Here is a 100,070-nt window from a genome sequence, read left to right on the forward strand (position 1 = left end):
TCTTTTTGAACATTATGCGGAACTGATGGATTGGCAAGAGGTTTTTGTTAATACGCCAACGCTCTTCATCAAAGGTGGGCTTTCATCTTATATTAAACCTGAATATACGGAAACCATTCTAAAACAATTCCCGAATGCGACTTCTTTCACCATTAATGGTTCTGGACACTGGGTTCATGCGGAGAAACCTGATTTTGTGATACGTGCGATTGATAGGTTTCTAAATAAGAATTAATCGTTTTAAATGAGAATTCATTTATGGTATAGTTCGCACAAATCGTAGGGCTTTAGTCTCTCACTTTTTCTATTCACTCAATTTTATTTAAAGGAAAGAACAATGGCAGTTGTCGGTTTATTTTACGGTAGTGACACAGGTAATACAGAAAACATTGCAAAAATGATTCAAAAACAATTAGGCAATGAATTAGTCGATATTCGTGACATTGCAAAAAGCACAAAAGAAGATATCGAAAGTTATGATTTTTTACTTTTCGGTATTCCGACTTGGTATTACGGTGAAGCGCAAGCTGACTGGGATGATTTTTTCCCTACTTTAGAAGAAATTGATTTTACTGACAAATTAGTGGGTATTTTTGGCTGTGGCGATCAGGAAGATTATGCTGATTATTTCTGTGATGCAATCGGTACAGTACGTGATATCGTTGAACCACGTGGCGCAATTATCGTGGGCAATTGGTCAACGGATGGTTACACCTTTGAAGCATCGAAAGCATTACTGGACGATGGAAACTTCATTGGCTTATGTATTGATGAAGATCGTCAACCGGAACTTACTGCAGAACGCGTACAGAAATGGACAAAACAAATCTACGATGAAATGTGTTTAGCAGAATTAGCTTAACCATCTCTATTTAGCATATTTAAGGGAACATTATGTCTGAAGAAAACATCAAATTACTCAAAAAAGCCGGATTAAAAATTACTGAACCTCGGCTGACTATTCTTACGTTAATGCAAGAGCATAAAAACGAGCATTTCTCAGCAGAAGATGTATATAAGATCTTGTTGGAACAAGGCAGTGATATTGGCCTTGCAACTGTATATCGTGTGCTTAACCAATTTAATGAAGCGCATATCTTAATTCGTCATAATTTTGAAGGTAACAAGTCTGTTTTTGAACTTGCACCAACAGAACACCACGATCACATTATCTGTGAAGATTGCGGTAAAGTATTTGAGTTTACTGATAATATTATCGAACAGCGTCAAAAAGAAATCAGTCAGCAACATGGTATCAAATTAAAAGCACACAGTTTATATCTCTACGGTAAATGTAGCGATATCAACAAATGTGAAGAGAAAAAATAATGCTTGCTAAAAAACAAAAACCTTAGGCTAAAACCTAAGGTTTTTTTATTATCTCAACTAAAAATGCGGTCAAAATCGACCGCACTTCTTTCTATTTAAAAGAGAAAATTATTTTTTACCTAATTGTGGCAAAACAGAATCTTTCCCTGCAGTTAATAAACCTACTTGAGAGTAGATACTTAATTTGCCACGTGTATCTGCTACGTCTAAGTTACGCATGGTTAATTGACCAATACGATCGATTGGATCAAATGGTGCATTTTCCACTTTTTCCATACTTAAACGTTCAGCCGCATAGGTTAAGTTTGGTGATTCAGTATTTAAGATTGAGTAGTCATTACCACGACGAAGTTCTAATGTCACTTCACCAGTCACCGCACGAGCGACCCAACGTTGTGCGGTTTCACGTAACATTAACGCTTGTGGATCAAACCAACGACCTTGGTATAACAAACGACCTAAACGTAAACCGTTGATACGATATTGTTCAATAGTATCTTCATTATGAATACCAGTTACTAAACGTTCATAAGCGATATGGAATAATGCCATTCCCGGTGCTTCATAAATACCGCGTGATTTAGCTTCAATAATACGGTTTTCAATTTGGTCTGACATGCCTAAACCATGACGACCACCAATGCGATTTGCTTCTAAGAAAAGATCCACCACGTTATCAAATGTTTTACCATTTAAGGCAACTGGCACACCTTCTTCAAAACGAACAGTCACTACTTCTGGTTTCACTTCAACATTTTCATCCCAAAATGCTACGCCCATAATAGGTTTCACAATTTTAATGCCTGTGCTTAACTCTTCTAAGTCTTTCGCTTCATGTGTCGCGCCTAACATATTAGAGTCAGTTGAATAGGCTTTTTCTACTGACATTTTGTAGTCAAAACCATTTTCAATTAAGAATTGTGACATTTCAAAACGACCACCTAACTCATCAATGAATTGTTGATCTAACCATGGTTTGTAAATTTTTAAATTTGGGTTGGTTAATAAACCATAACGATAAAAACGCTCAATATCATTACCTTTAAAAGTTGAACCATCACCCCAAATATTGACATCATCTTCTTTCATTGCTGCAACAAGCATCGTACCCGTTACCGCACGACCAAGTGGTGTGGTATTGAAATAGGTTGCTCCACCAGTCGAAATATGGAATGCACCACATTGAATAGCCGCAATTCCTTCATGGGCTAACTGCGCACGACAATCTACTAAACGCGCATTTTCTGCACCATATTCCATTGCTTTTTTTGGAATGACATTATAATCATCTTCATCTGGTTGACCTAAGTTTGCTGTATAAGCATAAGGTACTGCACCTTTTTGACGCATCCAAAGTAATGCCGCACTGGTATCGAGCCCGCCTGAAAAAGCAATACCAACTTTTTGACCTTTAGGTAAATGTTGCAGAATTGTATTTGACATATTTTATTTCCTTCATTGTGGTTATGGTGAGTGAGTCTTTAAAAAGTGCGGTCAAAAATCACTGCGCTTTTCTAACATATCATCGGGATTTGGATAACGATAAGCGAAGCCTAAATCTCGACAAATTTTATCTGCCATAATGATTCGTTTAGGATCCGAATCACTACATTCAAATTGTGGTGTGAATAAATCATAACATGCAGCTGCTTTTGTGTAATATTCTTCTCGAGTAGGATGAATTGGGGCGCAAAGATGGTAAGTTCGCAATCCATTTGGATTTATAAGTAAGGCAGTAATAGCTTGAATGCAATCTTCAAGATGCACCAAATTAACAGGTGAATTGCCCTGTTTTAAATTGCGTTTTCCTGCTAAAAATTTAACCGGATGGCGTTGTTTACCAATTAATCCTGCAAGTCGAAGAATATCGCAATGAGATATTTCTGATTGGAACAAGCACTGCTCGGCTTTTATCAGTGTTTTGCCAATTTCTGTTTCAGCTGAAGGTTGAGAACTTTCATCGAATTGTCCCGATATATCAGGAAAAACAGAAGTTGAACTGGTAAAAATCAAGTGCTGTACACCTTGTTTTTTTGCTTGATTAGCTAAAAAAGCAAGATGTTCACAATACTGTTGAGAAGAAAAACGACTAGGTGGTAAGGTGATAATGAGGGCATCCACATCAAAAAGAGATTGAATATTATCAGGCAAACTATTCATTTTTTCTGAAAAAGAAAAAGGATAAGCTTCAATGCCTAACCGATGCAATCGTTGAGCATCCGCTAAGGATTGTTTTGAGCCTTTTACACGCCAACCGAGTTTTTTTAAGTGTTGCGCCAGCGGTAAACCTAACCAACCTAAACCAACTATCGCAACAGATTTCATTTTCTTTTATTCACAAATTTTATCCGCAAAAATCCCTGCTATTCTAAAGCATAGCAGGGATATTGTTAATGTTATTTTGTTAATAAATCCAACGCCTCTTGATATTTAGCAACTGTTTTTTCAATCACTTCTTTTGGTACTTTAGGCGCTGGCGGTTGTTTATTCCAACCACTTTGCTCTAACCAATCTCGTACAAATTGCTTATCAAATGAGGGCGGATTTGTTCCTTCTTTATAAGTATCAACTGACCAAAAACGACTAGAATCTGGTGTTAATACCTCATCCATTAAAGTAAGTGTGCCATTTTCATCTAAACCGAATTCAAATTTGGTATCACAAATAATAATCCCTTTAGTCAGCGCATATTTGGCAGCCTCAGTATAAAGCGCAATCGCTTTTTCTCTCACTTGTGCCGCTAACTCTGCGCCAATTGCTTTTTCACATTCTTCATAGCTGATATTGATATCGTGATTGCCTACTTCTTCTTTACTTGATGGTGTGAAAATCGGCTCTGGTAATTTACTTGCCTCAACTAATCCTTCTGGCAATTTCAAACCACAAATGGTACCCGTTTGCTTATAATCTTTTAGCCCACTCCCCGTTAAATAACCACGCACGATAGACTCAATTTTAATTGGATTCAAACGTTTGCAAACCACTGCTCTATCTTTTACTGAATCAGCTTCTTCTTTTGGTAACACATCATAAACTGAATCGCCTGTAAAATGATTCGGCATAATATGGGCTAACTTATTGAACCAAAAATTGGAAATTTGAGTCAGAATTTCACCTTTGCGTGGAATAGGATCATCTAAAATCACATCAAATGCAGACAAACGGTCACTGGCTACCATTAACATCCGTTTATCATCGATCTCATAAAGATCACGCACTTTTCCCGAATAGATTTTTTTTAGACTAAGTTGTGTCATTGTTTGCACCTTTTATTATAAGAATAAAAAATCGGCACGTATTATACCTCATTTTTTGCGCAAACGTTTGCTTTTTTTTGTCAAAACTTTTTAAAGAAAAGAAGTTACAAAGTCATACACCTAAATAAGCTATAGATAACAAAAGAAAAACAATTTAATTTGAGCTCAATCTGAAAATCAGCGACAATACAGCATTATTTAAAACAGAAGAAACAAGACAAATGAGTTATCCATTAGAAGAAGTGAATAAACGTCGCACATTTGCGATTATTTCCCGCCCTGACGCAGGTAAAACCACCATCACCGAAAAAGTATTGTTATACGGCAATGCCATTCAAAAAGCGGGCTCTGTTAAAGGTAAAGGCTCTGCACAGCATGCAAAATCTGACTGGATGGAAATGGAAAAACAACGTGGTATTTCCATTACGACTTCCGTGATGCAATTCCCTTACAATGAGTGCTTAGTGAATTTATTGGATACACCGGGGCATGAGGATTTCTCGGAAGATACCTACCGCACTTTGACGGCTGTGGATAGCTGCTTAATGGTTATCGACTCGGCAAAAGGGGTTGAGGAACGTACAATCAAATTAATGGAAGTTACTCGCTTACGAGATACGCCAATTATCACTTTCATGAATAAACTTGACCGTGATATTCGCGATCCAATGGAATTATTAGATGAAGTGGAAAGCGTATTAAAAATCCATTGTGCACCGATTACTTGGCCGATTGGTTGCGGTAAATTATTTAAAGGGGTTTATCATTTATATAAAGATGAAACCTATCTTTATCAAAGTGGACAAGGCTCGACTATTCAAGAAGTACGAATCGTGAAAGGCTTAAATAGTCCAGAATTAGACGCTGCCGTAGGTGATGACTTAGCCCAACAACTGCGTGATGAATTAGAGCTAGTAAAAGGTGCAAGTAATGAATTTGATTTGGATTTATTCTTAAGTGGTGAATTGACGCCAGTCTTTTTCGGTACTGCATTAGGTAACTTTGGCGTCGATCATTTCTTGGATGGTTTAACCGAATGGGCGCCTGCACCACAAGCTCGCCAAGCAGATACTCGTAAAGTTTCAGCAGAAGAAGAAAAATTCAGCGGTTTCGTGTTTAAAATCCAAGCCAATATGGATCCAAAACACCGTGACCGCGTGGCTTTTCTTCGTGTAGTTTCTGGCAAATATGAAAAAGGCATGAAACTTAAACACGTGCGTATTGGTAAAGATGTGGTTATTTCCGATGCGCTCACCTTTATGGCAGGAGATCGTACTCATGCTGATGAAGCCTATGCTGGCGATATTATCGGCTTACACAATCATGGCACAATTCAAATTGGCGATACCTTCACACAAGGTGAAGATCTGAAATTTACCGGTATTCCAAACTTTGCCCCTGAATTATTCCGTCGCATTCGTTTGAAAGATCCTCTTAAACAAAAACAATTGTTGAAAGGCTTAGTACAACTTTCTGAAGAAGGTGCTGTGCAAGTATTCCGTCCATTAAGCAATAATGATTTGATTGTTGGCGCGGTCGGTGTATTACAGTTTGACGTGGTTGTTTCGCGTTTGAAATCTGAATATAACGTTGAAGCCATTTACGAAACTGTCAACGTCGCAACGGCTCGTTGGGTGGAATGTGCGGATAACAAAAAATTTGAAGAATTCAAACGTAAAAATGAGCAAAACCTAGCATTAGATGGTGGGGATAATCTCACTTATATCGCACCGACTATGGTAAACCTAAACCTTGCACAAGAACGTTATCCTGATGTGACCTTCTTTAAAACAAGGGAACATTAATTGCAATACGAAGTGCGGTCAAAATTTATAGTGAATTAAGTACCGCACTTTATGAGAAATAAAATGAAAAAACGACACTTCATCTGTATCGTTCTTATACTAGTTGTTGCATTCAGCTGGCGATGGCGTAATGTTTGTCGAGATATGGAATATTCGATGAACTCGACTAATCATTGTGTAAACCACAGTTTTCCAAAATTCAAGCGTAATATTTCTGTTTGTGCAGGTTTCATTCCTAATGGGTTTTCACTTAATTTGGGTTATCGTGCCACAGTTTTTGTGTTTGATCTTAATAAGAATTTGCTTGGCTTTTACGATCTTGGCGAAGAATACATGGATGGAATAGGAGATAAGTCTGGTCCATACGTCGATGAAGACACTTTTGATCTTGGCTTACTGGGACAAGGTAGTGAATTTGATACAACACCATGGTTTCATCGCCGATTAGAAGCAAAACTTATCGAGAGAATGTGTAAATAATATTTTAAACAAAAATAAAACAAAGTGCGGTTAAATTTAATCGCATTTTTTATACAAAAGAAATTGAAAAATAAGATGGCTGGGGTACTAGGATTCGAACCTAGGGATGCCGAGATCAAAACCCGGTGCCTTACCGCTTGGCGATACCCCAACTGAAATTCTTTGATTGGAAATAAAGAAGATTTTATTTAGATAGTATGGCTGGGGTACTAGGATTCGAACCTAGGGATGCCGAGATCAAAACCCGGTGCCTTACCGCTTGGCGATACCCCAACTACTATTTGACTGCAAGCTGATAAATGGTGCGGGACGAGGGACTTGAACCCACACACCTCTCGGCGCCAGAACCTAAATCTGGTGCGTCTACCAATTTCGCCAGTCCCGCAAACTTGGTGGCTACAGCGAGATTCGAACTTGCGACCCCAACATTATGAGTGTTGTGCTCTAACCAACTGAGCTATGTAGCCATCATTTGCTTTACCTTATCGGCTTTGCGGGGCGTATTATCCTGATTTGACCTATTCTCGTCAATCATTTTTTTGCAAAAAACGGATTTTTTGATTTAGTTGATTATAAATAAAACGCTTTTGCTATTTTTTGTTCACATCAAGAACGGAGATCATTCCAACAAAACGCTTCCAATGCAAGGTGTTAAATTGCCCTGGAATGTACCAATTAGATATTGTTCCATCAAGATATAAGGCGTCATGACAACCTATTTTCAGCAAACCTTGGCTTAAGGTATAAAGGTTAGACTCACCTTTTATCGTCATCAAGAAAAGTAATTCATTTTGTTTTGTCAAACACACTGCATTACGCTTATGATAGCTTTCTAGGCTTGCTCGAAATTGTGGATTCATTTTTCCATGAATAATTAACATCGGGCCTGATTGCAACGCAAAATCTGGTTTGAGTTTGCTTTTCTGATACGCGGCGGTTGTTAAAATGTAGGGTTTATTTCCAGCAATGGCGAATACCCCATTAGGCTGCACATGGAAATTACCTTTGCCTGCTTTTGTATTTAACGCATTGAGCTCTTTTCCTTGCTCAATCCATAACCCTGCAGGTACATTATTCATGCTATAAATACCCGCATTCATGATCATTTTTACGTTATAGCTATCTTCTAAGGCATTTTTGAGACGCGTTAAACTTTGATAATCGTTACCTTCAGCATCCTTCCAATGTAGCTGAACTTCTTCAGGTTTAGCTTGGAAAATCCCGTAAGTAATATTGCCATCATTAAAGGTTCGATATTCTGCTAGGGCTGATACACTCATCAATAGCGATAAGCCACCTAAAAGTGCGGTCAAAAATCTAATCGTTTTTTTCATTTAAAGGATGGGTTAAATGCAAAGCATTGGAAAAGGCATGCAAACCTTCCGCATTACCGGATTTCATCATGGCTTGCATGGTTTGGGTTGGTGCATGAATGAGTTTATTCATTAATTTATAACTTAATTCTTGCAAAATTTTTTCAGCATTCTCACCTTGTTGAATTTGGTGTAAGGCTTTTTCGAGTAATTCTTGTCGAGTATTCTCCGCCTCATCACGATAATGACGAATCAAATTAGAGAACTGATGAACCTTCAACCACTCGAAGAAATCCGTGCATTCTTGTGTAATGATGTCTTGCGCTTGCTCTGATGCTTGCTCACGTTGAGAAAGATTGCGTTGAATAATATCTTGCAAATCATCTACGGTGTAATGATACACACTTTCTAATTCCGAGACGTTTTCATCAATATCACGCGGCACCGCAATATCCACCATCAAAGTCGGTTTAAATTGGCGTGCTTTTTCCGCAATTTCAGCCATTGCTTTGGTGATTAAAACATTCGGACTGCCTGTTGAGCTGATAACAATATCCGCTTGATTTAGTGGTGTTTGCAACTCATCGAGAGAATACACTTCTATCGGTGTATTAGATGCTAAGTTTTCCACCAACTGTTCAGCGCGAGATAAAGTGCGGTTAGCAATCATCAATTTTTTACACCATGGCGTAATAAATGACGGCTTACCAATTCAATGGTTTCCCCTGCCCCAACGAGCAAAATTTGTAATTCACGTAAAGATTCAAAAATTTGACGTGCCAAACTACAAGCTGCATAAGCCACCGATACAGCGCTTTCACCAATATTGGTTTCAGTGCGTACACGTTTTGCTGTAGCAAAGGTTTTTTGGAACAAACGAGAAAGCGTGCTTGAAAGCGGAATATTCGCCGCTTGATAATAATCTTCACTGATTTGGAACGCTTGTTTCACCTGTCCTAAAATTTGCGGCTCACCCAAAATTAATGAATCCAAACCACAGGCTACTCGCATTAAATGATTTGCTGCTTGTTGATTTTGATGTGTGTAAATACTCTTATTTAATTCATCGACAGAAAGCTGATGAATATTAGCAAACCAATTTGTACAGTTCGTTTGCCATTGCTTACACTCTTGGGGTGAAATTTGACGATGGTGAAGATAAATCTCTGTACGGTTACAGGTAGAAAGAATAACCGCACTTTCTGCCAAATCTTGTTGGTGAATTTGTTGTAAGGCAAGCTGCCGCTTTTCTTCAGAAAAAGCGACTTTCTCACGAACAGCAACAGAAGCTGTTTTATGATTAATGCCAAGAACAAGAAGGGTCATAAAAACCTAATAAAAACAACCGCACTTTTATGAATAGGCGGCTTAAGTAGAAAGTAAAAGTTTCGCTATTTTAATGAATTGTTGAGAATTGAGCAAATTTCAAGAGAAAAAACTCAAATAAATAACTAAAACGAGTTAAAACTTATCTTTAGCTAAACGCCATTGTGTAAATTCGTCTAAATTTTTTGCTTGTAAAAACGGGTTAATTTGTTTCTCTAATCCAATTGTTGTCGGCAAACTCGGCTTGCCCTCTGCCCGATAACGCTCCACTAAAACACGTTGATTTTCAATCGCACTTTTATCTGTCAATACGGTTTCCGCAAAAGCTAAATTGCCCAGCGTATATTCATGAGCCGGGCAAACCACGGTTTCATCTGGTAATTGGTTAAAACGTTGCATAGATTCAAACATTTGAGCAAAATTTCCCGTGAATACGCGTCCACAACCACCAGAAAATAACGCATCACCGCAAAATAGATGCCCATCCACCAAATAACTGACATGCCCTGCCGTATGACCACCGCTTGGCAAAACTTCAATATGATAATGTGCCGTATTAATCACACCACTATCCACGATATTGGTTGCCCCTTTATTTGCACATTCTGTTGGACCGAAAACAGGCACATTGGGATAATACTGCTTAAACTCCGCGACACCTTGCACATGATCATCGTGATTATGGGTTAATAACACCGCTTCTACGTCTAACTTATTCGATTCTAAATACGGAATTAAACGGGTTATTTCTGGGATATCGATCACAATTACGGGGAAATTTTCTCGTCTATAAAGCCAAATATAGTTATCATTGAGTGCAGGAATAGGAACTAGCATAAATTACCTTATGAAAATAGGATTAACATTGAATTGGAAAGCCAAATGGCATAAACCACTTCTTTCACCTGAAAGTTGGCAAGTGTTACCACAAGGTGAAGCCTATTGTAACGTATTAACACATTATTTTGCCCAATGGACACCAAAAATTTTAGGCTATCAAATTCTGAAAGTCGGTGCATTAAGTGGCGAAATTGCCTTTGACTTGCCTTTACGTCATCAAATTGTGTTAGCTGAAAAAACAGCGCATTTTCCTACCGCACTTTTAAATGAAAGTGATAGTTTGATTCAAGCCTCGCCATTAGCGTTGCCTTTTATTGAAAAAGAAATAGATGCTTGCTTGCTGGCGAACGTCTTAAATTTTGCACAAGATCCTCACCAAATATTGCGTGAAGCACATCGTGTTTTAAAGGATGACGGCTGGATGTTCATCACATTATTTAATCCGATGAGTCCATTACTTTTCAAATCCAAATTAGGTGAGTTTAAATTCCGACAATATGCCACTTGGCGAGTCATTGATTGGTTATCATTATTAAACTTTGATGTGATTGCAGAAGAAAGACTATCCATAAAACAAGAAAAGAGCACGCTCTGCTCTCCGCTCACGGTCATCGTCGCCCAAAAACGAACTTATCCTTTAACACTAAATCCAGAGAAAGCGCGATCAAAAATGCCGGCGTTTTTAGAGCCGGCAGGTGCATTTAAAGAAATAAGAACAGAATAATTATTCTGTGACTTCTTTGATTACTGCAGAAGATGCGTTATTAATAACTGACTCAACGCCCTTTTCTGCTGCAGCTTGAGAAGAATAATATTGGCTACGGCCAATTTCTTGGTGGTTAGCCGCTTTTAAAATGAAGTAAGGTTTGTCATTTTTCGCTACGCGATATTCAAAGTTTTTCGCATCCACACCATTTTTTTGCACTGAAGCAATACCGTTTTCAGCTGATGCTTTTGTTTTATAAAGTTCGCTAGTTAAAATAACTTGTCCGTTTGCAGCTTTTAAGTTGAACATAAATTGTCCGTCTTTAGCCACTTTTAATTCATAAAATCCTTGAGCCATGATGTCTCCCAATTGATTGATTTGTTTATAATTTTACCTACACAGAAAATGCCTTTCTGCACCAGGCTAATTTACCCTTAAAAATAAAGGAAAACAAGAGCTAAAGCGTATAAATTTTATGCTTGATTAGCCCACTAAACTCCCCTATGATGCGGGAACTTTTTACAACAGGAACAATTATGACCGAACAAACATTTATTCTCGGCAAAGATGCCGCACTTGAAGACAGTATTTCAAAATTTCAACAAAAATTGACCGCACTTGGTTTCAATATCGAAGAAGCCTCTTGGCTTAATCCTGTGCCAAATGTCTGGTCTGTACATATTCGTGATAAGGATTGCCCACAATGTTTTTCTAACGGCAAAGGTGCAAGCAAAAAAGCTGCGTTAGCATCTGCATTAGGTGAATATTTCGAGCGTCTTTCCACCAACTATTTCTTTGCTGATTTCTATTTAGGACAAGAGATTGCTAATGGTGATTTCGTCCATTATCCCACTGAAAAATGGTTTTCTATTGAAGATGAAGACCTTTTGCCACTAGGGATTTTAGATGATGACTTATGGGATTATTTCGATCCAAATCAAGAACTAACCCCAGAATTGCTTGTGGATCTACAATCCGGTAATTACGATCGCGGTATTGTCGCGATGCCTTATGTGCGCCAATCCGATCAAGAAACCGTCTATATTCCACAAAGTATCATTGCGAATTTATACGTTTCTAACGGGATGTCCGCGGGTAACACAAAAAATGAAGCACGTGTGCAAGGGCTTTCAGAGGTCTTTGAGCGTTATGTAAAAAATCGCATTATTGCAGAAGCCATCAGTCTTCCTGAAATTCCAAAATCTGTGATGGATCACTATCCATCTATTCAAGCTTCTATTGCAAAATTAGAGGAAGAAGGCTTCCCTATTTATGCCTTTGATGCGTCACTAGGTGGCAAATATCCTGTCATTTGTGTTGTGTTGCTTAACCCAAATAACGGCACTTGCTTTGCTTCTTTTGGTGCACATCCAAACTTTCAAGTGGCATTAGAGCGTACCGTAACGGAGCTTTTACAAGGTCGCAGCTTAAAAGATCTCGATGTATTCTCGCCTCCATCATTCAATAATGATGATGTGGCGGAGCATGCTAACCTTGAAACACACTTTATTGATTCTAGCGGTTTAATTTCTTGGGATTTATTCAAAAATACGCCAGATTATAAATTTGTAGATTGGGATTTCTCAGGTTCAACGCAAGAAGAATATGAAAACTTGATGGCAATCTTTAAGGCGGAAGAAAAAGAAGTCTATATCATGGATTACAACCATTTAGACGTTTACGCTTGCCGCATTATCGTACCAGGCATGTCTGATATCTATCCTGCTGATGACCTCATTTATGCCAATAATAATATGGGTATGGACTGGCGTGAGATCTTATTGGATCTGCCACACCATCATCATGATACTGAAACTTATGAAGAATTATTAGCAGAATTAGATGAGCAAGATATTGACGATGCCACACGCGTTCGCGAATTTATCGGTATCGTTGCACCAAAAGCAAGCGGTTGGACAACATTACGTGTTGGTGAACTTAAATCCATGCTTTACTTAGCATTAGGTGAATTAGAATTAGCCTTAGATTGGGCAAACTGGACGATGAATATGAATAGCTCTGTGTTTACGCCTGAGCGTGCAAATTACTATCGTGCCTTAATCAGCATCATTGAATTGCATTTAGACAGTACTCGCGATCCACAACAATATCGCACTGTATTTGAAAGAATGTATGGCAAAGAAGCCGTTCAACGAGCTTGGGCGGCAGTAGCAGAAAAAGGTAACCCGTTCTATAACTTGCCAGCCAGCGATGAAACGCTTGAAAACTTCAAAGAACACCAAGCTTTACTTGGTACTTATGCGAAATTACAAAAAGCCAAACGAGAAAATTGGAAATAGACAATTTTCTCTCAATCATAAGGCGGACTTCATGTCTGCCTTATTTATTTCTACATTAAAAAACTGCTTTAAAATCAACCGCACTTTTCACACAAAAATGCTTAAATTTATGCTATAATTTGTCACAATTTTTTGATCAAAAAAGGAATAAAAATGACGGATTCAATCCATTCCTCTATTACTCCAGTCAATATTGAAGAAGAGCTCAAATCTTCTTACCTTGACTACGCCATGTCGGTGATTGTTGGGCGTGCTTTGCCTGATGTGCGTGACGGTTTAAAACCAGTGCATCGACGTGTGCTTTTCTCCATGGATCAATCTGGCATCACTGCTGGCAAAAAATACGTAAAATCTGCCCGTGTGGTAGGTGATGTAATCGGTAAATATCACCCTCACGGTGATTCTGCGGTGTATGACACCATTGTGCGTATGGCACAGCCATTCTCATTGCGCTACATGTTGGTGGATGGGCAAGGTAACTTCGGTTCAATCGACGGTGACGCACCAGCGGCAATGCGTTATACCGAAGTCCGTATGCAAAAAATCACCCAAGCGTTATTAACTGACTTGGATAAAGAAACCGTGAATTTCTCGCCAAACTATGATGGCGAATTAATGATTCCAGATGTATTGCCAACCCGAATTCCTGCACTTTTAGCAAACGGTTCTTCTGGTATTGCGGTGGGGATGGCAACGAACATTCCACCACACAACTTAAATGAAGTTTTAGATGGTTGCTTGGCTTATATTGATAACGAAAACATCACCATTGATGAATTAATGCAATATATTCCTGGCCCAGATTTCCCAACAGCGGCATTAATTAATGGCCATAAAGGGATTGAAGAAGCTTATCGCACGGGGCGCGGCAAAGTGTATGTTCGCGCGCGTGCTAGCGTAGAAACCACAGATAAAGGCAAAGAGCAAATCATTGTGACCGAATTGCCTTATCAAGTGAACAAAGCAAAATTAGTAGAAAAAATTGCTGAGCTTATCAAAGATAAAAAAGTCGAAGGCATCAGCAATATTATCGACCTTTCTAACAAAGAAGGTATCCGCATTGAAATCGACATCAAACGCGATGCCGTAGGCGAAGTCGTATTAAATCACCTTTATGCGCTTACCCAAATGCAGGTGACCTTCGGGATCAACATGGTGGCCTTAGATCACGGTCAACCACGTTTATTCAACTTAAAACAAATCATTGAAGCCTTTGTGATGCACCGTCGCGAAGTGGTGATTCGCCGTTCTTTATTTGAATTGCGTAAAGCCCGCGAGCGTACCCATATTTTAGAAGGTTTAGCGGTTGCAACATCAAATATCGATGAAATCATCGACATCATCCGTCAATCGAAAGAGCGTAAAGAAGCAGCAGAAAAATTAATTTCTCGCCCTTGGAAACTCAACAGTGAGATCTTAGGCTTACTTGATGCAGCGGCACGCCCAGCTGAATTAGCCGCTGAATTTGGTATTCAAGGTTCTGATTACTACCTTTCTCCAGAACAAGTTGATGCAATCTTAGAACTTCGCTTACATCGTTTAACCGGTCTTGCTACCGAAGAAGTGATCAATGAATACAAAGAGTTATTGGTTAAAATTGCAGAACTTCTCCACATCATCAATAGCCCTGAACGCTTGATGGAAGTGATTCGTGAAGAACTTGAACAAGTACGTGCACAATTCGCCGATGAACGTCGTACTGAAATTACTGCGGCTTCTGGTGACATTGATTTAGAAGATCTAATCGCTCAAGAAGATGTGGTTGTGACCCTTTCTCACGAAGGTTATGTGAAATATCAACCACTTACTGACTACGAAGCACAACGTCGTGGTGGTAAAGGTAAATCTGCAACGAAGATGAAAGATGAAGACTTCATCGAAAAACTCTTAGTCGCGAATACTCACGATACGATTCTCTGCTTCTCTAGCCGTGGTCGCTTATATTGGTTGAAAGTCTATCAATTACCACAAGCCAGCCGTGGTGCGCGTGGTCGCCCAATTGTCAATATTCTACCGTTACAAGAAAACGAGCGTATCACCGCAATCTTGCCAATCTCTGCTTATGAAGAAGATAAATTCGTCATCATGGCAACCGCTGGCGGTATTGTGAAGAAAATTGCGCTAACCGAATTCAGCCGTCCACGTTCAAGCGGTATCATCGCCTTGAACTTACGTGATGAAGATGAATTAATCGGTGTGGATATCACTGACGGTTCTAACGAAATCATGTTGTTCTCTTCACAAGGTCGCGTGGTGCGTTTTGCTGAAAGTGCAGTCCGTGCAATGGGTCGTTTAGCAACAGGTGTACGCGGTATTAAACTTGCCCTTACTAATGACATCGCTGACGATGAAAGTGCGGTCGAAATTGAAGATGTTTCTGACGATAATGCAGAAGAAACACTCGATCTCAATATCGATAAAGTCGTATCCTTAGTTGTGCCGAAAAATGATGGTGCAATCCTTACCGCAACGCAAAACGGTTATGGTAAACGAACCCAACTAAGCGAATACCCAACCAAATCCCGTAATACTAAAGGGGTGATTTCGATTAAAGTGAGCGCACGTAACGGTAAAGTCGTTGCAGCGACACAAGTAGAAGAAACCGACCAAATTATGCTTATTACCGATGCAGGTACCTTAGTGCGTACTCGTGTAAGTGAAGTAAGTATCGTTGGTCGTAATACCCAAGGAGTTCGTTTAATTCGTACCGCAGAAGATGAGCACGTAGTCAGTCTTGAACGTGTTTGTGATGTGGATGATGAAGACGAAGGCACTGAAGATGTAACTTCTGAAGAATAAATAATCTCTTCCAATAAATAAAAGCCCCGCGTTTTAACACGCGGGGCTTTTTTATTGTTATCTAAAAATCTCTTTTAGGGATCTATTCTATTGATGAAAACTACTCGCCTTCTTCTAATTCATCAGCCATTGCCGCAAGAATTTCACGGGTTAAATACGCCAATGAGCGATAGAAAGGAAGTGTTGTGTAAGTTTCTACTTGGGTTAAGAATTTCGCTGCGCAAGGTAATAAGAAATCACCGAATAAATCTTGTTGAGCAGATAGCGATTCCGTGTTGTCTTCTAACCAAGAAGCCGTAAGCAATAACAAAGCGAAATGATCCACATTCTCTGCCTCAGGTACATTACGCGCATGACGAAAATCCACAAAACGTTGCACATCCATATCATAACTAGAAATAGCCGTTGGTACGTTACCGTTTGGGCCAAACAATTTTTGATATTCTTGATCAAGCAACGTTAAATCAATTTTCATTTGTAAATTATCAATGGCTGCTTCGCTTTCTTTATCCGTAGAAAGTGCCCACACTTGACTTAACCCTTGTTGCTGTAACCAATCAAATACCCCACTCAAAATTGGATCTGTGGGGCTGCGATAAAATAAATTGCCAAATAGGCGGCTTATTAAAGAAAAATTATTCACTTGAGTTTCTGACATCTATTTGCTTTCCTATGATTGTGCTCACGATTGAGCTAAAAGTGCGGTCAATTTTGCCGTTGTTTTTTCGGTAGCTTCGTCAATCATCGCTTGCCGAGCAGCATTATCGATAATATGAATATCCCCAAACAGGGTGTAATCCACATTCTCGATACCGCAATAATTAAATAAACCATTGATCAAACAATGATTAAGAGATTTATCTACACCGTATTCTTGATATTGCGCCACGCTGCTACCAATGGTGATAAACTGTTGCATTGTTTTACCTTGAAGCAGACCTTTAGATTCACCATTTTCTGTTTTATAAGCAAAACCATGGCTTAATACACGATCCAAATACCCTTTCAAGATTGCGGGAAAACCCATCCACCATAAAGGATAAACCATCGTAATCAAATCTGCTTGGCGAATAAAATCATGCTCTTGCTGAATTTCCGCTGGAATTATACCCTTATTGGCCGATTGTAATTCTTCAAAGGAAATAATTGGATTAAATTCCATGGTGTAAAGATCGCGCAAATGGGTTTCAACACCAAGCTGTTGGCTTGCTTTTACAACGCGCTCTACGATAGCACGACCAAAACTTTTTTGACTGTTAGGATGTGCAAAAATAATTAAATGATTCATTCTGTTACCTTTTTAACTAACAGTGTAATGCCATCAACGCGTTCTACCACAACAAGATCACTCACTGTTAAATGCTCGCCTTGAATGCGCCATGTGGTATCACCAAAGGCTCCACGACCAATACCATTAGAACCGATTTCTAATACAGTGCCTTTTTTACCTAACAGAGTATGATCTCGTTGATTTAAGGTCGTACGTGATTGGTCCTGATTATCTTTGCTATGTTGGTATTTCCACCAAAGCAGCGAGAGAATAATCGCTAAAATCGCATAAAAAACGGCTAAAGTGGTTAAGGATAAACTTGGCATTAACGCCATTACGCCTGCTGTCACAATCGCGGCCAAGCCCCACCACAATAAAAACACGCCAGGTACGAGGGTTTCAGCGATTAATAATACAAAACCTAATACTAACCAATGCCATACCGACCAAGTTGTTAACCAATCTGCCATATCAACTCCTTGAGAGAAAAAGTGCGGTCATTTTTAACCGCACTTTAGGAAATTACGCTTTTTTGTCGCCTTTTAACAGTTCGGCAATGCCGGCGACCGAACCAATTAAATTGCCAGCTTCAAGTGGCATCATGACCACTTTGCTATTCGGTGAACCACCGATTTGTTTTAAAGCTTCTGTATATTTTTGTGCGATAAAGTAATTGATCGCTTTGGTATCACCGCTAGCAATTGCTTCTGACACCATTTGAGTTGCTTTCGCTTCCGCTTCTGCTGCACGTTCACGCGCTTCTGCTTGTAAGAAGGCTTCTTGACGTTCCCCTTCCGCTTTCAGAATACGGGCTTGTTTTTCCCCTTCTGCACGTAAAATTTCCGCCTGACGAATCCCTTCCGCTTCCAACACTTCCGCACGTTTATTACGTTCTGCTTTCATTTGTGCGTTCATGGAATCAATCAATTCACGCGGTGGACGCACATCACGAATTTCAATACGGGTAACTTTAATCCCCCAAGGATTCGTCGCTTCATCCACAATTGCCAACAAACGACCGTTAATAGAGTCTCGTTGGGAAAGCATTTCATCCAATTCCATCGAACCTAATACGGTACGAATGTTAGTCATGGTTAAATTGATAATCGCCTGTTCTAAATGATTCACCTCATAAGCAGCGCTACGGGCATCAATCACCTGGACGAAACAAACCGCATCAATAGATACGTTGGCATTATCCTTAGAAATGACTTCTTGTGACGGGATATCTAATACCTGTTCCATCATATTGATCTTACGACCAACACGATCCACAAACGGCACCACAAAGTTTAAGCCCGGCATTAAGGTGTGGGTATAACGTCCAAAACGCTCAATCGTCCAATTATAACCTTGCGGTACAGTTTTAAGTGCCGAAAATAGCACAACAACAACTAATACAATAAAGACAATTGCGGCAATAGATAAGCCTTCCATAGATTGCTCCTTAATAATGAGGAAATATAAGAAAAGTCTATCAAATTAGACCGCACTTTGTACATAAATATATTTATCGTTTTCTCTTATAAATTCAAAAAGATGCGTAATGCAATTCGGGGCATCTAAATCTTGATGGGAAACAAATAAAAGCTGTGTTTCACTATTATTTACCAGTTGTTCGATAAAATGTTTCACTAACTTGCGATTTAACCCATCAAGCCCTTGAAAAGGCTCATCTAAAATTAAAACAGGTGGATGCTTTACCATCGCTCGTGTGATTAAAAGCAAACGTTGCTGTCCCCAAGAAAGTGAACGAAATGGCGTTTTTGCTAAATGAGTCAGATTTAAACGAGCTAACCACTGCATGGCTTTCAAACGAATCGCCTCTGGCACTTGTTGATAAATCCCTATACTGTCAAAAAAGCCAGAAATAATCACATCAAGCACAGAACAATTCACACGATAATCTAAATGCAGTTGGCTACTTACGTAACCCATTTTTTGTTTAACATCCCAAATGGTTTCACCTGAGCCTCGTTGTTTACCAAAGATCACCACATGATTCGCAAATGCTTGAGGATGATCACCTGTAATTAACGAAAGTAAGGTGGATTTCCCTGCACCATTTGGTCCTTTAATCCACCAATTTTGATTTGGCTGAACAACCCAATTTAAATGATCCAAAATCACTTTATCACCATACTGAACCGTGACACTTTTAAGTTCAAAGTGAGGTTGGTTTTCAGGCAATTTTAGTAATGGTGAGGCTGGCTCAGGCAACGCTACATCAACAGACTGCTCCGCATACACTAATTGTTGATAAATACTTTGTTGCTCAATGGATTGGCGTTCACCTTCTAATACTAATTCTAAATTTTCCAAGATGGCTAAATGAGTTGTTTCAGCAGGAATATCGGCCAGACGATTAACGATTAGAACAATCGCACATTCTTTTTTCAGCTCGCTCAACATCACCATCCAATCTTGTGCTGATTGCTGATCTAGCCCTTCAAAAGGCTCATCTAAAATTAATAAATCAGGCTTTTGTAATAATGTTTGAGCCAATAAGACTTTACGCGTTTCTCCGGTGGAAAGTTTGATAAAGAAACGATCTAAGAGATAAGTAATCCCTAATTTTTCTGCAATTTGTTCACAAAAAATGCGCGCCGTACTACCATTTAAAATGGTTTCTCTTGCCGTTTGACCAAAAAAATCAGGAGCGGTATCATCATTATTTAAATTCTTCAATGTCGCTTCAAGAATTTCTCGCTGTTTTTCAAAAGAAAAGGAGTGAACACGTTTAAAAGAATTATGATACACCCCTTCCTGCAAAGCCAATTCATTTTGCAAAGCTAAAGCAAACGCTGATTTTCCACTCCCATTGCTCCCCACCACAACCCAATATTGTTGTGGCTCAATCGCAAAGTGCGGTAAGTTTAAGGTCTGTTTTTGATAAAGTTCAAATTTTGCTTGCTGAATTAAAAGTGTCATTCTCTTTCCTTTAAAAACAAAAGGCGAGCAATTTGCCCGCCTTGTCAGATTAATTTAACTAACCGTTTTTACGCTCTTCTTCGATACATACTGCTGCTGTAAATAATACGTCAGTTGAAGAGTTTAGCGCAGTTTCTGTTGAGTCTTGTAAGATACCAATCACAAAACCTACACCGATCATTTGCGCTGCGATGTCATCATTGATACCGAATAAGCTACAAGCTAATGGAATTAATAATAATGAACCGCCTGCTACGCCTGATGCACCACAAGCACAAAGCGCTGCGACAAGACTCAATAACACTGCACTAACAAAAGACACTTCTATACCTAATGTATTCACTGCTGCTAAAGTTAATACAGTGATCGTAATCGCGGCACCTGCCATATTAATATTCGCACCTAATGGAATGGCCACAGAGTAGGTTTCTTCATCAAGATTCAACCGTTTTGCTAATTCAATGTTTACTGGAATGTTTGCAGCAGAACTACGCGTAAAGAATGCAGTAACACCACTTTCGCGTGCGCAAGTCCACACTAATGGATATGGATTACGACGAATTTTCCAATAAACGAGAATGGGGTTAAGCACAAAGGCAGTAAATAGCATTGTACCGATTAAGACGAATAATAAGTGAACATATCCACCTAACGCAGATAAGCCTTTGTCAGATAATGTTTCAGCCACTAAACCGAATACACCGAAAGGTGCAAATGAAATAATCACGTGAACAATTTTAGAAATGCCCTCTGCAAAATCAGCTACGACTTGTTTAGTTGCATCAGAAGCATGACGAAGCGCTAAACCTAAACCGATAGACCATGCCAATACACCGATAAAGTTTGCTTTGAAAATTGCATTTAATGGGTTATCAACCACGTTCAATACTAAAGCAAGCATCACTTGACCAACTGATTGAGGCGCAGAGCTCGCATCTTCTTTTACCGCAAGCGCTACATCTGATGGGAATACCATACTTGCAATTACTGCAGCAACGGCTGCCAAAAAGGTGCCCATAAGATAAAGCACAACAATTTCTTTCATATTGCTTTTAGAGCCAACTTTCTTGTTAGCCAATGCAGCCATAACAAGGAAGAAAATCAAAATTGGCGCAACTGCACGTAATGCTTTCACAAAAATTTGACCTAACACACCAAAGCTAGATGCAAGATCGATACCAGCTGAATTTTTTACATTTTCATTAACCAACGCAACAAGAATCCCGAGTACCAAACCAATGGCAATTCGTTTTACTAAATTACCTTGGAACAAAAAATGAAATAAACGCGATGTATTCATAATAGTTTTAAATAAAGATTAAGTTGAACTTCAGATCGTTACGATCCACCGAAACAGAGTAAAGATAGCTTAAATTTTGTTTAAAAGAAAATTTTTTCTTTATTATTTTGTTAAAAAATTGAGCTTTTTAAACTCGAAATGAATTTTTCTAAAATTTTCGCCTATAAAAAATTTTTTGCCCACATTGACACACTGTGTTTAATTACAGTATATTATAACTGTATAAATAACCAATGATTAAAACACACTAGCTAAAAGGAACACAAGATGATGAATTACGCAAATACAGTTGCACAAAATGACATGACGTTTTCTTATCATCCAATGCCATTTTTCAACGATGTTGAAAGCAAATCAACATTTAATAAAAAATTAGATCTCAACCTTTATTGTATCAAACGTCCTCAACAAACTTGTTTTATTCGGGTAACAAATCCGAATATCCTAGCCTGGGGAATTGAAATGGGCGATATATTAGTAGTTGAAAAAAATAACGCTCTTTTTATCGGTGATCTTGTTGTATTAGAAAAACAAGATGAATTCCATATTTATGAATTTGCAGGCCTAAGTGGCAATGAATTTGTCTTTATAGCATTGGATTCTAAGATAGAAAATATCAAGACAACAGAGTGGGCAAGCCTTCCTCTAGTTGGCACTATAACGAATACTATCCATCAATTGAGACAAAGGAGAGATTTGATGAAATTTGTGGATTAAGCTAATAATTCGATAACCATAATAAAAAAATTACGGTTAAAATTAACCGTAATTTTTATTCAAAGAAACATTACCGCTACATTACTCGACGTGATTGTGTATAATTTCTTGCCCAATAACTTTCATCTAATGAACTGATCGTCACACCTTGGCTTGAACTTGCATGCATAAATTGGTTGTTACCAATATAAACGCCTACATGGTTATTTCGACGGAAGAATACTAAATCGCCTTTACGTAATTCATGCTTTTGGATTTGACGACCTAAATAGCGTTGTTCTGAAGTTGTGCGAGGAAGTTCCACACCATAAGCATCAAGGAAAGCGGTTTGCATAAATGCAGAACAGTCAATACCGTGTTTTGTGCTTCCCCCCATTCTATAACGTGTACCACCCCATTCGTTATAAACTTGAGCAAGTGCTTTATCACCAATTAAACCAGGTTTAGGACGGTTTGTTCTTAATTTAGGGTGAAGGCCATCTTTCTTTCCATCTAAACCAGAAATTAACCCCGTAAGCTCCACATCATCGCTCTCTGTAATTACACCATTATGGGCATGCCTAGGGCTGTTAGAACAGGCTGTTGTTAATACAGCCAATCCTACAATAATCAAAATCTTCTTTAACATAGCTTTTAATAATAAAAAAATATAAAAATAAAACTTATCGGATTTTATCAAAAAGTCCTTTTAACTGCCAGTTTTTATTGAATTTTTATGCAATTTTGTGAGTTATCTCTCAAAAAATCAAGGCTACTCATTTGAGTAGCCTTTATAGAAGATTTCAATCAATTATTTTTTCTTCGCTTTTGCGTTTGGAAGGTCAGTAATTGAACCTTCAAACACTTCAGCCGCAAGACCAACAGATTCGTGAAGTGTTGGGTGAGCATGAATGGTTAATGCGATATCTTCTGCATCACAACCCATTTCGATCGCAAGACCGATTTCACCTAATAATTCACCACCATTAGATCCAACGATTGCACCACCAAGTACACGGTGAGTATCCTTATCGAAGATTAATTTAGTCATACCTTCAGCACATTCCGAAGCAATCGCACGACCTGAAGCAGCCCAAGGGAATTTAGCCACTTCGTAGTTTAAACCTTCTTGTTTACATTCTTTCTCAGTTTTACCTACCCAAGCCACTTCTGGTTCAGTATAAGCAATAGAAGGAATGACTTTTGGATCGAAGTAGTGTTTTTTCCCTGCGATCACTTCTGCTGCAACGTGACCTTCGTGAACACCTTTATGTGCTAACATTGGTTGTCCTACGATATCACCGATTGCGAAGATGTGTGGTACGTTGGTGCGCATTTGTTTGTCAACATGAATGAAACCACGCTCATCAACTTCAACACCTGCTTTACCTGCATCAATCAATTTACCATTTGGCGTACGACCGATAGCAACAAGTACAGCATCATAACGTTTAGTATCGTTACATGCTTTACCTTCCATTGAAACATAGATACCGTCATCTTTTGCTTCAACTGCAGTTACTTTCGTTTCAAGCATTAACTTGAATTTTTTCTCGATTTGCTTGGTGTAGATTGCTACCACATCTTTATCTGCTGCCGGGATAACTTGGTCGAACATTTCAACCACTTCAATCTCTGAACCTAAAGAGTGATACACTGTACCCATCTCTAAACCGATGATACCACCACCCATGATAAGAAGTTTTTTCGGTACTTCTTTTAATTTAAGTGCATCTGTTGAATCCCAAATACGTGGATCTTCATGTGGGATAAATGGTAATTGAATTGGACGAGAACCCGCTGCGATAATTGCATTATCAAATTTAACAGTAGTTGGGTTACCATCACGATCACGTGCAACTAATGTATTTGGGTCAGTAAATGCTGCTAAGCCTTCAACTACAGTCACTTTACGTGCTTTTGCCATACCCGCTAAGCCACCAGTTAATTTAGCAACTACTGCTTCTTTACCTGCACGAACTTCATCTAAATTGATGGTTGGTTCACCAAAGTAAACACCATTTTTAGTTGCGTGTTTTGCTTCTTCAATTACTTTCGCTACGTGAAGTAATGCTTTAGAAGGGATACAACCTACGTTTAAACATACCCCACCTAATGTTGAATAACGTTCAACAAGTACTGTTTCTAAACCTAAGTCCGCACAACGGAATGCCGCTGAATAACCTGCTGGACCAGCACCAAGTACCACAACTTGGGTTTTAATTTCTTTACTCATTTTTACCTCGTAAAAACGTTCAAATTTTTGACCGCACTTGCGATCCTTTCTGTAAGATGTGAGCCTAATCACTCACATCTTACCGCGTTAATTACATCACTAAGCGACGTAAGTCAGCTAATACGCCATTGATATAGCTTAAGAAACGAGCACCATCAGCACCATCAATCACACGGTGGTCAAAAGATAATGATAATGGAAGCATTAAGCGTGGCTCAAATTCTTTACCATTCCATACCGGTTGCATTTCTGATTTAGATACACCTAAAATAGCTACTTCAGGTGCATTTACGATTGGTGTAAAGTGAGTTGTACCAATACCACCTAAGCTTGAAATGGTGAAACAACCACCTTGCATATCAGAACCTGAAAGTTTACCGTCACGTGCTTTTTTGGAGATTTCCATTAATTCACGAGAGAGTTCGATAATGCCTTTTTTGTTCACGTTTTTAAATACAGGTACCACAAGACCGTTTGGTGTATCTACTGCTACACCAATGTTGATGTATTTTTTAAGTGTTAATTTTTGACCGTCTTCAGAAATAGAGCTATTGAAACGTGGGAATGCTTCTAATGCTTTCGCTACCGCTTTCATAATGAACACAACAGGTGTAATTTTCACATCCAATTTTTGTTTTTCAACAATCTTGTTCTGTTCTTTACGGAATGCTTCTAAATCGGTGATATCTGTACGATCGAAGTGAGTAACATGTGGAATCATTACCCAGTTACGATGTAAGTTCGCACCAGAGATTTTGTTGATACGGCTTAATTCAACTTCTTCTACCTCACCAAATTTGCTGAAGTCAACTTTCGGCCACGGTAATAAACCTAAGCCTGCGCCGTTTGCCACACCATTACCCGCTGCTGCAGAAGATACAGTGCCTGTTTCAAACGCTTTAACAGCGGTTTTCACGTAAGCTTGAATATCTTCTTTCACGACACGACCTTTACGGCCCGTACCTTTTACGCGATCAAGGTTAATACCGTATTCACGCGCTAAGCGACGAATCACCGGTGTTGCGTGTGCATAACCTGCGCTTGCTACAACTTGTTCTTGGCTTAAACCAGATACATTACCTGATTGTGCTGCCGGCGCTGCTGCCGGTGCTGCTTGAGGCGCTGGAGCTGCCGCTGCAGGAACTGCTGCAGGAGCGGGTGCGGCACCTGCCACTTCAAATTTCATAATTAATGAACCAGTTGAAACTTTATCACCTGATTTCACTAAAATTTCTTTTACCACACCCGCAAACGGCGCTGGCACTTCCATTGAGGCTTTATCGCCTTCAACAGTGATTAAAGATTGCTCTTCAGAAACGCTGTCACCAACGGCAACCATGATTTCAGTTACGTTAACTTCATCGCCACCGATATCTGGCACATTCACTTCTTTGATTGCTGAAGCTGTTGGTGCTACTGCAGGTGCCGAAGCTTGTTGAGCTGGCGCTGCGGCTGGTGCTGCACCCGCCACTTCAAATTTCATGATTAATTTGCCAGTAACAACTTTATCGCCCACATTGATTAAAATTTCTTTTACGACGCCAGCAACAGGAGCAGGCACTTCCATTGACGCCTTATCACCTTCAACATTGATGATTGATTGGTCAACTTCAACGGTATCGCCTACTTTCACCATAATATCAGTCACGTTTACTTCGTCTGAACCGATATCGGGTACATTGACTTCAACTACACTTGCAGCTGCTGGTGCGGCTGCCGGCGCAGGTGCTGCTGCAGCAGGTGCTGCCGCATCAGCTGACTCTAAAACAAGCATTGGTGTGCCAGTTGTAACTTTATCACCCACTTTTACTAATACTTCTTTTACCACACCAGCTTCTGGTGCTGGTACTTCCATTGAAGCTTTATCACCTTCAACATTAATAATACTTTGATCAGCGGTAATGGTATCACCTACTTTCACCATCACTTCTGTTACGGTAACTTCATCACTACCGATATCAGGAATTTGAATTTGTTTTGACATGTTATCTTACCTTTAAAAAACGCAGTTAAAATCAACCGCACTTTATTTGTAGATGCTCCTGTGTGCTCTTACACACAGGATGTTTTTATTAAGCGTAAAGCGGATTTAAAATTTCAGTTTTTAAACCAAATTTTGTAATTGCATCAGCCACCACTTTCGCATCAAATTTACCTTGTTTTGCAAGCTCATGTAATGCAGCGACCACCACATAGCGTGCATCCACTTCGAAGTGTTCACGTAAGTTTTCACGGCTATCTGAACGACCGAAACCGTCAGTACCTAATACGTGATAGCTTTGTGCAGGAATGAATGCACGAACTTGTTCTGCGAACAACTTCATGTAGTCTGTAGCCGCAACTGCTGGTGCATCATTCATTACTTGTGCAATGTAAGGCACACGTGGTTTTTCAGTTGGGTGTAGCATATTCCAACGTACGGCATCTGCACCTTCACGCGCCACCTCTGTGAATGAAGGTGCGCTATACACGTCAGAGCTTACGCCATATTCATTTGCAAGGATTTGAGCAGCCTCACGAACGTGACGGAAAATTGCTCCAGAACCTAATAATTGAACATGACCTTTGTTGCCTTTCGCTTCAACGGTTTCAAATTTATAAAGACCTTTACGAATACCTTCTTCTGCGCCTTTTGGCATTGCTGGTTGTTCGTAAGTTTCGTTTAATGTGGTGATGTAATAGAACACATTTTCTTGTTTTTCACCGTACATACGGTTGATACCGTCTTGTAGAATAACTGCCACTTCATAAACGTAAGCAGGGTCATAAGACACACAGTTAGGAATAACCAGAGATTGAATATGGCTATGACCATCTTCGTGTTGTAAACCTTCACCATTTAATGTTGTACGGCCAGAAGTACCACCAATCATGAAACCGCGAGCTAATTGGTCACCTGCTGCCCACATTAAGTCACCCACACGTTGGAAACCAAACATTGAGTAATAAATAAAGAATGGAATCATCGGAAGGTTATTTACAGAGTATGAGTTCGCTGCAGCTAACCAAGATGATGCTGCACCTAATTCATTGATACCTTCTTGTAATACTTGACCATCTTTCGCTTCACGGTAGTAAGCGACTAACTCACGGTCGGAAGGCACATAGTTTTGACCATGCGGGTTGTAAATTCCGATTTGACGGAATAAACCTTCCATACCGAAAGTACGCGCTTCATCAGCAATAATTGGCACAATTTGTTTACCAATATTTTTATCTTTCAATAAGGTATTTAAGAAACGTACAAATGCCATTGTAGTTGAAATTGGACGAGCTTGCTCTTCCAATAATGGTGCAAATTCTTCCAATGCTGGCACTTTAAATTCAGTCGTAAATTTTGGTAAACGTTTTGGTAAATAACCATTTAACGCTTTACGTTTGCCATGAAGATAATTGTACTCTTCCGAACCTTCTGGGAAGGTGATGTACGGATAGTTAGGAATATCTTCATCTTTAATATCTAATTGGAAATAATCACGGAAAGATTTTAAGCTTTCGAGAGACATTTTTTTAGATTGGTGTGCAGTATTTTTACTTTCTGCTTCAGGAATTTTATAACCTTTAACCATGTGCGCTAAGATCACAACAGGCTTCCCTGCAGTTTGCGCTTTGTGGAATGCCGCATAAAGTTTTTCTGAATCGTGACCACCGCGTCTTAACGCCCAGATTTCATCATCTGTCATATCAGCGACTAAAGCCGCAGTTTCTGGATAACGACCGAAGAAATGCTCACGAATATACGCACCGTCTTTAGATTTAAAGGTTAAGTAATCGCCGTCAAGGACTTCCATCATCAACTGGGTCAATTTACCAGAAGTATCTTTTGCAAATAATTTATCCCAGTCTGAACCCCACATTACCTTGATCACTTCCCAACCTGCACCAGCAAATAACCCTTCTAATTCTTGAACGATTTTGCCGTTACCTGTTACAGGACCATCTAAACGTTGTAAATTACAACTCACTACAAAGATTAAGTTATCTAAACCTTCACGTGTGGCGAATGTTAAATCACCTTTCGATTCGATTTCATCCATCTCACCATCACCAAGGAATGCATAAACTTTTTGATCTTTGGTGTCTTTTAGACCGCGATTATCTAAGTATTTTAAGAAACGAGCGGAATGAATTGCATTCACTGGGCCTAACCCCATAGATACAGTCGAGAATTGCCAAAATTCTGGCATTAATTTCGGGTGAGGATAAGAAGAAAGGCCTTTACCTGGCTCACATTCCTGACGGAAATTATTCATTTGATCTTCAGTAATGCGACCTTCAACAAATGCTCGAGCATACATACCTGGTGCAGCATGACCTTGGAAGAAGACTAAATCGCCGCCATTCTTATCTGTCGCCGCTTTAAAGAAGTGGTTAAAACAAACTTCATACATGCTTGCTGCAGATTGGTAAGTTGAAATGTGGCCACCTAATTCAAGATCTTTTTTCTGTCCACGCAATACCGCCATGATAGCATTCCAACGAACAGCACTACGAATACGACGCTCAATCGCTTTATCACCTGGATATACAGGTTGTTCAGAAGCGGGGATTGTATTGACATAAGGGGTAGTAAATCCACCTTTAGCAATATTCACACCACCGTTACGAGCCTGTTCAATTACTTGATTCATAATGTAATGCGCACGCTCTACGCCTTCTGCACGAATCAATGAATCAACCGCTGACAACCAATCCTGCGTTTCAATTGGGTCAATATCGTTTACTAAGGTATCTGACATAGTCTTTCCTTATTTTTACTGAGTGAAAATAAAATTTGGTTCATAACCAAACGCGAAAATGAAAATTAAGCTTGCATCCATGTTACAAACATTTAACAAATGTTATAAATTTTAGAAGATTTTTTATAATAAAGATAGTAAATTTTCATTATACTGGTGCATTTACCAGTATTATTTTTGTGCAGATTGTCAATCGTACAATTATTTTAGTACAATTCTGATACTTATTGCCTATTAACATGATAACGCTGACTAAGATTAATTTAAAGCGTCAATAAAGATTTTTCATTTAGTCCAAGGAAAAATAATGAACACCACTACTCGCCGAATCTTTTCCTATAAGCATATAGCCTTAGTAGCTCATGATAGTTGTAAGCAAAATTTACTTACTTGGGTTCAAAAACATAAATCCGCACTCGCCCATCATCAGCTCTATGCAACGGGCACGACAGGTCATCTTTTATCGAAAGAAACAGGACTGAAAATAACTTCGCTATTAAGTGGCCCGATGGGAGGAGATCAACAACTTGGTGGCCTGATCGCTGAGAAAAAAATTGATATGCTGATTTTCTTTTGGGATCCGATGAATGCGGCTCCACATGATCCCGATGTAAAAGCCTTAATGCGTATTGCAACTGTTTGGAATATTCCAGTGGCAATCAATCAAAGCACTGCCGATTTTCTATTAACATCAAGCTTATTTGATCAAGAAATCAATATTGGTATCCCTGATTATGACGGGTATTTAAAAGCTCGCTTGGATTAAAAGTTAAATAAGCTCAACCTAATAAAAAAGGAGATAAATTACTTTATCTCCTTTTGATTGTTTAGCCGTTATTACTTAGCCTGCATTGCTGCGCCCATTATTAACATAAATAATACGCCTTGCACCTGCTCTTCAGGAATCACTTGACCATTAAGTTTGAGTTCGCCTTTTTCAAGCACTAAGGTAAGCGTCACATTTTTATCATTATTTACCACAATATTTTGTGCTGCCGCTTGCTTAGCTTGCTCTTCAATTTGTGTTTTAACCAAAGCTTTATCTGCTTCTGGATCTAATTGTGTCATAAGTTTTTCTGCAGTTGCTTTATCTACATGAATATTTACCGCGAAATCAGTAAATTGTTTATATAAACTACCTGCCATTAAATCAAATTTCGGATCTTTCGCTAATGCTACATTTAAATCCAATGACACTTTACCTTGATTATCTGAAATAGAAACCGGATTCAATTTAATTTGAGGCTGATTATTAAAAATAGCCATACCATGATTTTTAACCCATGAACTTAAAATTTCAGATACCACTTCATCATTCACATTTTTATCACCACTTACTGACTTAAAGACGGTGAAAAGTGCTTCAATCAAAGCATTTGCTGCGTTCGCTTCAATATGGTTTAATTCACCATTATAAGTTAATTTTCCCAAATCTTTTCCATCAATAATAACTGAGTCTAATGTATTTTCACTTTTAAAGTTCACAAAATCACCATTAAGTGAAATATCTGATGTTGCTTTTAAACCTTTTTCAATAATAGACGTTGTTTTTCCTGCATAATCAGTACTGGCCATTTCAAAACTTTCAGTTGAAGAAGAACCTTTACCGGTATAAATATAGGCCCATTTTGTTGGATTAAATGCCCCATCAAATTTCGAGCCCTTCATCTTCATTTTTACCGATTTAACGGCAGCGGCATCCTGGCTCTCTTCCCCATCTGCACTATTAGGTCCTAAATCAGCAGTCACTTCATCTAAGGTCATGTCATATTTACCTGCACGATCTTTATCTACATCAAAACCGATGTTGATATTTGACCATGCTATCTTATTTTGTGGTGAGTGAGGATCTGTCACCTCCCCTGCAGCTAATTCAACTTTACCTTTTGTTGCTAAGCTATAGCTAGTCGAAGCTTGATATTGAACAAGCTTATCTGATTTAATCAAATCAAATAAAGGTTGAGTTGTTTCATTTTTACCAATCACACCTTGTGCTGAAAACATGGTTGGCACAAAGTTGAATTTTTCTAGCTGATTAAGCGGAAATGGACCATGATAAAGCTTAGTTGAAAATGGAATAGTAAATACTTTCCCTTCTTTAAGTAAAGAAATAACTACTTCATCTTCCACTTGAGAAGTAAAGAAACTGCGATCAAATTGCTTATTTTTATAAACAAGATTCACTGAATCTGACAAACCTAAACTTTGGAATTTTTGGTTTGCTAACTCAATTTGACGTAAATATTCAGTTTGTGCTTTTTCGCCAGTAAACCACGCACCACCGACGCCGACAACACCAAGGGCAACGATGATACTTAATGCTACGGTTGATTTTTTCATTTTGATTCCTTTGCTAACTAATAGATGATTAAAATTGTTGGCAATTTATCACAAATTACAATTTTTTTCTTATTTTTAAAAAATAATTTTATATCCCCCCTTGAACTTCTCATCTATGGACTTATTTTGTGAAACAAGAACGGAAATGACCGCACTTTAAAAGGAAGAAAAAATTTAAATCTTGCCTCTTGAAATGCAGAAAAGTATCCACATCTTATTCATCGTAATGATTTACAACGAATTTAAAATTTACTTAGGAGTAACAAAATGGGAAAAATTATTGGTATTGACTTAGGTACAACAAACTCTTGTGTGGCAGTAATGGATGGTGATAAACCACGCGTAATCGAAAACGCAGAAGGTGATCGCACTACCCCGTCAATTATTGCTTATACAAATGATAACGAAATTTTAGTGGGCCAACCCGCAAAACGTCAGGCTGTGACCAACCCGAAAAATACATTGTTCGCAATTAAACGTTTAATCGGTCGTCGTTTTGAAGATGCTGAAGTAAAACGTGACATCGATATTATGCCATTTGAAATCACCAAAGCAGACAACGGTGATGCATGGGTAAATGTAAAAGGTGACAAACTTGCACCGCCACAAATCTCTGCAGAAGTGTTGAAAAAAATGAAGAAAACTGCAGAAGATTTCTTGGGTGAGCCAGTAACTGAAGCAGTAATTACAGTTCCAGCATACTTTAACGATGCTCAACGTCAAGCGACAAAAGATGCGGGTCGTATCGCTGGTTTAGAAGTTAAACGTATCATCAACGAACCAACCGCAGCAGCATTAGCTTACGGTTTAGATAAAGGCCAAGGCAACAAGACTATCGCAGTATATGACTTAGGTGGTGGTACATTCGACTTATCTATCATCGAAATTGATGAAGTAGGCGGCGAAAAAACCTTTGAAGTATTAGCAACCAACGGGGATACTCACTTAGGTGGTGAAGACTTCGATAACCGTGTAATCAACTACTTAGTGGATGAGTTCAAAAAAGAACAAGGTGTTGATTTACGTAATGACCCACTTGCAATGCAACGTTTAAAAGAAGCGGGCGAAAAAGCGAAAATTGAACTTTCTTCTGCACAACAAACTGATGTGAACTTACCTTACATCACTGCAGATGCAACTGGTCCTAAACACTTAAACATCAAATTAACTCGCGCTAAATTAGAATCTTTAGTAGAAGATTTAGTGGCGAAATCACTTGAACCTGTAAAAGTGGCATTAAACGATGCTGGCTTAAGTGCATCACAAATTGATGATGTTATCCTAGTGGGCGGTCAAACCCGTATGCCATTAGTACAACAAAAAGTAGAAGAGTTCTTCGGCAAAGCACCTCGTAAAGACGTGAACCCAGACGAAGCCGTTGCAGTGGGTGCGGCAGTACAAGGCGGTGTGTTAGCCGGTGATGTAAAAGACGTATTGTTATTAGACGTTACCCCATTATCATTGGGTATCGAAACCATGGGTGGTGTGATGACTACCTTAATTGAGAAAAACACGACGATTCCAACTAAAAAATCACAAGTGTTCTCAACTGCAGAAGATAACCAAAGTGCAGTAACCATTCACGTATTACAAGGTGAACGTAAACAAGCATCAGCGAATAAATCTTTAGGTCAATTCAACCTTGAAGGCATCAACCCTGCTCCACGCGGTATGCCACAAATTGAAGTAACCTTCGACATCGACGCTGACGGTATTATCCACGTTTCAGCGAAAGATAAAGGTACTGGCAAAGAACAACAAATCACCATCAAAGCCTCTTCAGGTTTAAGTGATGAAGAAATTCAAAAAATGGTTCGTGATGCAGAAGCAAACGCTGAAGCAGACCGTAAATTTGAAGAATTAGTACAAGCTCGCAACCAAGCAGATCACCTTGTACACAGCACACGTAAACAATTAGAAGAAGCGGGTGATAAAGTTCCAGCTGAAGATCGTGCAGCAATTGAAAGCGCATTAAGCGATTTAGAAACTGCAGCGAAAGGCGAAGATAAAGCAGCAATCGAAGCTAAACTTCAAGCACTTGCTGAAGTGGCTCAAAAACTTGCTCAAGCGGCTCAAGCACAAGGTGATGCACAACAAGCTCAAAGCAACAGCAAACCAAATGATGATGTTGTTGATGCAGAGTTTGAAGAAGTGAAAGATAACAAATAATTTCACTTGAACCCAAATCGAAGGGCGTAGCAATACGCCCTTTTGGCATATTCATTAAATGCCATTTTTCCTGACTTTATTTGAAAAAATGAAGTCAGAAAAAATACATTAGTAGGCTAAATCACGTGAATACTCTACCGGATCATTTGGTAGCGTTAATGTTGAGCATTTCCACATTACAAATCCAAAGTGTAAAAAACGTTATCGAAAACGACCGTACTTTACCTCCAAATAAACACAACTAAAGGAAAAAACAATGAAATTCGAAACGAAATGCCTCCATGCGGGCTATAGCCCTAAAAACGGTGAGCCACGTGTTCAACCTATCGTGCAAAGCACGACTTATACCTACGATTCTGCAGAAGAAATTGGCAAATTATTTGATTTACAAGCAGCAGGTTATTTCTATACTCGCCTAGCAAACCCAACGACAAATGCTGCGGAAGAAAAAATTACGGCACTTGAAGGTGGCGTTGCAACAATGTGTACTGCGTCTGGTCAATCTGCGGTTTTTTATGCGATGTTGAATATTTTAGAAGCCGGCGATCATTTTATTTCCTCTTCTTATGTGTATGGCGGTACTTACAATTTATTTGCCCATACATTCAAAAAAATGGGCATTGAAGTGAGTTTTGTGGATCAAGACTTACCGCTTGAAGATCTCAAAAAAGCGATTCGTCCAAATACAAAAGCTGTTTTTGCTGAAACTATTGCTAACCCTGCTTTACGAGTATTAGATATTGAAAAATTTGCTGCCTTAGCGAAAGCTGCAGAGGCGCCATTATTAATTGATAACACTTTTGCCACCCCCTATTTTTGTCGCCCAATCGAATTTGGTGCAAACGTGGTCATTCATAGCACATCTAAATATTTAGATGGTCATGCTATTGCCTTAGGTGGATCCATTACTGATGGCGGTAACTTTAATTGGAATAACGGCAAATATCCGCAATTAAGCACGCCAGACCAAACTTATCATGGTTTAGTTTATACAGAAGCCTTTGGTCCTGCAGCTTATATTGTCAAAGCGCGTGTTCAATTAATGCGTGATTTAGGTGCGGCGCCTGCCCCACAAAATAGCTTCTTATTGAATGTCGGTATGGAAACCCTTGCACTTCGTATGCAACGTCATTATGAAAATGCACAGGCCGTAGCCGAGTTTTTAGAAAAACATCCACAAGTCGCTAAAGTGAATTACCCTGGCTTATCGAACTCACCAGACTATGCACTCAAACAAAAATATTTACCTAATGGCTTGTGTGGTGTCATTTCCTTTGAGATTAAAGGTGGCAAAGAAACCGCGGCAAAATGGTTAAACGCGTTACAAATGACCTCACGTGAAGTACACGTAGCCGATATTCGTACTTGTGCGTTACATCCAGCGACTTCAACGCATCGCCAATTAAGTGAAGCTGAGTTAGAAAAAGCCGGTATTTCTGCAGGACTTATTCGTCTTTCTTGCGGTATTGAAAATATCCAAGATATTTTAGCTGACTTAGAGCAAGCATTCGCAGCAGCAAAATAAGTCATAAATTAACGAATTTACCCTTGATATTTCTGCCTTCGGCATTATTTTTACTGTTAGGTATGTTGTTAATGCAGTACCACACAATAACAAAATAAAATTTTTTAAATTTATATTTTTAAACGGAAAACGAAAACATTATGGCAAAGAAAGATTATTACGACGTTCTTGGTGTTGAACGTGGCGCAGATGAAAAAGCAATTAAACGTGCTTACAAAAAACTCGCCATGCAATATCACCCTGATAGAACCAAAGGTGATAAAGCCAAAGAAGAAAAATTTAAAGAAATCCAAGAAGCCTATGAAATTTTAGGTGATAAAGAAAAACGTGCGGCTTACGATCAATACGGTCACGCAGCCTTCGAACAAGGTGGCATGGGAGGCGGTGGCTTCGGTGGCGGATTCAGCGGCGCTGATTTCGGTGATATTTTTGGTGATATGTTCGGCGATATCTTCGGCGGTGGCGGACGTGGTCGTCAGCGCGTAGTGCGTGGTGAAGATTTACGTTATGACATCCAAATTACATTAGAAGAAGCCGTAAAAGGTACAACCAAAGATATCCAGATTAATACCCTTGCTCACTGTGATAGCTGCGATGGTACTGGCGCAGAGAAAGGATCAAAAGTTGAGACATGCCCAAGCTGTCATGGTTCAGGTCGTATTCGTCGCCAACAAGGTTTCTTCGTAACTGAAGCGGTTTGTCCTACTTGTCATGGTTCTGGTAAGAAAATTGAAAAACCATGTAAAAGCTGCCATGGCGAAGGTCGTGTTCACAAAAAGAAAAACCTTTCCGTTAAAATCCCAGCAGGCGTGGATACCGGCAACCAATTACGTTTAAGCGGTGAAGGTGCAGCGGGTGAAAATGGTGCACCAGCAGGTGATTTATATGTAGTCATTCACGTTAAAGAACATCATATCTTTGAACGTGATGGAAACAACCTCTACTGCGAAGTGCCAATCAGTTTCTCAATGGCAGCGTTAGGGGGGGAAATTGAAGTCCCAACCTTAGACGGTAAAGTGAAACTCAAAATTCCTGCGGAAACCCAAACTGGCAAACTCTTCCGTATGCGTGGTAAAGGGGTGACCTCTACACGTAGCGGCTACGCGGGAGATCTCATTTGTCGAGTAGTGATTGAAACACCAGTCAACTTAAATAAAGAACAAAAAGAATTATTAGAAAAACTGGAAGAAAGTTTGAAAGGGCAAAAATCTCATAACCCGAAATCTTCAAGCTTTTTAGACGGTGTGAAGAAATTCTTTGATAACTTAGGTAAGTAATCCTAAACAGAAAGTGCGGTCAATTTTAAAACTGTTTTGAAATTGACCGCACTTTTATTTTATAAGTAATGACTTTACACGACAGAAATCGCTTTTATTTGTACATAAACATCCATGCCTTGAGCAAAATGCAATTCATTAAACGCCCATTTACTGATACTTGCCCAAACTTTATGTCCTTCCACTAATACCGCAATGTCAATGTGATTCTCTTGCGGAATGATTTGGACAATTTGCCCACGTAAGATATTACGAATGCTAGTTTGCTCAGGCTTGCTGAGAGTGAGTGATACATCAGAACTATAAATACAGACGCGTACTTTTTCATTCGCTTGATGATGCACTTCATTAATCCAAAGCTGTTGTTCGCCCAAAGAAAGTGCGGTCATTTTATAGGTTGGATTATGTAAATATACGGGCAACGCCAACACACTACTCTGTTCCGATTCGCCTTTCCAAGGGGCAAATAACGGACTGTTCCACACATTTTCTAAGGAGTCATAGGCTTTCACTTTGCCGTTTTCCATCAGTACAACACGATCGGCCAAACGTAATAATTCGTCCAAACTGTGCGTCACATATAAAATCGGCACATTAATTTCTTTGGATAGACTTTCCAGATATTGCATAAGCTCACGTTTGCGAGGCACATCTAAAGCTGAAAGCGGTTCGTCCATTAACAAAATATCAGGATCTGTTAATAAGGCTCGTCCAATCGCCACACGTTGTTTTTCGCCCCCCGATAAAGTCAGAGGATAGCGTTTGAGTAACGGTTCAATACCAAGTAGCTGAACGATATAGTCAAAGTCTTCACGGCTGACATGCTTCATGCCATAACGTAAATTGCCTTTGACATTGTAATGCGGAAATAAACGCGCATCTTGGAATACATAGCCGATTTTGCGCTGATGCACAGGGAGATTCTCACCGTTCTCTACATCCACCAAAGTGCGGTCATTTAAACGAATAAATCCCTGATCAGGATGAGTTAAACCACTCACCAAATTAATCAATGAGGTTTTACCCGAACCTGACAAACCAAAAATAGCCGTCACACCTTGAGTTGGCAGTTGCAGATCCGCACGTAAGGTCAGGCGACCTAATTGTTGTTGTACATTAATGTGTAGCATCGCCCTGCCCCAATTTTTTCTGCATCCGTTTGCTCAATGCTTCGGAAAGCAATAAAGAAATTAATGAAAGGATCACCGCAAACAAGCAAAGGCGTGCAGTTTGTGTTTCTGCGCCTGGTGTTTGGATAAATGAATACATCGCTAAAGGAATGGTTTGAGTTTCCCCCGCAATATTGGAAACGAAAGTAATAGTCGCACCAAACTCTCCTAAAGAGCGTGCAAAACCTAATACTAAACCTGCCAATACGCCAGGTAAAGAAAGAGGCAACGTGATTGTAAAAAAAACTCGCCAAGGCGAAGCACCAAGCGTTTGTGCGGCTTGCTCTAACTTAAAATCAATGCTTTCCAAGGAAAGACGTACCGCCCGCACGACCAATGGAAATGCTACCACCGCTGAAGCTAATACCGCCCCCTTCCAGCTAAAGCCGAAGGATAAGCCAAACCATTGATATAAATACTTGCCAATAAAGCCATTACGTCCCATGGCGACTAATAATAAATAACCAATAACCACTGGCGGCAATACCAAAGGCAGATGAATAATCCCTGTGATTAGCGACTTACCGTAGAATTCCTTACGAGCCAGCAACCAAGCGATAAAAATTGCGAAGGGCAAACTCCAAAGCATAGAACTCAATGCGACACTCATGCTTAGGTGAATCGCATCCCATTCCATCGGGCTTAATTGAAACCAAGAGAGCAAAATATTTCCTTGTGTATATATCGATATGACGAAATTTCTTTAGAGATAACAAAAAGGACAGTTGCCTGTCCTTTCTTTATAAAGTCTGAGCTCATTATTTCACAGAGAAACCATATTCAACAAATATTTTTTTCGCTGCACTCGATTCTAAGTAATTAAGGAAATCACGGGTATCCGCGTTGTCATGATCTTTTAAAATCGCAACGGGATATTCAACTGGTTTATAACTGTCTTTCGGGAATACGCCGACTGTTTTCACTGAGTTACTCACTTTCGCATCAGTGCTATACACGATACCATAAGGGGCTTCAGCGCGTTCAACTAAGGCTAATGCACCACGCACGTCTTTCGCACGCGCTAATTTATCTTTGACTTGATCCCATAAATTTAATCTGGTTAATGATTCTTCTGCATATTGTCCTGCAGGAACGTGCGCAGGATCACCTACAGATAAATAGCTGTCTTTTAAGCCTTTAATCCATTCACCTTTAGCAATATCTACTGAATTAGCGGCACTTTTAGCTGGTGCAATTAACACTAATTCGTTGCCAGCTATGACTTTCTCAGTCTCTTTAACAGTAAGATTCTTATCAGATAAATATTTCATCCATTTGTTGCTTGCTGAAATAAATAAGTCTGCAGGTGCGCCTTCTTCAACTTGTTTTGCAAGGGTGGAAGAAGAAGCAAAAGAGAAAACGACGGTATTATTTGGCTTTTCAGTTTGATATTGATCCGCAATTTGTTTTAACGCATCAGTCATTGAAGCGGCAGCAAACACAGTCACTTTTGCTGATGCAGCAAAAGATACGCCCATACCCGCAATTAAAAGTGCGGTTGCAAATTTAGTTAATTTCATTATTTATCTCCTATATAAATGAAACTATATATAAAAAAATATACTACGAATGAATTATAACTTGAATTTTCAAATAAGCTACAGAAAAAAACAAAGATCAAGTAAAATGAAAAGCATTAAACATTAGGAGGAGATGATGAAACAAACTGAAATTTTACTGACGATCAAACTTCATCAAGAATTATTTATTGATCCAAAACGTGTTCGCCTCTTAAAAGAAATTAAAGAATGTGGCTCAATCAACCAAGCAGCCAAAAACGCCAAAGTAAGCTATAAAAGTGCTTGGGATCACCTTGAGGCGATGAATAAAATCAGTCCAAAACCGCTTTTAGAACGTAATATCGGTGGGAAAAATGGGGGCGGTACTTCACTAACCACTTATGCCGAGCGTTTGCTCCAGCTTTATGATTTGCTCGAACAAACACAAGAGCACGCCTTTCATATTCTGCAAGATGAAACAATCCCACTAAACAGTCTCCTTGCAGCAACGGCAAAATTCTCCTTACAAAGTAGCGCACGCAATCAATTTTTCGGTAAGGTGGCAAGCCAACATATTGTGGACTCTCGCTGTATTGTTGCAGTAAACATTCAGGATTTAGCTCATCCATTACATGTTTCAATCACAATGCGCAGTGCTGAGCGTCTCAGACTCATTACTGAAAAAGAAGTGATGGTCATGTTTAAAGCCCCTTGGGTGAAAATTAGTACCACTACACTAGAAGAAAAAAATAACCTCTTCCAAGCGACTATTCTTTCAATGGAAAATGAAGAAGCCATTGTGCAATTAAAGGACAGCTCAATTGAATTTTGTGTCAGCATTCATAGCAAAGATGGTTGGAAAGTAGGACAAGATGTATGGTTACACGTGGATCCAGAACAGATTATTTTGGCAACATTGAAATAATCCTCAAACAAAAAGTGCGATCAAATTGATCGCACTTTATTATTTGCGCTTATAACGCAATCTCATCAATCGAGCGTCCAAAACTCGGCAAAAAGACCTGTAAAAAATAATCCATTTCTTGGCTGTGCCATTGTTCCATTAGATTTTCTAAACGTTTTTTCGCTGTTTTAAATTCATGGTTGCCATGCTCTAATTCAAATTGAGCTTTAATATACGCACAAATCAAGTCCGCTTGTTTTACTAAATGCTTTTCTTCTGGGCTAAATTTCTCACTGTCTAAATATGGTGCAAAACTCTCTTGCAATTCAGCCGGGAGCAAACTAATTAAATGCAATTCTGCAGCCGCTTCAATATCTTTATAAGCATGGGTGATTTCAGAATTGAAATACTTAATTGGGGTCGGCAAATCACCAGTAAAGATTTCAGAGGTATCATGATACATCGCCATTACCGAAATACGCTCAGGATTCACTTCCCCACCAAAAAATTGATTTTTAATAATGGCTAAGGCTTGTGCCACAAAGGCTACTTGCAGGCTATGCTCCGCCAAGTTCTCCTTTTCAATATTGCGCATCAATGACCAACGCTGAATTAAGCGAAGACGATCTAAACAAGCAAAAAAGTGACTGGTTTTAACTTCCACTATACATCCTTAATTAAACGGTAACTCTTCAATAATCACAGGAAGATCAATGACCTTACCTAACCGAGAAACGGTAACAATGACCTCTGTATGCGGTTTAGTATCGCTGATAATTTGCATCATTTCACGAATAGAGAGGTTATCTTGTTTATTTAACCGCAAGATCACATCACCCACTTGGATTCCTGCTTTCGCTGCAGGGCTATTGGCGGTCACACCTGTAATCACGATACCACCGTTTGAATTAGCGGTGATTTCACTTTGTACCCCAAAATAACCACGAATCACACGACCATCGCGAATAATTTTATATAACACATCATTAGCAATGCTAATTGGAATCGCAAAATTTAACCCTTCTGCAATTTCATTAGCTGTTTTACCAATACTTAATGTGCTGATCCCCACTAATTCGCCCGCAGAGTTAATCAACGCACCACCAGAGTTACCACGGTTAATCGAAGCATCTGTTTGAATAAAGTTTTGACGACCTAAAGAATCCCCTACAGCACTACGTCCTACTGCACTGATAATACCTTGTGAGACACTTTGACCAAGGTTATACGGATTACCAATAGCCAAAGCTATATCCCCAACTCGTACTTGGCGTTCTTTATTTTGTGGAATAGTAGAAAGATTGGTTGCTTTGATTTTTAATACTGCAAGATCCGTTAAATTGTCTGAGCCAATTAAATTGGCTTCATAAATATTGCCGTTTTGCAACGCCACCACAATTTGATCAGCATTTTGGATAACGTGTTTATTGGTAAGAATATAACCGTCTTTAGTCATAATCACGCCAGAACCTAAGTTATTTACTTGTAATTGATCGCTATCATTAATGCTGGCAGAAGAAAAAGATCGATTGTACACGTTCACGACGGCAGGAGAAGCAATTCTCACGGCACTATTAAACGAAACAATATCATCAGCAGAGAAAAGACTGCTATTATTGAGCTTAGGAACGGCAAATAAAATAACACCTGCCGCAGCAAGCCCCCAAAGGGTGGAATGGAAAAGTTTTTTTAACATTTTTTATTCTTTTATTAATAAATTAGGTAAATAACTGAGCTTTAAATCATCCCCAAATTTTTCGTATTCTTGCAATTGCCACAATGGGGCATCCGCAAGGGTTTCCAAATGCGGGAGTTGGCATAATCCTCGAGCTTTATCTCCCAAGAGTTTCGGAGCGACATAAATGATTAATTCATCTACAGCATGTTGTTCAATCAAGCTTCCCGCTAAATTGGCACCGGCTTCAACCCAAATGGAATTCACTTGTCTATTACCTAATTCTGTCATCAATAGATCAAAATCATAGTTTTCTGGTAATAATATTTGCTCACAGAAATCAGGGAATACAGACATATCCCGTGGAATTGAACCCACAAGCCAAACTGGCGAATAGGTATGGAATAATTGATAGTTTGGCTGAACTCGATTTCTAGAATCTAAGATTATGCGAATAGGCTGACGCACTGTATCTTCAGCATATTCCGCTTTTAGCTCATCGGGGAATTGGTTCCAACGCACATTTAAGCTTGGATCATCGGCTAACACGGTGGCACTTGTTGATAAAAGTGCGGTCGCTTTGGCTCGCATTTTTTGTACATCCGCACGAGCTGCTTCACCTGTAATCCATTTGCTTTCACCGCTCGCCATGGCTGTGCGCCCATCTAAACTCATGGCTAATTTCAGCTGCACATAAGGTTTGCCTGTTCTCATACGTTTGAGAAAACCTTTATTTAAAGCTTCTGCTTGTTCGTTCAATAAATTGACCGCACTTGGTATGCCTGCATCGGCTAACATTTTTAAGCCCTTGCCCGCCACTTGAGGATTAGGATCTGCCATGGCTGCGACAACTCGACTAACCCCTGCTTCAATTAAACCTAATGCACAAGGCGGTGTGCGGCCATAATGAGAACAAGGTTCAAGCGTCACATAAGCCGTTGCGCCTTTCGCTTTCTCACCGGCATCTGCCAACGCCATTCGCTCTGCATGAGGCTGACCGGCTTTAAAATGAAACCCTTTCCCGACAATTTCACCGTTTTTAACCAACACACATCCTACCGATGGATTCGGCGTAGTGGTGTACTGCCCTTTTGCCGCAAGCTCAAGAGCCAGTTGCATAAATTTCACGTCATCAGAAGAAAAAGTGTCACTCATATTAATCCTTTAAGCTTTCAATTTCTTTGGTAAATTCATTGATATTATCAAAGCTCAGGTAGACGGATGCAAAACGGATATAAGCCACTTTATCTAATTGTTTCAGTGCATTCATGGCTAATTTACCTACAAGATGACTTGGCACTTCACGCTCACCCGTCGCACGTAATTGGATAATAATGTGGCTGATGGCTTTTTCCACATCATCCAAACTTACAGGGCGTTTTTCTAATGCATGTTGAATTCCACTACGTAACTTATCTTCATTAAACGGCTCGCGTGAGCCATCATTTTTAATAATTTTTGGTACCACTAATTCCGCTGTTTCAAAGGTGGTAAAGCGTTCATGACAATTCCCGCATTCCCGACGACGACGCACTTGATACCCATCAGAAACTAAACGGCTGTCAATTACCTTAGTTTCTTCAGTTGAACAAAACGGACAACGCATTTTAGCTCCTTTTCACAATTATTCTTAAGCTGACATCTTATCAAAAATCCAAGATCTTTTCGATCTGAAGATTCGCATTAAGACAACATTTCGCCGAACCAGGATGTGGTTTGTTTCACCAACTGCAAACGACCATCCAGCGATTTAAATTGTTCTGTTTGACCCAACACCCTCGCCCAATAAGGATCGGCTTTTCTATAACTATAGTTATCCTCTTTCGCAAGGGACTCGATATTCGTCAAAACATTGTCAAAATTGACCGCACTTTCATCTTTTTCAATAAACTTCGCGATATTTTCCGTTGGAATGAGCTGAATTTGTTGCTGGCTTTGTAAATAGGCCTCGACATATATTTTCAATTTCTCAAGTGCGGTTGATTTTTCTATTGTTTTTAATGTTAAATCCTTATCTTTAGCGATAATGTGTGGCGGCAGAGCATTCTCTTTTGTCACCAGTTGAATAAGATAATAAAGCCATGGGCGAATACGATAACGATCTTTATATTTTGCAAATCGCCATTCGATTATCTGATTTTCATCACCAAATAATGGCTCCATATAGCCAAACAAGCGAATATTGCCTTGTGCCGTTCCCACCACAAAATCGACACTCTCACTGTGTGGTGAAGAATAATCCTTAATTTTCTCTTTAAAAGCCAATACATCAGCACGAATGGATTGCGCACAAACTTCCGCAAACTCGCCGCGTGGCATGATGCCTTTCACTCGCTGTTTCGCAAAATAATCGTTAAATTGCGCTTCCTCTAAATGCAATAACTCATTACTAATGCGATAATGATCCAAACCATTTAACGTGAAGTTTTCACTTTCTTCAATGCGATCATCTTCATCTCGGAAATACACGCCAAGCTGCTTTTCAAAAAAGAATTTCACTGGATTTTCAACAAAACTCACAAAACGATCGAGTTCAATTTCCGTTATTGGCTCTTGATTTTCGCCCATCGGCACAACAAATTCATGACATCTTCTTTCTTGGAATTGCGCAATCGGCAGCCATTTTTTTGCAAAAGAGCGGTTAATTTTCCCTTCATTTTGGAAATTGCTTGGACTAAATGCCGTCATTGGATGTTGTTCAATTCTCAAGCAGTTGTCTGAATAATGATTAATATAATCAATTAACTGGCTCACCAATACTGAAGGTTCTTTAGGTTGATTATCAATAATTGAAGAGCCCACATAACTCACATAAAAATGGGATCTTGCGGCCAGTAAGGCTTCAAGGAATAAGTAACGATCATCATCTCGACGAACACGATCGCCTTTTTGATGATGATATTGCATTAAATCAAAACTATTTGGGGTATGACTGCGTGGGTAATCCGCCTCATTCATCCCAAGCAAACACACCACTTTGAAAGGAATAGAGCGCATTGGTAAAAGAGTGCAGAAATTCACTTTCCCCGCTAAGAAACGAAGGCTGTTTGGTGTTTCTTCTAAACGTGCAGACATCACTTCCGCAATAACATCCGCTTGCAAGGTTTCTTCAAAATTGACGGACTGCAAATCATCGGCAAAGGTATTGATACAATCTTGAATATAAAATAAGGTATCCGCAGTTTCTTCATTTTGCACAAAGAAATCCGTCAAAAGTGAGGTTAATTTTTCACGCCATTTTTCAATATTGTGTGTCTTTTGCAAATCTTGATGCCATTTATTTAAGGCAGTAAAAAATTGATTCACCGCACCGACTAACTGCCCTTTCAATCCATAGCTACTATCAAGTCCAAGACTGTCTTGCCAAATGCCTTGCTCTTCACGCATCGCATAACCTAAGGTCATACGTTCAAGCCCCGCCTGCCACGCGTTAAAATTTAGTGTATTCTGCAGTTTTTCTAAACCAAAGCGAATACCCGACTCTTTCACCCATTCACGGATTTGCTCGAGATCTGCAAGCGCAATGTTAAAACGCTCACGGATAGCCGGAATATCCAATAAAGCCAGTACTTCTTCCGCGCCAAACTGACTTTCTCTTAAATTTAACAGGGAAAGATAGCTCGACACGATCACATCACTTTCAGATAATTTACTGTCTGAAATTGAGAACGGAATAACGGGTGCGTCCGCACTATTCGCACCAAAGACAGCCTGAATATAAGGCGTATATTGGTTAACATCGGCCACCATGACCACCACATCTTTTGGTGTAATCTGTTCTTCTTTTGGCTTATGCTGATTTTGATTGAATAAATCCAACAAATAATCATGCAGCACTTCAACTTCTCGCATTGCGCTATGGCAAGATTTCACGACCAAAGAGCGGTCATTTTTCGCAACATTTAATGAACCATGACTTAACGTCAAAATTTGATTTTGGATCTGCCCTAACAACGTTTTTTCGGGAAGTTCTGCATAGTAATCACGGGAAATGGCTTGAATATTTTCCTCATCTCGCACTAATTGATAGAGAAAATCTCGTCCCATTTTCCCCCAAGAGGCTAAAAGCGGATTTCCACTGAACAATTCTTCTTGTTGATTGGTGTAATCAAGGTCAGCAGGTTCCCATGACACTTGCTCGGCTGAAATTAAAGGCTTCACATAATCACTTTCTTGCACGAAACGCTGTCTTTCTAATAAATAGGATTTACTCAGATCTCTCAAGTCGCCCCAATATTCTTGACATGGATTATTAAAGAATAAATGCACGTCTGTTTTAGCTGAAATACCTTGGAAAATATTGAGATAAACCGTTGGTAATGCTGGAATACCAAAAATAAAAATACGTTCTGGTAAGTTGAGTGTCGCATTAGGATCACGACATAATGCTAAAAATTGTTGATTAAGTGCAGCACGGTGTTTTGCTTTTCCATCGAAATCACGTTGGACATCATCCACCAAGGCTCGCCATAAAATTCCCTGCCAATGAATATTACCTTTAATTTGAGAAAGAAAGGTAGGATTTAATGCCGAAAGCCTCTGCTTTTGCTGATTAATTTGAGCCAAGATTTTTTCATCGTTATTTTCTTCCCATGCAGCAATCCATTCGGGACGGTAGACGAGATATTGGTCAAATAAATCAGCAACTTTTAGGCTTAATTGATAAAGTTTTTGCTGTTCTGATGCAGGTGAAGACGCTAAATATTTTTTTAATGGTTCAAATTCTTTTTGCTGTAAAAAAGTAGGAATTAATCGCATTAATCGCCATAACGTTGAATCTTTTTCAAAAGGGTTTTGCGTGGAAACATTCGGCAAATTATCGGCGTAAAGTTTCCAAATAAAACTGGAAGGCATCGGGAATTGAAAATTCGCTGCAACGCCGCATTTTTTAGCAATTTCCATTTGTAACCATTGTGCCATACCTGGACTTTGCACCAACACAATGTCAGATTGAAACGGATCATGTTGCGGTAAATTTTCCAACAGCGAAACTAAAATATCCTTTTGAATTTCTGGTTGGTTTGAATAATAAGTAACGAACAAAGTAACGCCCTTTTGAAAGCAAAAACAATGCGTTATTTTACTCGGTTTTCAATAAAAATTCACCTTGAGGATAGCGTATATTCACTTGATGATGACTGCATTGAATGGCAAATTGAATGCCATTTTGTTCTACGCTATTTTCACAAGACAAGCCTAAAAACTGACGTTGAGCCTGATTCTCAGCAATTTGAATCGCCTGAAATTCTTGAAAAATCCTGACCGCACTTTTCCGTTGCTCAGTCGTCCATCGGTTAAAGATCAAAAATAACCCGCTGAAAATCGATAAGGCTAATAAAAGTGACATTAACGACATGCCTTTATTCACTTTGATTTTGCGCACTTAAATCACTCCAACTTTTATCCACCAAATGCCATTGGCTATATTCTCGTACGAGTTTTGTTACCACGGCTTTACCGTAAGCCACAGTCACACCCTCCTCTAACTTAAGCGAACCACCTGTAATCACTGCACCGCTAATTCGCCCTTTGCCTGTTAAGGTTAAATTTCCTTCTGCTAGCAGAATACCACTCACATTCCCTTTAATTTCTAATTGGCTTTGCGTTATCCAATACACTTGAGGTTTTTTTTGAGCAGTTAAAGTAGTATCTACTTTCACAAAGTGCGGTTGAAAATCAGCTTGTTTTTCGCTGGAAATAAAATCTCGCAGCCTATTTTCATTAATGCCTTTTGTGGGCGATTTCTTAAATAACGCTGCACGTTTACACCAAACAGAATAGGCGACTTTATCCTCTGCCCCTGAAGACTCGAAAAAGACTTGTTTCACTTTTCCAGCACCATTTAAAGACAAATTTTGGCAAATGTGCGTTTGTTGCTGCTGACTGATTTTCTGTAAAGGAAGACTCTGTTCTACATAATATTTTCGCTGACTCATTTGAGCTCGAAAAAATGCAAAGATCTGTTCATCAAATAATAAGATCAGCGCCAATAATCCCGAAAGTAAAATCAGTGCCGTTAGTGTCACAATCCCTTTTTTCATGATTATTCTTCTTGATTTAATAAAGGCACCACAAGCGAAGTTTCATATTGAATATGCTTATGTGTTGTAAGATTTCCCGCGAGTTTGATTTCAATCCCTTTCCCTGCCTTTAACCAATCAAAACGTAATTGAGAAATATCAAACTCTTTTTCATCCAATAAATCTGTCCATCCACCACCCGCGTTACAAGTAGATTGCGTTAAAGCACGCTGACATTCTTCCGAACGACAATCCGCATTTACCGCATTTTTATAAGTTTGTTTGGTTTCAATCATTTTGTCGTTAAGTTTGTAACCAAATAGCTCCTTTTCGATATTTTTTGCCACATTTTTAACGCCATTTACGCAGGTATTTTTTGTGTACTTTTCACCAATACAGCCATTGCTATTTAAATCATAAAAAAATAAAACACAGCTATTTAATGGGGCATTGTCTGCTTGAGCAATGGTTATTGCTGTGCCCTTTTCGTCTAATTCAAATAAAGCGAGATTATCTTCGATGAGTTTTAGGTTTGCGGCTCGAAAGCCTACGCGGCGCAGGTCTTTCCCGATGAGTTGAATTGTGCGTTGTAATTCCGCTTGTAATTTAAGTTGTAACATTAAACGCTGATTTTGCTGTTGAGTTTGGGCATAAAATTGTGCAACCAATAACAATAATAAAGCGGATAAGCCAAGTGAAATCAATAAGCTCAGCAATGTTTCACCTTTTAATGGTTTCATCTTGTACATGCACTCGCTGCTTGATCAGACTTTAATTTGATACTGCCCACATTGAAAAAAGAGAACAATGTTCGATGCTCTTCACCCTGTAACATAAAACAATTCGTTTCCATAGTATTTCTTGCCCCATTAAATTTCACCGCCACTTCTGACGGATATAATTTAGGGCCAATTAGCATCGTTTTCCCTTCAAAATAAGGATAGTAAAAATGCGCATAAAGGTTTTTAGGACAATTCTGGGGATGAAAACAATCACAAAAATGATCACTTTTTACTTGAGCTGTGATACACCAACGTTGATTTGCCCTATCTTGATTGGCCAAAATAAACCAAATCGCCGATGAGTTTTCTGCTCTTGCCTGAATATTTCGCAGGAAAAAATAAAGCCGTTGTTGCTCTTTTTCAAGAAAATATTTGGGATCGGCTTTCTGCCATTTGGGCAATGCAAACGCTAACGTTAAGCTTAAAATAAATAATACAATCAAGGTTTCTAATAAGGTTATCCCTTTATACATAAAATGCCTTCTTTTTTGACCGCACTTTAAAATTCCTTTAGAAGAAAGCCAAATTAACTACTTTATTTTTGCGATACTGATCGCAAATTTCTTTTAAAAAACGGGAAAAAACGTGAATTAAACATTTTCAACTGGCTATTTACTAAAACTCCCTTATAATAGGCGACCTATTTATCTGTTCTTTAAAATCTGGTGGAAATATGAATCCAATGTTAAATATCGCTATTCGTGCGGCACGAAAAGCGGGCAACGTAATTGCTAAAAACTATGAGCGCCGTGATGATATCCAAACAAGTAAAAAAGGTATTAATGATTATGTGACTAGCGTCGATAAAGCTGCTGAAGCTGAGATCATTGAAATCATTCAAAAATCTTATCCTGATCATACAATTATCAGTGAAGAGCGTGGTGCATTAGAAGGCAAAGACAGTGATATTCAATGGGTGATTGATCCACTAGATGGCACAACCAACTTCATAAAAGGTTTGCCACATTTCTCTGTATCTATTGCTATCCGTGTAAAAAACCGTACCGAAGTAGGTGTGGTTTACGATCCTATTCGTAATGAATTATTCACTGCTGTGCGTGGTGAAGGCGCAAAATTAAATGAAGTGCGTTTACGTGTAGATAGCCAAAATGAACTTAACGGGGCGATTTTAGCCACCGGTTTCCCATTCAAACAACCAAGCTTGATGCCAACTCAATTTGCTATCATGAATAACTTAATTGATGAAGCAGCAGATTTCCGTCGTACGGGTTCTGCCGCATTAGACCTTTGCTATGTGGCTTCAGGTCGTGTTGACGGCTATTTCGAAATGGGCTTAAAACCTTGGGATTGCGCAGCAGGTGATTTAATCGTGCGTGAAGCTGGTGGTTTAGTATGTGATTTCAATGCGGGTCATGGCTATTTACGCTCAGGCAACATTGTCGCTGCTCCAGCGCGTATTTTAAAAGAAATGCTAAATAAAATTCAGCCTTGCCTAACTGAACAAGTGAAGTAAACCTTAACAAAAGTGCGGTGAAATTTGATCTGACCCCAAAAAGTTAGACTGTTATTTAAAGGATTGTTTTCGATATTGTACCGGACTCAGTCCTTTTAATTTTAGTTGAATCCGTCGGTGATTATAGTAATCCAAATAATCCCTGACGGCATCAACTATCTCCTCTCTACTGTTAAATTCCCGACCATAAAAACATTCTGTTTTTAATCGTCCAAAGAAACTTTCCATTGCGGCGTTGTCCAAGCAATTCCCTTTTCTCGACATACTTTGAATGATGCCATGTTCAGCCAAGATTCGACGATAAGCCACCATTTGATATTGCCATCCCTGGTCTGAATGTAAAATGACACCACAAGCTTTATTTAATCCTTTGACGGCTTGCATTAACATGTCCTCTACTTGCGCCCAGTTTGGGGAATAGCTGAGATTATATGAAACTATCTCATTGTTAAATAAGTCTAAAATTGGGGATAAATAGACTTTGCTCCCATCTTTCGCCTTAAACTCGGTGATATCGGTCACCCATTTTTGGTTCGGGGCCGTTGCACTAAAATCGCGTTCAAGATGATTCGGTGCAATCACCCCTATCGTGCCTCGATAGGTCGTAAATTTCTTGCTTTTTCTTGACCGCACTTGAAGCCCAAGTGTCTGCATTAAACGTTGAACTTTTTTATGATTCACGCCTGGCAAGCAGGCATGAACACGTCGGTAGCCATAATCAGGATGGTTGGCTTTGATGCGTTTAATGGTCTTTTTCAACAACTCATCCTTATCCAGTTTAATCTGAAGTTTAGCAAAAAACGTACTACGCGCTAATTGTGCAAAGCCTAAAAGCCATTTTAACGGATAGCGTGTTCTTAACCTTTGGATAATTTCCGTTGCTCGGCTTCGTCCTGAAGTCTGAGCCTTCTCAACTCCTTTAGGTAGGCTACCTCCGCTTCAAGCTGTAAAATTCTCAGGCGTAAACGGTCTTCTTCAGTTTTGGGTGGCGGTGGCATTTTTGCATATTTGGGTTTCATCGGCGGTCGTCCTGATGGTTTACGGGGAATAAGTCCTTTTATGCCACTTTTTTCAAATCGTTTCAACCATGTCCCGACTAGGGAGTTGGAAGGAATATTGTAAAAACGCGCAGTTTCTCTAATACTCATTTTCCCATTCAAAATAGGTTGAAGAACCTGTAATTTAAATTCGATTGTGTAGTGTTTACCCATAAAAAAATCTGCACCTCAATTGTTGGTTTGTTGAGTCCAACTTTTGGGGTGCAGATCAAATTTCACCGCACTTTTTTTCTGACTAATTTCTGTCGAGTGGCTTTCTATTTTCTTCCGTTTCTGGCTCAAGATCCAATTTTGCCATAAGAAGCTGATCGCCATCTTCTTCTGGGTTGCCTGTCACTAACAATTTATCGCCATAGAAAATAGAGTTCGCACCAGCCATAAAACACATGGCTTGCATTTCTTCACTCATGCCTTGACGGCCTGCAGAAAGGCGAACATAACTTTTTGGCATAGTAATACGCGCAACGGCAATAGTGCGAACAAACTCCGTCCAATCTAAATCAGCTGCATCGGCCATTGGTGTGCCTTCCACTTTCACTAATTGGTTAATTGGCACGGACTCTGGCTGCGGATCAAGATTTGCCAAACTTGCAATGAGGCCTGCTCGCTCTTTACGGGTTTCGTTCATGCCCACAATACCACCACAGCAAACTTTCAAACCGGCATGACGAACTTTTCCTAACGTACTTAAGCGATCATCAAAACGGCGTGTGCCAATGACATTGTGATAATTCTCTGGCGCGGTATCTATATTATGGTTGTAATAATCCAATCCTGCATCTTTTAACTCTTCCGCCATACCATCTTGCAACAGCCCAAAGGTGCCGCAAGTTTCTAAGCCAATATCTTTTACCGCACGAATAATCGCCGTCACTTTTTCCATATCCTTTGGCTTAGGACCACGCCATGCTGCGCCCATACAAAAACGTCCTGCACCACGTGCTTTCGCAATTTTGGCTTTTTCAACAATTTCATCAATATCCAAGATCTGCTGATTTTGTACACCTGTTTGATAACGTGCTGATTGTGGGCAATAACCACAATCCTCTGGACAGCCACCCGTTTTAATCGACATCAACGTCGATAACTGTATCGCGCCAGGGTTGAAATGCTCTCGATGTACTTGAGCCGCACGATAGACTAATTCTAAAAAAGGTGTTTCAAATAGTGCTTCGACTTTACAAACAGACCAATACTCCACTGAAGGATGGGGCGTAATAGATGAAAGCTGTACTACATTTGTGGTTGTCATTATATTTTCCTTGTTTTAAGCAACGTCGCTTTTATTAAATTGAGCATATTACTCTGCAATATGATAAAAAGAGATCAGATCACTTTTCCTTGATGAATTTCAATCACTCGATCAATATGCCGTTCAATTTCTTTGGGTTGATGTGTCACCAATAACATGGTGAGCTTTTTCTCTTCACATAATTGATCCATTAAATCCTGCATTTCAATGCGTAATTTAGGATCGAGTGCAGAAAAAGGCTCATCCAATAATAAAATGGGTTTATCTCGTAGCAAACAGCGCGCCAATGCCACTCGCTGTTTTTGTCCACCTGAAAGTGCGGTCGGTTTTCTCGTTAAAAAATCCTGTAAATTAACTGCTCTAGCAGCTTGTTCTACAAGGGCTTTTTCTTCTGCATTTAAGGCTAAATTCGGTTTTAAACCTAAAGCAATATTCTCTTCTACGGAAAGATGAGTAAAGAGATTGTTTTCCTGAAATAGCATGGAAACAGGGCGTTCAAAAGGTGCTGTTTTGGTATGATTTTCATCATTTAGCCAAATCTCGCCACTATCGGCATATTCGAAACCGGCAATTAAATTCAGTAAGGTACTTTTTCCTGCGCCACTTTCACCAATAATGGCGATTTTTTCCTGGGCTTGAATATGTAAATCAAATACCATCGGCATGGATTGATAATTGAAGACCACATTATTTAATTTAATCATGTAGTTCCTTCTGCCCTTCAATAAACATAAATAAACCTAAACATAAGCCCAATAAAATCAATGCCGTCACTGCTGCCTCTTGGCTTCGATATTGCCCGATTTGTTGATAAAGCAAATGAGGCAAAGAAGTAAAATCAGGGCTACCAAATAAGGCTATCGCTGTAAAATCGCCGAGTGATAAAGTCGTTGCGAGTGCCAAGGCATATTTCAACGGGGCTTTTAGTAGCGGATATTCAATTAAACGAAAACGCTGCCAGCCTGTAATATTCAGCGATAAACAGAGTTTTTCATAATATTGCATCGATTGATTCATTGGTGTATTAAGAATTTTGATCACAAATGGTAAAGCTGCCAAGGCGTTACAAACAGATACCACCACAAACAAATGCCCTGCTGAGAAATCAATATCTTGCAACCAAAGGAATAAGCCTACAGCTAAGACAATCGTCGGAATGGCTAAAATCATCATGCCCCCCGTTAAAATTAAGTGTGCTAATTTTGGATGAGATAACCATTGTAGCTGACGGGAGAGTAACAATAAGAAGAATCCAAATAATACCGATAAAATCCCTGCTATCGGTGCCATGGTTAATGAATAAGCAATCGCCTTCCATAATTGTGGATTTTGCCAATAGCCAAATAATTGGGTAGCTGACAAACCCTGGAAAATAATATTGAATAAGGGACTTAAAATAAATAAGCACACCGAGAATAAGACAAAAACATGTCCAAATTTGACCGCTCTTGAAACAGGTAAAACCCATCGATAACGTTGCGAAATCTGCGTTTCAGGTGCTTTCGCCCAATATTGTGAAAGTGAAAATAATGCAAAACAAAATGCAAATTGTACCAACGCAAAAAATGCGGCTTTGGGTAAATCAAATTCAAAGAAAATGGCTTGGTAAATCGCGACTTCTAATGTGCTATTTTGCGGCCCGCCACCAAGCGCCAATACAATCGTAAAACTGGTGAAACACAGCATAAAAATCAGCACAAAGGCAGACACGATTTGACTTTTCAAATAAGGCCATTCAATTAAGCGGAAAAATGTGAAACCTTTGATATTTAATTGTGCCGCAAGTTGATGCTGTTCGGTCGGCACACTTTGCAAAGCCTGCAAACTCATTCTGGCAGATAAGGGAATATTAAAAAATAAATGGGCAATGAGAATACCACTTAAACCATAAATAGAGGGTTTCCACGAAATATCTAAGGTTTGCAGCAGTTGTGTTAGCCAACCGGCCGTGCCATAAATACCAATCAAACCGAAAATAGCCAGTAATGCAGGCAAGACAAATGTGAGGGAAAAAATGCGTAAAATGAGCGATTTGCCTTTGAAATCTAAATAGAAAAAAGCGCGTGCAAATAAAGTTCCAATTACGCTAGAAAGCAAGGCTGACAAGAATGCCTGCCCGACACTAAAGGCGATAACTTGATGCAAATAATCGTCTTGTAAGAAATCAGATAAGGCATAATCACTTCCAACTGAAAAAACCGCAGAAAGTGAAAATCCATAGAGTAAAACAATGAAAAAGATGACCGCACTTCCGCCCAAATAATGGCGAGGACGAAAATGCGGATGTTGCAATAAGTACATCAATACTACTTAGATAACGCTTTTTGCCATTGATTAATCCAGCCTTTAAGCTGCCCACTTGTCACCGTTGCGGTATCTAAAATACGCATTGATTTTGAGTGAGAATTAAGCGCATCAATATGACTTTCGATATTAGTCTCTACCACGGGTAACATGACATTATTTTTAGCAATATCCGCTTGGGCTTGCGGAGAAAGTAAGAATCCTAAAAATTCATCAGCACAGGCATTATTGCGGTTAGCAACTTTTGCTGCGACTTCAACTTGTAAGACGCTACCCTCTGCAAATTCCGTTGCCATATAATTGTCTTTTTGTTCAGAAAGAATATGGTAAATCGGTGAAGTATTGACGCTTAAAACCATATCACCTTCACCTTTTAAGAAGGCCCCATAAGACTCGGTCCAACCTTTTGTGACCGTGACAGTATGTTTAGAAAGGGTTTTCCAGGCATTTGCGACATCTGCTGCTGGATAAACTGCATTCATCCAAAGTAATAAACCACGTCCAATACTGCTCGTACGTGGATCTTGATATAACACTTTAAGATCTTGACGCTCAACTAATTCTTTTAAGCTTTTTGGAGGATTAGCCAGCTTATTTTTGTCATAAATAAACGCATATTGCGCATAATCAAATGGTAAAAAAGTTTTATTTTCCCATTTAATCGGTAAACGTAACTGGCTTAAATCCACTTTATTTGGCTCAAAAATATTGAGTTTTTGTGCTTCTTCAATTTGATAGCTATCTAAACCAAGTACCACGTCGGCTTTAATTTTTTTACCTTCTAGACGTACACGGTTAAACAAAGTACCGTTATTGTCAAAAGCCACATAATTCAGCTTACATTGCGGAAACTGTTGTTCAAAAGCCGCTTTAACTTTTGGTCCGGCACTCCAATCCGCACTAAATGAATCATAAGTATAAACATCTAATGTTTGAGGCGCAGCTTGTGCGAAAGTGGAAGCGGTAAAAAGTGCGGTTAAAATGGGAAGCGTTTTCTTCATTATGCGTTCTCCTTATTTTTTGCATAACGAAACAGCATAATGAGATGATTAGTTTCCTACGCCAGCATTATCTGTTTCAGGTTCACGGGTGTTTCTCAGCCATTAGTATTGGCACCCCGACTAAGTGTAATGTAGTCTAACGTAATGGAATTTTATCAACAAGTTATTTCATTTAAAAATGTTAATCCGATCACACTTTTATATCGGGTTTATCATTTTTTGAGCAAAAGAAAACCTGCTAAAAAGCAGGTTTATCTTGGTCATCTATCGTCAATTAAGCTTGATGTTTAGCCGCTACTTCGCTTAATAAAGTTTGAAGTTCGCCTGATTGATACATTTCTAAAATAATATCACAGCCACCAATTAACTCACCTTCTACCCATAATTGTGGGAAAGTTGGCCAGTTTGCATAAGCCGGTAATTCAGCACGAATATCTGGGTGTTGAAGAATATCAACATAGCCAAAAGGTACTTTGCAGTTCATTAATACTTCAGATGCACGCGCTGAGAAACCACAAGAAGGTAATTTTGGTGAACCTTTCATGTAAATTAAAATTGGGTTTTCAGCGATTTGTTTTTTGATTTTGTCTAACGTTTCCATAATGTTCCTTGTTCAAATAAGTCTGAATAGAACGCTATTCTAGCATAAGATAGAACCTGAGTGAAAGACTTGGTCTTACCAACTTCCACCTGCTCCACCGCCGCCAAAGCCACCGCCACCAAAACCACCACCAGAAGAACCACCGCCACCAAAGCCTCCACCAAATCCGCCTCCGAAACCGGAACCGCCACCACGTCGACGAGAAATCGTACTTTGACGAATAATTTTATTCAGTTGATCACGTTGATTCGGGCTAATATAGACTTCATCTTTGTGATATTGGAATTCACCAAATAATACAATAGCAATAAACGCCAATACCATTAAGAATGGGATATACTTATCAAACGCATCTTCTTCAACTTGTGACGCATCAAACTCGCCTTTACTTGCTGCAATAATTTGGTTTAAGCCATCATTAATACCTTGTGCATATTGCCCTTGTTTAAATTGTGGCAAAATTGCCGAACGGATGACTTGCGATAAAAAAGCATCCGGCAATACACCTTCTAAACCTTGCCCGGTTGCGATAAAAACTTTGCGATCATTTTTCGCAATCAGCATCAACACGCCATTGTTTAGATTTTTACGTCCGATCCCCCATTTATCACCTAAAGTAAAGGTATAATCAGCGATTTCATATTCACCAGTTGTAGGAACCAAAACAACCGCGATTTGTGAACTTGTTTCTTTACTATAAGCAATCAGTTTATTTTCTAAAATTTGCTTATGTTCTGATGAAAGTGTGCTGGTGTAATCGTTTATATAATGGAAAGGATTTGGTGCAGGCGGAAATTCTGCCGCAACAACCATTTGAGCAAAAAAAATAAGGCTAAAAATAACCGCACTTTTCATAAAAGATAAAAGCTTAGCCATTAATAATTACCTCATTAGATAATTCATTCACATCATCAGGTTGAACAGGGAAATGACGAGATAAAATATCACAGATACGATCAATCGCATCGACAATGCCCTGTGTATAAGCTTTTTGTTTAAACTGCTCAATCATTAAATCGCATTGTAACTGCCAATAAGCCATATCAACAAATTGATGAATGCCTTTATCACCTACGATTGCACAGAGATGATTTTTATATCCCACATAAATCAACACAGCATTTTGTGCCGCTGTTTTATGCATTTCCAATTCACCAAACACTTCTAAAGCTCGTTCCATTGCAGACAGTTGTGCTGAATCCTTGGGTACTTTGCGTTCAATATAAACACGTACTTCAGCCGAACTTAAGCTTTCGAGGCGACTAATCGCCACCTCGATTTGCTTTTTATCTACCGGAATTCTGGAAAAGAATGGCATAATAAACCTTAGTTAAAGTTTACAGTTGGTGCATTTTCTGAGCCAGCAGCTGATTTAAAATAAGGTTTTGCTTTAAAGCCAAAAATCATTGCTGCTAATTTTGTTGGGAATTGACGTACTTTTTCATTATAAATACGCGCGGCTTCATTGAATTTATTACGAGCGACATTGATACGGTTTTCTGTCCCTTCAAGTTGAGATTGTAAATTCATAAAGCCTTCATGAGCTTTTAATTGGGGGTATTGTTCTACCGAAACAAGTAAACGAGATAATGCTGAACCCACTTGATTTTGGTTTTGTTGGAATTCGTTTAATTGTTCTTCCGTTAAATTAGACGGGTCAATTTTAGTTTGTGTCGCTTTCGCACGAGCTTCAATCACATTGGTTAATGTTTGTTGTTCAAAATTAGCCTGACCTTTTACCGTATTCACTAAATTTGGAATTAAATCAGCACGACGTTGATAAGATGATTCAACATTTGCCCAAACAGAATCAATTTCAGTTTCTGCTTTAACTAAACCATTGTAGCTTGACATTAAGCCTACCCCTGCAGCAACCGCAATAATAATCAAGATAATCCACTTTTTCATTCAAAAATTCCTTCAATTTATAGGTTTAATTTATATAAGAAAAGACCTAAACCGAAGTTTAGGTCTTCTAATGTTAATCCGTTAATGGATAACTAAATAAAATTATTTAGTACCGTTAACTGCGATTTCAACACGACGGTCTGGTGCTAAACAAGCGATAAGTGCTTTACGACCTTTAACCGCATCACAAGTTGCACCTGTAACTGGGTTAGCTTTACCATAACCAGTTGCTGAGATGTCTTGTGCTGGAAGACCACGAGCTACTAAGTAGTTAGCAACAGAGTCTGCACGTTTTTGAGAAAGTTTCAAGTTAAATTGTTCAGAACCGATACGGTCAGTATAACCTGCAACAGCTACTTTAGCACTTTTAACTTGTGCGATTTCACCGTAGATACCTTCTAATACAGCTTGTGCTTGAGGTTTTAAGTTAGCTTTACCGAATGCGAAAGTCACATCATTGTTTAAGCTGAAAGTTTTGCTTACCACTTCAGGCGCAACAACTGGTGCAGCACCTTGACCGAAACGGTAAGATACGCCAGCGTTGATAGAACCGATCCATGGGTTGTAGTCAGCTGCTTGACCTTGAACACCTTCCTCATAGTTACGTAATTTACCTACGCGAGCTAACCATTGATATTCAAGACGTAATGCTAACTCTGGTAATGAAGGTAATGCATATTCAACACCCGCAGCAAATAACGGAGAAACACGTAAGCTGTGCTCTTTGAAAGATTTAGCACCATTAGCTTCATATTCTTTATAGTCAGAACGAACTAATGCTGCAGCTGCACGACCATACACATCTAAACCGTCTAAAGCTGATACTAAACCACCAACGTTATAGCTACCTTTTAAACCTAAGTGAGCACCGTGGTTGGTGTGCTTGAATGAGGTTTCACCTGCATCACGGAATTTAACACGACCGAAATCATCGTAACCAACTTCTGCTGCTAAACCGAAGTTATCATGATTTAAAATTTGGTAACCACCGAATACACCGTAAGTTAAAGTGTTACGAAGATAACCTTGACCAAAGTTTAATGCTTTGCCAGCTGAATTAGCTTTGATACCATCGTGGAAAGATGCTTGACCCGCTTTAGCACCTACATAGAAAGTATTTTCTTGAGGAGCTGCTTGAGCTACTGAGGCTGCTGCTAAACCAGCAACGACTAATGCGATTGCAGTTTTTTTCATTTTGATGTCCTCTATTTAGTCATCGTTATTAATAACAAAAGTTTCCTTGTTTATTGTGAACTTTACGAAAAAGAAACACTCTAAACATTTGCTTAACTAGGGTTTTGAATTTGCCCTAACTTATCCTTTTGACAAATTCAATTCCTTTGCCATAGCCAAAGGAACGTTCAAAAGTAAGTCTATTATCCTATAAAAACATTAAAGATCAAACTTTTTTTGCCTTTCTGGTTATTTTATGAACAGATAGTTAATAAAATGAACATCTATTCACAAAAAAACAGGATGATTCGTAACCCATTTCCAATTTTAACAAAAAACAGCTATTAAAATCGACTTTTTTTTGAGCTTCATATATCATCAAATTTACTTTCTTCTCTATTATATATGTAGGTGAGTAATTTTATGTTGCCCCGTCTTTCTAATGTACCTCAACTTAATAATGTGGTAAGTGATTATCTTAACGAACTTCAAAAACAGCATTTTGAAGGTGATATTGCCTCAAATTATGCTGACCGCTTAAGTCTTGCGACAGATAACAGCGTCTATCAACGACTTCCACAGGCTATTTTGTTCCCTAAATCTGTTGCTGATATAGTACGCATCACCAAATTAGCCAATAAAGAGAAATACCTTCACTTAACCTTTACACCTCGGGGTGGCGGCACGGGCACAAATGGGCAATCTATTAATAATAATATTATTGTGGATCTCTCTCGCCACATGACAGGCATTTTGGAGCTTAATATAGAAGAACGTTGGGTTCGCGTTCAAGCAGGTGTAGTAAAAGACCAACTAAACCAATTTTTAAAACCTCACGGTTTATTCTTTGCGCCAGAACTCTCCACCAGTAATCGAGCAACCCTCGGTGGTATGATTAATACCGATGCTTCCGGTCAAGGTTCATTACAATACGGTAAAACCTCTGATCACGTTTTAGCATTACGTTCTGTTTTGATGAATGGTGAAATATTAGATACAAGTGCGGTCAAATCCGACGATGTTTTAGAAAACTATCCACTAGCAGAAAATGGAAAAACACTACATCAAACGATTTTCCAACGTTGTAAAGAAAAGCGCGCCTCAATCATTCAAGATTTACCACAACTCAATCGCTTTCTCACTGGTTACGATCTTAAGAATGTCTTTAATAACGATGAAAGTGAATTTAATCTCACCCGAATTTTAACAGGATCAGAAGGTTCACTTGCGTTTATCTGCGAAGCTAAACTCAATTTATTGCCGATTCCGAAATATCGTACCTTAATTAATGTGAAATACAGCTCATTTGATGCAGCACTTCGCAATGCGCCTTTTATGGTGAAAGCCAATGCCCTTTCAGTTGAAACTGTCGATTCCAAAGTGCTGAACCTTGCTAAGCAAGATATTATTTGGCATTCAGTGAAAGAACTTTTAACAGAAGAAGAACAAAATCCAATTCTTGGTTTAAACATTGTTGAATATGCGGGCAACAATCAAGCTAAAATAGACAGCCAAGTGACCGCACTTTGTCAGCAATTAGATGAAAAAATTGCACAAGGCAAAGATCATATTATCGGCTATCAACTTTGTTCTGACTTGCCTTCTATTGAACGTATTTACGCCATGCGTAAAAAAGCGGTGGGGCTATTAGGTAATGCGAAAGGTGCTGCCAAACCGATTCCTTTTGTGGAAGATACCTGTGTGCCACCAGAACATCTTGCGGATTACATTGCAGAATTTAGAGCCTTATTAGATAGTCATAATCTGCAATATGGGATGTTTGGCCATGTTGATGCTGGCGTATTGCACGTTCGCCCGGCTTTGGACTTATGCGATAAAGACCAAGTAAAACTCTTTAAACTAATTTCAGATGAAGTAGCTGAACTCACGGTGAAATACGGCGGTTTGCTATGGGGGGAGCACGGTAAAGGTGTACGTTCTCATTATGGCGAGAAATTCTTTACACCTGAACTTTGGCAAGAATTACGTTATATAAAATTTTTATTTGACCCAAACAATCGTCTGAATCCAGGTAAAATCTGTACGCCACTTAATAGCGATGCGGAACTCTACTCCATTCTCTCGCCAATGCGTGCTGACAATGATCGCCAAATCCCGATTCAGATGCGAGACGAATTCAAAGGCGCGATGAACTGTAACGGCAATGGACTTTGCTTTAACTTTGATGAGCACAGCATTATGTGTCCTTCCATGAAAGTGAGTAAAAATCGCGTGTTCTCGCCAAAAGGGCGAGCCGCTATGGTACGTGAATGGTTGCGATTAATGGCCAATGAAAACGTATCGCCTGATCAATTAGATTTTCATAAAACACAAGTCAAACTGACCGCACTTGTGGAACGTTTCCGCAATAGCGTACAGAAATGGCGTGGTGAATATGACTTCTCACATGAAGTGAAAGCGGCAATGGATACTTGTCTGGCTTGTAAAGCCTGTGCAAGCCAATGCCCGATTAAAATTGACGTACCAAGTTTCCGTGCGAAATTTTTCCATTTCTACCACAGTCGTTATTTGCGCCCAGCCAAAGATCATCTTGTGGCGAATTTAGAAGTTGCTGCACCTTATATGGCGAAACAACCGGCATTATTCAATTACTTCACCAAGCTGAAAATCACACAAAGCTTGGTTGAAAAAATGCTTGGCATGACTGATTTGCCTCTCCTTTCAGAGCCAAACCTTCAACAACAATTAGTGGAAATTAGTTATCAAGGCAAAAAATTAGAAGAATTGGAAAGTCTCAGTGCCACAGAAAAAGCGAATATGCTATTTATTGTACAAGATCCCTATACCTCTTATTACGATGCTAAAGTGGTGCGAGATTTCGTCGCTCTCACACAAAAATTAGAATTCTCACCAATCCTTCTGCCTTTTAAACCCAATGGCAAAGCCATGCATATTAAAGGTTTTTTAGCTCGCTTTAGTAAAACCGCGAAAACACAAGCGGAATTTTTAAATCGCGTCGCTAAATTAAATGTGCCTTTGGTCGGCGTAGATCCAGCTATTGTGCTTTCTTATCGTAATGAATATAAAGAAGCATTAGGTAATTCTCGCGGTGATTTCCATGTACTCACGGCACATGAATGGCTGACCAATCAATTAGACAGTAACACATTACAAAGTGCGGTGAAAAATATCGCGAAATCTGACCGCACTTTTGAGTGGCATTTATTCCCTCATTGCACAGAATCCACCTTTATGCCAAACAGCCCAAAAGAATGGCAGCATATTTTTGCGCAATTTGGACAAACCTTGAATGTTGAAAAAGTCGGCTGCTGTGGCATGGCGGGTGTATTTGGTCATGAGGTTCAAAATCAAACCATGTCAAAAGACATTTATGACGTATCATGGGGCAAAAAATTACAAGGTAAAGATCCTAATCATTGTCTCGCAACCGGCTATTCCTGCCGTAGCCAAGTGAAGCGATATGAAAAAGCCATCTTGAAACACCCAGTTCAAGCATTGCTTGAAGTATTGAATCACTAGAATATATTTTCCACCTACAACATCGTAGAAAATAAAAAGCGGCCAGATTTTAAATCTGACCGCTTTTTTACTGCATTTTAAAAATAGAATTAGAGATGCAGATGAGCAAAATAAGATAAAGGTGCATTTTCCCTTTCACTGTTCCTTATTGATTGAGGTAAAACTCAGTATATACCGGTTCAATAAAGTTAAATTCTGTTTCATTATTAATTTTTGACAGTGTTGTCAGCTTCATCGATTTTCTAAATCCTTCTAGAGGTATATTTCTAATTGAATTAGGTAAATTCAAGGCCATACCAATCTCAAAAAGATAATCTAGACGTTCAGAATCAGATATATATCCCGCCTGCTCTTCAGTCAATGTATTACGCTTAACAATTGAAACCCTCTTCACTTGCCATACTTTGTTAATTATTTTATTACCTTGTTCATCTTGCTCAGCTAATCCTAAAAAAGCGATTTCATTAACAATGTGTTGCAAGCCTTTATATTTCATCTCAAAAGTGTCTTGTGGTAAATGGTAGTATTTTGCTGTGCCATTTTTAAAACGCTCAAAGTATTCTATTGAACGTACATTTTCGCCCTCTTGTGCATGACCAAGAGAAACTAACATCGTTAAGTCGGTATAAAGTTGTTGCTTCATTCCTGTATAAGGAATTCGGCTTTGTTCTTGCACAAATAAATGCTCTTCCTTAATAAGTGGTGAAGAAAGTAAATAATTTCCTAACTGCGCATTAAAAAAATCCCGTAACCAAATTGCACCTTGATTTTGTTGGCTAGGCAACAATGCAAATGCGCCAATACCGACTTCATCAATTCCGGCTTGATACGGATTCTTCATATTAACTTGATCAAAAAAACCTGGATACAGGGCGTAAGCTCCAAACACAGGACGGCTTTTACCTTCATGTTTAGCCCAAACTAATGCGTCACGATAACGATGCATTTGATTTATTGCTTCATCTGGTACTAAATCATCTTCACCATCATCGGAATTTAAACGGTATTTTGCATCAAATAACCAAATAAAACGTTGTTTATTTGGGAAAAGTACTTCTAATAAAATATCTGGCTTTTGCGTATTCAAATAGGACTTAATTTCTGTTTTTTGATGAAAAATTGGCTCATGTGCAAGTTTAATTTTCAAACCATCAGGTCTCTCAAAATGAAATGCACCATACATTCCATCTTTCATCATCAAATCAAGTTGATCAGAAAACATTAATTTTGCTTTCTGAGAACTGACTTCTTCAAAACCAAGTTCTTCAATTAACAATCGGCGAATAACTAAAAAGCACCACACTTCATAAAGTTCCGAAAGTGATTTTTGTGAAATTAGGCTCTGATGCGAAAGGACCTTTAAATAAAAACGTAACTCTTGCCAAACATGAAAAATCGTGGAATAACCTGGTTTCTGTTGCAGTACTAGAGAAATTTTTTCCAATCCTTTGAAAGTCCCAATATCATTAAAAAAAGATAGAGCTTGGAATTGTTTTAATGGTTTTTGCCAATTATTCAGCGTATCAAAAAATGCTTGGGAAAGTTGATTTTTGCTTGATTTAGCTAATGTTTGATTGATCTGAGTAAGCTTGTTATCTGTTTCGATAATCATTTGTTTAATAAAGCGATTCTCTGACGTATCAACACTTAATTTCTTCTTTTCAACAGCGTATTTTTTTATGATGTAACCCGTTTGCTAAATCATTTTTAATTCGATGGGTTTGCTTTGCAGACAACTTACCTTTTAAACGTTCCGCTTTTTGATGTAAAGAATAGATCTGTAAACGGTTATGTGGTGAATTTTTAATAATTTTTAAAGCTTGACTGAATTGTTGTTGTAATTGCTGAAAATGTGCAAGCCAAAATAGCGGGAAATACCCTTTCTCATTTGTTTTTCGAATGCCCTGCTCTGTTTTGGCCGTAAGATTAAATCGCCAAAGAGGAAAGGCGTCATCAATAGCTTCATTAATAGGTTCAATATCTTGCTGAAGATCAATCTTTGTTGGTAGCACCATAAAAGAAAGCATGATGGAATAAGCTTTTCCTACTTTATCTTCATAATAAATAGGTAAACTTAATTGCCCAATATCATTCCTTGTATTAATTACTCCAACAAGCATATTAGCAACTTGAGAAAAGCGAAAAGCATCATTAATTAGCACGAGTTTATGACGCAATTCCGCATAATGAACAGGATCACGAAATAGAATTTCAAAATGGTATTGAGTATTTTCAAAAAAGAGCGGTTGAATTTCATAAGATTTTTGCAAATCACCTGAAATTTCAAATTTTTCAGTTTGATAATGGATAGAAGCACTTTCTGCCCTGCGTTTTTTTAAGGTTTGTTGATAGCGCGTAGTATTCTTTTCACTATCTTTAACATAAATAGAAAGCTCAAATGCTTCATCTATTTGTTGATTAAAAATACAATCCATTTCCCTTATTTCCAGAAATGTGTAAACCCAAACTTCTCTAATTTAGTTTGCATCCAACGAATCTTCGCCTTACTCCGACATTCTATATTAATAACATCTCCTTCATTTGTTTCTCGGAATAAATCAATACGTTTTTTGCCTTCCCAAATAGCTGATAACTGTTCCTTCATTATCGCTTCTAAGTTAGTTAATAATGATTTTTCACCATCAAAATCTAATTTTTCTGAGTCACCTTCTATACGAGGCAATACCTTCATCATTAAGAAATCATCCCAAACAGATTGTAACTCAATCTCATTTTTTGGATTGATACATTTCACAGAAAGTAGTAATTCATTTAATGCACGATAAGATAATTCAAAAGGTGAATTCTTTAAAACACTATTTACTTCTGATAGAAATTCACTGCTTTCTTTAACAAAAGATGAAGCAAAATTAAGAGATAAGCTCGCATCGGAATAAATAGGATAGGTAAATGTCTTATTTTGGGCGTTAGGCGAGAAATAAGCATTAAAGTCATTTGGATAAAACTCATTAAAGTCGAAGCTTAATGCACGATCTAAAACTTTCCGAGAGAATCCGTGAGTAGTTTCATCCATATTTACTGTGCCTGCCACAATAAGATTAAATGGAATTGAAATTCCATTTTCTTTAAAATGCTCCCACAATATATCTCCTTCATCTAATCCCAAATCAGTTGGTTGAATATTTTCAAACACACTTGATTTTAATAAAGGATCGCATTGATATACTTCTCCATTCCATTGACGAGTTTCTAGTATGGAAAGATAATCCGCAAAATATTGCTCCACTGGCGCCAAGTTCATTTCATCTAAACAAAGCCAATAAGGTTGAATCCTAGTTAATTGCTCAGCCGTTACTTTACCAGCTACGAGATTAAAACCACTTTCTACAATATGTTTCCAAGCTTGCACAATAAAACGCAACACATCTGTGGTAATGTATTTGGGTTTACTCCCTAGATGAGAAATATAACCTAATAAATCGGAAGGCTCATGCCAATCAGGGCGAACAGACACAAGGCAATAATTATCTTTGGCTTGATTATCGGCATTGGCTAATTTCGCTTGCTCTCGCACAAAGCGAGTCTTGCCCGTACCAGAAATGCCAGCTAGGATTAAGAAGGTTTTGGGAAGTTGAGTAAGTTTTGAATCACTATAATTATTTGAAATAAGGTTCTTTGGCTTTTCTTGGCGAACAAAACTTGTAAATGTAAATTTTTCAATGAAATCAAAAGGTGTGATTAAAATCACTTTTTTTATTTCTGAAGCAGCATAAAGTGTTTGACCAAATGGAGCAGCACTTAAATCACTGGCTTTTTTCTTAATAAACTTACCATCTGATTTCAAAGTAAGATCTTGATTGTTTCCATCATAGTGTTTAATTATGTCCGAAACATCAATAGCTTTATCATTAACAAAATCATTACCTGAATTTTCTTGAAGCTCAAATAACTCATTAAAAATCACTGGTGTAATTTTATTTTTAAACCATTCAACAGCTTCATTCGTATGAGAAAATGATTTTCTCCAAAATAAAACATTAACAACATGCTTTGCAGATATCTTATTATTGTTTAAAAAAGTTAATTTAACTTCATTTAGCCAATTTTCAGAAATAAAGCCATACCAAACTAACGGCTCTGCCGTATTTTTCGTAATTGAAGGCAACAAATAAAATGCTTCATCTACAACATGAGCAAATTCTCTCATATCTGACAAAAGATAACGCCCCTGTTCTTTCCGCTCTTGAACACAAAATAAAAAAACAATTAAACCAATAAGCGTATCTGTTTTTTTAGTCCGCTGGTTTAAATACTCTCTTGAATTAAATAGCGTTTCTTTTGAGATATAAGACATTTTATTCTCCTAACACATTTAAAATTTCTTTTACAATTTCATCAATAACTGTAACCGTAACAGAATTCCCTAGCTGTTTAAATGCTTGTGCATTTGATACATTAAATTGAAATTCATCAGGAAACCCCTGTAATCTCGCTGCTTCTTTAATAGATAATTTACGCTTAATATCCCATAATTTAGGAACACGATTCGCAATAATTGTTGGTGCATAAGTATCTAAACAAGCATAAAAAGCTTCTTGAATTTGTGTTTTAGCAAAATCACCTACATGAAATCTTAATGAACCATCAGCTTTTAAAAAAGAAAATACACCATATTTTCCTTTTTTAGTATTTGGTGCATACATAGAATTATCATGTTGAACTCGTTCAGTTAAATGATAATTTTCAAAATGATATGCAATTCTATCTAATTCAAATTTAGGTAATGTTAAAGCTGGATCTTCTAAATCAAGATCTACAATATCTCTTAATGTTGTTTTAGGTGCATTACCAATAGGAAATCTGAATTTTCCATTATCAATATCACTGCGAATAGCTACACAATACCAGCGCTCTCTAAATTGTGGCACACCAAAATGATAGCTATTCAAAATAGTCCAGTAAGTATTATACCCAGCTTCATTTAATGCACTCAATGCGATATGCATTGTGTTTCCTTTATCATGAGATTTAAAACCTTTTACATTTTCTAATAATGCTACCTTAGGCTTTTTAGCTTCTAAAATTCTTAAAACATCAAAAAATAATGTTCCACGAGTTTTATCTTCAAATCCTTGCGTTTTTCCTGCATAACTAAATGGCTGGCAAGGAAACCCAGCTAATAAAACATCATGTTCTGGAATATCGTTTTCACTAATTTTTGTAATATCGCCAAAAGGCGTTTCGGCATGATTTAAACAATATGTTTTTTGAGCAAAACTATCAAACTCTGATGAAAATACACATACACCATTATTTACTTGAGCACCTAATCTAATCCCTCCAATACCTGCAAAAAGGTCAATAAATCTAAATCTAGCCTTTTGAGTTGGCTTTAATTTTAAATCAGAATAAATAAGTTCAAAAAAATCACTCTCTTTCTCATATAACTTATTAGACTTTAGGATATTTATTACTTCTTTTTTCAATTCTTTAGCGTTTTTAATCTCTCTTTTAGCGAATAAATCACTATCTGTCGCAAGAGCATGTAGCCATTGTTCAATAACAGAATTTGGCATAGTTCCTTCAGGGCTATGCTGTATAGCTAAGGGGTGTAATAATTCTACTATTTTGGAATATTTATTATCTGATTTCATAATTTACATTTTATATAATCAGGGGCGTATTCAATACGCCCCTACATTTTATTACCGCCTTATAAGGATTCAATCGCTTTATACTGCTCTTGGATTTTTTCTAATCCAGATTGGTATTCCGCTTGTTTTTCGCGTTCTTTTGCAATCACCGCTTCTGGTGCTTTAGCCACGAAAGCTTCGTTGCTGAGTTTATTTTCGATGCGTTTAACTTCGTTTTGATATTTTTCAATCTCTTTGGTTAAACGGGCAAGCTCTGCTTCTTTATTGATAAAGCCAGCCATTGGCACGAGTAATTCCGCATTGCCGACGAGTTTTGCTACCGCAAGTGGTGCTGTTTCGTTTGCGGCTAACACTTGAACGTTATCTAATTTCGCCATGGCTTTTAAAAGAGCGGTCTGTTTTTCAAGAATTTTTGCGTTTTCTGCGCTTAAATTACGGAATAACAGATCTAAGCCTTTACTTGGTGCGATGTTGCTTTCTGCACGAATATTACGCACCGCAACGATCACTTCTTTTAACCATTCAATTTCAGCTTCTGCTTCTGGATCAAAACCGTTTTCTTCCACTTGTGGGAAAGGTTGTAACATAATGCTGTCTGCCGTAATGTCCACAAACCCTTTCACTTTTTGCCAAATTTCTTCGGTAATAAATGGAATAAGTGGATGTGCTAAACGTAATAATTTTTCTAACACATGAACCAAGGTTTGGCTTGCCGCACGGATTTGTGCTGCATTGCCGTTTGCAAATACTGGTTTAGTCAATTCTAAATACCAGTCACAGAATTGGTTCCAAGTGAATTCATAAATTGCATTTGCACAAAGATCGAAACGATATTGGCTTAATGAATTACGGAAAGTTTCCACTGTGCGATTGAATTCCGATTGAATCCAACGATCGGCTAATGAGAACTCGATCTCACCTTCGCTTAAGTCTAATTTTTCATTCGTTAATACGAAACGGCTTGCATTCCACAATTTATTACAGAAGTTACGGTAGCCTTCTAAACGTTTCATATCCCAGTTGATATCACGACCGTTTGAAGCCAATGCCGCTAATGTGAAACGTAATGCGTCTGTACCGTGAGCGGCAATGCCCTCTGCGAATTCTTTGCGAGTCGCTTTAGCAATTTTCTCTGCCAATTGCGGTTGCATCATGTTGCCGGTACGTTTTTCAAGTAAATCTTCAAGGCTGATACCGTCAATCATATCGATTGGGTCAAGTACGTTACCTTTCGATTTCGACATTTTTTGGCCTTGCTCATCACGAATTAAGCCTGTTACATACACCGTTTTGAATGGTACTTGTGGTTTGCCATTTTCATCTTTCACAAAGTGCATCGTAAACATAATCATACGAGCAACCCAGAAGAAGATGATGTCAAAACCGGTGATTAACACATCCGTTGGGTGGAACATTTTGAGCTCTTTGGTTTGCTCTGGCCAACCTAAAGTTGAGAACGTCCATAAGCCTGATGAGAACCACGTATCTAACACATCTTCATCTTGTTTAAGTTCAACCGCAGAATCTAAGTTGTATTTTGACCGCACTTCTGCTTCGTTACGCGCAACATAAACGTTACCTTCCGCGTCATACCACGCAGGAATACGGTGTCCCCACCAAAGTTGGCGAGAAATACACCAATCTTGAATATCACGCATCCAAGAGAAGTAAAGGTTTTCATATTGTTTCGGCACGAATTGGATTTCACCATCTTCTACCGCTTTAATCGCCACATCAGCAAGCGGCTTCACGCTCACATACCATTGGTCGGTTAACATCGGCTCGATTGGCACACCACCACGGTCGCCATAAGGCACTTTCAAATCGTGTGGTTTAATTTCATCTAATAAACCCAGCGCTTCAAAATCTGCTACGATTTTCTTACGCGCTGCAAAACGCTCTAAGCCACGGTAATCCGCAGGAATCGTCGCTTCATAGCCAGCAAGTGGTTTGCCGTCAGTACCGATAATTTCCGCTTCATCACGAATATCCGCATTTAAAGTTAACACGTTAACCATCGGCAAGCTGTGACGTTTACCGACTTCATAGTCGTTGAAGTCATGCGCAGAGGTGATTTTCACCACACCTGTACCGAATTCACGATCAACGTATTCATCGGCAATAATCGGAATTTCACGATTTGCCAACGGAAGAACCACGGTTTTACCGATTAAAGATTGGTAACGTTCATCTTCAGGATGCACCGCAACCGCTGTATCGCCCAACATGGTTTCTGGACGCGTGGTTGCCACCACTAAATAATCCTTACCATCTGCCGTTTTTGCACCGTTAGCTAACGGGTAACGGAAATGCCAAAGAGAACCTTTACTCTCTTTGTTTTCCACCTCTAAATCAGAAATCGCGGTGTGAAGTTTTGGATCCCAGTTTACTAAGCGTTTGCCACGGTAAATTAAACCTTCTTCATGCAAGCGAACAAACACTTCTTTTACCGCGTTAGATAAACCGTCATCCATGGTAAAACGCTCACGTTCCCAGTCGATTGAGTTACCTAAACGGCGCATTTGTTGGCTGATTGTGCCACCAGAATAGGCTTTCCAATCCCAAATTTTATTGATGAAAGCTTCGCGACCATAATCATGACGAGTTTTGCCTTCTTCTGCGGCAATTTTACGCTCTACCACCATTTGGGTCGCAATACCCGCGTGGTCTGTCCCCGCTTGCCATAAGGTATTATGACCTTCCATACGGTTAAAACGGATTAAAGTATCCATTAAGGTTTGTTGGAAAGCATGCCCCATGTGTAGGGAACCCGTTACATTTGGTGGCGGAATTGCAATGCAATAGCTTGGCGCGTTTTCATTTTCAGACGGTTTAAAATAACCGCGTTCTTCCCAATGTTGATAAAGGGCTTGTTCTACCGCAGACGGATTAAAACGGTCTGCCATTTCGAATTTTTGTGTCATTGTTGCTCTCTTTAATGTAAGGGGAAATTAACACTATATTTACCTTAAATATAATATTAACTATGTTCTTTAGTTGTTAGCTTGTAGATGGCCAACGCAGGAATACAAAGATAGTAGATATTCAATAATATTTTCAAGTGCACTGATATGCTATTTAACGAGACTAGAGACATAAATATTGCAATCTGAAATGCCCCTAAAGAAAAAGAAATAGCTTTCTCATTATCAGATAAACCATGAAAAATAGACAATAAATACACAATAAACATAGATGCCAAAAGGGAAAGTGTAATATAACAATATTCTATACTTCCTAGTGTCCCTATATTATTTTTAGAAGTATCCAATCGTGATACAGGTTCAATAAAAGTAAGCATTTGTATCAATATAGATAAAAATATTACAACAAATGCAGGCCAAACAGCCCTATAGTTTCTCTTTTCAAAAAATATGAAAACACCCAAAATCCCAACAAAACTCAAAAGAGATATCATGGTTAACATAAGATTAGGGTAAAACATATTATCCATCTTAATTTATAATCTTTTATTACTCTACTAACTGAAATTCAATTACCCAAAACTCACTTTGATTTGGATAAATCGTTTTAATCACATCTTTCAATTCCACCAAACTCATATTCTCCTGCTTCGCATGCTGCTCCGTCAGTTCATCAAGAGTAATTGGCGATACACTTAATACTTCAATCGTGCAGAAATATTGGTTATCTTCAAAGCGACCAACACGTAGAATATCGCCTGCTTTAAAATGGCTTTCCGATTTATCTCGAATCGTGATGGTTTTACGCCCGGCGTGAATATCAGCTTCGAACCGCTGATAAAAGGTAATATCGTTCATAAAGTGCAGTCACAAAAAATCTATTTTTTAATTTTGAGGGCGAATTGAGCACGCCCTCATATTGGTAAGAATGAGATTATGCCTTAATCCCTCTTAATTCATCTTTAATGCGTTGAATTTCTAAGAATAAACGACGTTCTTCTTGACGGCAGAAACTATCACCGCTTAAGTTTTTTGCGTCAGCAGAACAACGAACTTGTTTATATTGTTTTTCTAACACATTCAATACCGCTTTTTTCTGTTTATGCTTAGCACTTTCTTTCGATGCTTTTTCAGCAGGAATTACGCGTGGTTTCTGAGAGATTGTTGCTTGTTGAGCGATAACAGTCTCTTTTTTCTCAGATACTTTTTCTGCCACATCATCCACTTTCGCTTCTTTTTTAACTTCGGCTTTTACTGTGTCAGATTTTACATCTGTTTGTTTAGTCTCAGCTTTAACTTCTGCGCTTTCTGTTTTCTCAGCGACTTTTTCGGCTGATTTAGTTTCAGCCACTAATTCTTTTGATTTTTCAACCGCACTTTCTGCTTTTTCTGTTGGTGCAGGTACTCTTACTGCTTTCTCAACTTGAGTTGATGTGTTTTCTTTATTGTCACAAGCTGATAATAAGGTGCTTGCGCCAAGAATAAGGCTTAAAGCCACTTTAGCGTTTAAATTCATGTTAATTTCCTAGGTTTTAAAGTTAAAAATATTAAGTGTTTTCAGTAGAAAGCGTCCAACCTTGCGAGCGAAGGATTTTATAACGTTCACGCGCTTGGGCTTTTTGCGTTTCTTCTACCGGTACAAAATCAATTAATTGTGTAAAGCTGTGGCTAAAATCCGGCACTTCCATTTGTAAATTGATCAGCAAATCTCGACGTTGGGCATTGCGTTTACCTTTCCAACTAATCTCAATTGGCGGAGAATATTGTGTTGCTTCGCCTGAAAGATTATGAGGAACAAACTCATTCGGATCCCGTTGCCATAATGCTTCATCAATTAAAAATGCTTGCTCTTCTGTTTCGCACGCGATTAACACCCGTTTGCCTAAACGCCACGCTTGAGCGGCAAGATCACAGGCAAGTTGCTCAACTGTTATCTTCTTTTCTGGATTTAAGAGATAAAATTGTGCGTTTTTTGCCATGATTGCGACTTCTCCATTTATCGTTTTGTAAACTGGCGGATTTTACCAAAAAAGCAGTAAAAAATAAATCATCTACAAGATGATTAAAGTAAATAGAAAAAACACGGAAATTTTTTACCGCACTTTTATGATCTACATCACAAAAGTAACTTTTAACCTTTATGTTACATTCCATTCATAACTCGTAGGTGTTAGAATTTTCAAGATTTATTTTTATTTCGATGATAGGAGTATCACATGGCATTTCGTATTGAAAAAGACACTATGGGCGAAGTTCAAGTTCCTGCAGATAAATACTGGGCAGCACAAACCGAACGTTCTCGCAACAACTTCAAAATTGGTCCGGCAGCTTCTATGCCGCATGAAATTATTGAAGCGTTCGGTTATTTGAAAAAAGCCGCTGCTTTCGCAAACTGTGATTTAGGTGTATTAGCTGCAGAAAAACGTGATTTGATCGCAACCGCCTGTGATGAAATCCTTACAGGGAAATTGGATGATCAATTCCCATTGGTCATTTGGCAAACCGGTTCAGGTACACAATCAAACATGAACGTGAACGAAGTGGTGGCAAACCGTGCTCACGTTTTACATGGTGGTAAATTAGGCGAAAAATCTTTCGTTCACCCAAATGATGATGTAAACAAATCACAATCTTCAAACGATACCTTCCCAACTGCAATGCATATTGCGGCATACAAAAAAGTGGTTGAACACACGATTCCTTGCGTAGAACGTTTACAAAAAACGTTCGCTAAAAAATCTGCAGAATTTAAAGATGTGGTAAAAATTGGTCGTACTCACTTAATGGATGCAACCCCATTAACATTAGGTCAAGAATTCTCTGCTTATGCAGCACAATTAGATTTCGGTTTACGCGCACTAAGAAACACTCTTCCACACTTAAGCCAATTAGCACTTGGTGGTACTGCAGTGGGTACAGGTTTAAATACACCAAAAGGCTATGATGTGAAAGTAGCGGATTACATCGCGCAATTCACTGGCTTACCATTCGTGACTGCGGAAAACAAATTTGAAGCACTAGCAGCACACGATGCAATCGTTGAAACTCACGGTGCAATTAGACAATTAGCGATGAGCTTATTCAAAATTGCAAACGACATTCGTTTATTAGCATCAGGCCCGCGTTCTGGTATCGGTGAAATCTTAATTCCTGAAAATGAACCAGGTTCTTCAATCATGCCGGGTAAAGTGAACCCTACACAATGTGAAGCATTAACCATGGTGTGTGCACAGGTATTCGGTAACGATACCACTATCGCATTCGTTGGCTCACAAGGTCACTTCCAATTAAACGTATTTAACCCTGTAATGGTGGCGAACTTCTTACAATCTGCACAATTATTGGGTGATGCTTGCGTATCATTTGATGAACACTGCGCAACCGGTATTCAACCAAACTATCCACGCATTAAACAACAATTGGAAAATTCATTGATGTTAGTAACCGCACTTAATACACACATTGGTTACGAAAATGCCGCGAAAATTGCGAAAACTGCACACAAAAATGGTACAACTCTACGTGAAGAAGCGATTAACTTAGGCTTAGTTTCAGCCGAAGATTTCGATAAATGGGTTCGTCCAGAAGATATGGTGGGTAGCTTAAAATAAACTCACCCCATAATTTGGTGTCAAAGGCAGGTCTATCCTGCCTTTTTATTTGTGTTTTTTTAAAGAGCTTTTTTGTTATAATCACGGCAATATTTTTGACATGAAAAAAACTATGAAACTGAAATTTATTATTGCTGCCATTTCAGCCTTATTTTCCACCGCACTTTTTGCCCAATGGCAACCGGTTGGCAATGCTGAATACACATGGGGGCCATTCCATGTTTATACTGTCGGCTTATATTCTGAAACGGGTTCCTATGAAAAAAATGAACGTCCGTTAATGTTTTCGATTAAATATGAAAAACCAGTTGAAGGGAAAAATTTCGCCATTGCGTTAACCAAAGAAATGGAATCTCAAAATTTAAGTAAAGATGACACCACAGCATGGCTCAAAAAAATGCAGGAAATCTTCCCTGATTTTTCACCAAACGACATCTTAAATTTTGTTGCCTTAGCAGATAAAGGCTATTTTGTGTTAAATGACACCGTGTTAGATCACGAATTCGATCAAAAATTTACACAAGCGTTTATTGATGTGTGGCTTTCAGATAAAAGTAGTTTTATCAAATTACAACCGCAATTATTAGGTAAAGAAAAACCGGCTCACGATAGCAAAGAATTTCAACATCAACCAGCAAGCGAGCCTTTTGATGAAGAAAATACGATGCCGGAATTGCCACCAAATTACGATTTTAAACAAGATGCAAAAGGATAATAACAAGGGCGAACATAATATAGTTCGCCCTTTTCTTTTATTGTTTCACTTGCTGTTCTAAAAACAAGATCATCTGCAAGGCAATATCAATGCCACTGGTCTTCTCAATCATTTCTAAACCAGGGCTAGTATTCACTTCAAGCACCAATAACCCTTTTTTTGAACGAATCAAATCAACACCGGCTACCGCAAGCCCTAAGGCTTTAGTTGCACGAATGGCGATGGATTTTTCCTCTTCAGTGAGTTTAACTTTTTCTGCAGTGCCACCACGATGAAAATTTGCACGAAACTCGCCATTTTGTCCAATACGCTGCATTGTGGCGACGACTTTATCACCGATCACAAAACAGCGAATATCTGTCCCTTTTGCCTCTTCGACAAAATCTTGTAACAAGACAGGGACATTCGCATCTTTTAACGTTTCTAAAATACTGACCGCACTTTGTGGACGTTCAGCCAAGATCACGCCAATACCCTGTGATCCTTTTAAGGTTTTAATAATTATTGAGGCGGTTGTTTGCTTAATGGCTTGTTTCGGCTCAACTTCACAGCCCGATAAGACAGAATTTGGTACTGCAATGCCTTGTTCCAATAACATCTGCAAACTTCGCCATTTATCGCGTGCGGCTAAAAATGCTTGTTCTTTATTAAGGCAATAGACGCCTTTTCCTTGGAAATGTCGCAATACCGCACAGCCTATTTGGGTGCTTGTCGTCCCAAAGCGTGGTAACACAGCATCATAATCAGGCAATAAATAAGGCTCACTTTCTGCATTTTGTTGATAATACAAAGAAAAGTGCGGTTGATTTTTGTCGAGTTTTAAAGTGCAACGATTAGGATCCAAAATATCCATTTGATGCCCGCAACTTTCTGCTGCTTCTTTTAAACGCTGGCAGCTATAAAGGCGAGGCTCACGGCAAAGCATCAATAATTTCATTCAGTTATACCCTTAGGAAAAGAGAAGTTGATATATTACACCAATCACAATAATCCTGAAAAATGATTTCTGCTTTTGTGAAAATAGAGTAAAATTATTGGAGGTTTTGTTTAAATAAAAGGAAAATTTTATGTTCGTAGTTATTTTTGGTCGTCCAGGCTGCCCTTATTGTGTACGTGCAAAAAACCTTGCTGAAAAATTAAAAGGTGAAGTAGCGGATTTCGATTATCGTTATGTCGATATTATCGCAGAAGGCATTTCTAAAGCAGATTTATCAAAATCTGTCGGTAAAGAAGTGGAAACTGTGCCACAAATCTTTATTGATGAAAAACCAATCGGCGGTTGCACGGATTTCGAAGCATTAATGAAAGAACAATTTAACGTTGTGGCTTAATTTATTCTATTCATATTAAAATACGGCTTGTGTAAAAAACGTCTTTTGATGTTTTTTACACAAGCCGTACTTTTTCTTTTTATCTTATTTTTGATCTGCATCACAAAACCCATTTAATATCACTCTTTATAATTAGCCATTGAATAAAAAACCCTTTAGAATGTACCTTATTTTACTTATTTTTTATTACTAAAGGGAAATCATTATGAAGATAACCAAAGCCGCTGTCGCCGGAACACTTGAGTCTAGCGATGCTTTAATTCGTATTGAACCTGCTCACACGTTATCTATTGAAATCAATAGTTCTGTCGGAAAGCAATTCAGTGAAGCCATTGAACAAACGGTCAAAAATACACTCGCTCAACTCAATATCACAGAAGCGCTAATTATCATAGAAGACAAAGGCGCATTAGACTGCGTATTACAGGCGCGCATAAAAGCCGCCGCATTACGTGCAAGCGATGAAACCGTTAACTGGGAGGCAATACTATGAAATTAAGAAGAAGTATGCTGTTTGTACCGGGCTCAAACGCCGCCATGTTGAGCAACAGTTTTATTTATAAACCGGATTCCATTATGTTTGACTTGGAAGACGCGGTCGCCCTCAAAGAAAAAGACTCTGCCCGCTTATTAGTCGCACATGCGCTTCAACACCCGCTTTATCAAGAAATCGAAACTGTGGTGCGGGTTAATCCGTTGGATTCCGAATTCGGGTTATTGGATTTAAATGCTGTAGTGCGTGCAGGTGTTGATGTGGTGCGGATGCCGAAAACCGAAACTGCACAAGATGTAGTTGATATGGATAACGCAATTACCGACATTGAGAAAACCTGTGGTCGCGAAGTAGGTTCGACCAAAATGTTAGCGGCCATCGAATCGCCATTGGGTATCACTCAAGCAAACCAAATCGCCACCGCCTCCAAGCGTTTAATCGGCATTGCTCTTGGTGCGGAAGACTATGTGCGCAATCTTAAAACCGAACGTTCGCCGGAAGGCATCGAATTACTATTTGCCCGCTGTTCGATTTTACAAGCAGCGCGTGCCGCCGGTATTCAAGCCTTTGATACGGTGTATTCCAATGCCAACAATGAAGAAGGTTTCTTAAAAGAAGCGGCATTAATTAAACAGTTAGGCTTTGATGGCAAATCCTTAATCAACCCGCGTCAAATCGAACTCCTGCACAACTTATTTGCACCGACACAAAAAGATGTGGATCAGTCCAAACGTATTATTGAAGCAGCCAAAGAAGCGGAAAAACAAGGTTCCGGCGTCGTTTCCTTAAACGGTAAAATGATTGATGCGCCGATTATTGATCGTGCAAAACTCGTGTTAGAACGTGCGAAATCAGGTATTCGTGAAGAGTAAGGGAGAAAAAAGATGACAACAAGAGAACAACGCATTGCCAAATTCAATGCTAATCGTCCGGTGTATCAAGCAGTTCCAAAAGCCGAATCCCTTGCCCGTACGGCGAAAGACCGCAAACTTTGTGCCTCTTTGGAAGACGCGATTAAACGCTCCGGCTTAAAAGACGGCATGACCGTATCTTTCCACCACGCCTTCCGCGCCGGTGATTTTATCGTTAATATGGTGATGGATAAAATTGCCGAAATGGGCTTTAAGAATCTGACCCTCGCCTCTTCGTCTTTAATCGACAGCCACCACCCGATTATCAATCACATCAAAAACGGTGTCGTAACCAAAATCTATTCTTCCGGTTTACGCGGTGAGCTTGCCGAACAAATTTCCCGTGGTTTATTGGACGAACCGGTAAACATTCACTCCCACGGCGGCCGCGTGCATTTGGTTAAATCTGGCGAATTAAAAATAGATGTTGCCTTTTTAGGGGTACCTTGTTGTGACAAATTCGGTAACGCTAATGGCTTTAGCGGCAAAAGCAAGTGTGGCTCTTTAGGTTATGCCCGCGTAGATGCGGAATTCGCCGACAAAGTCGTGTTGCTTACCGAGGAATTCGCCGATTATCCGCACCACCCGATCAGTATCGGCCAAGATCAAGTGGATCTCATTGTGCAAGTGGATGCTGTCGGTGATCCGAAAAAAATCGGTGGCGGCGCTACCCGCATGACCACCAACCCACGCGAATTGTTAATTGCCCGCAAATGTGCCGAAGTGATTTTCGCCAGTGGTTATTTTAAAGACGGCTTTTCCTTACAAACTGGTACTGGCGGCGCTTCCTTGGCGGTAACCCGATTCTTGGAAGAAAAAATGGTACGTGACGGCATTAAAGCTGACTTTGCTCTCGGTGGTATCACTGCCAGCATGGTAGATTTACACGAAAAAGGCTTAATCAAAAAATTATTAGACGTACAAAGTTTTGATGCGATTGCTGCCGAATCTCTTGCTCGTAACCCAAATCACATTGAAGTATCTGCCAACCAATATGCGAACTATAGTTCCAAAGGCGCTTCCGTTGAGCGTTTAGACATAGTGATCCTTTCCGCATTGGAAATCGACACCAAATTTAACGTGAACGTATTAACCGGCTCTGATGGCGTAATTCGCGGTGCATCCGGCGGTCACTGCGATACAGCGTCTTCTGCACAAGTGGCCATTATCGTGGCGCCATTAGTTCGTGGTCGTATCCCAACGGTAGTGGAAAATGTGATTACCTGCGTCACGCCGGGAGAGAACATCGACATTTTAGTAACCGATCACGGTGTTGCCGTCAATCCGAAACGTCCGGATTTAATCAATGCCTTATCTGATGCAGGTATCCCATTATTTACCATCGAACAACTTTGCGAACGCGCTTACAGTTTAACCGGCAAACCAAAAGAAATTGAGTTTACCGATAAACCGGTCGCCGTTGTTCGTTACCGTGATGGAACGGTGATTGATACGGTGTATCAAGTCAAAGAATAATGCTACAAAAAATCGCCTCCTTAACCCTCCTTAATAAAGAGGCGATTTATAGCATCCACAAAAGTGCGGTCATTTTTAAACACGTTTTTGGCGCAATATGACAATTTCCCTAAATCATTTTTCTACCGATGGAACCGAAATTTCTCTCGAACAGCTTTTAACGGCGCGTGAAGAACGAGCAAATTTGCAGCAACAACTGTTAACCCAATATGGGCAAACCTTGCTTTGTGTTACCTTAACAGCAGTAGGCGGAGTGAAGAAAAATGCTCTATTAGATTATGTCTTTACAAAAACACTAGAAAATCTGACCGCACTTTTTATGCAGTTGAATATCACGCCCACAAAGGAAATTGTTCGTCCGTTAGCAACGGGGCATGAGGCGTTTTTTGTGTTGCCGATTAATGGTCGTGCGCTGAAAGCAGCAACGATTGAATTGGAGGAAAACGTACCTCTTGCCCGTTTATGGGATTTGGATGTATTCGATGCGAAAGGCAATCTGCTGAGCCGCTCAGATTTTGCTCTTCCGCCAAGAGTCTGCCTAGTGTGTGGCAATGAAGCGAAAATCTGTGCCAGAACTCGTAAACACGCCGTTGATGAAATTGTGGCAGAAATGCAATCCCGCGCCCAACGCCATTATATCGCGGAATATATCGGTGGTCAGGCTTATTCAGCATTGGTGCAAGAAGCACGCTTGTCGCCGAAACCGGGGTTGGTGGATACCATCAACAACGGTTCGCACAAAGACATGAACCTGCATACCTTTGAGCAAAGTGCGGTAAGTTTACGCCCTTTTTTTACACAATTCGTACTCAAAGGCATGACCACCGCCCATTTGCCTGAAAAACAAATCTTAGCAGAGATTCGTCCAATTGGTCTATCAGCAGAAAAGTCAATGTTTGAAGCAACAAATGGCATTAACACCCATAAGGGAGCTATTTTTTCCTTCGGCTTGGTGTGTACTGCAATGGGGCGTTTATTAGCTCAACAAAATGTAATTCAAAGTTCGGTAAAGTTTGATATAAACTCAATCTGCTCACTTGTTGCCCAATTTGCTCAAGGTTTAACAGATGAACTCAAACATTATCCCGAGCATTTTCCAGTCACAGCCGGCGTACGCTTATTCAGAAAATACGGTTTAACCGGCGCTCGTGGTGAAGCGGAAAGTGGTTTTAATCTTATTCGAACGTTGTTACCTCAATTTGATGAGTTTCATCAATTGGATGGAGAACATCGTTTACTGATTCTGTTGTTGCATTTAATGGCGACCAATCCTGACACTAACGTGGTTCACCGTGGCGGTTTGGATGGGTTAAATTTTATACAACACACAGCTCGAGATCTGCTTGCAGATCATAAAATTGTATTAGATAAAAATATACTGATACAAGCATTAATGAAATTTGACATCGCCTGTATTGAACTAAATTTAAGTTCAGGTGGTAGTGCTGATTTACTAGCACTGGCAATTTTCTTTTTATCATTTAGAGGTAATTAATATGGCATTATCAAAAAATGCAAAATTGGCGATCTTAGCGGTTATCCCTTTGATCACCTTCTTATTGCCTGCTCCAGAGGGGCTTTCTCTGATTGCTTGGCGTTTACTCGGGGTTTACATTGCTACTATTGTCGGGCTTGTAATAAAGCCTTACGGAGAACCAGTAATTTTACTCGCAGCAATTGCTGTTTCAGGTATCATTATAGGTAATACGGAAGGCGCAAAAGAATTAGTCAAAGTAGGGAATATGTTGGATGGTTATAAATCAGGCACAACATGGCTTATCTTTACAGCTTTTACCTTAAGCTCAGCATTTGTAATTACTGGATTAGGCAAACGAATTGCCTATCACATGATTGGCGCCATGGGTAGCACGACCCTGCGACTTGGTTATGTCACCATGTTCTTGGATTTACTGCTTTCACCTGCAACGCCATCTAATACAGCGCGTTCAGGCGGTATCATATTTCCAATCATTAACAGTGTGGCGGTAGCGCTTGGTTCAGATCCTGAAAAAAGCCCGAAGAAGGCCGGTCGTTATTTGATGATGAACGTATATATGGTGGTAAAAACCACGTCCTACATTTTCTTAACCGCAATGGCGCCTAATGCTCTCGCACTTTCATTAATGGCTCCAATTTTGGGGTTTGAAACTACTTGGATTAAATGGTTCTTGGCCGCCTCTGTGCCTGGTTTAATTTGCTTATTCTTAATCCCATTAATTTGTTACTGGGTCTCTCCACCTGAATTAAAAGAAGTCGATAACAAAGCTATTGCAAAAAAAGGTTTAGAAGAATTGGGGCCAATGTCTTTCCGTGAAAAAGCACTTAGCGTGTTGTTTGTCATTGCCTTATTCGGTTGGATCTTCTCTGATACGCTTCATGTGAATGCGACTATCGTAGCCATTATCGTAATGGTTCTTTGCATTATGTTAAGTATTGTAACGTGGGATGATATTCTAAAAAGTAAAGGGGCATGGAACACCTTAGTCTGGTATGGTGGTATCATTGGTATGTCGGGTTTACTGGAAAAAGCTGGATTCTTTAAATGGTTGGCTAACACATTAAGTACCACGCTTCAATTTGAAGGACATGGCATGATGGCTCTCATCGTGATTCTGACTTTAAGCGTTGCAGTACGTTATTTATTTGCTTCAGGCGGTGCATACGTAGCAGCAATGGTACCTGTATTTGCAACTGTTGGGCACGTTGCGGGAGCCCCTGCTGAGTTACTTGCACTAGGCTTAGTTTTTGCCAACGCTTACGGTGGTTCTGTAACGCACTATGGTGGTGGCCCTGGACCAATTGCATTTGGCGCGGGCTATAATGACATTAAATCTTGGTGGATCGCTGGCGCAATCATTGCATTTGGTAGCTTAATTATCCACTTAACTATCGGTATGGCATGGTGGGAATTATTAATTAGCTTAGGTTGGTTATAATATAAATTCAAAAGTGCGGTCAGATCCTTATTGCAACCGCACTTTCTCAGTTAAACTGCAATCATAAGCACAGCTTATTGTACGATCGTAACTCACAGCAAACCAATGAGTATCATTCCATAGCGTGGAAATAATCTTCTATGTCTACGCAAGAATTCGCCATCACATGCAAATATTCACAGAAAATTTCGACATTAAAGATCCGATGATACATGCTAAAAGGATTTTCAATGGGCGCATAAAGTGGATCAAATGGAAAAGGATAATTCCCGTTAGTATATTGATGGTTAATCTAACGATGAGCTCACAAATCGTGATACTTATCACATTAATTTTTATGGCAATTTTGCCAAAAAGGCATAACCGCCTTTTTCACTCATTATTTCAACATTAGAATCCGCTGTAATAAATGCTGACTCACCTTGCTTCAACGTAAGTGCGGTTGATTTTTCTTGAATTTTTAGCTCACCGTTCATCACCAATAAAATGCCCGCACTTTGAAGATTCACTTTAGTATGCTGTTCTGGTTCAACACGAATTTGAGCTAAAGCAAAATCTTTTACTGGCGTTTTATAAGTAAATTCTGACTGATTTTGAGGTGCTGCTGAGATAATTTGAGGTGTCACTTCACGACAATCCACAATTTTTAATAATTCGGCAATATCGACATATTTTGGTGTTAAGCCACCTCGAATCACATTATCAGAACAGGCCATTAACTCCACGTTTTGTCCGCGAAGATAAGCATGAGGAATACCCGCATCTTGGAAAATACCCTCTCCTTCTTTTAAATGCACGATATTAAAGAGATAAAAACACACCAAGCCTGCATCTAATTTTTCAGGTGAAATCGCAATCGCTTCCATCGTATATAGCACCCAATAATCAAGGTTATCCAGCGTCAACTCGCCATTTTTATAAGGCTGTTGATTGATTTCAATAATGGGTAATAGCCAATTTGCGAGCGTTGATTGATCCGCCAACATTACATCCGCATAAAATTCATCAAGGCTTTGTGTGCCAAGTTTTTCAGCCAAAGATTGCAAAGAAGGGCGTGCATTTAATGTGGCAAGTATTTGAGATTTTGTTTTAAAACCATGTAAAAGCCAGAAATCAGATAAGGCAATCATCATTTCTGGTTTATGATTTCTATCTTTATAAGTCCGCGTGCTGTCTGTTAATGCAATCCCTTTTACGTTTTCAGCCTCAAAGCCCTTTTCAGCTTGGGCTTTAGTTGGATGCAATTGAATCGATAACGGCTTTTCAACATCTAAAATTTTTAACAAATAAGGGAGTTCATCATCAAATTGCTGACGGCTAGTTTGCCCAAGTGCGGTCGGATTTTGCGATAAAAATTCAATTAGGGATTGTTTGCCTACTACATTCTCAATCTCTGAAGGCGCCAATGGATGAGCACCTAACCACCACTCTGCACAAGGTTGATCTTTCACTGAATTTAATCCAATCAATGATGCAATATAGTTTTTTCCGCCCCATGCATAATGCTGTACTTGGCCTGTTAATCGATAAATCATCTTTACCTTCTTAAAAAAGAATAAGTATAAAAAAATCCGCTCATTTAAAGCGGATCTTTTAATCAGTTAATCTTATTTTGTTAAACTTAGAACAACAGACTCTCCAGCAATCACCTCACCAGATTTTTTCTCAATGCATGAAATTTCGTCCATGTTAGAAATAACCACGGGGGTTAAAACTGATTTCGCTTTTGATTCTAATGTTGCTAAATCAAATTCAATTACTGTATCACCACGTTTTACGCTTTGCCCTTCTTGTGCAATACGAGTGAATCCTTCACCTTTTAATTCAACAGTATCAATGCCAAAGTGAACGAATAATTCAACTCCCTCTTTTGATTCCATTGAAAATGCATGGTTGGTTTCAAAAATTTTACCAATAATACCATCAACAGGCGCCACAATTTTGTCACCTGTTGGGCGAATTGCGATACCATCACCCACGATTTTTTCAGAGAAAACAACATCCGGTACATCTTCGATATTCACAATCTCACCAGAAAGTGGCGCATAAATTTCCACTTCCACAGCTTTATTTTCTTTTGAACCAAATAATTTGTCAAATAAGCCCATTTTAATCTCCTATCTATTAAAGATGGCTGATATTTTAACGTAAAACTTTGTTTTTGTATCTAGTTTAACGATTTTTCTGCTAAAAAAGCCTGAATTAATTGTTCAATTTCAGCAGATGTTGGTTTTTGTAATGCTTCATCCGCCAAGGCTTTTACCTCTTGATAATTCACATGACGCACTAATTTTTTAATACGAGGTACAGAAATTGCACTCATACTAAACTCATCTAAGCCCATGCCGAGCAACAATAAAGTAGCACGTTCATCACCGGCTAACTCGCCACACATCCCCGTCCATTTGCCTTCTGCATGAGAGGCATCAATGACTTGTTTAATCAAACCAAGTACTGAAGGTGACATTGGATTATATAAGTGAGAAATTAGTTCGTTACCACGGTCAACGGCTAAGGTATATTGGGTTAAATCGTTTGTACCAATACTAAAGAAATCTACTTCTTTCGCTAAGAATTTCGCATTCACTGCTGCAGATGGCGTTTCAACCATAACACCTACTTGAATGCTTTCATCAAAAGCCTTACCTTCTGCACGTAATTCGGCTTTTAACGTTTCAAGCACAGATTTTAACTCACGAATTTCTTCTACCGAAATAATCATCGGGAACATCACGGCAAGTTTACCAAATGCAGAAGCACGTAATACCGCTCTTAATTGCGCATGTAAAATCTCACGACGATTAAGGGCAATACGTATCGCACGCCATCCTAAGAATGGGTTCATTTCTTTTGGTAAATTTAAATATGGCAGCTCTTTATCACCGCCAATATCCATGGTACGTAATACCACTAGACGACCTTCCATTGCTTCAACCACTTCTTTATAAGCAATGAATTGCTCTTCTTCGCTTGGCAATTGGTCACGATCCATAAAGAGGAATTCAGTACGGTATAAGCCGACCCCTTCTGCACCATTACGGTGTACACCTTCGCAATCACGAATCGTACCAATATTCGCAACCACTTCAACTTTATGACCATCAAGGGTCACTGCCAGTAAATCTTTTAATTTTGCTAATTCTGCTTTTTCTTCAGCGAGTTTTGCTTCTACCGTTTTTAATTCATCGATTTCAGATTGAGTCGGATTCACGTAAACACGGTTGTTCACGGCATCTAAAATAAGATAATCACCGGTATTCACTCGCGCGGTCACATCATTTGTCCCAACAATAGCCGGTAATTCAAGTGAGCGAGCCATAATAGAGGTGTGAGATGTTCTACCACCAATATCCGTGATAAAACCTAATACTTTTTCTAAGTTTAATTGAGCGGTTTCAGACGGAGTTAAATCGTAAGCCACAAGGATAGATTCTTCGGTAATATCACCAAGATCGACAATGTGCATACCTAAAATATTTTTGATTAAACGATTACCGATATCACGAATATCACCCGCACGTTCTTTTAAGTATTCATCATCAATTTCAGACAACATTTCAACTTGTTGATCAATGATTTTACTTGCTGCCACACTCGCATTCACTTTATGTGAACGAAGATAATCAATAATCTCTTCTTCTAATTCTTCATCTTCAAGGATCATTAAATGGCCTTCGAAGATAGCCGCTTTTTCTTCACCTAAAGATTTTAATGCGCGTTGATGAATAGAATTAAGTTGCTCAACGGCTGCTTCACGGCCCGCATAAAAACGAGCAACTTCTGACTCGATTTGATCTTCTGAAATTTTTTGGAAATCCAGAACAATTTTTTCTTCTTTTAATACTAAAGCTTTACCAAAAACGATACCTGGCGATGCTGGGATACCTGTAATCATAATTTTACATTCCGAAATAATTTGAAATAATTTATTAAAGACTAAATAAACAATAGCCACAGAATAGGAACCCTGTGGCTATCGTCAATTATTCTAAAGTAGGAATTAATGCTACTAAATGTTCAACGGCTTGTTGTTCGTCTTCACCTTCTGCCGAGATGGTAATTACAGTTCCTTGCGTCAAACCTAAGGTTTGTAGCTTAAATAAGCTTTTAGCACTTGCACTCTTGCCTGCAGAAGTAACAGTTACATCCGAAGCAAAAGCTTTTGCTTCTTTTACGAACTGTGCCGCAGGGCGAGTATGTAAACCATTAGGAGCCGTAATCTCTACATCTTTTGAGAACATAATGTTACCTCTACATAGTAATAGTAAAATTCAAAAAACAATCTTATAAATCCGCAGTAGTATCCCTGTTAAGTATAAAATAATCAAGGAAAAACATAAAAAAAATTGAGCGATATCACAAAATTTAAACGTTTGCTTACTAAGTTAGAATAAAACATATACTACACAGAAAAATGACGTTGTGATTTTGTCTCACTCAGGCTTTCAATAAGGCGATGATAATTTTCATAGCGTATTGGTGAAATCCGCCCTGCCTCTACCGCTTCTCGTAATGCACAGCCAGGATCGTTCAAATGCTTACAATCTCGGAATTTGCACGTCCCTAAGAAATATTGAAATTCACGATATCCTTTGGTGATCTGATCTGGCTCCAAATGCCATAAACCAAACTCACGAATACCCGGTGAATCAATCAAATTGCCGCCTTGTGGTAAGTGGTATAAACGAGAAGAAGTCGTGGTATGTTGCCCTAAGCCTGAGGTTTCACTGATACCGCCTACCTGCGCATTAACTGTTGGTAAAATATGGTTAATTAAACTGGATTTACCTACCCCTGACTGCCCCACAAAAATGGATGTGCCATCACTTAAAAGTGCGGTCAATTTTTCCATATTTTTTCCGGTTTCAGCAGAAATGATGATGGTCTGATAACCAATATCCCGGTAAATCTGTAATTGACTTTCCACTTCCTGCTCTTGCTCGGCATCCAGTAAATCGCCTTTATTCACCACAATGACAGGTTCGATCCCGGCATTTTCACACACCACTAAATAACGATCGATAATATTGAGTGAAAGTACCGGCACTACCGCAGAAACAATAATAATACGATCGATATTAGCAGCTATTGGTTTCAACCCATCATAATAATCTGGGCGAGCAATTTCATTTTGTCTTGGGTGAATGGCTTCAATCACCCCACTCACTCCTTGGAGCTGTTCATTGCCTTGTCGCCAAATCACTTTGTCTCCAACCACAAGACTAGAAAGTGTACGACGTAAATTACAACGGAAAATTTCGCCTTGTGCATTTTCCACATCGGCATGCACCGAATAACGCGTAACGACTATCCCATCTTGGCTTTCACCTAGCATATCATCTTGCCATTCCACTTCTTTCTTCTTGTGGCGATGCAAGGCTTTCGCGTTATTTGATTGAATTCGACGAGTTTGATTTTGCGTTAGTTTACGTTTGCTCATAAAGTGCGGTCGTTTTTTCCGATGTTTTTCGTTAAAATAAACGGGATTAAAAATGTTTATAGGATACCTTATATTATGCAATTAGATAAACAAAATCTGATTTGGATCGATTTAGAAATGACAGGATTAGATCCTGAAAAAGAACGCATTCTTGAAATCGCAACCATTGTGACCGATAAAGATCTCAATATTTTAGCTGAAGGACCTGTGATTGCAGTTCATCAAAGTGATGAATTATTAAACAAAATGTCGGAATGGTGCGTAAAAACCCACACAGCTAACGGCTTAGTGGAACGTGTTAAAGCGAGCAAACTCACCGAACGTGCAGCAGAATTACAAACATTAGATTTTTTAAAACGCTGGGTGCCGAAAGGTGCTTCACCGATTTGTGGCAACAGCATCGCACAGGATAAACGCTTTCTTTACAAATATATGCCTGATTTAGCGGATTATTTCCACTATCGTCATGTGGATGTCAGCACATTAAAAGAATTGGCTTCTCGCTGGAAACCAGAAATTTTAGATGGATTTAAAAAAGGTAATACCCATCTAGCTCTTGATGATATTCGTGAATCAATTAAAGAGTTAGCTTACTACCGTGAGCACTTTATTAATCTGGGTTGATGAAAACTTAGGCAAACTCAATCATTTGCAAAATCTGCGCTTGCGTTGAATAAATTTTTTCGTATAATGTTGCCTCATTCACCAATGTGAAATGCGGGAATAGCTCAGTTGGTAGAGCACGACCTTGCCAAGGTCGGGGTCGCGAGTTCGAGCCTCGTTTCCCGCTCCAAATTTTCACATGGATACCATGCGGGAATAGCTCAGTTGGTAGAGCACGACCTTGCCAAGGTCGGGGTCGCGAGTTCGAGCCTCGTTTCCCGCTCCAAATTCTCAATCCGTTGCTGAAAAGCAGCGGATTTTTTATTGTATTTTCCCTACATATTCCCTTCAAAATACGATAAAATCCCCTAGAAACTTTAACCTAAAAAATCACGCTAAGAATGACCGAATTAACCCAATACATTCCTGATGAAGGCACTATGCTCCGTTTTGGTAAAAAACTCGCAGAAGTGTTGGTAAAACAACCGAAAGATAACGCTATTGTGCTTTATTTTAATGGCGATCTTGGTGCAGGTAAAACCACCCTGACTCGTGGAATGGTGCAAGGTTTAGGCTACCAAGGCAATGTCAAAAGTCCTACTTATACGTTAGTGGAAGAATATAGCATTGCAGGGAAAATGATTTATCACTTTGATTTATATCGTCTTGCCGATCCTGAAGAACTGGAATTTATGGGTATTCGTGATTATTTCAGCCAAAATTGTATCTGCTTAATCGAATGGGCAGAAAAAGGTGAAGGTATCTTGCCTGAGGCTGATTTATTGGTGAATATTGACTATTACGACGATGCTCGAAACATTACGCTAATTGCTCAAAACTCAGTAGGCGAGCATATTTTGGCACAACTATAAAACTGACTTACATGAAAGCAAAATTTTCGTTTCTTTTTGGAATATTTTCTCTAATTTCTACTAACGTATTTGCCGCACCACAATGGACAATTGCCATTGATCCCGGCCATGGCGGTAAAGATCCTGGTGCAATCGGAAAAAATTTAGGTATTTATGAAAAGAATGTCACGCTTTCTATTGCTCGAGAACTAAAAGCTTTATTAGATAAGGATCCTAATTTCAAAGGTGTCTTAACACGTAGTAGCGATTACTACATTTCTGTTCCTGAGCGCTCTGAAATTGCACGAAAATTTAAAGCAAATTTTCTTATTTCAATTCATGCCGACTCTTCGTTAAACCCTAACCAACGTGGAGCGTCTGTCTGGGTACTCTCCAATCGCCGTGCTAATGATGAAATTGGGCAATGGTTAGAAGATGATGAAAAACGTTCAGATCTTCTCGGAGGCACGGGTAAAGTACTTTTAAGCCACAATGATAAATATTTAGATCAAACAGTGCTCGATTTGCAATTTGGACATAGTCAACGTACTGGCTATGAGTTAGGAAATAGTATTTTACGTCGTTTTTCACGTGTAACACCTTTAAGCCGAAGCATGCCTCAACATGCTAGCCTTGGCGTATTACGTTCACCGGATATTCCTTCTGTTCTCGTGGAAACGGGGTTTCTTTCTAATATGGAAGAAGAACAAAAACTGAATACTATTACTTATCGTCGCCGTATTGCTTATATGATTTATGAAGGCTTAGTCGCTTATCGCAACGGTAATTTAAAAACGATCGTAGTTCTACCTAGTGACGAGCAAGACAGCAAATCTACAAAATTAAACAATCAAAACAATGAAAACAATGAAAAATCTGACCGCACTTCTGATGTGAAAGACAGCGGTATTCGCCATAAAGTGAAATCAGGCGAAAGCATTGGTAGCCTGGCGAACAAATATGATGTCAAAGTCAGTGAAATCATTGAGTTAAATAAACTGAAACGCAAAGAACTTTGGCTAAATGAAACCATTAAGATTCCAGATAATGGCAAAGGCAAAAAAGCGGAAGAACCAACTAAAAAAGAAGAGAAAAACGCTGAAAAATCTGACCGCACTTCAAGTGTTAAAGACAGTGGCGTCCGTCATAAAGTGAAACCTGGTGAAAGCATTGGTAGCCTGGCAAACAAATATGATGTAAAAGTCAGTGAAATTATTGAATTAAATAAACTAAAACGTAAAGAACTTTGGCTGAATGAAACTATTAAAATCCCAGATAACGGCAAAGGCAAAAAGATAGAAGAAAAACCTAAATCGAATGATAAAGCCAAAGCTGATAACAAAGGGAAAAACAGCAAGATTGTTGAAGCTGAAAAAGCCGTTTCTAAAAAAGATAAAAAACAAGAAAAAACCGAGAGTAAAAAAGAGCCTGAGAAAAAAGGCAACGATAAAAAAGACGCTTCTTCAAAAGGAAATGAGAAGAAAGATAATGGCAAGAAAGAAATCCCGCTTTACCATACGGTGAAAGCCGATCAAACTCTCTATGGCATCTCTCGTGAATACAATGTACCGGTTAATCGTCTTTTAAAACTGAACCCAATATTGAAAAACGGCAAAATCGTGACTGGGCAAAAAATCAAACTTAAAGAAAAATAAGGAATCCTATGGCAATCAAAATTCTTTCTCCACAGCTGGCTAATCAGATTGCCGCAGGTGAAGTGGTCGAACGCCCTGCTTCTGTGGTGAAAGAATTAGTGGAAAACAGCCTTGATGCCGGTGCCAATAAAATTCATATTGATATTGAAAACGGCGGCGCCAGCCTGATTCGTATTAGAGATAATGGCAGTGGTATTCCTAAAGAAGAATTAAGTCTCGCACTCGCTCGACACGCAACCAGTAAAATTACCGATCTTGATGATCTCGAAGCCATTTTAAGTTTAGGTTTCCGCGGTGAAGCCCTTGCCAGTATCAGCTCGGTTTCTCGCCTCACACTTACCTCTCGCACAGCTGAGCAAAATGAAGCGTGGCAGGTTTATGCACAAGGACGAGAGATGGAAACTACAATTAAACCTGCGTCTCATCCAGTCGGCACGACAGTTGAAGTCGCAAATCTCTTTTTTAACACGCCTGCTCGTCGTAAATTCTTGCGCACTGATAAAACAGAATTTGCTCATATTGATGAAGTCATTCGCCGAATTGCTTTAGCAAAATTTAATATTGCTTTTACGCTCACTCATAACGGCAAAATGATTCGACAATATCGTCCTGCAACGAATGAAGAGCAACAACTAAAACGTGTTTCCGCTATTTGTGGCGATGATTTTGTTCAACATGCCTTGCGCATTGATTGGAAACATGATGATCTGCATCTTTCTGGCTGGGTGGCGACACCTGAATTTACACGTTCCCAAAATGATTTGAGCTATTGCTATATCAATGGACGAATGGTGCGTGATAAAGTGATCAACCATGCAATTCGTCAAGCTTATGCGGAGCATTTACATACGGAGCAATACCCTGCATTTGTGCTATTTATCGACCTCAATCCACATGATGTCGATGTCAACGTGCATCCAACAAAACACGAAGTTCGCTTCCATCAAGCCCGCTTAATTCATGATTTTATCTGCCAAGGTGTAACAAATGCGCTCAATGCTATTCCTCAAGCTGAATTGGATTTAGCGCCAGCGATAAATGAGGCAAGAGAGCCTTCAGCTTCGTATCAAACGCACTATGAAACAAAACCCAATCGTGCAGCGGCAGGGCAAAATATTTTCGCCTCAAATTATCATCAATATAGTGAAAAACAATCAGAAAATCGATCGCACTTTTCAAACCGTAGTGAATATGTTCCGTCATATGGTTATCGTGAACAACCTACAAAGACAGAACAACGCTTATATGGGGAATTAGTACGTCCTGTGGAAAATTCTCAAGTTTTAACAAAGTCAGTCGTTGAACAACTCCCACAAACAAGTGAACCAGGCTATTTACGCGCATTAGCATTAATTGAAAATAAAGCGTTGCTTTTACAACAAAATCAGCAGTTTTATTTGATGTCATTAGCTAAATTGCAAACCTTAAATTATGAATTAACCTTACAACAAGGTGAAATTTCACAACAGCCGTTACTCATTCCGATTATTTTCCGCTTAGATGAAAAACAATTTGAACAATGGAAAAAACAAAAAGCTTTTTTCCAACAAAGTGGTTTTGAATTTATTGAAAATGAAGCCCAGCTACGTCTTACATTAAACAAAGTCCCTGCGGTTTTACGTACGCAAAATTTACAAAAATGTGTGGTAAGCCTACTTGCGGAAGATCTAGAAAATATGCCTGATTTTCTGACCGCACTTTGTCAGACTCTAGAAATGAAACTAATTCAAGTATTAGCGGATGCGGTCAGCTTATTAAGTGAAACGGAACGCTTACTGAATAAAGCTCATCAAGAAAAATTTAATACATTACTGAAACCAATTAACTGGCAGCCTTTTTTAAGCGATTTGTAATATGACACAAAAAACTGACTCCAAACCAACCGCACTTTTTCTGATGGGACCGACGGCCTCAGGAAAAACGGATCTTGCTATTCAATTACGTCAAAGCCTGCCAGTGGAAGTGATCAGCGTCGATTCTGCATTAATTTATAAAGGCATGGATATTGGTACGGCAAAGCCTTCTAAAGAAGAACTAGCCCTTGCCCCTCACCGCTTAATTGATATTTTAGATCCCGCTGAAAGTTATTCTGCGATGAATTTTCGTGACGATGCACTCAGAGAAATGGCTGATATTACCGCACAAGGTAAAATTCCACTTTTGGTTGGCGGCACGATGTTGTATTACAAAGCATTGATTGAAGGACTTTCCCCCCTTCCATCTGCTGATGAAAAATTACGGTTAGAGATTGAAGAAAAAGCGCAGAAATTTGGCTGGCCAGCACTTCATCAAGAATTACAAAAAATTGATCCTATTTCGGCAGAACGTATCAATCCAAATGATTCACAGCGTATTAATCGTGCATTAGAAGTATTCTATTTAACGGGCAAATCATTAACGGAATTAACCGAACAAAAAGGCGAAGAATTGCCTTATCAATTTTTACAGTTTGCTATTGCACCAGAAGATCGCGCGGTATTGCATCAACGTATCGAACAACGTTTCCATAAAATGATCGAATTAGGTTTCCAAGAAGAGGTGGAAAAACTCTACCAACGAGAAGATCTCCATCCTGATTTGCCTTCTATCCGCTGTGTGGGCTATCGCCAAATGTGGGAATATTTACGTGGTGACTATGATCATGAAGAAATGGTCTTCCGGGGGATTTGTGCAACTCGACAATTAGCAAAACGACAAATCACTTGGCTGCGTGGCTGGAAAACACCATTAAATTGGCTAGATAGTCTGCAATCGCAACAAGCCAAAGAAATCGTACTACGCAAGATTGACGAACATTTTAAGGGGTAAATTATGGCGCTTTCACTTCCGCTTTCGACTGAAAAACTCATTCAACTTGGCGAAGTGCTTTGCCAACATTTCCCTGAAATGAATCTTGATGAAATAACCCAACAAATCGAGCAAGACGCAACAGATTTCACGACATCAATCGGACAAATAAACTATGCCATCAGTCTGTCTGATTTCTTGGAAAAAGTCTTAAAAAAACACCCGCACTTTTTAGCTCAATGGTGGCAAACACCTCCTCAATTTTCAGATTGCCAACATTATGCTAGCCGTTTAGCTGACCAACTCTCCACTATCCAAAACGAAGAACAGCTTTACAAAACGCTACGAGATTTTCGTAATCAAGAAATGGCAAAACTTAGTTTCTGTCAAAGCTTGAATCTTGCCACCGTAGAAGAAATTTTTATTTGTCTTTCTCAGCTTGCTGAAAACCTTATCATTGGTGCGAGAGATTGGCTGTACAAACAAGCTTGCGAAGAAATGGGCACGCCTTGTGATGAAAATGGCAATCCTCAGCAACTCTATATTCTTGGTATGGGAAAATTAGGTGGTTTTGAGCTAAATTTCTCCTCTGATATTGATTTAATTTTCACCTACCCTTTACAAGGCGAAACTGTTGGTGCAAGACGAGCTGTTGATAACGCTAAATTTTTTACCCGTTTAGGGCAACGTCTAATTAATACCTTGGATCAATTTACGCCAGATGGTTTTGTCTATCGTACGGATATGCGTCTTCGCCCTTTTGGTGACAGCGGCGCACTTGCCTTAAGTTTTTCTGCGATGGAGCAATATTACCAAGATCAAGGGCGAGACTGGGAACGCTATGCCATGATCAAAGGGCGTATTTTAGGCGCCGATGAGCAAGATCCCAATGTAAAAACCTTACAACAATTACTTCGCCCCTTTGTGTATCGACGCTATATTGATTTTAGTGTGATTCAAGCTTTACGTGAAATGAAAGGTAAAATCGAGCGCGAAGTACGTCGCCGTGGCTTAAAAGACAATATTAAGTTAGGTGCAGGCGGGATTCGAGAAATCGAATTTATTGTGCAAGTTTTTCAACTGATTCGAGGGGGACGTGAGATTAAGCTCCAACAACATGAATTGCTTAAACTTCTCCCTGAAATACGAGATCTTGGCTTAATTACGCCCCAGCAATATTATGAATTAAAAGAAGCTTATATCTTTCTACGACGTACTGAAAACGTGCTTCAAGCCATTGATGACCAACAAACGCAACTACTTCCAACAGATGAAGAAAATCGTCTTAGATTAATGGTCGCTTGTCGAGAATACACTTATTTAGATGAGAACAATCAGGCTACGATAAAATCTTATCCAATTGAAAACTGGGATGATTTCTATCAAACACTACAATCACACCAACAAAAAGTGCGGTCAGTTTTTGATACATTAATTGGTGAAGAAAAAGATGAACGTAGCGATGATAATAATCAGTGGATTGATTTTTTAGAGGGTGATATCGATGATATTGAACAAATGCTGATTGATAATCACATTGATGAAGACGCGATTTCCGATATCTTAGATAAACTTATTCAATTCAAAGAGGGGCTTGCTCGCCGTGTTATTGGCACTCGTGGTCGAGAAGCTTTAGCTCACTTATTGCCAAATATCTTCACTCAAATATTTGAACAAAAAAATTACCGCACTTTATTACCGCGCATTCTCAATATTATCGATAAAATTGCGAGTAGAACGACGTATTTGGAATTGCTCTTAGAAAATCCTCAAGCCATTGAGCAGCTTATTGAACTATGTTCGCAATCACAGATGATTGCCGAACAAGTGGCTCGCTACCCTATTCTACTCGATGAATTATTAAATACTGAGGCACTACGTAATCCATTACCATTCACACAGTATCCTGATGAATTGAAGCAATATATGCTGCGATTACCGCAAGACGATGAAGAACAATTTATTGACGGGTTACGCCAATTTAAACAATCTATTTTATTACGTGTTGCAGCCGCTGATATTCTCGGCGTATTGCCTGTTATGAAAGTAAGCGATCATCTCACTTATCTGGCTGAAGCAATTATTGATGCCGTTGTCAATTTTGCCTGGCAACAAGTCAGTCAACGCTTTGGTGTACCTGAACATCTAGTAGGTAAAACAGAAAAAGGCTTTTTAGTCATTGGCTACGGTAAACTAGGCGGAATTGAACTCGGTTATAAATCTGATTTGGATTTAGTCTTTTTATACCAAGCTGTTGAAGGCCAAACCATTGGTGGGAAAAAATCCATTGATAGTAACCAATTCTATTTAAGATTGGCTCAAAAAATTGTCAGCATTTTTAGTATGAACACCAGTGCAGGCATACTTTACGATGTTGATATGCGATTACGTCCTTCAGGCGATGCTGGCTTATTAGGCTGTTCACTTCAAGCATTTGAAAACTATCAACTCAATGAGGCTTGGACATGGGAGAAACAAGCGCTTGTCCGTAGCCGTGCTATTTTTGGTGAAACTGAATTAAAAACAGAATTTGAAAAAATTCGCTGTAAGGTACTTTCCGCTCAAAGAGATATTAATCAGCTAAAAATCGAAGTAAGAGGTATGCGCGAAAAAATGTACGAACATTTATCTCATACAAAAGACAGCTTTTTTAATATCAAAACAGATCGTGGCGGCATTACTGATATTGAATTTATTGCCCAGTATCTGATGCTTGCGAATGCCCCAGCTAATCCAATATTAACCAAATGGTCTGATAACGTCCGTATCTTTGATTCAATGGCAGAATATCACATTATTTCTCTAGCTGAGTGCGAAAAACTTAAGTCCTGCTACGTGACACTACGTAATAAAATTCATCACCTGAACTTATTAGGAAATCCTGTCATTGTTGATGATTCGGCGTTTGCAGAAGAAAGAGAGTTTGTTTGTTCTTTCTGGAATAAGCTATTTTCTTAAAAGATTAAAGGAGTCGATCCCCAGATAGTTGGTATAAACTCGTTCTTATATATTCTCTACGTAAAAACAGCTTAACTTTCTACCGCACTTATATTGTCAAAGTAATCTTTAATAAAACTCCATAAACAAAAACCCCAAGCCATTCAGCTCGGGGTTCTACATTCAGTACCTGGCGGTGTCCTACTCTCACATGGGGAAGCCCCACACTACCATCGGCGCATCGGCGTTTCACTTCTGAGTTCGGTATGGGGTCAGGTGGGACCACCGCTCTATCGCCGCCAGGATTATTCCTTTAATAACTTTTCTATTTCTCTCTGCTCCGCTATCTCTAGCGTCTCACAACCAAACAAGCTGATTCACCTAAAAACTTTCTTCTTCTCTTTCTTCTCTGAGTTTGTTTCGTCTTCTCAACACCCAAAACCCTTGAGCGTTGTATAGTTAAGCCTCTCGGGCAATTAGTATCTGTTAGCTCAACGGCTCGCACCGCTTACACACCAGACCTATCTACGTCTTAGTCTTAAACAACCCTTACTGTCTTAAAAACAGGGAGAACTCATCTCTTGGCAAGTTTCGTGCTTAGATGCTTTCAGCACTTATCTTTTCCGCACTTAGCTACCCGGCAATGCGTCTGGCGACACAACCGGAACACCAGTGGTGCGTCCACTCCGGTCCTCTCGTACTAGGAGCAGCCCCAATCAATTCTCCAACGCCCACGGCAGATAGGGACCGAACTGTCTCACGACGTTCTAAACCCAGCTCGCGTACCACTTTAAATGGCGAACAGCCATACCCTTGGGACCTACTTCAGCCCCAGGATGTGATGAGCCGACATCGAGGTGCCAAACACCGCCGTCGATATGAACTCTTGGGCGGTATCAGCCTGTTATCCCCGGAGTACCTTTTATCCGTTGAGCGATGGCCCTTCCATTCAGAACCACCGGATCACTATGACCTACTTTCGTACCTGCTCGACTTGTCCGTCTCGCAGTTAAGCTTGCTTATACCATTGCACTAACCTGACGATGTCCGACCGTCATTAGCAAACCTTCGTGCTCCTCCGTTACTCTTTGGGAGGAGACCGCCCCAGTCAAACTACCCACCAGACACTGTCCGAGACCGCGTTCCGCAATCTTCGTTAGAACATCAAACGTTAAAGGGTGGTATTTCAAGGTCGACTCCATAGAAACTGGCGTTCCTACTTCTAAGTCTCCCACCTATCCTACACATCAAAATTCAATGTTCAGTGTCAAGCTATAGTAAAGGTTCACGGGGTCTTTCCGTCTAGCCGCGGGTACACCGCATCTTCACGGCGATTTCAATTTCACTGAGTCTCGGGTGGAGACAGCCTGGCCATCATTATGCCATTCGTGCAGGTCGGAACTTACCCGACAAGGAATTTCGCTACCTTAGGACCGTTATAGTTACGGCCGCCGTTTACTGGGGCTTCGATCAGGAGCTTCTCTTTCGATTACACCATCAATTAACCTTCCAGCACCGGGCAGGCATCACACCCTATACGTCCACTTTCGTGTTTGCAGAGTGCTGTGTTTTTAATAAACAGTTGCAGCCAGCTGGTATCTTCGACCGGTTCAACCTTCAGGGGCAAGCCCTTACAATCTACGCCGGCGCACCTTCTCCCGAAGTTACGGTGCTATTTTGCCTAGTTCCTTCACCCGAGTTCTCTCAAGCGCCTGAGTATTCTCTACCTGACCACCTGTGTCGGTTTTCAGTACGGTTTAGATAAACCTGAAGCTTAGTGGCTTTTCCTGGAAGTGTGGTATCGGTTACTTCAGCTCCGTAGAGCCTCGTCATCATCTCTCAGTGTTAAAGAAGTCCGGATTTGCCTAAACTTCACACCTACTAACTTAAACGCACATATCCAACAGTGCGATAACCTAACCTGCTCCGTCCCCACATCGCAGTTTATCCAAGTACGGGAATATTAACCCGTTTCCCATCGACTACGCTTTTCAGCCTCGCCTTAGGGGCCGACTCACCCTGCCCCGATTAACGTTGGACAGGAACCCTTGGTCTTCCGGCGAACGGGTTTTTCACCCGTTTTATCGTTACTTATGTCAGCATTCGCACTTCTGATACGTCCAGCAAACCTCTCGATTCACCTTCTTCCGCTTACAGAACGCTCCCCTACCCAACAGACTTTCGTCTGATGCCGCAGCTTCGGTGCTATATTTGAGCCCCGTTACATCTTCCGCGCAGGCCGACTCGACTAGTGAGCTATTACGCTTTCTTTAAATGATGGCTGCTTCTAAGCCAACATCCTAGCTGTCTAAGCCTTCCCACTTCGTTTCCCACTTAATATAGACTTTGGGACCTTAGCTGGCGGTCTGGGTTGTTTCCCTCTCCACGACGGACGTTAGCACCCGCCGTGTGTCTCCTGAGTATCACTCTTCGGTATTCGTAGTTTGCATCGGGTTGGTAATCCGGGATGGACCCCTAGCCGAAACAGTGCTCTACCCCCGAAGGTGTCCGCTCAAGGCTCTACCTAAATAGATTTCGGGGAGAACCAGCTATCTCCCGGTTTGATTGGCCTTTCACCCCCAGCCACAAGTCATCCGCTAATTTTTCAACATTAGTCGGTTCGGTCCTCCAGTTAGTGTTACCCAACCTTCAACCTGCCCATGGCTAGATCACCGGGTTTCGGGTCTATACCTTGCAACTATTCGCCCAGTTAAGACTCGGTTTCCCTTCGGCTCCCCTATTCGGTTAACCTCGCTACAAAATATAAGTCGCTGACCCATTATACAAAAGGTACGCAGTCACCCTTTCAGGCTCCCACTGCTTGTA

Annotated in this window: 85 protein-coding genes, 6 tRNA genes, 2 rRNA genes, 1 pseudogene and 1 riboswitch (2 of these 95 running past the window's edge); of the genes and pseudogenes, 32 read left to right on the forward strand and 62 right to left on the reverse strand. The window is 39.3% G+C overall.

Annotated elements, in window-relative coordinates; all coding sequences use genetic code 11:
• The 3 genes from EL215_RS09455 to fur form a co-directional block, all read left to right on the forward strand.
• Positions 1-235: the 3' end of an alpha/beta fold hydrolase gene (locus EL215_RS09455; protein WP_126471745.1), read on the forward strand. It extends 551 nt beyond the left edge of the window; the window shows 235 of its 786 coding nt (coding positions 552-786); the start codon falls outside the window, past its left edge; the stop codon is at positions 233-235.
• A 102-nt stretch (positions 236-337) separates the two neighbouring features.
• On the forward strand, positions 338-862 hold the full coding sequence (fldA, locus tag EL215_RS09460; RefSeq protein ID WP_126471747.1) for a flavodoxin FldA: 525 nt from the start codon (positions 338-340) through the stop codon (positions 860-862).
• A gap of 32 nt (positions 863-894) precedes the next feature.
• A complete protein-coding gene (fur, locus tag EL215_RS09465) occupies positions 895-1,329 on the forward strand; it encodes a ferric iron uptake transcriptional regulator (RefSeq protein WP_126471749.1) in 435 nt (144 codons plus the stop codon).
• A 108-nt stretch (positions 1,330-1,437) separates the two neighbouring features.
• Here the strand turns inward: fur and argG are convergent, their stop codons facing one another.
• The 3 genes from argG to EL215_RS09480 all read right to left on the reverse strand — a co-directional run bounded on the left by argG (position 1,438) and on the right by EL215_RS09480 (position 4,586).
• Entirely contained in the window at positions 1,438-2,772 is a 1,335-nt protein-coding gene (gene argG / locus EL215_RS09470) for an argininosuccinate synthase (protein WP_126471751.1), read from the reverse strand.
• 51 nt (positions 2,773-2,823) lie between these two features.
• Positions 2,824-3,654, reverse strand: a complete 831-nt coding sequence (locus tag EL215_RS09475) for an SDR family oxidoreductase (protein WP_126471753.1) — start codon at positions 3,652-3,654, stop codon at positions 2,824-2,826.
• 71 nt (positions 3,655-3,725) lie between these two features.
• Positions 3,726-4,586: a phosphoribosylaminoimidazolesuccinocarboxamide synthase gene (locus tag EL215_RS09480; RefSeq protein WP_126471755.1), complete on the reverse strand. Its 861-nt coding sequence runs from the start codon at positions 4,584-4,586 to the stop codon at positions 3,726-3,728.
• 221 nt (positions 4,587-4,807) lie between these two features.
• Between EL215_RS09480 and prfC the strand changes: the two genes are divergently transcribed.
• Entirely contained in the window at positions 4,808-6,391 is a 1,584-nt protein-coding gene (prfC, locus tag EL215_RS09485) for a peptide chain release factor 3 (RefSeq protein ID WP_126471757.1), read from the forward strand.
• Positions 6,392-6,454: 63 nt separating this feature from the next.
• The gene (locus EL215_RS09490; RefSeq protein ID WP_126471759.1) at positions 6,455-6,871 is read left to right on the forward strand and encodes a hypothetical protein; all 417 of its coding nucleotides are present in this window, start codon (positions 6,455-6,457) and stop codon (positions 6,869-6,871) included.
• Between the two features lie 76 nt (positions 6,872-6,947).
• Here EL215_RS09490 and EL215_RS09495 read toward each other — a convergent pair.
• From EL215_RS09495 to gloB, 7 genes and pseudogenes are all read right to left on the reverse strand, one after another.
• A tRNA-Gln gene (locus EL215_RS09495) sits at positions 6,948-7,022 on the reverse strand.
• 47 nt (positions 7,023-7,069) lie between these two features.
• Positions 7,070-7,144: transfer RNA gene (locus tag EL215_RS09500), tRNA-Gln, on the reverse strand.
• Between the two features lie 27 nt (positions 7,145-7,171).
• Positions 7,172-7,256: transfer RNA gene (locus EL215_RS09505), tRNA-Leu, on the reverse strand.
• 5 nt (positions 7,257-7,261) lie between these two features.
• Positions 7,262-7,338, reverse strand: a tRNA-Met gene (locus EL215_RS09510).
• 123 nt (positions 7,339-7,461) lie between these two features.
• Complete coding sequence (locus EL215_RS09515) at positions 7,462-8,205, reverse strand: phosphodiester glycosidase family protein (protein ID WP_126471761.1); 744 nt, start codon at positions 8,203-8,205, stop codon at positions 7,462-7,464.
• A pseudogene (gene hemA, locus EL215_RS09520) lies at positions 8,189-9,510 on the reverse strand (glutamyl-tRNA reductase). The gene EL215_RS09515 and the pseudogene hemA overlap by 17 nt, the downstream one beginning before the upstream one ends.
• 135 nt (positions 9,511-9,645) lie before the next feature.
• The gene (gene gloB / locus EL215_RS09525; protein WP_126471763.1) at positions 9,646-10,347 is read right to left on the reverse strand and encodes a hydroxyacylglutathione hydrolase; all 702 of its coding nucleotides are present in this window, start codon (positions 10,345-10,347) and stop codon (positions 9,646-9,648) included.
• Positions 10,348-10,357: 10 nt separating this feature from the next.
• Between gloB and EL215_RS09530 the strand changes: the two genes are divergently transcribed.
• Entirely contained in the window at positions 10,358-11,074 is a 717-nt protein-coding gene (locus tag EL215_RS09530) for a class I SAM-dependent methyltransferase (RefSeq protein ID WP_164757080.1), read from the forward strand.
• Here EL215_RS09530 and EL215_RS09535 read toward each other — a convergent pair whose 3' ends face one another.
• Positions 11,075-11,413: a YegP family protein gene (locus EL215_RS09535; RefSeq protein ID WP_049355357.1), complete on the reverse strand. Its 339-nt coding sequence runs from the start codon at positions 11,411-11,413 to the stop codon at positions 11,075-11,077.
• A 179-nt stretch (positions 11,414-11,592) separates the two neighbouring features.
• Between EL215_RS09535 and ycaO the strand changes: the two genes are divergently transcribed.
• Both ycaO and gyrA read left to right on the forward strand, forming a co-directional pair.
• On the forward strand, positions 11,593-13,356 hold the full coding sequence (ycaO, locus tag EL215_RS09540; protein ID WP_126471767.1) for a 30S ribosomal protein S12 methylthiotransferase accessory factor YcaO: 1,764 nt from the start codon (positions 11,593-11,595) through the stop codon (positions 13,354-13,356).
• Positions 13,357-13,509: 153 nt separating this feature from the next.
• Positions 13,510-16,155, forward strand: a complete 2,646-nt coding sequence (gyrA, locus tag EL215_RS09545) for a DNA topoisomerase (ATP-hydrolyzing) subunit A (protein ID WP_126471769.1) — start codon at positions 13,510-13,512, stop codon at positions 16,153-16,155.
• A gap of 100 nt (positions 16,156-16,255) precedes the next feature.
• Here gyrA and EL215_RS09550 read toward each other — a convergent pair whose 3' ends face one another.
• Genes EL215_RS09550 through sstT form a run of 6 tightly spaced genes read right to left on the reverse strand, consistent with a single transcriptional unit; the run spans position 16,256 to position 21,656 of the window.
• Positions 16,256-16,813 carry a TorD/DmsD family molecular chaperone gene (locus EL215_RS09550; RefSeq protein ID WP_049355360.1) on the reverse strand — a complete coding sequence of 186 codons (558 nt, stop codon included), beginning with the start codon at positions 16,811-16,813 and terminating at the stop codon, positions 16,256-16,258.
• Positions 16,814-16,837: 24 nt separating this feature from the next.
• Positions 16,838-17,443, reverse strand: a complete 606-nt coding sequence (locus tag EL215_RS09555; protein ID WP_126471771.1) for an NAD(P)H-dependent oxidoreductase — start codon at positions 17,441-17,443, stop codon at positions 16,838-16,840.
• Positions 17,440-17,895, reverse strand: a complete 456-nt coding sequence (locus EL215_RS09560; protein ID WP_126471774.1) for an NfeD family protein — start codon at positions 17,893-17,895, stop codon at positions 17,440-17,442. The genes EL215_RS09555 and EL215_RS09560 overlap by 4 nt, the downstream gene beginning before the upstream one ends.
• A gap of 52 nt (positions 17,896-17,947) precedes the next feature.
• A complete protein-coding gene (locus EL215_RS09565; protein ID WP_049366068.1) occupies positions 17,948-18,862 on the reverse strand; it encodes an SPFH domain-containing protein in 915 nt (304 codons plus the stop codon).
• Between the two features lie 45 nt (positions 18,863-18,907).
• The gene (gene modF / locus EL215_RS09570) at positions 18,908-20,356 is read right to left on the reverse strand and encodes a molybdate ABC transporter ATP-binding protein ModF (RefSeq protein ID WP_126471776.1); all 1,449 of its coding nucleotides are present in this window, start codon (positions 20,354-20,356) and stop codon (positions 18,908-18,910) included.
• Positions 20,357-20,414: 58 nt separating this feature from the next.
• The gene (gene sstT, locus EL215_RS09575) at positions 20,415-21,656 is read right to left on the reverse strand and encodes a serine/threonine transporter SstT (RefSeq protein ID WP_126471778.1); all 1,242 of its coding nucleotides are present in this window, start codon (positions 21,654-21,656) and stop codon (positions 20,415-20,417) included.
• Between the two features lie 267 nt (positions 21,657-21,923).
• Between sstT and EL215_RS09580 the strand changes: the two genes are divergently transcribed.
• Positions 21,924-22,373 (forward strand): S24 family peptidase, encoded by a 450-nt coding sequence (locus EL215_RS09580; RefSeq protein WP_126471780.1) that lies wholly within the window; start codon positions 21,924-21,926, stop codon positions 22,371-22,373.
• Positions 22,374-22,449: 76 nt separating this feature from the next.
• Here EL215_RS09580 and EL215_RS09585 read toward each other — a convergent pair whose 3' ends face one another.
• From EL215_RS09585 to aceE, 4 genes are all read right to left on the reverse strand, one after another.
• Entirely contained in the window at positions 22,450-23,001 is a 552-nt protein-coding gene (locus tag EL215_RS09585) for an NlpC/P60 family protein (protein ID WP_126471782.1), read from the reverse strand.
• 162 nt (positions 23,002-23,163) lie between these two features.
• Positions 23,164-24,588 (reverse strand): dihydrolipoyl dehydrogenase, encoded by a 1,425-nt coding sequence (gene lpdA, locus EL215_RS09590; RefSeq protein WP_126471784.1) that lies wholly within the window; start codon positions 24,586-24,588, stop codon positions 23,164-23,166.
• A gap of 91 nt (positions 24,589-24,679) precedes the next feature.
• A complete protein-coding gene (gene aceF, locus EL215_RS09595; protein ID WP_126471786.1) occupies positions 24,680-26,572 on the reverse strand; it encodes a pyruvate dehydrogenase complex dihydrolipoyllysine-residue acetyltransferase in 1,893 nt (630 codons plus the stop codon).
• An 88-nt stretch (positions 26,573-26,660) separates the two neighbouring features.
• Positions 26,661-29,327 carry a pyruvate dehydrogenase (acetyl-transferring), homodimeric type gene (gene aceE, locus EL215_RS09600; protein WP_126471788.1) on the reverse strand — a complete coding sequence of 889 codons (2,667 nt, stop codon included), beginning with the start codon at positions 29,325-29,327 and terminating at the stop codon, positions 26,661-26,663.
• A gap of 307 nt (positions 29,328-29,634) precedes the next feature.
• On the opposite strand from aceE, the gene mgsA reads away from it, so the two are divergent.
• Positions 29,635-30,093 carry a methylglyoxal synthase gene (gene mgsA, locus EL215_RS09605; protein ID WP_126471790.1) on the forward strand — a complete coding sequence of 153 codons (459 nt, stop codon included), beginning with the start codon at positions 29,635-29,637 and terminating at the stop codon, positions 30,091-30,093.
• Between the two features lie 71 nt (positions 30,094-30,164).
• On the opposite strand, the gene EL215_RS09610 is transcribed toward mgsA, so the two are convergent.
• The gene (locus tag EL215_RS09610) at positions 30,165-31,667 is read right to left on the reverse strand and encodes a YdgA family protein (RefSeq protein WP_126471792.1); all 1,503 of its coding nucleotides are present in this window, start codon (positions 31,665-31,667) and stop codon (positions 30,165-30,167) included.
• Between the two features lie 267 nt (positions 31,668-31,934).
• Between EL215_RS09610 and dnaK the strand changes: the two genes are divergently transcribed.
• The 3 genes from dnaK to dnaJ all read left to right on the forward strand — a co-directional run bounded on the left by dnaK (position 31,935) and on the right by dnaJ (position 36,638).
• A complete protein-coding gene (dnaK, locus tag EL215_RS09615; protein ID WP_126471794.1) occupies positions 31,935-33,836 on the forward strand; it encodes a molecular chaperone DnaK in 1,902 nt (633 codons plus the stop codon).
• A 256-nt stretch (positions 33,837-34,092) separates the two neighbouring features.
• Positions 34,093-35,361 (forward strand): O-acetylhomoserine aminocarboxypropyltransferase/cysteine synthase family protein, encoded by a 1,269-nt coding sequence (locus EL215_RS09620; RefSeq protein WP_126471796.1) that lies wholly within the window; start codon positions 34,093-34,095, stop codon positions 35,359-35,361.
• 140 nt (positions 35,362-35,501) lie between these two features.
• Positions 35,502-36,638 (forward strand): molecular chaperone DnaJ, encoded by a 1,137-nt coding sequence (dnaJ, locus tag EL215_RS09625; protein WP_126471798.1) that lies wholly within the window; start codon positions 35,502-35,504, stop codon positions 36,636-36,638.
• 74 nt (positions 36,639-36,712) lie between these two features.
• Here the strand turns inward: dnaJ and modC are convergent, their stop codons facing one another.
• The 3 genes from modC to modA form a co-directional block, all read right to left on the reverse strand.
• Positions 36,713-37,768: a molybdenum ABC transporter ATP-binding protein ModC gene (modC, locus tag EL215_RS09630; RefSeq protein WP_126471800.1), complete on the reverse strand. Its 1,056-nt coding sequence runs from the start codon at positions 37,766-37,768 to the stop codon at positions 36,713-36,715.
• The gene (gene modB / locus EL215_RS09635) at positions 37,755-38,471 is read right to left on the reverse strand and encodes a molybdate ABC transporter permease subunit (protein WP_269471710.1); all 717 of its coding nucleotides are present in this window, start codon (positions 38,469-38,471) and stop codon (positions 37,755-37,757) included. Before modB ends, modC begins: the two co-directional genes overlap by 14 nt.
• A gap of 94 nt (positions 38,472-38,565) precedes the next feature.
• Entirely contained in the window at positions 38,566-39,330 is a 765-nt protein-coding gene (modA, locus tag EL215_RS09640; RefSeq protein ID WP_126471801.1) for a molybdate ABC transporter substrate-binding protein, read from the reverse strand.
• A 133-nt stretch (positions 39,331-39,463) separates the two neighbouring features.
• Here modA and EL215_RS09645 point away from each other — a divergent pair, with 133 nt between their 5' ends.
• Positions 39,464-40,231 (forward strand): molybdenum-dependent transcriptional regulator ModE, encoded by a 768-nt coding sequence (locus EL215_RS09645; RefSeq protein ID WP_126472066.1) that lies wholly within the window; start codon positions 39,464-39,466, stop codon positions 40,229-40,231.
• Between the two features lie 49 nt (positions 40,232-40,280).
• Here EL215_RS09645 and yfbR read toward each other — a convergent pair whose 3' ends face one another.
• The 9 genes from yfbR to EL215_RS09690 form a co-directional block, all read right to left on the reverse strand.
• Positions 40,281-40,877, reverse strand: coding sequence for a 5'-deoxynucleotidase (gene yfbR / locus EL215_RS09650; RefSeq protein WP_126471803.1), 597 nt, complete (start codon positions 40,875-40,877; stop codon positions 40,281-40,283).
• A 6-nt stretch (positions 40,878-40,883) separates the two neighbouring features.
• Positions 40,884-41,906, reverse strand: coding sequence for an outer membrane-stress sensor serine endopeptidase DegS (degS, locus tag EL215_RS09655; RefSeq protein WP_049355379.1), 1,023 nt, complete (start codon positions 41,904-41,906; stop codon positions 40,884-40,886).
• 3 nt (positions 41,907-41,909) lie between these two features.
• Positions 41,910-43,040, reverse strand: coding sequence for a bifunctional diaminohydroxyphosphoribosylaminopyrimidine deaminase/5-amino-6-(5-phosphoribosylamino)uracil reductase RibD (ribD, locus tag EL215_RS09660; protein WP_126471805.1), 1,131 nt, complete (start codon positions 43,038-43,040; stop codon positions 41,910-41,912).
• A gap of 1 nt (position 43,041) precedes the next feature.
• Positions 43,042-43,491, reverse strand: coding sequence for a transcriptional regulator NrdR (nrdR, locus tag EL215_RS09665; protein WP_049355381.1), 450 nt, complete (start codon positions 43,489-43,491; stop codon positions 43,042-43,044).
• Between the two features lie 77 nt (positions 43,492-43,568).
• Entirely contained in the window at positions 43,569-46,928 is a 3,360-nt protein-coding gene (recC, locus tag EL215_RS09670) for an exodeoxyribonuclease V subunit gamma (RefSeq protein WP_126471807.1), read from the reverse strand.
• A 37-nt stretch (positions 46,929-46,965) separates the two neighbouring features.
• Positions 46,966-47,232 (reverse strand): DUF5374 domain-containing protein, encoded by a 267-nt coding sequence (locus tag EL215_RS09675; protein WP_049364346.1) that lies wholly within the window; start codon positions 47,230-47,232, stop codon positions 46,966-46,968.
• Positions 47,233-47,245: 13 nt separating this feature from the next.
• Positions 47,246-47,926 (reverse strand): DUF2572 family protein, encoded by a 681-nt coding sequence (locus EL215_RS09680; RefSeq protein WP_126471809.1) that lies wholly within the window; start codon positions 47,924-47,926, stop codon positions 47,246-47,248.
• A 2-nt stretch (positions 47,927-47,928) separates the two neighbouring features.
• Positions 47,929-48,645 carry a PulJ/GspJ family protein gene (locus EL215_RS09685; protein ID WP_126472067.1) on the reverse strand — a complete coding sequence of 239 codons (717 nt, stop codon included), beginning with the start codon at positions 48,643-48,645 and terminating at the stop codon, positions 47,929-47,931.
• The gene (locus tag EL215_RS09690; RefSeq protein WP_126471811.1) at positions 48,642-49,160 is read right to left on the reverse strand and encodes a prepilin-type cleavage/methylation domain-containing protein; all 519 of its coding nucleotides are present in this window, start codon (positions 49,158-49,160) and stop codon (positions 48,642-48,644) included. Before EL215_RS09690 ends, EL215_RS09685 begins: the two co-directional genes overlap by 4 nt.
• Before the next feature lie 200 nt (positions 49,161-49,360).
• Between EL215_RS09690 and suhB the strand changes: the two genes are divergently transcribed.
• Positions 49,361-50,161, forward strand: coding sequence for an inositol-1-monophosphatase (gene suhB, locus EL215_RS09695; RefSeq protein ID WP_126471813.1), 801 nt, complete (start codon positions 49,361-49,363; stop codon positions 50,159-50,161).
• 51 nt (positions 50,162-50,212) lie between these two features.
• On the opposite strand, the gene EL215_RS09700 is transcribed toward suhB, so the two are convergent.
• The 11 genes from EL215_RS09700 to ompA form a co-directional block, all read right to left on the reverse strand.
• Positions 50,213-51,034: an IS3 family transposase gene (locus EL215_RS09700; protein WP_126469737.1), complete on the reverse strand. Its 822-nt coding sequence runs from the start codon at positions 51,032-51,034 to the stop codon at positions 50,213-50,215.
• Positions 51,019-51,372, reverse strand: a complete 354-nt coding sequence (locus EL215_RS09705) for a helix-turn-helix domain-containing protein (protein ID WP_126469735.1) — start codon at positions 51,370-51,372, stop codon at positions 51,019-51,021. The genes EL215_RS09700 and EL215_RS09705 overlap by 16 nt, the downstream gene beginning before the upstream one ends.
• Positions 51,373-51,454: 82 nt before the next feature.
• Positions 51,455-52,471 carry a biotin synthase BioB gene (gene bioB, locus EL215_RS09710; protein ID WP_049355387.1) on the reverse strand — a complete coding sequence of 339 codons (1,017 nt, stop codon included), beginning with the start codon at positions 52,469-52,471 and terminating at the stop codon, positions 51,455-51,457.
• Positions 52,472-52,545: 74 nt separating this feature from the next.
• Entirely contained in the window at positions 52,546-53,175 is a 630-nt protein-coding gene (gene thiQ / locus EL215_RS09715) for a thiamine ABC transporter ATP-binding protein (RefSeq protein ID WP_049355388.1), read from the reverse strand.
• Entirely contained in the window at positions 53,168-54,772 is a 1,605-nt protein-coding gene (thiP, locus tag EL215_RS09720; protein WP_126471815.1) for a thiamine/thiamine pyrophosphate ABC transporter permease ThiP, read from the reverse strand. Before thiP ends, thiQ begins: the two co-directional genes overlap by 8 nt.
• A 5-nt stretch (positions 54,773-54,777) precedes the next feature.
• Positions 54,778-55,776: a thiamine ABC transporter substrate binding subunit gene (thiB, locus tag EL215_RS09725; protein ID WP_126471817.1), complete on the reverse strand. Its 999-nt coding sequence runs from the start codon at positions 55,774-55,776 to the stop codon at positions 54,778-54,780.
• 36 nt (positions 55,777-55,812) lie between these two features.
• Positions 55,813-55,905, reverse strand: a riboswitch (TPP riboswitch).
• Between the two features lie 145 nt (positions 55,906-56,050).
• Entirely contained in the window at positions 56,051-56,377 is a 327-nt protein-coding gene (gene grxD, locus EL215_RS09730; protein ID WP_126471819.1) for a Grx4 family monothiol glutaredoxin, read from the reverse strand.
• 75 nt (positions 56,378-56,452) lie between these two features.
• Complete coding sequence (locus tag EL215_RS09735) at positions 56,453-57,253, reverse strand: TPM domain-containing protein (protein WP_126471821.1); 801 nt, start codon at positions 57,251-57,253, stop codon at positions 56,453-56,455.
• Positions 57,246-57,695 carry a TPM domain-containing protein gene (locus EL215_RS09740; protein ID WP_126471823.1) on the reverse strand — a complete coding sequence of 150 codons (450 nt, stop codon included), beginning with the start codon at positions 57,693-57,695 and terminating at the stop codon, positions 57,246-57,248. The genes EL215_RS09735 and EL215_RS09740 overlap by 8 nt, the downstream gene beginning before the upstream one ends.
• Positions 57,696-57,703: 8 nt before the next feature.
• Entirely contained in the window at positions 57,704-58,285 is a 582-nt protein-coding gene (locus EL215_RS09745) for a LemA family protein (RefSeq protein ID WP_126471825.1), read from the reverse strand.
• 102 nt (positions 58,286-58,387) lie between these two features.
• Positions 58,388-59,479, reverse strand: coding sequence for a porin OmpA (gene ompA, locus EL215_RS09750; protein ID WP_126471828.1), 1,092 nt, complete (start codon positions 59,477-59,479; stop codon positions 58,388-58,390).
• Between the two features lie 402 nt (positions 59,480-59,881).
• Here ompA and EL215_RS09755 point away from each other — a divergent pair, with 402 nt between their 5' ends.
• A complete protein-coding gene (locus EL215_RS09755; protein WP_126471830.1) occupies positions 59,882-62,959 on the forward strand; it encodes a D-2-hydroxyglutarate dehydrogenase YdiJ in 3,078 nt (1,025 codons plus the stop codon).
• 145 nt (positions 62,960-63,104) lie between these two features.
• Here the strand turns inward: EL215_RS09755 and EL215_RS09760 are convergent, their stop codons facing one another.
• The 9 genes from EL215_RS09760 to EL215_RS09800 all read right to left on the reverse strand — a co-directional run bounded on the left by EL215_RS09760 (position 63,105) and on the right by EL215_RS09800 (position 73,477).
• The gene (locus EL215_RS09760; RefSeq protein ID WP_331852641.1) at positions 63,105-64,643 is read right to left on the reverse strand and encodes a DUF2357 domain-containing protein; all 1,539 of its coding nucleotides are present in this window, start codon (positions 64,641-64,643) and stop codon (positions 63,105-63,107) included.
• Complete coding sequence (locus tag EL215_RS10435; RefSeq protein ID WP_126471834.1) at positions 64,621-65,394, reverse strand: DUF2357 domain-containing protein; 774 nt, start codon at positions 65,392-65,394, stop codon at positions 64,621-64,623. The genes EL215_RS09760 and EL215_RS10435 overlap by 23 nt, the downstream gene beginning before the upstream one ends.
• Positions 65,395-65,399: 5 nt before the next feature.
• On the reverse strand, positions 65,400-67,274 hold the full coding sequence (locus EL215_RS09770) for an McrB family protein (RefSeq protein WP_126471836.1): 1,875 nt from the start codon (positions 67,272-67,274) through the stop codon (positions 65,400-65,402).
• Position 67,275: 1 nt separating this feature from the next.
• The gene (gene dcm / locus EL215_RS09775; RefSeq protein ID WP_080948089.1) at positions 67,276-68,574 is read right to left on the reverse strand and encodes a DNA (cytosine-5-)-methyltransferase; all 1,299 of its coding nucleotides are present in this window, start codon (positions 68,572-68,574) and stop codon (positions 67,276-67,278) included.
• Between the two features lie 59 nt (positions 68,575-68,633).
• Positions 68,634-71,498, reverse strand: coding sequence for a valine--tRNA ligase (gene valS / locus EL215_RS09780; RefSeq protein WP_126471838.1), 2,865 nt, complete (start codon positions 71,496-71,498; stop codon positions 68,634-68,636).
• A 56-nt stretch (positions 71,499-71,554) separates the two neighbouring features.
• Positions 71,555-72,019 carry a hypothetical protein gene (locus EL215_RS09785; protein WP_126471840.1) on the reverse strand — a complete coding sequence of 155 codons (465 nt, stop codon included), beginning with the start codon at positions 72,017-72,019 and terminating at the stop codon, positions 71,555-71,557.
• A gap of 28 nt (positions 72,020-72,047) precedes the next feature.
• Positions 72,048-72,356, reverse strand: coding sequence for a N(4)-acetylcytidine aminohydrolase (gene yqfB, locus EL215_RS09790; RefSeq protein WP_049355402.1), 309 nt, complete (start codon positions 72,354-72,356; stop codon positions 72,048-72,050).
• A gap of 76 nt (positions 72,357-72,432) precedes the next feature.
• Entirely contained in the window at positions 72,433-73,014 is a 582-nt protein-coding gene (locus EL215_RS09795; RefSeq protein ID WP_049355403.1) for a hypothetical protein, read from the reverse strand.
• A gap of 31 nt (positions 73,015-73,045) precedes the next feature.
• Complete coding sequence (locus EL215_RS09800) at positions 73,046-73,477, reverse strand: DNA polymerase III subunit chi (protein ID WP_126471842.1); 432 nt, start codon at positions 73,475-73,477, stop codon at positions 73,046-73,048.
• Positions 73,478-73,714: 237 nt separating this feature from the next.
• Between EL215_RS09800 and fumC the strand changes: the two genes are divergently transcribed.
• Both fumC and EL215_RS09810 read left to right on the forward strand, forming a co-directional pair.
• Positions 73,715-75,109, forward strand: coding sequence for a class II fumarate hydratase (gene fumC / locus EL215_RS09805; protein ID WP_126471844.1), 1,395 nt, complete (start codon positions 73,715-73,717; stop codon positions 75,107-75,109).
• Between the two features lie 112 nt (positions 75,110-75,221).
• The gene (locus EL215_RS09810) at positions 75,222-75,824 is read left to right on the forward strand and encodes a chalcone isomerase family protein (protein WP_054418949.1); all 603 of its coding nucleotides are present in this window, start codon (positions 75,222-75,224) and stop codon (positions 75,822-75,824) included.
• Positions 75,825-75,861: 37 nt separating this feature from the next.
• On the opposite strand, the gene EL215_RS09815 is transcribed toward EL215_RS09810, so the two are convergent.
• Complete coding sequence (locus EL215_RS09815; RefSeq protein ID WP_126471846.1) at positions 75,862-76,761, reverse strand: ATP-grasp domain-containing protein; 900 nt, start codon at positions 76,759-76,761, stop codon at positions 75,862-75,864.
• A gap of 130 nt (positions 76,762-76,891) precedes the next feature.
• Between EL215_RS09815 and EL215_RS09820 the strand changes: the two genes are divergently transcribed.
• The 6 genes from EL215_RS09820 (at position 76,892) to EL215_RS09845 (ending at position 82,971) form a co-directional block, all read left to right on the forward strand.
• Positions 76,892-77,155, forward strand: a complete 264-nt coding sequence (locus tag EL215_RS09820; protein ID WP_005695639.1) for a GrxA family glutaredoxin — start codon at positions 76,892-76,894, stop codon at positions 77,153-77,155.
• Positions 77,156-77,360: 205 nt separating this feature from the next.
• Positions 77,361-77,648, forward strand: coding sequence for a citrate lyase acyl carrier protein (citD, locus tag EL215_RS09825; RefSeq protein WP_126471848.1), 288 nt, complete (start codon positions 77,361-77,363; stop codon positions 77,646-77,648).
• Positions 77,645-78,520: a citrate (pro-3S)-lyase subunit beta gene (gene citE / locus EL215_RS09830; protein WP_164757084.1), complete on the forward strand. Its 876-nt coding sequence runs from the start codon at positions 77,645-77,647 to the stop codon at positions 78,518-78,520. The genes citD and citE overlap by 4 nt, the downstream gene beginning before the upstream one ends.
• 12 nt (positions 78,521-78,532) lie before the next feature.
• Complete coding sequence (gene citF / locus EL215_RS09835; RefSeq protein ID WP_049355410.1) at positions 78,533-80,035, forward strand: citrate lyase subunit alpha; 1,503 nt, start codon at positions 78,533-78,535, stop codon at positions 80,033-80,035.
• A 97-nt stretch (positions 80,036-80,132) separates the two neighbouring features.
• Complete coding sequence (gene citG, locus EL215_RS09840) at positions 80,133-81,530, forward strand: triphosphoribosyl-dephospho-CoA synthase CitG (RefSeq protein WP_126471850.1); 1,398 nt, start codon at positions 80,133-80,135, stop codon at positions 81,528-81,530.
• Position 81,531: 1 nt separating this feature from the next.
• A complete protein-coding gene (locus EL215_RS09845; RefSeq protein ID WP_126471852.1) occupies positions 81,532-82,971 on the forward strand; it encodes an anion permease in 1,440 nt (479 codons plus the stop codon).
• 335 nt (positions 82,972-83,306) lie between these two features.
• Here the strand turns inward: EL215_RS09845 and manA are convergent, their stop codons facing one another.
• The 5 genes from manA to rsgA form a co-directional block, all read right to left on the reverse strand.
• Positions 83,307-84,506, reverse strand: a complete 1,200-nt coding sequence (manA, locus tag EL215_RS09850; RefSeq protein WP_126471854.1) for a mannose-6-phosphate isomerase, class I — start codon at positions 84,504-84,506, stop codon at positions 83,307-83,309.
• Positions 84,507-84,578: 72 nt separating this feature from the next.
• Positions 84,579-85,079, reverse strand: coding sequence for a PTS glucose transporter subunit IIA (crr, locus tag EL215_RS09855; RefSeq protein WP_126471856.1), 501 nt, complete (start codon positions 85,077-85,079; stop codon positions 84,579-84,581).
• 59 nt (positions 85,080-85,138) lie between these two features.
• Positions 85,139-86,866: a phosphoenolpyruvate-protein phosphotransferase PtsI gene (gene ptsI / locus EL215_RS09860; protein WP_126471858.1), complete on the reverse strand. Its 1,728-nt coding sequence runs from the start codon at positions 86,864-86,866 to the stop codon at positions 85,139-85,141.
• 88 nt (positions 86,867-86,954) lie between these two features.
• Positions 86,955-87,212, reverse strand: coding sequence for a phosphocarrier protein Hpr (gene ptsH / locus EL215_RS09865; protein WP_049355416.1), 258 nt, complete (start codon positions 87,210-87,212; stop codon positions 86,955-86,957).
• A 161-nt stretch (positions 87,213-87,373) separates the two neighbouring features.
• Positions 87,374-88,411 (reverse strand): small ribosomal subunit biogenesis GTPase RsgA, encoded by a 1,038-nt coding sequence (rsgA, locus tag EL215_RS09870; protein ID WP_126471860.1) that lies wholly within the window; start codon positions 88,409-88,411, stop codon positions 87,374-87,376.
• Positions 88,412-88,486: 75 nt separating this feature from the next.
• Here rsgA and orn point away from each other — a divergent pair, with 75 nt between their 5' ends.
• The 8 genes from orn (at position 88,487) to glnE (ending at position 97,265) form a co-directional block, all read left to right on the forward strand.
• Complete coding sequence (orn, locus tag EL215_RS09875) at positions 88,487-89,035, forward strand: oligoribonuclease (protein WP_126471862.1); 549 nt, start codon at positions 88,487-88,489, stop codon at positions 89,033-89,035.
• Between the two features lie 93 nt (positions 89,036-89,128).
• Positions 89,129-89,204 (forward strand) — tRNA-Gly (locus EL215_RS09880).
• 20 nt (positions 89,205-89,224) lie between these two features.
• Positions 89,225-89,300: transfer RNA gene (locus EL215_RS09885), tRNA-Gly, on the forward strand.
• A gap of 115 nt (positions 89,301-89,415) precedes the next feature.
• A complete protein-coding gene (gene tsaE / locus EL215_RS09890) occupies positions 89,416-89,886 on the forward strand; it encodes a tRNA (adenosine(37)-N6)-threonylcarbamoyltransferase complex ATPase subunit type 1 TsaE (protein WP_126471864.1) in 471 nt (156 codons plus the stop codon).
• A gap of 11 nt (positions 89,887-89,897) precedes the next feature.
• On the forward strand, positions 89,898-91,520 hold the full coding sequence (locus tag EL215_RS09895; RefSeq protein WP_126471866.1) for an N-acetylmuramoyl-L-alanine amidase: 1,623 nt from the start codon (positions 89,898-89,900) through the stop codon (positions 91,518-91,520).
• 8 nt (positions 91,521-91,528) lie between these two features.
• Positions 91,529-93,373 (forward strand): DNA mismatch repair endonuclease MutL, encoded by a 1,845-nt coding sequence (gene mutL / locus EL215_RS09900; protein WP_126471867.1) that lies wholly within the window; start codon positions 91,529-91,531, stop codon positions 93,371-93,373.
• 1 nt (position 93,374) lies between these two features.
• Positions 93,375-94,328, forward strand: coding sequence for a tRNA (adenosine(37)-N6)-dimethylallyltransferase MiaA (miaA, locus tag EL215_RS09905; RefSeq protein ID WP_126471868.1), 954 nt, complete (start codon positions 93,375-93,377; stop codon positions 94,326-94,328).
• A 3-nt stretch (positions 94,329-94,331) separates the two neighbouring features.
• The gene (gene glnE / locus EL215_RS09910; protein WP_126471870.1) at positions 94,332-97,265 is read left to right on the forward strand and encodes a bifunctional [glutamate--ammonia ligase]-adenylyl-L-tyrosine phosphorylase/[glutamate--ammonia-ligase] adenylyltransferase; all 2,934 of its coding nucleotides are present in this window, start codon (positions 94,332-94,334) and stop codon (positions 97,263-97,265) included.
• Between the two features lie 167 nt (positions 97,266-97,432).
• On the opposite strand, the gene rrf is transcribed toward glnE, so the two are convergent.
• Together rrf and EL215_RS09920 are read right to left on the reverse strand one after the other, a co-directional pair.
• Positions 97,433-97,548: ribosomal RNA gene (gene rrf / locus EL215_RS09915) — 5S ribosomal RNA — on the reverse strand.
• 151 nt (positions 97,549-97,699) lie between these two features.
• Positions 97,700-100,070 (reverse strand): 23S ribosomal RNA (locus tag EL215_RS09920); it runs 526 nt beyond the window's last position.

The organism is Haemophilus parainfluenzae (assembly GCF_900638025.1).
Lineage (GTDB): Bacteria > Pseudomonadota > Gammaproteobacteria > Enterobacterales > Pasteurellaceae > Haemophilus_D > Haemophilus_D parainfluenzae_J.

Coding starts and splice junctions, on each gene's coding strand:
- fldA (WP_126471747.1), top strand. CDS start 338: ATGGCAGTTGTCGGTTTATTTTACGGTAGTGACACAGGTAATACAGAA.
- fur (WP_126471749.1), top strand. CDS start 895: ATGTCTGAAGAAAACATCAAATTACTCAAAAAAGCCGGATTAAAAATT.
- argG (WP_126471751.1), bottom strand. CDS start 2,772: ATGTCAAATACAATTCTGCAACATTTACCTAAAGGTCAAAAAGTTGGT.
- EL215_RS09475 (WP_126471753.1), bottom strand. CDS start 3,654: ATGAAATCTGTTGCGATAGTTGGTTTAGGTTGGTTAGGTTTACCGCTG.
- EL215_RS09480 (WP_126471755.1), bottom strand. CDS start 4,586: ATGACACAACTTAGTCTAAAAAAAATCTATTCGGGAAAAGTGCGTGAT.
- prfC (WP_126471757.1), top strand. CDS start 4,808: ATGAGTTATCCATTAGAAGAAGTGAATAAACGTCGCACATTTGCGATT.
- EL215_RS09490 (WP_126471759.1), top strand. CDS start 6,455: ATGAAAAAACGACACTTCATCTGTATCGTTCTTATACTAGTTGTTGCA.
- EL215_RS09515 (WP_126471761.1), bottom strand. CDS start 8,205: ATGAAAAAAACGATTAGATTTTTGACCGCACTTTTAGGTGGCTTATCG.
- gloB (WP_126471763.1), bottom strand. CDS start 10,347: ATGCTAGTTCCTATTCCTGCACTCAATGATAACTATATTTGGCTTTAT.
- EL215_RS09530 (WP_164757080.1), top strand. CDS start 10,358: ATGAAAATAGGATTAACATTGAATTGGAAAGCCAAATGGCATAAACCA.
- EL215_RS09535 (WP_049355357.1), bottom strand. CDS start 11,413: ATGGCTCAAGGATTTTATGAATTAAAAGTGGCTAAAGACGGACAATTT.
- ycaO (WP_126471767.1), top strand. CDS start 11,593: ATGACCGAACAAACATTTATTCTCGGCAAAGATGCCGCACTTGAAGAC.
- gyrA (WP_126471769.1), top strand. CDS start 13,510: ATGACGGATTCAATCCATTCCTCTATTACTCCAGTCAATATTGAAGAA.
- EL215_RS09550 (WP_049355360.1), bottom strand. CDS start 16,813: ATGTCAGAAACTCAAGTGAATAATTTTTCTTTAATAAGCCGCCTATTT.
- EL215_RS09555 (WP_126471771.1), bottom strand. CDS start 17,443: ATGAATCATTTAATTATTTTTGCACATCCTAACAGTCAAAAAAGTTTT.
- EL215_RS09560 (WP_126471774.1), bottom strand. CDS start 17,895: ATGGCAGATTGGTTAACAACTTGGTCGGTATGGCATTGGTTAGTATTA.
- EL215_RS09565 (WP_049366068.1), bottom strand. CDS start 18,862: ATGGAAGGCTTATCTATTGCCGCAATTGTCTTTATTGTATTAGTTGTT.
- modF (WP_126471776.1), bottom strand. CDS start 20,356: ATGACACTTTTAATTCAGCAAGCAAAATTTGAACTTTATCAAAAACAG.
- sstT (WP_126471778.1), bottom strand. CDS start 21,656: ATGAATACATCGCGTTTATTTCATTTTTTGTTCCAAGGTAATTTAGTA.
- EL215_RS09580 (WP_126471780.1), top strand. CDS start 21,924: ATGATGAATTACGCAAATACAGTTGCACAAAATGACATGACGTTTTCT.
- EL215_RS09585 (WP_126471782.1), bottom strand. CDS start 23,001: ATGTTAAAGAAGATTTTGATTATTGTAGGATTGGCTGTATTAACAACA.
- lpdA (WP_126471784.1), bottom strand. CDS start 24,588: ATGAGTAAAGAAATTAAAACCCAAGTTGTGGTACTTGGTGCTGGTCCA.
- aceF (WP_126471786.1), bottom strand. CDS start 26,572: ATGTCAAAACAAATTCAAATTCCTGATATCGGTAGTGATGAAGTTACC.
- aceE (WP_126471788.1), bottom strand. CDS start 29,327: ATGTCAGATACCTTAGTAAACGATATTGACCCAATTGAAACGCAGGAT.
- mgsA (WP_126471790.1), top strand. CDS start 29,635: ATGAACACCACTACTCGCCGAATCTTTTCCTATAAGCATATAGCCTTA.
- EL215_RS09610 (WP_126471792.1), bottom strand. CDS start 31,667: ATGAAAAAATCAACCGTAGCATTAAGTATCATCGTTGCCCTTGGTGTT.
- dnaK (WP_126471794.1), top strand. CDS start 31,935: ATGGGAAAAATTATTGGTATTGACTTAGGTACAACAAACTCTTGTGTG.
- EL215_RS09620 (WP_126471796.1), top strand. CDS start 34,093: ATGAAATTCGAAACGAAATGCCTCCATGCGGGCTATAGCCCTAAAAAC.
- dnaJ (WP_126471798.1), top strand. CDS start 35,502: ATGGCAAAGAAAGATTATTACGACGTTCTTGGTGTTGAACGTGGCGCA.
- modC (WP_126471800.1), bottom strand. CDS start 37,768: ATGCTACACATTAATGTACAACAACAATTAGGTCGCCTGACCTTACGT.
- EL215_RS09645 (WP_126472066.1), top strand. CDS start 39,464: ATGAAACAAACTGAAATTTTACTGACGATCAAACTTCATCAAGAATTA.
- degS (WP_049355379.1), bottom strand. CDS start 41,906: ATGTTAAAAAAACTTTTCCATTCCACCCTTTGGGGGCTTGCTGCGGCA.
- ribD (WP_126471805.1), bottom strand. CDS start 43,040: ATGAGTGACACTTTTTCTTCTGATGACGTGAAATTTATGCAACTGGCT.
- nrdR (WP_049355381.1), bottom strand. CDS start 43,491: ATGCGTTGTCCGTTTTGTTCAACTGAAGAAACTAAGGTAATTGACAGC.
- EL215_RS09675 (WP_049364346.1), bottom strand. CDS start 47,232: ATGTCACTTTTATTAGCCTTATCGATTTTCAGCGGGTTATTTTTGATC.
- EL215_RS09680 (WP_126471809.1), bottom strand. CDS start 47,926: ATGAAAAAAGGGATTGTGACACTAACGGCACTGATTTTACTTTCGGGA.
- EL215_RS09685 (WP_126472067.1), bottom strand. CDS start 48,645: ATGAAACCATTAAAAGGTGAAACATTGCTGAGCTTATTGATTTCACTT.
- EL215_RS09690 (WP_126471811.1), bottom strand. CDS start 49,160: ATGTATAAAGGGATAACCTTATTAGAAACCTTGATTGTATTATTTATT.
- suhB (WP_126471813.1), top strand. CDS start 49,361: ATGAATCCAATGTTAAATATCGCTATTCGTGCGGCACGAAAAGCGGGC.
- EL215_RS09705 (WP_126469735.1), bottom strand. CDS start 51,372: ATGGGTAAACACTACACAATCGAATTTAAATTACAGGTTCTTCAACCT.
- bioB (WP_049355387.1), bottom strand. CDS start 52,471: ATGACAACCACAAATGTAGTACAGCTTTCATCTATTACGCCCCATCCT.
- thiQ (WP_049355388.1), bottom strand. CDS start 53,175: ATGATTAAATTAAATAATGTGGTCTTCAATTATCAATCCATGCCGATG.
- thiP (WP_126471815.1), bottom strand. CDS start 54,772: ATGTACTTATTGCAACATCCGCATTTTCGTCCTCGCCATTATTTGGGC.
- thiB (WP_126471817.1), bottom strand. CDS start 55,776: ATGAAGAAAACGCTTCCCATTTTAACCGCACTTTTTACCGCTTCCACT.
- grxD (WP_126471819.1), bottom strand. CDS start 56,377: ATGGAAACGTTAGACAAAATCAAAAAACAAATCGCTGAAAACCCAATT.
- EL215_RS09735 (WP_126471821.1), bottom strand. CDS start 57,253: ATGGCTAAGCTTTTATCTTTTATGAAAAGTGCGGTTATTTTTAGCCTT.
- EL215_RS09740 (WP_126471823.1), bottom strand. CDS start 57,695: ATGCCATTCTTTTCCAGAATTCCGGTAGATAAAAAGCAAATCGAGGTG.
- EL215_RS09745 (WP_126471825.1), bottom strand. CDS start 58,285: ATGAAAAAGTGGATTATCTTGATTATTATTGCGGTTGCTGCAGGGGTA.
- ompA (WP_126471828.1), bottom strand. CDS start 59,479: ATGAAAAAAACTGCAATCGCATTAGTCGTTGCTGGTTTAGCAGCAGCC.
- EL215_RS09755 (WP_126471830.1), top strand. CDS start 59,882: ATGTTGCCCCGTCTTTCTAATGTACCTCAACTTAATAATGTGGTAAGT.
- EL215_RS10435 (WP_126471834.1), bottom strand. CDS start 65,394: ATGGATTGTATTTTTAATCAACAAATAGATGAAGCATTTGAGCTTTCT.
- EL215_RS09770 (WP_126471836.1), bottom strand. CDS start 67,274: ATGTCTTATATCTCAAAAGAAACGCTATTTAATTCAAGAGAGTATTTA.
- dcm (WP_080948089.1), bottom strand. CDS start 68,574: ATGAAATCAGATAATAAATATTCCAAAATAGTAGAATTATTACACCCC.
- valS (WP_126471838.1), bottom strand. CDS start 71,498: ATGACACAAAAATTCGAAATGGCAGACCGTTTTAATCCGTCTGCGGTA.
- EL215_RS09785 (WP_126471840.1), bottom strand. CDS start 72,019: ATGTTTTACCCTAATCTTATGTTAACCATGATATCTCTTTTGAGTTTT.
- yqfB (WP_049355402.1), bottom strand. CDS start 72,356: ATGAACGATATTACCTTTTATCAGCGGTTCGAAGCTGATATTCACGCC.
- EL215_RS09795 (WP_049355403.1), bottom strand. CDS start 73,014: ATGAATTTAAACGCTAAAGTGGCTTTAAGCCTTATTCTTGGCGCAAGC.
- EL215_RS09800 (WP_126471842.1), bottom strand. CDS start 73,477: ATGGCAAAAAACGCACAATTTTATCTCTTAAATCCAGAAAAGAAGATA.
- fumC (WP_126471844.1), top strand. CDS start 73,715: ATGGCATTTCGTATTGAAAAAGACACTATGGGCGAAGTTCAAGTTCCT.
- EL215_RS09810 (WP_054418949.1), top strand. CDS start 75,222: ATGAAACTGAAATTTATTATTGCTGCCATTTCAGCCTTATTTTCCACC.
- EL215_RS09815 (WP_126471846.1), bottom strand. CDS start 76,761: ATGAAATTATTGATGCTTTGCCGTGAGCCTCGCCTTTATAGCTGCCAG.
- EL215_RS09820 (WP_005695639.1), top strand. CDS start 76,892: ATGTTCGTAGTTATTTTTGGTCGTCCAGGCTGCCCTTATTGTGTACGT.
- citD (WP_126471848.1), top strand. CDS start 77,361: ATGAAGATAACCAAAGCCGCTGTCGCCGGAACACTTGAGTCTAGCGAT.
- citE (WP_164757084.1), top strand. CDS start 77,645: ATGAAATTAAGAAGAAGTATGCTGTTTGTACCGGGCTCAAACGCCGCC.
- citF (WP_049355410.1), top strand. CDS start 78,533: ATGACAACAAGAGAACAACGCATTGCCAAATTCAATGCTAATCGTCCG.
- citG (WP_126471850.1), top strand. CDS start 80,133: ATGACAATTTCCCTAAATCATTTTTCTACCGATGGAACCGAAATTTCT.
- EL215_RS09845 (WP_126471852.1), top strand. CDS start 81,532: ATGGCATTATCAAAAAATGCAAAATTGGCGATCTTAGCGGTTATCCCT.
- manA (WP_126471854.1), bottom strand. CDS start 84,506: ATGATTTATCGATTAACAGGCCAAGTACAGCATTATGCATGGGGCGGA.
- crr (WP_126471856.1), bottom strand. CDS start 85,079: ATGGGCTTATTTGACAAATTATTTGGTTCAAAAGAAAATAAAGCTGTG.
- ptsI (WP_126471858.1), bottom strand. CDS start 86,866: ATGATTACAGGTATCCCAGCATCGCCAGGTATCGTTTTTGGTAAAGCT.
- ptsH (WP_049355416.1), bottom strand. CDS start 87,212: ATGTTCTCAAAAGATGTAGAGATTACGGCTCCTAATGGTTTACATACT.
- rsgA (WP_126471860.1), bottom strand. CDS start 88,411: ATGAGCAAACGTAAACTAACGCAAAATCAAACTCGTCGAATTCAATCA.
- orn (WP_126471862.1), top strand. CDS start 88,487: ATGCAATTAGATAAACAAAATCTGATTTGGATCGATTTAGAAATGACA.
- tsaE (WP_126471864.1), top strand. CDS start 89,416: ATGACCGAATTAACCCAATACATTCCTGATGAAGGCACTATGCTCCGT.
- EL215_RS09895 (WP_126471866.1), top strand. CDS start 89,898: ATGAAAGCAAAATTTTCGTTTCTTTTTGGAATATTTTCTCTAATTTCT.
- mutL (WP_126471867.1), top strand. CDS start 91,529: ATGGCAATCAAAATTCTTTCTCCACAGCTGGCTAATCAGATTGCCGCA.
- miaA (WP_126471868.1), top strand. CDS start 93,375: ATGACACAAAAAACTGACTCCAAACCAACCGCACTTTTTCTGATGGGA.
- glnE (WP_126471870.1), top strand. CDS start 94,332: ATGGCGCTTTCACTTCCGCTTTCGACTGAAAAACTCATTCAACTTGGC.